This is a genomic window from Heliomarina sp. (genome assembly GCF_052826185.1).
The window spans coordinates 1-97,705 of record NZ_JBRBUI010000019.1 but is presented as its reverse complement, the minus strand read 5'-3'; the positions used below and the strand labels follow the sequence as shown (position 1 = coordinate 97,705).

The following is a 97,705-nucleotide window of genomic DNA, read 5'->3' as shown; positions in this document are numbered from 1 at the left end:
CGCATCTGGTCGAGCTGACCAAGGGCGGTGCGGATTACACCTTTGACGCGACCGGCAACGTGGGCGTGATGCGCACGGCGCTGGAATGCGCGCACAAGGGCTGGGGTGAATCGATCATCATCGGCGTGGCGCCCGCAGGTGCCGAGATCTCGACCCGCCCGTTCCAGCTGGTCACCGGACGCAGCTGGCGCGGCACCGCCTTTGGCGGCGCGCGGGGTCGCACCGACGTGCCGAAGATCGTCGACTGGTACATGGACGGCAAGATCGAGATCGACCCGATGATCACCCACAAGCTCAAGCTCGAGGACATCAACAAGGGCTTTGATCTCATGCACGAAGGCAAGTCCATCAGGGCCGTGGTGGAGTACTAGGACAGAACATGGAGCTGGTTTCGGAAAACAAGAGTTTCGGTGGCAAGCAGCTGGTTTACCGGCATCCGTCGAATACCTGCGGGGTCGAGATGACCTTTGCCGTCTACCTGCCGCCGCAGGCCGAGGATGGCCCGGTGCCCGTGCTCTGGTATCTCTCCGGTCTGACCTGCACCCATGAAAACGCCATGAACAAGGGCGGGTTTCAGGCCCATGCCGCCGATCTTGGACTGGCGCTGGTCTTTCCCGATACCTCGCCGCGCGGTCAGGGTGTCGCCGATGACGAAGCCTATGACCTCGGGCAGGGGGCCGGGTTCTACGTGAACGCCACCCGCGATCCGTGGAGCAGCCATTTCCGCATGTATGATTACGTTGTGTCGGAACTGCGCGATATCGTGGAGCGGAATTTCCCGGTGACCGACCGGCACGGCATCACCGGCCATTCGATGGGAGGACATGGCGCCCTGACGATCGCACTGCGCAATCCGGAGCTTTATCAATCGGTGTCGGCCTTTGCACCGATCGTGAACCCGACCCGCTCGGATTGGGGCCGCAAGCAGCTGAGCGAATATCTTGGTGACGATGAATCGAACTGGTCCTGTTACGACGCCACTATTCTGCTCGAGGAACATGGCTGGAAGGGGGATCTCCTGATCGATCAGGGCTCGCAGGACCAGTTCCTTGACCTCTTGAAACCTGAGGCGCTGGTTAGCGTCATGGCCAAGCGCCGCCAGCCCGGCCAGGTGCGGATGCAGGCGGGCTATGACCACAGCTATTACTTTGTCGCGACCTTCGCGGGCGATCATGTCGATTGGCACGCGGAACGGTTGCTGAACGGCAGGCACTGAAAGAAGGGAAGCCAATGAAAGCCACCATGTTCAAAGCGTTCTGTACGATTTTCATTACCGCCTGTTCCGGCTCGGTCGTGCTGGCACAGGACGCGGGAGATCCCGAAAAGGGTGAAAAAGTTTTTCGCAAATGCAAGGCCTGCCACGAAGTCGGCCCGGATGCCAAATCCAAGACCGGTCCGGTTTTGAACGGCATCGTCGGGCGCGATGCGGCCACTTACGACGAATTTTCCTATTCCGATGCTCTGGTCGCCGCCGGGGAGGGCGGGCTGGTCTGGACACCGGAAGCACTGGCCGAATTCCTCGAGAAACCGAAGGACTTTGTCGACGGGACAAAGATGACCTTCGCAGGGCTTCGGAAAGACGACGAAAGGGCAGATGTGATCGCATATCTGGCCACATTCAATTGAGAGAAGGGAGGACGATGCGGACGTAACGGAAGCCGGCCCGGGGGGAGGAACCACTAAAGAACCGGGCTTTTGCCGATTTTTCCGGAACACCCGCCCAAAGGGCGTCACGGACGGAAAAAGTGACGGCAGCACACCATACAAAGGGAGTTGAAAATGAAGAAGCTACTGGCTTTGACATCCACGTTAGCCTTTTGCTCGGCCGGAATGGCCTACGCAAATGACGGGCTGATCGAGGATATGAACGACCCCAATCAATGGGCCATTCAGACCGGCGACTACAAGAACCAGCGCTATTCCAAGCTGGATTCGATCAACAAGGAAAACGTCGGTGACCTTCAGGTCGCCTGGACAATGTCTACCGGCGTCTTGCGCGGCCATGAAGGCTCGCCCCTCGTGATCGGCGATACCATGTATCTGCATACGCCGTTCCCGAACATCGTCTACGCGCTCGATCTGACCGACGGCGGCAAGATCAAATGGAAATACGAACCCAAGCAGGATCCGGACGTCATCCCGGTGATGTGTTGCGACACGGTGAACCGGGGTGTGGCATATGCCGAGGGCAAGGTATTTCTGCATCAGGCCGACACCACTGTGGTGGCGCTTGACGCGGAAACCGGCGAGGTTGTCTGGTCCAAGGTCAACGGTGACCCGTCCAAGGGTGAGACCAACACCGCGACGGTTCTGCCGGTCAAGGACAAGATCATCGTCGGCATTTCGGGCGGTGAATTCGGTGTGCGCGGCCATGTCACCGCCTACAACATCGAAACCGGCGAGCAGGAATGGCGTGCCTATTCGATGGGGCCTGACAGCGACATCCTGATGGATCCCGAGAACACTACCCATCTGGGCGAACCGGTGGGTGCGGATTCGGGCACCAATACATGGGAAGGCGACCAGTGGCAGATCGGTGGCGGCACCACCTGGGGCTGGTACGCGGCCGATATGGATGAGAACCTCTTCTATTACGGCACCGGCAACCCGTCGACATGGAACCCCGCGCAGCGTCCCGGCGATAACCGCTGGTCCATGACCATCATGGCCCGCGACATCGATACCGGTATGGCCAAGTGGGTCTACCAGATGACGCCCCATGACGAATGGGACTATGACGGCGTCAACGAAATGATCCTGACAGAACAGGAGATCGACGGCGAAGAGCGCAAGCTGCTGACCCACTTCGACCGGAACGGCATCGCCTACACGATGGATCGCGTTTCCGGTGAGCTTCTGGTGGCCGAGAAATACGACCCGGCGGTGAACTGGACCACCGGCGTCGACATGGACCCGGATTCTGACACCTATGGTCGTCCCGAAGTGGTTGCCCAGTATTCGACCGAACAGAACGGCGAAGACGTGAACTCGACCGGCATCTGCCCGGCGGCGCTTGGCACCAAGGACCAGCAACCGGCAGCCTATTCGCCGGATACGCAGACCTTCTATGTCCCGACCAACCACGTCTGCATGGACTACGAACCTTTCCGGGTCGCTTATGCGGCGGGTCAGCCCTATGTGGGTGCGACGCTCGCCATGTATCCCGCGCCGGACAGCCATGGCGGCATGGGTAACTTTATCGCCTGGGATAACATCAATGGCGAGATCAAGTGGTCCATACCCGAACAGTTCTCGGTCTGGTCCGGTGCGCTGGCGACAGCCGGTGGCGTTGTCTTCTACGGCACGCTCGAAGGCTATCTCAAGGCAATCGATGCGGAAACCGGGGATGAGCTTTACAGCTTCAAGACCCCCTCGGGCATCATCGGCAACGTCATGACCTATACCTCTGAAGGCAAGCAGTATGTCGGCATCCTGTCCGGTGTCGGTGGCTGGGCGGGTATCGGTCTTGCGGCCGGTCTCACCAACCCGAATGACGGGCTTGGCGCCGTGGGCGGTTACGCCGCGCTCAGCGACTATACCGCACTTGGCGGACAGCTGACCGTCTTCACCCTGCCGGATTGATCCGACAGGCCACGAACCCGGACCGGCGCGGGCGATCCCCGGGCCGGTCCTCTGGATCGAAGCAAGGGTATGAATGATGAGAGTACTGGGAATCCTCCTGACTGCGGGCCTCGTTGCAGGCTGGGGCCATACGGCCGCCGCGCAGGATAATCTGGCCGCAGCCTATAGCGAGGACGGTCGGTATTACACCGAAGATGACATACCGACATTCAATGTGGCCGAGGATGGCACCGTCGACTGGCGGACCTACTCCGGGTTCCGTCGTTACCATTCGGAATGCCACGTATGCCACGGTCCCGAGGGCGAAGGCTCGTCCTATGCCCCGGCTCTGAAAAAATCGGCAATCGACATGGACTATTACGATTTTGTCGATGTGGTAGTGAACGGGCGAAAAAAGGTCAACGCCTCCGAGAATTCGGTGATGCCCGCCTTTGGCGAGAACCCGAACGTCATGTGTTATCTCGATGATATCTATGTCTATCTCAAGGCACGCGGTGCCGGAGCCGTCGAACGCGGCCGTCCGGCGAAAAAGGAATCCAAATCGGATGTCATCCGGGAAGACGAGAATGCCTGCCTCGGCTAGACATATCGTCTTGATCCTGGGGTCGGTCCTGCTGGCCTCCCTGTCAGGACCCGGCGCGGCGCAGACTTCGGACCTGGTGTCGCATACAGCGTTCAGGGTCTGCGCCGATCCTGCGAATTTCCCGATGTCCGATGATCGGGAGCAGGGTTACGAGAACAAGCTGGCTGACCTGATGGCGGAGGAACTCGACCTTCCGGTGCAATATACATGGTATCCGATGGCCACCGGGTTCATTCGCAATACGCTTGGCGCGAACCAGTGTGACGTGGTGATGGGCTATGCCGAAGGGCATGAACTGGTCCTGAACACCAACCACTACATGACCTCGGCCTATACGATCATCGCGCCGAAAGGCAGCCCGCTGGCCGATGTCGATACGCTGTCGGATCCGGCGCTTAAAGAGGTGAAAATCGGCATTATCGCTGGCAGCCCGCCGGCCACGCATATGGCCCGCAACGGTCTGTTGACCCGTGCCAAGGCCTATCAGCTTATCGTTGATACGCGCTATGACTCGCCCGCTGTTCAGCTGCTCGAGGATCTGAGTGCCGGGGAAACCGGGGCGGCGATCCTTTGGGGCCCGCTCGCCGGTCCGCTGGTCAAGGCCAACTACCCCGATCTGCAGGTCACGCCGCTGACCAAGGAAACCCTGCCACCGAGGCTTTATTTCCGGATCACCATGGGCGTGCGTCAGGGCGAAAAAGTATGGGAGCGCAAGTTGAACTCACTGATCCGCCGCAACCAGGACCGGATCAATGAATTGCTGACCGAGGCGGGGGTGCCGCTTTTGAACGATCAGGGCACCGAAGTCCTGAACGTTTCGAATTGAAACCGCTGGCCGCACTTGTGGTGCTGGCCATTATGACCGGTCCCGTCCACGCCCAGACAGAGGAGCCATCGGACTACCGGCAGGATCACTACCGCGCCCCCGTCCCGGAAACACTCAAGGGTGCAACCGTTGTAGGCCCCGAGGAAACCTATGAACTCTGGCAATCGGGCGGCATTGCCTTTGTCGATGTACTGCCCCGACCGCCAAAACCTCAGAACCTGCCAAAAGGCACGATCTGGCGCGACAAACCCCGCCATTCGATTCCCGGTTCAATCTGGTTGCCGAACGTGGGCTATGGCGCCATTGCTGAGGTGACAGATACCTATTTCCGCACCGGGCTAGAAAAGGCGACTGATGGCGACAAAACGCACCCCGTCCTGTTCTTCTGCCTTGCTGATTGCTGGATGTCGTGGAACGCGGCCAAGCGCGCGCTCGAATACGGGTACGAAAATGTCTACTGGATGCCAGAGGGCACCGACAGCTGGACCTTTTTCGACTATCCGACCGAAGAGATCACACCCGAGCAGCCCGAGCCTCAGTAACTCTCGACCGATTTCTGCGCATGGGTTACGGTGCCATCCGTGTCGGTCATGGTCACGCCCACCGTCTGCGTGCGGCCGGGCACAGACATACCGATGCGTGGATTTTCCGACAGTGAAATACTGCCGGTCATTTCCACGTAACCCGCCCCGTCCAGATCCACGTCGAGCGTTTCGACGTAGCGCATCGGGATGAACAGCAGCGTGATCTGGTCCATCTGCATCCCCGAGAGACTTGGGTGGCTGATGTCCACATCGACCCGCTTTTCGCGCTGCGCCAGCGCGCCCAGCCGGTCGAGCGTTGTCGCGCTTTCCCGGTTTGCGCCGATCAGGATATCCATTTCTCCCAGCGTCTCCAGCGCAACGTCCAAATCTGATCCGGGCGGGGCCGCGCAGGCCCCCTGGCCCGAGGTCTTTACAAAGGTCTCGGCCACGTAAAGCTGCCCGTCGGTCGTTTCCGCTACCACGTGCAGCGGCGTCGGCCCGTTGATCCGCATGGTCACGTCGAAAAAGAACCGGGGCAGGGGGGCGTCAAAGGCAAAGACCGCAGAAACCGGCATCGGATTCTCGTCAAGTATCAGGCTAACCTTGCCCAGCATTCGCCCGGCCGGGGCGTTGATCTGCGCGGCAATCCGCGTGCGCGCGTCGTTGTCGGTGCGATAGGGGCTGTTGATCTCGATAAAGTCGCTGCCATCCAGCAGTTCACGCCCTTCGTAGAGAATCGCGGAAAGATCGGTCCATGTGGGTTCCGCAGCCTGAGCCGGTGACGAAATCGCCAGCGTCAGAGCCACAAGAGCGCGTCGCATCATCTCTTTCTCCCCGGGGTTCGGGCAGATCCGCGTTCAGCGCGTGCCCGGCGGCGCAATCCTAACCACGTGCCCGACCCGCGCAATGCGCCAAAAGTATTGGTTGGGTTTGACCCTGTATCTGGCACTATCGCAGCGGGCAGGTCGGCTGCGGGAGGGCAGCCATACCTGCGGGAGGAGAATATGCGACACTTCCTGTCAGTGCTGGTTGTCGGCATCTGCGCTGCTTTCGCGACTGTCGCGCAAGCGGTCGAAATCCGCGCGACCGTGTTCCGCATCGACTATCCGCAGCTCGCGCCGATCTCGCGCTATGACCTGAACCCCGATGACCTTGGGTTTGCCGGGGCCCTGCTGGCGAATGAAGACAACCAGACCACCGGCAATTTCATGGGCCAGACATGGACGCTCGACACGGTCACAACCACGCCTGATGAGGCCGATGCCGCCTTTGACGCGTTGATGAGTGAAGGTGCGGATATCATCATCATGATGGCCCGGGCCGAGGATCTGCTGCGCTTGTCCGACCGCGCTGGCGACAAGGCGCTGCTAATCAATGCCCTTGCCCGCGACACCGCGCTGCGCGACGGCGATTGCCGCGCCAATCTGCTGCATGTCGCGCCCTCTGATGCGATGATGGCGGATGCCATCGCGCAATTCGCCATGTGGAAGAAATGGTCGGACTGGTTCCTGATCCATGGCTCCAATCCGCCCGACACCGCGCTGGCTGAAGAGTACCGCCGCGCGGCGAAGAAATTCGGCGCGAAGATCGTGGAGCAGCGCGAATACGAAGACACCGGCGGGTCGCGCCGTACGGATACCGGGCATGTGCTGGTCCAGCGCCAGATCCCGGTCTTTACGCAGGACGCGCGCGACCATGACCTCGTGATCGCGGCCGATGCCTCGGATGTTTTCGCTCCGTACCTGCCCTTCAACCTGTGGACCCCGCGCCCGGTGATGGGCTCTTCCGGCCTGCGCCCGGTTACCTTCCACGCCGCGCATGAGGCTTGGGGCGCCACCCAGTTCCAGCGCCGCTTCGAGGAACTGACCAACCGCCGTGTCCGGGAAGAGGATTACCAGGCATGGCTCGCCCTGCGCGTTATCGGCGAGGCCGTCACCCGCACCGGCGAGGCCGCGCCGGGGGTCTTGCGCGATTATGCCCTTTCCCAGGCTTTTGAATTGGCCGCGTTCAAGGGCCAAAAGGTCACCTTCCGCCAGTGGAACGGCCAGATGCGCCAGCCGATCCTGCTCTATGACGACCGTATCACCATGAGTGTTTCGCCGCAGGAAGGCTACCTGCACCAGCGCTCCCCGCTGGATTCCCTTGGCCTCGACATGCCCGAATCCGCCTGCACCGCCTTTGACTGAAGGAACCCTTAGATGAAGCGCCTGATCGCGATCTGCCTGACATTCTCCTGCCTTGCCACCAGTGCGTTCGCCAACAAGGTCTACGTCAGCAATGAAAAGGGCAACACGGTCACGGTGCTCGACAGCGACAACTGGGAGGTCCTCACCGAATTCCCCGCCGGTAACCGCCCGCGCGGTATCACCATCAGCCCCGATGGCAAGCTGCTCTATGTCTGCGCCTCGGATGACGACACGGTGCGGGTCTTCGATGCCGAAAGCTACGAGGAACTCTACACGCTGCCCTCCGGCCCCGATCCGGAATTGTTCGTGCTGCACCCGTCGGGCAACCCGCTTTATGTCGCCAATGAGGACGACAACCTCGTGACCGTGATCGACACCGAAAGCCATACCGTAAGGGCCGGTATCCCCGTCGGCGTCGAACCCGAAGGCATGGCGATCAGCCCCGATGCGAAATTCGTCATCAACACTTCCGAGACGACGAACATGGCGCATTTCATCGACACCTCGGACTACAAGATCAAGCATAATATCCTTGTCGACCAGCGCCCGCGCTACGCGCAGTACAGCCATGACGGCAAAATCCTCTATGTCTCGGCCGAGATCGGCGGCACCGTTTCGATCATCGACATCGCCGAGGATGGCACCCCCACGCTTAGCGACAAAATCAGTTTCGAGGTGCCGGGTGTGCAGCCGGAATGGCTGCAACCGGTCGGCGTGCGCACCACCTCGGACGGCAAGTGGATCTTTGTCGCGCTTGGCCCCTCCAACCGGGTCGCGGTGATCGACGGGCAAAGCCACGAGGTCGTGAAATATATCATGACCGGCCAGAGGGTCTGGCAGCTCGCCTTCACCCCGGACGAGAAATTTCTGATCACCACGAATGGCAATTCCAACGACGTGACGATCATCGACGTAGAGGCGCAAAAGGCGATCAAGTCGGTTCAGGTCGGTCAGCAGCCCTGGGGCGTCGTGGTCGCGCCGGACTAGGCCCGGGTCGCGCAATGATGACTTACCTGAGAAATCTCCTGTTTGCTGCCGCGCTTATCTTGGGGCAGGGGGCTTATGCGCAGGACCTGCCGCAGATTCGCGCCGCTACGCTGAAAATCGGCACAGTCAACTGGGAGCTTTCGACGATCAAGGCCGAAAGTTTCGACCGCGCCAACGGGTTTGAACTGGTCATGCAGCCCTATGCGGACAATGGCGCAACCCGCGTCGCTTTCGAAGGGGGCAGGGCGGATCTGATCGTCGCTGACTGGATCTGGACCGCCCGACAGCGCGCCGCCGGGCGCGATTACGTGTTCCTTCCCTATTCCAAGGCGGTGGGTGGGCTGGTCGTTCCCGCCGACAGCACCGCCCAGTCCCTTGCCGATCTCGCAGGCGGCAAGATCGGGATCGCGGGCGGACCGCTGGACAAAAGCTGGCTGATCCTGCGCGCCTATGCGGCCTCTGAATACGATCTGGATCTTGTCGGGCAGACCGAACAGGTCTTTGCCGCGCCGCCCCTGATCTACAAGACCGGGCTTGGCGGAGAAACCCAAGGCTCGGTGAATTACTGGCACTACCTCTCGCGGATGAAAGCCGAAGGTATGCGAGAGCTGATCTCTGTCAGCGATGCCGCGCAGTCGCTGGGCCTCAACCCCGACACGCCGCTCCTGGGGTATGTGCTTCGGGAGAGCTTTGTCGCAAAAAACCCCAGTATCCTTCAGGCGCTGCACGATGCCTCGCGCGCGGCCAAGGATCTGCTGGCGTCGGATGACGCGGTCTGGGATGATCTCCGTCCGATGATGCGCGTCGACTCGGACGCCGAGTTCATCGCCACGCGCGACGATTTCCGCGCGGGGATCCCGCCGGACAAACCCGTCGACCGCGAAGACGCGGACCGTTTCCTGCAACTGATGGCCCGTCTGGGCGGCGAAAAGCTTGTCGGCAAGGCCACAAGCCTGCCTGACGGGCTTTTCGTGCAGGTTGATTAGGCCGTGGTGGATGACAGAGAAATCCGCCATCACGGCTTTTTCCCTGCTTGGCCTCCTGATCTTCTGGAGCCTTGCCGCATGGATCACCGGCGATCCGCAGATCCTGCCTTCGCCGTTTTCGCTGGTCGCCCCGTTGCTGGCCGAGATCCGCTCGGGCGAGCTTCCCTATCACCTTGGTCATACCCTGCTGCGGGTGATCTGGGCCTTTCTGCTTGCCATGACCCTTGGCACGATCCTCGGGCTGGCGATGGGACGAAACGACCGTCTGAATCGCTGGCTCGACCCGTGGCTGGTGGTCTTCCTGAACCTGCCCGCGCTGGTGCTGATCGTGCTTTGTTATCTCTGGATCGGGCTGAACGAAACCGCCGCCATCGCCGCCGTTACGCTCAACAAGATTCCGAATGTCGCGACCGTCATCCGCGAAGGGGCACGGTCGATGGACCGCGAACTCGACGCGATGGCCCGCATCTATCGCCTGCCGTTCCGTACCCGACTGCGCCACATCCTGCTGCCGCAGCTTGCGCCCTTTATCGCCGCATCGGCCCGCTCCGGCGTCGCCGTGATCTGGAAGATCGTTCTCGTGGTCGAATTCCTCGGTCGCTCCAACGGGATCGGCTTCCAGATCCACCTCTATTTCCAGCTCTTCGACGTGGGCATGGTCCTGATTTACGCGCTCTCTTTCATCACCGTCATGCTGGTGGTCGAATGGGGCATCCTGCAACCGTGGGAGCGTCGCGTGACGCGCTGGCGGGCCGCATGATCAAGGTTGATGTGACAGGCAAATCCTTTCGCGGCACCCCGGTGCTCGGCCTCTGCCGGTTCGACATCGCCAGCGGCGAATGCGTCGCACTGACAGGCCCGTCCGGGATAGGCAAAACCACGCTGTTGCGGATCGTCGCGGGCATAGACGACAGCTTTTCCGGCCGGGTCGAGCGCCCCGACAATATCGCGATGGTGTTTCAGGAACCGACCCTGCTGCTCTGGCGCAGCGTGATCGAAAACCTCACCCTGATCCATCCGGACCTGTCCCGCACCCAAGCGCTCGAAATGCTTGCCCGCGTCGGTATCGCCGACAAGGCGGATCTGTTCCCGACCCAGCTTTCCCTTGGTCAGCAACGCCGCCTGACCCTTGCCCGCGCCTTTGCCGGGCGGCCCGAATTCCTCATCATGGATGAACCGCTGGTCTCGCTCGACCATGAGACCGCGCAATCCATGCTCCGCCTGATTGAAGAGCTGATCGCCGCCACGAAACCGGCGGTTCTCTTCGTCACCCACACGCTCAGCGATGCCGAACGGCTGGCCACGCGTATTCTCGAACTCCGGGGATCCCCGGCCACACTAACGGAACTTTCAAGAAAGGACCTATTATGAAACGCACCATTCTCGCCGCGGCCATCGCTTGTCTCGCCATCCCCGCCACCGCCCATGAATTCGGGTTTGCCGGTATCCTCTCGAACGACAATATGGAGGACATGCCCGACATCACCCTCGGCCTTGGCAAACCGCTGGCCGAAGGTCCGATCACGCTCAAATCCGGCACCGGCTACGAGCTTGAGATCACCTCCGACGGTAGCGGCGAACTTGCCCTTGAAGGACCGGGGTTTTTCCGCGCAATCTGGATCAATGAGATCGTCATCAATGATCTCGAAGTCCGCCCCTTTGGCCTTGAAAGCGTGGAATTCGACGATGAAGGCACAATGGAAATCGAATTTATCGCGATCAAGCCGGGGCGTTATTTCCTGCGGATTCCCGGCTCGACCGGTGAAACCCAGCGGGTCGAGATCACCATCCAGTAACCCGACATGAGCGCGCTCGACATTGCCCAAGTCAGCTATAGCTATGGCGAGCGCCGCGCGCTTGACGATGTAAGCTTTGCGTTGGCGCCGGGCCGGTTCTCGGCGCTGCTGGGACCGAACGGCGCCGGGAAATCGACGCTGTTTTCCCTGCTCACCCGGCTGACCGTAACGGGGCAGGGGCGCATCAATATCGCCGGGCATGATATCGCCACCACCCCCCGCGCCGCGCTGTCCAAGATCGGAGTCGTATTCCAGCAGCCGACCCTCGATCTCGATATGACAGTGTCGCGCAACATGACCTATTTCGCCGCGCTGCACGGGCTTTCCGGGCGGCAGGCGCAGGCGCGGATCGATGCGGCGCTCGACCGGCTCGATATGCGCGAACGGGCCCGTGAAAAGGTGCGCGCGCTGAACGGCGGCCATCGGCGCCGGATGGAGATCGCCCGCGCCCTTGTCCATAACCCAGAGGTGCTGTTGCTCGATGAACCCACTGTCGGGCTGGATACCGCCAGCCGCCGCGCGATCACCGATCACGTTCACGAACTGGCGGGCGGCGGGCTTACCGTGTTCTGGGCGACGCATCTGGTGGATGAAATCGCGCCGCAGGATGACGTGGTGATCCTGCACCGGGGCCGCGTGCTCGCCCATGACCGCGCCGAAACCATCGCCGCCGGAAAGCCGCTTACGGATGTCTTCATGGCGATGACCGGCGCGGAGGCGGAGGAAAAGACCCCGGTATGAACCCCTATCTCACGTCGCTGACCGCCATCGTTACGCGGGAATCCCTGCGCTTCATCAACCAGCGCAGCCGGTTCCTGTCGGCGCTGGTGCGACCGCTGGTCTGGCTGGTAGTCTTTGCTGCCGGGTTCCGCGCCGCGCTTGGCCTGTCGATCATCCCTCCTTACGAAACCTACATCACCTACGAGGTCTATATCGTGCCTGGGCTCTGCGGCATGATTCAGCTTTTCAACGGGATGCAGTCCTCGCTCTCGCTGGTCTACGATCAGGAGATGGGGTCGATGCGGCTCTTGCTGACCTCGCCGCTGCCGCGCTGGTGGCTGCTCTTCTGCAAGCTTGTCGCCGGGGTCGCGGTCTCGATCCTCCAAGTCTATGTCTTTCTCGCCATCGCCGCCGCGATGGGGATCACCATGCCGACCGCCGGATATCTTCTGGCGCTGCCCGCGCTGGTGCTCAGCGGGCTGATGCTCGGCGCACTCGGGTTGCTTTTGTCCTCGACCATCAAGCAGCTCGAAAACTTTGCCGGGGTGATGAATTTCGTCATCTTCCCGATGTTCTTCCTGTCGACAGCGCTCTATCCGCTGTGGAAAATGGCCGAAAGCTCTCAGCTGCTGCGCGACATCTGCGCCTTCAACCCGTTTACCCATGCGGTCGAACTGATCCGTTTCGCGCTTTACCAGAGCTTTAACGGCTGGGCGCTGTTATGGGTGTTGCTGTGCCTTGTCCTGTTCTTTGGCCTGTCTTTGGTGGGGTACACGCCCACGCCGGGCACCGGCAGAGGCAAAGGGCGTAGCTGAGAAAACAGCCTTAGAGGCATAATGAAGATTATGTTAATCGAATGCCGCGTAGCAAGAGTTTCACAATTGAACCGCGTCAAACCGCAAACTCAGCCCAGCCACAATGCCGCCAGTGCGAGAGTCAGTGGCAAGGTCACAAAGGCAAGGCCGGTCTGAAAGGTGACGATTGCGTTCATCAACTCTGTGTTGCCCCCTGTTTCTCCGGCCAGCGCGGTCGAGGAAGGGGCCGTCGGCACCGCCGCGAAGATCAGCAGGATCAGAAGTGTCGACGTATCCAGCCCCGTCGGGATCAGCAGGACGAAAGCCGGAAACAGCACGAACCGGCCTGCCGTCGACAGGGCCAGCGGCGCCAGTTGTGCCCGCAGGCCCTTTAGTCGCAAACCGGCCCCAACGCAGAGCAGCATCAGCGGCAAGGCCACCGCGCCCAGCATCGCGGTGCCGTCATGCAGCACGGGAATCCGTTCGGCGACCAAGGCGTTCACTGCCAGCCCGGCGCAGATCGAGAGAATCAGCGGATTACAGACGATATCTCTCAGGACCTGGCGCCCCGCCAGCCCGCCGTTGGCGCCTGTACCCAGCAGTTTCAGCACCGGCACGATGACAAGGTTCGTCACCAGCGCAAGCACGGCGGCCGCCAGCGCGCCCAGCGACAGCCCTTCGGACCCGTAAAGCGTCTCGGCCACGGCCAGTGCCATGAAGGAATTATGCCGGACCGCGCCCTGCAGCACGGAACCCCGCTGTGCACCGCTCATGCCCGCGAGCCCGCTCACCAGCAGGATCACGAAACCCACGAGGAAGAACGCGCCGCCCAGCCCCAGTGTGAACGGCGCCATCAGATCGATATCCACCTCGGCGGTCGAAAGCTTGTAAAACAGCAGCGACGGGATCAGCACCCAATAACCCAGCCGCGACGCCTGCGGCCAGAACGCATCTCCCGGCAGCCCAAGCCGACGCAGGACATTGCCCAGCACGACGATCACGAAAATCGGCGCAATTGTCAGGGCCAGGTTCTGCATGGAGTATTTAACCGCCGCAGAATGCGACGACGGCGCGCCCGCGTGTGCGCCCCGCAATCATCTCTGCCATCGTCTCGTCGATGTCTTCCGGTTCGATGACCCGTGCAATCGCCGATATCCGGGGCGGGCGCAGATCCGATCCCAACCGCTCCCATATACGCCGACGCAGCGCGGGCGGCGAATTGCCATTGATCCCGGTCAGGGTGATGCCGCGCAGAATGAATGGAATGACAGAGGTCGGCAGGTGATTTCCCCCGGCGTTTCCGATCGCAGCAATCGCCGCTTCGGCTTTGGCGCTGCGCAGCAACCAGGCGAGCACATCGCCGCCAACCGTATCGACGGCCCCGGCCCAGATCGCTTTGTCCAGCATTCGGTCGCTTGCTTCCGGCGGCGCAATGACTTCCTTGGCCCCCAGCGTGTTCAACAGCTCTCCAGCATCGGTTTTGGAGGTGACGGCAACAACCTCGTAGCCCAGCCGCGCCAGCATCGCGACCGCCTGACTGCCCACGCCGCCGGTGGCGCCGGTTACGGCAACCGGGCCATTGTCAGGCTCTACACCAAGGCTTTCCAGCCGATCCACTGCCAGCGCTGCGGAATAGCCCGCAACGCCAATCGTCGCGGCCTCCAGCAGGCTCAGACCTTTCGGCAAGGGCACCAGCCATTCGGCATCTGCGCGCAGGTAATCGGCCAACCCGCCATCACGCGCCACGCCCATCCCCATGCCATGCGCAATCACCGCCTGACCGGGTTCAAGTGCCGGGTCAGTGCTTTCGACTACATGCCCGACCGCTTCGATACCGCAATTCAGTGGCAGGGTCTTGGCAATTGGGGCCTTACCCTGCCCTGCCAGAGCGTCCTTGTAGTTGATGCCGGAATAAAGCACGCGCACCATTGTATCGCCCTCGCTCAGAGCGCCACGCTCCATGCGCACAAGGCTGCCCCGGCTCATCTTACCCTCGGCCTCAAGCCGGTAGGAAATCATGCCCCGGCCCCCGCCGCGTCGCGCCGCCGCTGCATCTGCTTCACGATGTTCAGCTGGTGAATCTGGCTCGTTCCCTCGTAAAGCCGGAACAGGCGCACGTCGCGATAGTACCGCTCGATAGAGCTGTGATCTGCGACAAAACCCGCGCCACCAAAGACCTGAACGCAGCGATCCGCCACCCGGCCACACATCTCGGATGCAAAGTATTTGCAGATCGACGCCTCAAGCGCGATGTCGCCGCCGTCGTCCCGGTTGCGGGCGGTGGCGAGGATAAGCTGTTTTGCCGCTTCGATCTCGGTCCGGCAGTCGGCCAGAAGCGCCGAGACAAGCTGGAAATCGACGACCTTCTTGCCGAACTGTTCGCGCGTTGTCGCGTGGTCCATTGCCATGTCCAGCATCCGGATCGCAGGGCCGGTGCAGAGCGCGGCCAGATGGATGCGCTGCTTGTTCAGCACCTTCATCGCGGTCTTGAACCCGACGCCTTCGACACCGCCGATCAGGTTTGCGACCGGCACCACGCAATCGTTGAAATGAACCTCGCCCACGGGTGAACCCGCCTGCCCCATCATCTTGTAAGGTGCCGAGGTCGACAAACCCGGCATCCCGCGTTCGACGATAAAGGCCGAAATGCCCCGCGCGCCCGTGCTGTCCGGGTCGGTTCGCGCAAAGACGGTGAACAGGTCCGCAATCGGTGCATTCGTGATGTACCGCTTCATCCCGTTCAGCACATAGGTATCGCCCTCTCGCCGCGCCGTGGTTTCGATGTTGCTCGCCTCGGATCCCGCATTCGGTTCGGTCAGTGCAAGACAGCCGGTCGCCTCACCCCGTGCCATCAGGGGCAGGTACTTGCTCTTTTGTTCCTCGGTGCCATCCGCGACCAAAGCTTCCGAGCCGATGCCGGTATTGGTCCCGACCCTTGCCCGATAGGCCACCGCGCATTGCGACAGCTCCATCGCGCCCATCACAAGTTCTTCGGTGGTCAGGCCAAGCCCGCCGTATTGCTCGGGGATGGACCAGCCAAAGAACCCGCGCGCCGCCATATCGGCGACGACATCCTCGGGCACCTCGTCAAGTTCGGCCACGCGGTTTTCGTTCGGATGCGCCACCTCGCGCACCCATGAATGCACCTCGGACAGCAGGCTTTCCAGCTTCTCGGGATTTCTGATCACCATGTCCGATCACCCCTTCCCGACGAAATCGGGTTTGCGCTTTTCAAGGAAGGCGGCCAGCCCCTCGGCGGCCTCTGCGCCGAACCGCGCCGTATTGATACCCTGCGCTTCGAGCACAAGCTGCGTCGCAAGGTCGTTATGCGGGGCCGCAGCGATCTCTGATTTGATCACACCCATCGCGCCAACCGCCCCGGCGGCAAGTTTCGACGCCATCTTCTTGGCTGACTCGAGCGCCTCGCCCGCAGGAACCACGGCATTCACCAGTCCCAGCGCATAAAGCCGGTCGGATTCCACCGGGTTGCCGGTCAGGCACATCTCGCTCACGATCTGGCGCGGCAGGCCCTCGCTCAGGAAATGCGTGACGCCCCCATCCGGGGCAAGCCCGACCTTCACATAGGCCACGACGAACTTTGCCCCTTCGGCTGCCACGATCATGTCGCAGGCCAGCGCAAGCGACAGCCCTGCCCCCGCCGCCCCGCCCTCGATCGCGGCAATAACCGGCGTCGGGCAATTACGAATGGCTAGGATCATCGAATTCAGACCGTCGGTATTGCCGCTGACCTGCGCCATGGTGCTCTTGGCGCTTTCCTTGAGGTTGTTGATATTGCCGCCCGAGCTGAAGAACCCGTGCAATCCCGTCAGCACGATGGCCCGCACCGCACTGTCGTGACCCGCTGTAATAATCTCGTTCTGGATCGCCTTGTAGACCGGCGGGCTGATCGAATTGCGGCTGTTCGGCCCGTCGAGCGACAGGACCAGTACGGGCCCGTCTCGCTCTATGCGCAGTTCCGTGGCCGGGGCGGTTTGGGTATTCATGCGACTTTCTCCTGTTCCGGGGCCTCTTGCAGGCCCGCGCGTGTTTCTTCCGCGATCAGTTTTGCGAGGCGCGCGCCATGTGCATCGGCGCTGCCGTTCAGCATGTCGGCCACCAGCACCCGTTTGACGAAACGCCCCAGCGCGTATTCCTCGGTCATTCCGATCCCGCCGTGCAGCTGGATCGCCGAAGCGGCGGCACGACGTATCCGCCCGCCAAGAAAGCGCTTGAGCGATGACACCGCCCGCATCCGCAGGGCAATATCCGTGCCTTCACAGGTCTGCGCCGCGAAATGCGTGAGCGAGAGAAAATGCTCGGTGTCGTGATAGATATCCGCCATCGCGTGTTGCAGTGCCTGAAAGCTGCTGATCGGCCGACCGAACTGCTTACGCTGCTTCAGGTAATCCTGCGTCATTTCGCGCAGGGCCAGCAGCGCGCCAAGCGCGTCTGCGGCAAAAGTAACGGCAGCCACATCGCGCAGCCATTCGGCCATGCCCGGGACGACCCCGCCTATTGCGCCATCGGCAAGCTTGACCGAGGCCAGCTCAAGGTCCGCCGCGCCGCGCCCGTCGACCAGACGGTATGTATCGCGTTTGACTTCTGCCATCGGCACAACGGCCAGACGATCATCGGCCAGACAGAGGAGCAGAACATCCGCCTCGTCCGCACAGGGAACCACCCGAAGCGTGCCGCTTAGCACGTCGTCTTTCAACGCAAGGTTTTTACCATCGGCAAGGCACACTGTTCCTTCCGGCATCTCTGGCGCTGCGGACCCGGCCCGTGTCAGGGCGATTCCGGGCAGCACCGCTGCCCCGATCACTGGCTCGGGCGCTGCTGCCCTGCCGCATTCGATCAAGGCATGAACCATGTCGGAAACACCTGCCCCGAACCCGCGCGGCTCGGGAAACGTGGCCTCGGTCAGGCCTAGCTCTGTCAGCGCGCACCAGTTATTCCCCGAAGTCGACGGATAGCCCGCATCCGCAAAGACGCGGGCAAAACTGTCCGCGATCATGCGCTGTTCGTCATTCGCCGTGAAATTCATGACCGCCCCCTCAGAACCCAAGAACCTGCTTGGCGACGATGTTCTTCATCACCTCGCTCGATCCGCCGAAAATCGTGAAGGCCCGCGAAAACAGCCAGCCATGGGTGCCATAGCCATCCTTGGCGCCACCCTCGCGCAGCACCTGCCACGGCGCGGCCTCTGTCCCTGCCGCTTCCATCGCAAGCTCCTGTATCCGCTGTTGAATCTCGGACCCGCGCAGCTTGAGAAAGGACGACAGCGCGCCCACGTCACCGCCCGGCGCGACGCTTGACAGCATCCGTAGGTTGGTCACCTCCTGCGCAAGGAAATCCGCCTCAAGATCGGCCAGCTTGGCCCCGAAAACCGGATCGTCGATCAGGGCAATCCCATCGCGAGACCGTTCCGCTGCCAGCCGTTTCAGCAAGGCAAGCTCCGCCTTGCTCTGCCCGACATTGGCGATGCTGACCCGTTCATTTCCAAGCAGGTACTTGGCATAGGTCCAGCCCTTGTTTTCCTCGCCCACCAGCAGGTCGGCAGGGACGCGCACATCCTCAAGGAACACTTCATTCACGTGGTGATCGCCGTCGATGGTCCGGATCGGACGTACCGTGACGCCCGGACTGTCCAACGGGATCAACAGCATCGAAATGCCGGACTGGGGCCGGTCTGCGGCGGGGTCCGTCCGCACCAGCGTGAACATCCAGTTCGCGTGCTGCGCCGTGGTGGTCCAGGTCTTCTGGCCATTCACCACATAGGTATCGCCCTCCCGCACCGCGCGGGTTTTGAGCGAGGCCAGGTCCGATCCGGCGCCCGGCTCGGAAAAGCCCTGACACCAGTAATCCTCACCGCTCAGGATGCGCGGCAGGAAACGGGCCTTCTGCTCCTCTGACCCGAACCGGATCAGCACCGGCCCGATCATCTTGAGCCCGAAGGGCCGGAGGCGCGGCGCACCCGCCTGCATCGCCTCGCTGTCGAAAATATACTGCTGCATCGGGGTCCAGCCGGTGCCGCCATGCTCGACCGGCCAGTTCGGCGCGACCCAGCCCTTGCGCCCCAGTATCCGGTGCCATTCGATCATCTGTTCCCAGCTGTGGCGCCGGTACTCAAAGAACGTGGCCGAGATGTCCTTGGGCAGGTCCGAGTTAAGAAAACGGCGAACCTCGTCGCGAAACGAAAGGTCCGCGTCGGTGTAGAAAAGCTCCATATCCTGTCTTTCGGCTGCGGGGACTTTGATATGGCCCGCGGCAGGAAACCCGCCGCAGACCCGTTCCGTCTGATCAGTCTGCGGCTTCCGGCGGGATCAGCGCCTCGGGAACCTCGACGCCGATTTCTTTGTAGTACTTGTAAGCCCCGATATGCAGCGGCGCGTTCATCTGGTTCAGCGCGTTTTCCGGGGTGATCGCTTCCATCCACTTGGCGGCCGCGACCAGATCGTCGTGATGGTCGAAAATCGCCTTGGTGATGTTATAGATCTGCTCTTCATCGGCCCATTTGTTGGTGCCGAGCCCGACGATGGAACTGACCATGCGCACCGGCTCTTCGTTGACCTGACCGCCGTAGGTACCCGGTTGCAGCTTATCAAAGGTCCGACCGGGCACGGCGCCCGCGGCCTGAATGCTCGGCTCGTCGACCTTGTCGTCCGGAATGCCCAGCACGCGGAACTCGCCAAGGGCCGACAGCTGTTGCAGTTCAGAACTCGGGATCGGGGTGGGAACGAAATAGGCGTCAAGCTGGCGATCCTGGAACGCCTGCTCGGCCGAAGCCCAGTCAAGGTTGACCGGCTCGAAATCCGTGTTGGCCTCGTAGCCCGTTACACCCTTGATCACCTGTTCGATCACGGTGCGACCGGCGCTTGACGGCGGCCCGATATAGACCTTCTTGCCCTTCAGGTCTTCCATGGTCTCAATGCCGGAGTCAGCCCAGGTGATGCCGTGATAGGCTCCCAGCGGATAATTCACGATGCTGCGGATATTGCCGAACAATTCTTTCGAATTGGGCAGTTGTTCGTACATCCGAGTGCCATCGCGCAGGTAGCCGTTGATCGACACGGCGGTCATGAACAGGTCAAGCTGCTGGTTTGCCGCGTCAACGATCATCCGGGTGCCGACAGCGCCGGTGGTCAGCTGGGTGCTGTAGCCATAGTCCTTCTTGATGATCTGCGAGACCGCGATCGAGAACACGGTCGTCGGCGACGCCTGCCCCAGTGAAGCCATCCGGAAATTCTGGGCGCTGGCGGTAACGGTGCCCGCGATCAACGCGGTCCCGGTGGCCAGCACCAGCGCGCCGGTCTTGAGTTTGTTGAAAATCATCATAGTCCTCCCTTGGTTTCTGAAACTTGTTTCCCCATTGCCTGATCCGTCTGGCCGCCCCCGAACCTCCCGGGCAGGACAAGCAGGCCAATGCTGGCAACGATCAAGACGTATTGCAGTGCCGGTTCCTGAATGATCAGGCCGATGGCCATCAGGATGCGCACGACGCGCATGGCCGGTCCGATCCTTTCTCCGGCGTAGCCGACGATGCCGGTGTTCAGCATCCATATCGCCAGACCCAGTGCCACGCAGACCCGCGCGAAATTCACCGGGTCGAAATCGACGACCAGCAGCAGTGATGGCTCGTAGACAAAGATGAACGGGATGATGAAACCGGTAACCGCAAGCCGCAGCGCGACAAAGGCCGTCACCATCGGGCTGGCCTGAGCGATGGGCGCGGCGGCAAAGGCGCCGATGGCCACCGGCGGCGTAATCGCGGAGAGCACGCCAAAGTAGAAGACGAACATGTGGACCGCGATCATATCGGCACCCAGCTTGGTCATCACCGGACCCAGCACGAGAACGATGATCAGGTAGGCAGGCAGCGTCGGCATTCCCATGCCGAGCACAAGGCAGGCAAAAGCCGTGACCAGCAGCGAACCGAACAGCCATGTGTCACTGATCGACGAGATCAGCGAGGCGAATGTCAGCCCCAGACCTGTCAGGTTCAGCACGCCAAGGATCACGCCGATGCAGCCGACAGCCACAAGGATCGAGGCGCAGGCCTTGCCCCCCTGCACCAGCGCAGCAAGGAAAATTTTTGGATTCTCCCGGTTCTGCTTACGGAAGAGGCCCAGCACGACGGTCGAAACGACGGCGGCAAAGCCCGCCAGCGCCGGTGACCGTCCCGCGACCAGCACCACCACGATGGCGAGGATCGGAAGAACGAACTGCAACGACAGGACGTAATCCCGCCGGGTCAGCCTCACCCGCTCGGCCTCGGGGATCGGCTCGATCCCAAGCGCCCGCGCCTGCACCGAAATCGCGGCAAAAAGCGACCCGTAATAGAATATCGCGGGCACCAGCGCGGCCAGCGCGATGGTGGTGTAAAGCTCGCCGGTCAGATCCGCCATAAGAAAGGCCGCGGCCCCCATCACCGGCGGCACGATCTGCCCGCCGGTCGATGCCGCCGCTTCGATGCCGCCCGCCATCGCGGGCGAAAAACCGCGGCGCTTGATCATCGGAATGGTAAAGGTGCCCGAGCCGACGACATTGGCCGTCACACTGCCCGACATCGACCCGAAGAGCGCGCTTGCCACAACTGCGGCATGGGCCGGTCCGCCGCGCGATTTGCCGGTCAGAGCGACCGAACAGCGGATCAGCGCATCCGACGCCCCGGTGCCTTCAAGCAGCAAGCCGAATACGACAAAAACCATGACGACGCGGATCACCACGCCGGTCGGCATGCCGAACACGCCCTGGAAACCGTACCAGACATTCTGCATTGTCCGGTTCAGATCTACCCCCGCATGGTTGAAAATGCCGGGGAGGTAGCCGCCGAAAAGACAGTAAAGGATCATCAGCGTCGCGATGATTACGATGGGCAGGCCGAACAAACGCCGCGTCGCTTCCAGCAGGGCAACGCATCCCGCCAGCGCCAGCCAGGTGTCATAGGTGGAAAAGATGTAAAAGGTCGCTTCCTGCAGGTGTTCGACCTGCGTAAAGCGCCAGCATGCCATGACCACGACGGCAACGAGCACGGTATCAAGGATCGTGCCGGCGATCCTGACCGCGCGCGAAGGTTCAGCGTCAAGCCTGTAAACGGGCCAGCTGATCAGCACGATTACCAGCGCCGCCCCCATCAGCATGTTGCGGCCAAAGGCCATGCTCCACGGCCCGGACCACGCCACCCAGATCGACTGCAGCGCCATAGCGGCGGCCAGTACGGCCACGATGGAAAGCCCGATGGTGCGAAGCGACATCTTTTCGATCATTCCGCTGCCCTCCGGACCGGCCGGGCCTGTTCAGGCACGGCCAGATAAGGGCTGTCCTCCAGCGACCATTCCGGTTGCGGCTCACTGCGGAAAATCTGGCGCAGATGCACCTCGTCCGGTCCGTCGCCGATGCGGAACCAGCGCGCATAGGCAAAGGCGTGGTGGATCGGGAGATCGTCCAGCCCGCCCATCGCGCCAAAGATCTGCAGCGCGCGGTCCGCGACTTTCTGCAACATGTTCGGGACCGAGACCTTGATCATCGAAACCGGCCGCCAGCTCGCGCTGTTCCCGCCCTGATCGAGCAGCCATGCGCAGCGCTGCACCGCCAGCCGGTTCATGTCGATTTCAACCCGTGCCTCGCCGATCCAGCGCTGGATCGTGTCGTAGTCGATCACGCTGCGGCCAAAGGCGGTCCGTTCGCGGGCCCGCACAATCATCAGTTCCACCAGCATCTCGGCCAGCCCGATGCAGCGCATCGCGTGGTGAATCCTTGCCGGTCCAAGCCGCACCTGCGCGCCCTTGAACCCCCTGCCTCGTTCTCCCAGCAGATTGCTGGCAGGCACGACCACGTCCTCCAGTTCGATCTGCGCAATCGGCGCAACATGGTCGGCCCAGCCCAGATAAGTCAGGTCGCGTGTGATGGTGACGCCCGGTGCGTCGGTCGGCACGATCACCATACTCTGGCGTTCGGTGCGCCCAGCCTCAGGGTCGCTCACGCCCATGACGATCAGAAAGGAACAATCTGGATGCGCGCCGCCCGTGGCAAACCACTTGCGCCCGTTGATCCGGATCTGGTTGCCCTCGAAACTGATCCGTGTCGCGATGTTCGAGGCGTCGGACGACGCCACATCCGGCTCGGTCATCGCAAAGGCCGACCGTGTATCGCCTTCGAGAAGCGGGTTGAGCCAGCGCTGTTTCTGTTCCTGATCCGCCAGTGCCTGAAGCATCGCCATGTTCGGCACATCCGGCGCCTGGCAGTTGAACACCTGAGAGCCCCAGGGCAGTTTGCCCATGATCTCTGCCAATGGTGCGAATTCCAGATTGCTCAGGCGGGTCCCCGGCTCGCTCTCGGCCAGTTCGGGCAGTGCAAGGTTCCAAAGCCCCTGCTCGCGTGCCTTGCCGCGCAGCGCGGGCAGAAAGTCAGCTTCTCGGCCTTCCCGCATGACCTGCTGAACCCAGTCGCGATGACGCGGAAGGACATCGCTCGCAAAAAATCCCGCAACCGCATCGCGGAATTCCTCTGCCCTGCCAGTCGGCTCGAAATGCATGATACCCCTCCCCAAGGATCATTAATCGCACGTATTGACCATGTTGTTTCAAATATCGTAACACTTGTCAAACACGTTTCACATAGGAGGAGTGTGAATGACCACCCCCAATACCGGCTCCGATACCGGCGCGGGCCCCCTTTCCGGGCTCAAAATCCTTGATATCGCAACGATCATTGCCGGCCCGATGGCAGGTTCCCTGCTCGCGGATTTCGGTGCCGAAGTCGTCAAACTCGAGCTTCCGGGCGTTGGCGACGGGCTGCGAGGGTTCCCGCCGCTCAAGGACGGAAAGCCGCTGTGGTGGAAGGTCACGAATCGCGGCAAATACCACGGCACGCTGGATCTGCGTAAAGACGATGGCGCGAAACTCTTCCTTGATCTGGTTTCGCAGATGGATGTTCTGATCGAGAATTTCCGACCCGGCACGCTCGACCGCTGGGGGCTTGATATCGAAACCCTGTGGAAAGCCAATCCCCGTCTCGTCGTTCTGCGGGTCAGCGGTTTCGGACAGGACGGCCCGATGGCGAACCAGCCCGGTTTCGCCCGTATCTTCGAGGCCATGGGCGGGCTGACCCATATCACCGGCGACCCGGATCGCCCGCCGGTCCACACCGGCTATCCTCTGGCCGATTCCATCGGTGGTCTGTTCGGCGCCTTTTCGATCTGCGCCGCCCTGCTCAAGGTCGTGCGTTCCGACCGGCAAGAGGGCGAAGAGATCGACCTTGCCATGACCGAGGCCGTTCTGCGCCTGCTGGAATCTCTGCCCATCGAATACGACCAGCTTGGCGATGTGCGTGAACGGGTGGGCAACAAGAACACCTATTCCGCCCCTTCCGATGTCTACATGACCTCGGACAAACGCTATGTCAGCCTTGCGGGTTCGACCAACCGCACCTTCCGCTATAACGCGGCCGCCATCGGCAAACCGGAATTGGTGGACGATCCGCGTTTTGCGTCGAACGTGGCGCGCGTGAAACACGTCGAAGAGCTCGACAAGATCTTTGGCGCATGGATCGCGGCGCATACGCTGGACGAGGTCATCGCCTCGTTTCGGGAACACAATGGCACCATCGCGCCGATCTACGGAATGGACCAGGTTTTCGACGATGCGCAGTACAAGGCACGCAATGCGATCGTCTCGGTCAGCGACGAAGATTTCGGGTCGGTTCGTATGCAGGGGCTGGTGCCCCGTTTCCGCAAGGCACCCGGCAGGATACGCTGGGCCGCAAAGGGTCTGGGAGCGGATAACGATTACATATACAAGACACTTCTGAACCTGGACGACCAGGAGATCGAGACTTATCGGGAGCAGGGAATCCTTTGAGCGACGGCAAGACGATCCTGAATGAATGGGCCGATGCGGGCGAGTGCGAACTGCCGGGTGAAAACGCGACGGATCAGGCGCTTTCATCGACCCTGATGAAGGGGCTCGAGATCCTCGCACTCTTCAATGATCAGGAAGATCGTTTTGCCAATTCCGAGATCGCGCGGCGTCTGGGCCTGAACCGGGCGACTGTGTCCCGTCTTTGCAAGACGTTGATGCACATGGGTTATCTGCGGCGCGATACGAAGGGCAACTTTCGCCTCGCGCCGCGTATCCTTGGTCTGTCCTACCCTGTTCTCGCGGCAACGCGCTGGCGTCACCAGCTGGTGGGTCCGATGCGCGAGATTGCCGAGATGAGCACGGGCAATGTCACGCTTGCGGTGATGTCGGGCGATCAATTCGTTCAGGTGCAGACCATCGGCGACCCGATCAGCTTTCCTCACATCCCCGAACCCGGGATCACCGGGCCGCTGCACCGCTCGGCAAGCGGTCGGGCGCTGCTGTCACTGCTCGATGGACAGGAACTATACGACAAGCTGGCCGAGTTACGGCTGCGTTTCCCCGAGGAATTCGCAACCCATGCCGAGGATACTGCCGCCAGCATTGCGCGTTGCCGTGATGCCGGGTTCTGTTCGTCCTACGGCGATTGGCGTCCGAACATCGTCGCTCTCTCTACGCCGCTTGGCGAAACCGAGGACGGCCTGCGCGTAGCGCTATCCTGCGGTCTGCCGCGTTTCCGGGCCCGCGAGGACGTGGTCGAAAACGACCTTGGCCCAAGATTGGCCGAAGCAGCCAAGTCCATCCGCATGATGGGCATCTTCAAACCGCCCTATTTCCTGGGCTGACGCCCGGCATTGGCTGGTTGACAGGTTATCCCAAGCGATCTGCCGCCCCGACGGTGCCGACTACCACAATTCCTTCCGATAGTTTTCTGCAAGGCTTTCGTCGATCTGCTCGGCCGCAACCGCGTGCGCGATCTGGTCCCGCAATATTTCGCCAAGCGATGGCATGCTGCTGCGCTCGGGCCAGGTTTCGGGCTTCCAGAGTTTTGAGCGGATATAGGCCTTGGCGCAGTGCATGTAGACTTCGTGAACAGTGATTACGATAACGCTCTTGGCCGGTTTGCCGTTCACCGCCAGCCGTTCGCAAAGGTCCGGATCGGCTGTGATTTTCGCCCTTCCGTTGATGCGCAGGGTTTCGTTCATGCCGGGGATCATGAAGATCAGGCCGACCGCCGGGTTGCGCAGGATGTTGTCCAGCGTATCAAGCCGCGCATTGCCCGGCCGGTCGGGCATGGCGATGGTGTGATCGTCAAGCGCGACCGTAAAGCCCGGCTGGTCGCCTCTTGGCGTCACATCGCCCATGCCATCCGGTGCCTGCGAGCCGATTGCCGCGAAAGGTGACAGGGACAGGAACTTGCGCGCGTGTTCATCCAGCGAGGCCAATTGTTTGCGCAACGCCCCCTGCGACGCCTCGCCATAAATGGCGCGAAGTTCTTCGGCGGTTTCAATGAATTGCATGTCAGTCCCCTTTGGCGATTTGCCGCAAACCTGCGGATGGTTCGCCCCGGACGCAAGAGCAAAGACGCCGGTTGGCCATCTGCTGCTGGCATGGAGGTGTGGCGAAATGAGGCGCCGTCCGGTTACGGGTTTTCGCATTCCGCCCTAGCAGTCAGGGTGGGTCAAAAACGCTATCTGTCTGAGCTCTCTGAATTCTCCCGCCGAAAGCGCCGGTTGTCGCCTAGGCCAGTACGCGATGCATGACTCGTACCCTTCGCTTCTGTATGATCGATCCACCCCAACTGGGGGAATCGTGGCCATTCACTTGTCCGACGATAGGAGGAAACCATGAATACAATGCAGATTAGCCAGCACGCAAACGCCCTTTACCGCGTCCACGGAGACCGGGCCGAAGCCGAAGCCGCGCAAATGGTGCGCCAGTGTCAGACCGAAGGTAAACAGGAACAGGCCGAGAACTGGCAGGCAATCCGGCAGGCCGTCCGCGCCAAACGCGGTCCGAATGTAAGCTGACCGTTCCGACAATAGTAAATATGTATCCATGTTGAGGCGCGAAGTCGAGGGCCGAGCGGCCTTCGTTGCTGTCAGCATCTCGGCTTCGCGCGCAATACATTTTTGCGTTCGGCGGTCGGCCCCGACCGTCATACGGCTGATGTACAGATGTCATACGGTTTGTGTACGGATATCACCCCCGGTTTTTGGACACCTGCCGAAAGTGCTGGCGATTCCCGAAATATTGTGAGCTAGCTTGCTGTCGTTTGCTGGAAATTAACCATCATGGTGTCCCGGTTGCCGATCCGTTTTAGCTTATCCCAGAGTGGTGATTTGGAAGTAAATTGACTGGCTATGCTTTGAGACCGGGCTGTCTTTCAGACCGATGCTCCGGCTTTCCCAAACCGAGAAATGCACTCGCAGGACGTCTCCTGCCTGACCCCATGGAAAGTCTGGCGGCGCGTGATGCACCGCCAAGAATTTGTTTCCGGCGAATACGCTCGCGCACGAGCGTGCTTCGGTTTCGTATCAGAGGAATACGGTGATTCTGGCGATGGCCGGCGTCGATTTTTCCACGTTGTTGGCTTGCATCGTTGTCATGAAGCCTTCTCCACCTCACGACGAGCATCCGCAGCTTTCCAATGTGCCATGTGATCTTTCATGGCTTTTCGAAATGCGGTTCGATCAGTACCTCGTTGAACATAACCGGTAAGGTTGCTGTGCGAGACCAGACCGTCTTCGGCATGAATGACCCTGAGGACGTCGATCATGGCAATGTCCGCCACGCTGAAATCTTCGGTCAGCCAGTCATGGTTTGCCATGATGCGATCGAGCGCCGAAAGTCGCGTCTCGAGCAGCGCTCGCGCGTGATCGACCACGTCTGCCGCAGGCGCGGGCCCGAAAAACTGCGGTATCTTCAGAGCCAGCTTCATGTTCAGCCAAGGAGCGCTTGCGACTTCGACCGTGTTCAGCGCGGCAAACAGCCACTGCGTGATTTCGGCCTCCCTCCCATTTGGCATCAGGTCGGTTCCCGCACCCAGGTGCAACAATATGGCGCCGCTTTCGAACAGGGTGAGGTCCTGATCCTTTATGATCGGAACCTGCCCAAAGGGTTGCATCCGGAGATGCCCGTCGCTTTTGGGACTGGCCGGAAGGGGCTTTACGACATAGGAGCGGCCGAGCTCCTCGATAACCCATCTCACCCGCATGTCCCGCACGAAACCGCGCGGGAATTCTGGTAGCCAGTCGTAAGTATAAAGTGTCAATGTCATGCCACTTTACCCGAGTCGAAGAGCGGATCGAACCCGGCCCAGATCATGCGTTTTCCGTCGAAAGGCATCGTTGACATGTCCATGTCGCTCATCTCAGCCTGCATCTCTTGGGCGGCCTTCTCGCAGGTGGCGCGGTCCGGCCAGACCGTCCAGCTGAAGACGGGAACCTCGTCTTCTTCGGCTTTCGTTGCGATGTAGAAATCGGTGGTCTTGCCGTGAGGAACATCCTCACCCCAGCCTTCGATCATGCCGAGCGCGCCCTTTTTCTTGAACATGTCCCAGCCCTCGTCGGCCATTTTCGCGTAAGGCTCTTTGTTGCCCTTGGGGACGGCCAGCAGAAAACCCTGATAATATCCGGCATCGGCGCCATTGCCGCCTTCGTAGATCGGCGCGAAGCCGCCGTAGATCATGCGGCTGCCGTCAAATGGCATATCAGCCAGCGTGGCCATCTGGGGATCGGACGGCATTTTCTCCCAGGCTGCGTCTGCCGTCACCTTGTCGGGCCACTGGATCCAGGAAAACACGATTGCTTCTTCGGGTTTTGCCTGCACGGCCCCAAAGAAATCTGTGACTTTGCCTTTGGGAACATCCGCGCCCCACGTCTCGACCATCCGGGTTGCGCCATAGCCTTTGAAAATGGGCCAGGATGCAGCGGCGTGCTTGATGTAGGCGTCTTTGTTCCCGGTGGGTACTGCGGCCACCATACCAGTAAAGTAAGTCATTTTCGAAACTCCCGTCGAAAGACAGCAGAGCGAATCTCGCTTGCACATATAGCGTGCCAAGGTTAGTATTAAAAAGCAACCATTGGTATTTTTTAATGACTGAACCGGCAAAAAACCGGAATATGCGATATGATGAGGGCTGTCTCGCCGCGCATGCGCTGAACCTGATCGGGGATCGCTGGGCGCTGCTTGTGGTACGCGAGCTGATGTTTGCTCCAAAGCGGTTTCGGATGATCCGGGCCGGGATGCCCGGCATTACGGCAAGCGTTCTTACCGGGCGACTGGCGCAGCTGGCCGAGGTTGGGGTCATCAACCACGACGAACGGCTTGGCATCTATAGTCTGACCGATCAGGGGCGCGGGTTATTGCCCGTGCTCGAAGCGCTTTGCCGTTGGGCGTTGATCGTCCCCGGGCATGATCCAAAGCGTTTCATCAGCCCCTCTGCGCTGGTGATTTCAATGGGTGTCAATCTGGTCGCTGATCTTGCGAGCGGCGATGAAAAAACCGCAGGGCTGGATTTTGGCAGCGAAGCCTTTGAATTGCACTTGGCCAACGGCAGCATGCATAGCAGATCGGTCAGCGCCCCTGATGCCAGCTTTATTCTGCGCGGTAGTGGCAACCAGCTTGCCGCTGCCGTCTATGGTAAGCTGCCGCTGGACGAGTTGATCGCGAACGGGACGGTCAGCGCAGATGGCGATCTGGACGCGGCCCGCGAATTTCTGGCTTTGTTTTGCCTGGAGCCGCAAAATCAGCCCGCGATGGCATAGAAGGATCCGCCCGCTGCCGTGTTTCTTACACGCGGTTGGTCATAATCTTGCAAGAACAGCCGGTCACCTTTTCGGATGTCCGGCTGCATGATCGGTTTCGACAAGGTCGAGTCGCTCTTATTTCCGCGACAGCTGCTCAACATCACGCACGGCGCCACGCGCCGCCGATGTCGTCAGCGCGGCATAGGCCTTGAGGGCAGAGGAAACCTTGCGGGTCCGTTTTTCCTCGGGCTGCCAGCCCTTGGTAGCGCGATCTTCGCGGCGCTTGGCCAATATCGCGTCATCTACAGAAAGCTGGATCTTGCGAGCGGGGATGTCGATTTCGATCAGGTCGCCTTCTTCGACCAGACCGATGGTGCCGCCTTCGGCAGCTTCCGGTGAGACGTGGCCGATGGAAAGGCCGGAGGAACCGCCGGAGAAACGTCCGTCGGTCACCAGTGCGCAGGCTTTGCCCAGACCTTTGGATTTGAGGTACGAGGTCGGGTAGAGCATTTCCTGCATGCCCGGACCACCGCGCGGTCCTTCATAGCGGATCAGCACCACATCGCCTTCATGCACCTTGTTGGTCAGAATGGCGTTTACCGCGCTGTCTTGAGATTCGAAGATACGTGCCGGGCCTGAAAAGACCAGGATCGACTCATCGACACCGGCCGTTTTGACGATGCAACCATCTTCGGCGAGGTTGCCGTAGAGCACTGCAAGACCACCATCTTTTGAAAACGCATGTTCGGCATCCCGGATGACACCGTTCTCGCGGTCGACGTCCAGCGTGTCATACCGGCGCGACTGGGAGAATGCGGTTTGCGTCGGCACCCCGCCGGGCGCCGCGCGATAGAAATCGTGCACGGTCTGGGAGTCCGTCCGGGTCACATCCCAGCGTTCCAGTGCCTCGGCCATGCTGCCCGCATGAACCATGCCGACAGAAGTATCGAGCAGGCCGATCCGATCAAGCTGACCGAGGATCGACATGATGCCCCCTGCCCGGTGTACGTCTTCCATATGCACGTCGTTCTTGGCGGGCGCGACCTTGCACAGTACCGGCACGTTGCGCGAAAGCCTGTCGATATCCGCCATGTCGAAATCGACCTCGCCTTCGTTTGCCGCCGCAAGAAGGTGGAGCACGGTATTGGTCGACCCGCCCATCGCGATGTCTAGCGTCATCGCATTTTCAAATGCTTTCACCGTTGCGATGGACCTTGGCAGAACCGAATAGTCATCCTGTTCGTAATGCCGCCGGGCCAGATCGACGATCAGATGCCCCGCCTCGACAAAGAGCCGTTCGCGATCCGCATGGGTGGCAAGGGTCGAGCCATTGCCCGGCAGGGACAGCCCGAGCGCCTCGGTCAGGCAGTTCATCGAGTTCGCGGTGAACATGCCCGAGCAGGAACCGCAGGTCGGACAGGCCGCTTGTTCGATGGTTTTGACCTGTTCATCGGAATAGCTGTCATCCGCAGCGGCTACCATCGCGTCGACCAGATCCAGCGCGGTTTCTTTACCATCCCAGACGACCTTGCCGGCCTCCATCGGACCACCGGAAACAAATACCACCGGGATATTGAGCCGCATGGCCGCCATCAGCATACCGGGCGTGATCTTGTCACAGTTCGAGATGCAGACCATCGCGTCGGCACAGTGCGCGTTGACCATGTATTCAACGCTGTCGGCAATGATCTCACGCGATGGCAGCGAATAGAGCATGCCATCATGGCCCATTGCGATCCCGTCATCCACCGCGATGGTGTTGAATTCCTTGGCCACGCCCCCTGCCTTTTCGACCTCGCGCGCGACCATCTGGCCAAGATCCTTGAGATGCACATGCCCGGGCACGAACTGCGTGAAAGAGTTCACGATGGCGATGATCGGTTTACCGAAATCGCCTTCTTTCATGCCGGTCGCCCGCCAGAGACCACGGGCCCCTGCCATATTACGTCCATGCGTTGTTGTTCTTGAGCGATAGCGGGGCATCTGGCTTTCCCTTGGCTGGATTGGTGAGGCCTGACTAAGCCAGTCGCCTATGAGAGTAAAATATATTAAACATGTCTTATTGATATTCTTTGAGTATGAGAAGATGAACGCGCGACAATTGAAGCACTTTCTGACAGTGGCCGAGACACTGCATTTCGGGCGCGCTGCAGAACTGCTGGGCATGACGCAGCCGCCGCTCAGCCAGTCTATCATGTCCCTTGAGCAGGAGCTTGGCGCGCCCTTGTTCCTGCGGAGCCGCCGCCATGTTGAACTGACGCCCTTTGGCGCTCAATGGGCGCCGCATGTTGCCAGCGCGATCGCCGATCTGGAGACATTGCCCGAAATCGCCGCGCGCCTGATCGAAGGGCGCGCAGGCAGCCTCTCTCTGTCATTCGTCAGCACCGCAGATTACAGCGTTTTGCCGGTTCTGGTTCATCGTTTTCGCCAGCTCTACCCGGATGTGAACCTCTCCCTCACTGAGGCGACGAGCGACAAGCAGACGGCGGCGCTATCGAATGGGGTCGGCCATGCAGGGATCATCATCCCGCCCAACCGGGAAAGGCTTCCGCAGGAATTTTTCTATCGTCGCCTGATACGCGAGCCGCTTGTCGCGGCCGTACCTGAAAGCTGGATCAACGAAAAACGTCTGAACCCGGTTGGTGGGCAACTAAAAGCAGAAGACGTGATCGCCTCGCCCCTGATCGTGTTTCCACGTGATGCAGCGCCCCTGTTCCATGATCTCGTCACCGAATATTATGCCGCCAGAGGGGCATCGGCCGATGTCATTCAACATGCCATTCAGATGCAAACAATCATCAGCCTTGTCTCTGCTGGAATGGGCATTGCGCTTGTCCCGCGATCGCTGCGCCACCTCGCCCGGACCGGTGTGCGCTACATTGATCTTGAGGGAGCCGCGCCCGAACTGGAGACCGGCCTGATCTGGAGGCGCGACGACAATTCATCCACCTTGGCGAACCTGCTTGAACTGGTGGAGGAAATGAAACTGGATTGAGCAGTCCTGCCTGAACTTCCTTAATTAGGCCCAGCCTAAGCCAAGCTCAGGAACTAAGTGCTTTCCTCCGAAGCATGGCCACGTCAAGCTACGGTTAATCATTGCTGCAGTGTGCCGAGGACCAAAGAGGCTGATACCGATGCAAAAGATCGAGAGAACAGATGTGCTGGTCGTTGGAGCAGGACAGGCCGGTATCGCGGCAAGCGAACATCTGAGCGCCAATGGCATCGGACATATCGTGCTGGAGAGAAATCGTATTGCCGAACGCTGGCGTTCGGAGCGCTGGGATTCTTTAGTGGCAAATGGTCCCGCTTGGCACGACCGCTTCCCGGGGATGGAATTCCAGAACGACGGTCCCGATGATTTTGTGGCCAAGGAGAGTGTAGCCGATTACTTCGTCGACTACGCCAACAGGATAAAGGCCCCGATCCGCACTGGTGTTGAGGTCAGGAACGTCTCGCGTCTTGACGGATGTCCGGGATTTCGAGCTGAAACATCAGAAAACGTGATCGAAGCCAATTACGTGATCGCCGCGACGGGGGCTTTTCAGATTCCCGTGATCCCCGCTCTCGTACCTGAAACTGCCACGCTAACTCAAATCCATTCATCGGTTTATCGCAATCCGGCGGCCTTGCCCGCAGGCGCGGTGCTGGTGGTCGGTGCCGGGTCATCGGGTGTGCAGATTGCCGACGAATTGCTGGAGGCCGGACGCAATGTCTATCTGTCGGTTGGTCCACACGACCGCCCGCCACGCGCCTACCGAGGGCGCGATTTCGTCTGGTGGCTGGGTGTGTTGAACAAATGGGACATGGAAGCGACTCCGGGCGCGGAACACACGACCATTGCGGTCTCCGGCGCGCGCGGTGGCGAGACCATCGACTTCCGTCGTCTGGCGCATAAGGGAATGACGCTGCTCGGCAGGACGGAGACGTATTTGGATGGCAAGCTGACTTTTGCCACTGACCTGACCCGCAATATCCGCAATGGCGATGCCTACCTGCAAAATCTCCTTGATGAGGCCGATGCCTTTGTCGCGCGCAATGGGCTTGAGCTGCCAGAAGATCCAGAGGCACGCAGGCTTTTGTCCGACCCGGCCTGCATGACAGACCCGATCCTGTCGCTGGATCTCGCCGAGGTGGGAATCACCACGATCATCTGGGCGACCGGCTTTTCTTCGGACTATTCCTGGCTGCCCTCCGAAGCATTGGACGACAACAATCGCCCGAAACACCAACGTGGGGTCTCCGCCGAGCCGGGCATCTATTTCCTCGGTCTGCCTTGGCAGACCCGTCGCGGGTCGTCGTTTATCTGGGGGGTCTGGTTCGACGCCCGGTATGTCGCCGATCATATTGCAAAGCAGCGCGGCTACATGGCTTATACCGTTCCTGCGTTCCAAGAAACCATCGACGCCTGAGCGTCACCCGGAGACAGACTGACATGGCCCACACGCGCATCCGCAAGTTCAACACGCGGGATACCTACCCTGAACAGAATCTCGACAACGACCTCTCTCAGGCGGTCGTCGCCCGCGGGCATTTGGTCTTTCTGCGTGGCCAGTGTCCGCAGGATCTGGATACCGCTAGGAACATCGACAGCCACGATCCCGTTGTGCAGACCCACAAGGTCATGCAGAACATCCGCCAGTTGATGGAGGAAGCAGGCGGCGGAATGGAACATGTGTGCCGCGTGCAGGTGTTTCTGACCGATGTCCGCAACCGCGAAGCCGTCTACCGGACCATGGGGGAATACATCAAGGGTGTGCACCCGGTTTCGACCGGTCTGGTCATAACTGCTCTCGCCCGTCCCGATTGGCTGGTCGAAATCGAAGCCACTGCCGTGATTCCGGACTAGGCGCATGACCTTCTCTCTCGTCGCCCGTTGCCCCGAGACCGGCATGTTCGGACTTGCGATCTCATCCTCCTCTCCTGCCGTGGCTGCGCGATGTGCCTATGCCCGCGCGGGCGTCGGTGCGGTCGCCAGCCAGAATGTCACCGACCCGACTCTTGGTCCCCTGACACTGGACCTGATGGAGAGTGGACTTTCCGCATCCGACGCCATTGCAGAGGTGCAATCCCGGGCGAAATTCATCGACTACCGCCAGATTCTTGCGGTGGATGTGAATGGAAAAACAGCTATCCATTCCGGTCCCAACAGCCTTGGCATCTGGACGCACGCGCAGGCTGAAAATGTCGCTTCTGGCGGTAACCTTCTGGCCAACGAAAGCGTGCCACAGGTCATTGTCGATGGCTACCTTGCCGCAACCGGCCATATCGGAGACCGGTTGATCGCCGCGATGCGTGCTGGTCTTGCAGCAGGGGGCGAAGCCGGGCTGGTCCATTCTGCCGGCATGCTCATCGTTGACAGGGTCAGCTGGCCGGTGGCCGACCTGCGTTGCGACTGGACGGAAGACAACCCGATCGAGAATATTGCCCGCGCGTGGGAGGTCTACAAACCCCAGCTCGATGCCTATATCCAGCGTGCGCTGGACCCCAGCGAGGCCCCGTCCTACGGTGTCCCCGGCGACGATTAGAGGAAAGCTGCGCTCAAATTTTCGCGCTTTTGCGAGAATCCAAAACCGCTTTCTTGACCAGGCCAACGCATGTAACGGGTCACCCCCTTGTTCCTTCTTTGGGTGTCAAAATATCCCCGCCGGAGGCATCCGAGAGAACCCTCAGAACGTGCCGGTCTGTTCCAAGAGCACTTGAAGCACTGGATAACTACTCTATGTCCGTTCGATTTTCTTGACCCGGAACGCCCCGCGTCTTAGCCAAAAGCTAACAGCAACCAAGTCAGGCTTTGACATGCCCTTACGATTTACCTTGCGACAGCTGGAATATTTCGTAGCCGTCGGCGAAGCGGGCTCGATTGCCCGGGCCGCAGGAAAGGTGAATGTTTCCTCTCCCTCCATCTCCACGGCGATTACTCAGATGGAGGCTGAATTCGGATTGCAGCTGTTCACTCGCAAACATGCGCACGGTCTTGCCCTGACACAGGCGGGCCGGCAGTTCATTGCGCAAGCCCGGACCGTTTTGTCCGAGGCAGACCGTCTCAACAGTCTTGCCAATGAAATCTCTCGTCGGGTGCGTGGACCGCTCAACATGGGGTGCCTGCTTACCTTTGCCCAGATCGTTCTGCCGCACCTGCGCCGCAGCTTCATTGCGCGGTTCCCCGAGGTCGAATTCCATCAGTTTGAACGCGATCAGCAGGCGATTTTCGACGGGTTACGTCATGCCGAACTGGATATTGCGCTGACCTACGATCTCGGAATTCCAGACGATCTCGAGTTCGTTCCCCTGTTCAGCTTGCCGCCCTATGCGCTTTTACCGGACATACACGAACTGGCCCATCACCGGGTACTGACCCCGCAGGATCTTGCGCCTCATCCGATGGTTCTGCTCGACCTGCCCCATTCAGGTCCTTATTTCCTGTCTTTCTTTTCCCGAGCCGGAGTCGAGCCGAACATTGTCGAGCGCACACGTGACCTTGAAGTCATGCGTTCCCTGGTGGCGAACGGGTTTGGATATTCCATCGCCAACATCCGCCATACCTCCGAACGCGCGCCCGATGGCAAACCGTTGCGCTTTGTACCGCTTTCAGATGCTTTGCGGCCCTTGCGTATGGGGTTGGTTCTCGGTGACGGTGTCAGGACCACCCTGACTGTGCGCGCGCTGATCGACCATTGCAGGGAAAACCTGACGCCGGAACTCACGCCGGGATTGAAACTGCGGGCGCCTGCTCCCGGTCCCTAACGGTGACCTACTAAGGCGAATGTGCCGAACCCTCACGCATAGGGCCTACCTAAGTGCAGCTTTATCAAAGCCTTGTTTACCCGACGCCCGCTTTGCGAAACACTGGCCCGCATAATGTGAGGCCACATGAATTCGAAAGATATTCTTGACCACCTGATAGGCTTTCCCACGATCAGCGCCGAGAGCAATCTGGACCTGATCGGCTGGGTCGAACGGTACCTCCGCGATCTGGGGTTCTCTCTGTGGCGGATCGAAGATCCAACAGGAAAGAAGGCCGGTCTCTTTGCCCGTATTGGGCCGGACCTGCCGGACGGTATCATGTTGTCGGCCCATTCGGATGTGGTTCCGGTCAGCGGGCAGGACTGGAGCTATGAGCCGTTTCGGCTCCGCGAGAGTGGCGGTCGTCTTTATGGACGCGGGACAGCGGATATGAAGGGGTTTCTTGCCAGCATGCTCCGCGCCGCTGCAGCGGCTTCGAAAGCTCGGTTGAAAGAGCCGCTTAAGCTCGTCGTTTCCTACGATGAGGAAGTCGGTTGTAAAGGTATCGCCGAGATGATGCCCGTACTGGTACCTTTGATGGAGCGACCACGGCTGTGCATCGTGGGCGAGCCGACATCGATGCAGATCGCGACAGGGCACAAGGGCAAGGCGTCTTACAGGGCGACCTGCACAGGAGAGGCCGGCCATTCGGCCATGGGGCCCCGATATCGCAATGCCCTGCATCTGGGAGCGGATTTCATCGGCGCTTTGCGGCCGCTTCAGATGGATCTGTCGGCCTCCGGCGCGCAGGATACGGGCTACGGTGTTCCCTATTCCACGGTTCACGCCGGACGTATGGCCGGCGGTACGGCGTTGAATATCATCCCTGATCTTTGCCATATCGATTATGAGATCAGGCACCTTGCCGCTGATCCGCTGGCGTCTTTGGAAGCCCGTCTTGAGGAAGCTGCTGACTGGATCGGAGATGTGACAATTGAAAAGACTGGCGCGTACCCGGGTCTGGAGGTGGCCCCCGGTTCCACGGAGGTTCAATTCCTTCGCGCGCTGCTTCCTGCGCCAAAGTTGACCAAGGTCGGTTTTGGCACCGAGGCCGGCCATTTCCATTCCGCAGGCATATCGACGCTCGTCTGCGGTCCCGGGAATATGGATCAGGGCCACAAGGCTGATGAGTTCATCGAAATCAGTGAACTCGAGGCCTGTGACAGGATGATGGACCATCTTGTCGAAGAACTCGCGGGTTGATCTTGGAATGGAAGCTCAACTGGATTGTGCTTGGGGAAAAGAATCCGCCGTTTGACCTGGGAATGTGGGCAGCCGGTGGAGTGATCCTTCGCAGTATTTATCGGGTGATTTCCCCCGCCGTCCTGCACTTTTTTTCAAGCCATTCGTCTAGCAAAGCGAACAGCCTTTCGCGGTGCTTGAGATACGTGAAGGTGTGATCGCTGTCCTTGAAGTAGTGAAGGTCCAGTTGTTCGCCAAAGTCGACGTTTTGCAGAGCGTCCAGCAACTGCCTGCGGTAATTGTGCTGAAAGCTGTGTCCCCCTGTAAACACGGCGAGCATTTCTGCCCCGTTGGTCACGGCCTTCTGGTAGGTCTCTTCGAGAAAGGCGATGGCTTCGGGGGTTTCCAGCTGTGGCTGGGCAAACTCTCCCTGTCGCGGTTCGGGGGCCTTGCCGCCAAACAGGTGCCGGATACGAGCCCAGGTACTGCCGCGACCGCTCAGGATATTTCGGTAGATCACCGGTCGTTTAAGCCGGCTTAGCGTATCGCGCAGGAAAAACTGCCAGGTTCGCGGAATGGTCGGGTCAATCAGAACCACACCGGCTACCCGTGGGTCGCGGGCCGCGTAAATAACCGAGTGGTCGGCGCCGGAACAAAGACCGATCAGCACGAAACGCGACAGTCCCAGATTGCTTTCAACCCAGTCGCAGACCTCGCCGATGCTGATGAGATTTGCGTCGAGTGGAGGCAGTTCGTCGCTTTGCACCGGGCTGTCGCCGATCCCGCCGAAATCAAAACGCACAACGGGATGGCCCTGCGCGGCCCAGCGACGCGCGAGAGTCACATACATGCGGTGATGCCCGACCCGGTGGATGATCCCCGTGTTGAGTACGACAATCGGGATCCCGGGCGTCTTGGTGGTGGGATGGGTCACGATACCGCAAAGGGATTGTTTAGCGCCGAACAGGACAACTTGCTCACGCGGAGGTTTTGCGTTGCCATCCTGCGGCTGGTTCATGTCATCCATGCCTCGATGCGGGAAATGGCGAGTGCAGGAACGTTTCCGGCATTGAGCGGCCAATCTTCTTTCCAGGCGGCGCGGTCTTCAATCTGTTCAAACCGGTGGTCCTCCGGGGAACCCTTGGCGTCGGGGGCAGATCGAAAGATTTCATGGGATTTTAGCGGTTTGGTCACCAGCGTAAACCATCGCCGAGGCAGCTTTGAAAGATGCGGCATGATATCGACGCCCGCTATTTCGCTGCGTTGCGAGGCCGTCAGGGGAAAGCCGCAGATTTCATATTCGCCGTTCGGCGTCCTGGGCAGGTTGTGTGGATGTTCAATGCCGATCGGCATGGTCGCAGCCGCCTCGAACAGTGCCGCCACGTATTCTTCGCCTTCGATGACAGGATCCCAGAGCACGACACGGTCGATCCTCTGAGGATCGCCCGCCGCGACCTCGACAGCCAAAGTGGCACCAAGACGCAGACCGACTAGCGAAACGCGGTCGGCACCGCTCATGTCCAGAAGTTCTTCGATGGCCATATCAATGTCAGCACGGCAGCCGGCCAGGGTAACATCGCGTGCCTCACCGCCGGAATCTCCGGTTCCGAAGTAATCAAAGCGCAAAACATGGAATCCGGCGGCGGCGAGTGTCGTTGCCAGTCGTGCCATTGACCGGTGGGAATAGATGTATTCATGCCCGAACGGTGGGCAGAGGACTACCGCGCGTTCAGCACCTCTCGAGAGGCGCGGCGCATGATAGACGCCAAACAGCCGGCGTTTTGAATTGCCCAGAAAAAACGGGTTCATATGAAAATTTGTCTTTCAACTTAATTGTTGTGTCAATTCGAGAGCGATCTGCCGGAGACTCTTGAAAAACAGCAGCCGTGGATCGAGAGCCAGCCCCAGTTCAGATCGCACCCTTTTCGCAACTCGCAGAGTTATAAGCGAATGACCCCCGAGTTCAAAGAAATTGTCGTCCGCACCCACGTCATCCACCTGCAGGACGTCAGCCCAGATATCCGCCAGCGCCCGCTCCATTCCCGGGCGTGGGGGTACCGCGACGGGGTGGCCCAGACCGCCGCCCCTGAAAGGCGCAGGCAGCGAGCGACGATCAAGTTTACCACCGGGCGTCATCGGCAATTTCGGCAGTTCCATTATTACGGACGGGATCATGTAGCGGGGTAACGTGGCCCGCAGATTTCGCCGGACTTCGCTGGCGGTCAGTTCCTCGCCATCCTCGAAGACGAGGTAAGCCACGAGGCGCAGATCTCCGTGACCGGAGTCATGAACGAGCACTGCCGCCTGACGTATCTGGGGCGATGCCAGAAGCGAGGCTTCGATCTCGCCAAGCTCGATCCGCACACCGCGAATCTTTACCTGATTATCTCGTCTCCCCAGATGGTAGAGTTGACCGTTCGGCGCCCAGCGTCCGATATCGCCGGTGCGGTAGAGCGGCGCGTTCTGCGGCAATAATGGATCCGATACGAGGCTTTTCTCGGTCTGTTCGGGTTTGCCGACATAGCCTTTGAAAACCCCTGCCCCGCCGATGCAGATCTCACCCTGCATGCCGATAGGCACCAGTTCCCCGGTTTCGTCGAGGAGCAGGACGCGTGTATTGCGCACCGGTCGTCCGATACTGATTGCGTCTCGCCCCGGTGTGATCCACGCCCCGGTCGAGTAGATCGTGGTCTCGCTGGGTCCGAAGCCGTTCCAGAGACTGCCGACACGGTCAAGCAGATCATCGGCGAGATCTCGGGTAAGCGGTTCGCCTCCGGTGATCGCAAGAATGTCTCGGCCACCTTTCCATCCGCCTTCTATCAGAAGTCGCCACGCCGAGGGGGTTGCCTGAACAACCGTAGCGCCACAGGCGGCCAGAGCTGCGGCAAGGTCTTCACCATTGGTGGCGACCTCGCGGCTGATCAATTCGATCGTGGCTCCGACGGTCAGTGGTAATTGTAATTCGACCGCCGCGATGTCGAAAGACGCCGTTGTGGTTGCGGCAACAATGTCGTTGGGACTCATTCCCGGTTCGTCGCGCAAAGCGGCCAACAGGTTGGACATTGCGCGATGGGAAATCTGTACGCCCTTTGGCCGCCCGGTCGAGCCTGATGTATAAATGAGATGCGCGCGCGAGTCCGGATCGATGTCGTGGTCCAGATCATCCGGAGACATGGCGTCGATCACCTGAGTGTCCGAGTGCAGATTGATTTCGGTTACGTCTTCGGGGAGCGTCAGGTATCCGGCTGTGCCTTCGCCGGTCAGCACCGCAGTGGCCCTGCTGTCTGAAAGAATGTAGTTCAGCCGGTCTTCGGGAAACCCCGGGTCCAGCGGCAGATGTGCTGCACCTGTCTTTTGCACGGCGATGATGGAGGCGATCAGATCGGGCGTTCGATCAAGGCACAACCCAACCACCTGACCTGGTCCGATGCCGAGAGATGACAGATACCGGGCAATTCGGTTCGCACGTGCGGCAAGTGCCGCGTAGCTGACCGATTCACCTTCATGCCGGATTGCGGTAGAATCCGGGACCTGTTCGGCAATCCGGGAAAACTGGACTGGATAGGGAACCGCATCGCATTCGACTTCGGTGGGTATGAATTCATTCGACAGAATCCGCCGGTCGTTTTGCGATAACAGGGGAATGTCGGCTAATTTGATTTCGGGGTCTTGAAGCATACAGCGTAGGATCAGTTCCAGCCGTTCGATAATGCGCTCTACCGTGTCCCCGAGATAGATGTCGGAGCGATATTCAATTGCGCCCATGACCTGTCCGCCGGACGTCCGTACGATCCACGTCATGTCGTGAATCGCACCACCGCCGAATATCGGTTCGACCTGAGTGTCGTCGGCGTTTTGCAGTACCACGGCAAACTGAAAGAGCGGTGACCGGTTCAGGCTGCGCACCGGTTGAAGCCGGTCTACCACCATTTCAAATGGTACGTGGCTATGCGGGAATGAATCCAGCATGGAAGTACGGCAGGCCTCCAGAACCTCGGCCACCGAGGGATTGCTGGAAAGGTCCATCCGCAGTACCTGAGTGTTCACGAAGGGGCCTATAATGCCTTCGAACTCAGCCCGTTCACGAAGAGCAACAGGGCTACCGAGTACGATATCCTCGAGGCCGGTGTGGCGATGCAACGCGATCGAAGCGGCGGCGAGAAGACAGATGTACAAGCTGATATTGCGCTCGTTCGCAAAGGCTTGCAGCCGCTCTGAGAAGTCCCTGTCCCAGACAAACGACCGGCTGGTTCCCTCCGGTTCGAGCCCCGGCACAAGGTCGGCGTGAAAGGTGCACATTTCGGGGTGACCGCCAAGTTTCTTTTCCCACCAATCGAGATGCTCGGAAAGGCGCGACGGGTCCAGTCGCCGCCGCTGCCACCCTGCATAATCGGCGTATTCTGGAAGCCCGGCCTGTTTTGAATAAGCGGATGGTTCAGAAAGCGCTGCTGTCAGCTCGCGCCGCAGGATCGAGAGAGACCAGTGGTCGATGGCGATATGATGTACCGCAACAAGAAGCGCGGTATCGCCATTCGCCAAATTCAGTATCACGAAGCGTGCTGGCGGTGCCTTGTCCAGCTCGAAAACACGGTGGGTTTCGCGCTCCACAAGTTCGGCCAGCGCTTGTTTGCTTTGCGCTTCGTTCAGGTCGGACAGGTCGACGTCCACGATTGAGACGCAATCCGGCTCCAGCACCTCTGCTTCGGGGCCGGTTGGAGTTTCATGAAAAACAGTGCGCAATATGCTGTGCCGTGTCACCACATTTCTTAACGCCGCTTCGAGTGCTTCTGCACCAGTATGCTCCATGGCCCAGACCGTAACCAGATTGTATTCGGTCGCTGACGGATCAAGCTGCTGGATGATCCAGAGGCGTTCCTGGAAATGGGACAGCGGCAGGGGACCGTCTTTGGGGAGGATGGTCGCGCCCTTGTTTTCCTCTTCGCGTAAGATCGCCATTATCTGGGATTTGTGATCGAGGATTTTCTGGCGCAGTTCCTCGCTCAGGCTACCGACATGTCCCGACAAGCGGAGGTTTTCGCCAGCCAATGCAATGCGACCGCCCCGCGCGCGGACTTCCTGCAATAATTCTGTCGCCGTCACAGAATGAACTCCTCCCGGCCCGCGTCATGTTCATCGCCATCGGATGCTCCATTCGAACTTGCGATTTTGCTGGCAATCGCAGCAATCGTTCGACCGTCGAAGACATCTCTGAGAGTCAACTGCGCGGATGTCGTGACTTCCAGCCGTGACAGGAACCGGGTCGCCATAAGGGAGTGCCCTCCGAGTTCGAAAAAGTCCTCTTGCGGGCCGGTGATCTCGGTCTGCAGCAATTCGGCCCAGAGCAACGCAACCTGATATTCTTCCTCACTTTCAAAGCTGTCTCGCGTCGCAAACTCGCTGCCGGTAAGCTGAGCTTCGGGCGCGATTTCAGGTTGTTCGGTGGGGGTGGGTGCAATGGCCGCACGCTTCATCTCGACCGCGAGCCTTGGGAGGTCGTGGGGCGTTACGACAACCTGACGCTCTGGACCGGCGGCGATGCGCATGAATAGATCAGTCGCGGCGGCGGCATCTATCATGCGCAGGTCAGGGTCTTCGCGTCGCATTTGGCGGCGCGCGGCCATGCCGATATCCGCCCACGCGTCCCAGTTGAATACGGTTACCTTTTTCCAGCACTCGGGGCGTTCGGCGCTTTGCGGCCAGACATCCAGAAAGGCATTGGCAGCGGCGTAATCGATTGCCCCGGCCGCCGGGACCAGCGAGTTGATCGAGCTCATCAAGACAACAAGGCCCAGCTCGTCCTTTCGAAAGACGCGGGCCAATGCGCGAAGTCCGTCCACTTTCGGTACGAGGGTCCGCGACACGTCCTCGGCGGTCTGACGTATCGCAAGAGCGCCGCTGCCTGCGTAACCGGCGGCATGTATGATGACATCCAGCGCCCCCCAACGTTCGAGGATTTCGTTGCGGATGTTTGATAGCCGCGCCTCGTCACCCATATCGCAATCGGCAACAAACAATTCGGCACCCTGGTCTTCAATCTCGATCAAATCGGAAAAGAGTTTGGCGTCCTCTTTTGTGCTCGAGATGAGTTCTTCCCATTCGGCGCGAGGGGGAAGCTTTTTGCGCGAGGTCAGCACCAATCTTATCCGCCCTGCTTTGGCCAATGCCAAAGCGATTTGCCGTCCAAGGTCGCCAAGCCCTCCGGTGATCAGGCAGACTGCACCATCGGGCAGAGCGAGACCTTCGGCTGGCGGCGCGACCGGCTCAAAACGACGGTGGAAACGAATGCCCGCGCGGCGGACGCAGGTCATTTCGAAATCGTCGCGACAGGCTTCGTCCGCGATCAGGGCAGCGAAGTGCAGGTCTCCTTGATCAGTGTCGTTAGCGGAAAGATCGAGATGGCGCAGTTGGAGGCGCGGGTCTTCGACAGAAAGCGCAAGTACCGGCCCGGCTGATTGTGCCATGTCAGGCCGCAACGCGCGTTCACCCAGAACGGATTGCGCGGATTGGGTCACAAAGACCACTTTAACCGGCGCAGTAATCGGGACCTCCTGTGCGAGGTGGGCGATTGAAAGACCTACGTCCAGAGACATGCGTCCGTCGATCTTGTTATCCGAAGCTCCCCACGCCACGACGATGCCTGAAATGGGCGTCCCTTCAGCACCGAGGACCGCCACCAGATCCTGATGATTTCCCGGCCGGGCAACGGCAATCGGGCCTGTCCGTGGCAGATGGCCAGGCAGAATGGCCACGACTTCATGCGCGCCTTTTTCCTGTAATTCTTTCTTCAGAGCCTGGGCCTGATCGGCAGTTTCGACTAGTATTAGCCAGCGCCCTTCAAGACGGAGAAGTGGCACGACCGGTGCGGTGGACCATACCGGCTGGCAGAGGTACGGATTGGCGGTCACGCGCGGCAGTGTTGGCTCTGCGTTGATTGCGAGGCCAGTCTCGGTTCCGGGCGCAGGATCGACCCAATGGCGCGATCTTTCAAAAGGATAGGTCGGCAGTGGCACGCGGCGTGCTGTTGCATCCTCCTGCGCTTGATTAGTTGTGTGCGAGATCGGTACGCCAGCAGCCCACAGCCTGCCGGTCGCTTCGAGCATCGCCTTGCCGTCAGGCTTTTGCTCGCCCGGATGGGAGAGCGAGGCGCTTATGCGTGCGCGGGATGCCGGGAAGGTCATCTGTGCGAGCGTCGCAAGCGTCGTGCCCGGGCCGACCTCTAGCAAGAATACGGATGAGTCCTCTCCCAAAACGCGCAGACCTGCTTCGAATTTGACCGTGCCACGCAGGTGGCGGGCATAGTAGTCGGCTGAGATTGCCTCTTGTGGCGTGATCCACGTTCCACTCACGTTGGAGATATAATCGACCTTGGGTGCGCTAAGGTCGATATTTTCGACGGCGGCGATAAAGCGATCAAGGGCAGGCTCCATCATGCTTGAATGGAAGGCATGCGAGGTCCGCAGCATCTTGGCGGCAACTCCATCACCGGAAAGCTCGGAGACAATTTCTTCAATCGCTTCGGTTTCTCCCGAAATGACGTTCAGTTCAGCAGCGTTTTCTGCCGCGATTTCTGCCCGTCCAGCGAGTCGCCGCCGCAGTTCGCCAGCGGGAAGAGGAACGGCGGCCATGCTTCCCGGCGCCATCTCTTGCATGAGACTTCCGCGCAGGGTCACAAGTGACAGGGCATCTTCGAGCGACATGACACCGGCCAGATGCCCGGCGACGTATTCGCCAATGCTATGACCGATCATCGCGGTCGGGGCGATGCCAAGAGCCATCCAAGTTTTGGCAAGCGCATATTCATGCGCAAAAAGCGCGGGCTGAGTCAGCCATGTTTCATTTATACGGGGATCATCGCCCTTGAGGACCGCGTCGCGCAGGTCGCAGCCCAACGGGGTCGTAAGGATGTCAGCACAAAGGTCGAAAGCATCCTTGAAGGTTGCGTTTTCGGCGTACAGACCGGCACCCATTCCCGCGAATTGGCTGCCCTGACCACTGAACATGTAGGCCACGCGGCGTGCGCCGCCGTCATGCACGCTGCCCCGGCTTTGACGACGCAATTCCTCAGCTGCCTCTTCTGCGTCGGATGCAACGACAAACTTCCGGTGACGAAATGCCTTTCGGCCCGAAAGCAATGTGTGTGCGACGTCATGCAGTGTCGGCGCGTCAGGGTCGCTCAGCCTGCCCGCAAGTCGGTTCGATACCTCTGCCAGTGCAGTTTGGGTACGGGCCGATAGGACAAGCGTTCTCGGTCGAGTATCGGCGGGCCTCGCGCTGATTTGCGGTGCCTCTTCGATAATCAGATGCGCATTTGTACCGCCGATTCCGAAGGAACTGACGGCGGCACGACGAGGTCCCTCGCAGATCCAGTCCGAACCCTCAGCCGATATGGTGAACGGGCTGTCTTCCAGCGCGAGCTTGGGATTGGGTTCGCGGAAATTGACCACTGGCGGGATATACGCGTTTTTGAGGCAGAGGATCGTCTTGATCAGACCGGCCACGCCTGCCGCTGCATCGAGATGGCCGATGTTCGCCTTGAGGGCACCAAGGCGACAGAATCCGGTATCGTCGGTACGGTCGCGAAACGCCCTGGTCAGAGCCGCTATTTCGATCGGATCACCAAGCGGAGTGGCGGTCCCATGCGCCTCAATGTAAGTAATCGTCCGCGGTTCTACCCCGGCGATTGTCTGCGCCGTGGCTATCACCTCTGCCTGCCCATCGATGCTGGGCGCGGTATATCCTGCCTTGGCAGCACCGTCGTTGTTTACCGCTGCGCCCCGGATCACCGCATGTATGGTATCGCCATCGCGCAGGGCGTCCGTATAACGTTTGAGCATGACCAGTCCGGCACCTGCCCCGGCGCGGGTGCCACGGGCCTCTACATCGAAGGGCCTGCAATGGCCGTCGGGAGAAAAGATCATTCCTTCCTGATAGAGATACCCGGTCTGTTGCGGAAAGTTGATCGATCCGCCCCCGGCAAGCGCCATGCCGCATTCACCGCGCGCCAAGGCACGGCACGCCATTTCGACCGCGACAAGTGAGGTGGAACAGGCGGTCTGCACTGTTACGCTCGGACCTTTCAGGTCCAGCTTGTAGGACGCCCGAGTACAGAGGAAATCCTTGTCGTTGCCGAGCATAAGCTGATACGCGCCCGCCGCTTCGGCCTGCTTGCGATTTCCGAGAATATGAAACGTCAGGTACGTGTTCATGCTGACGCCTGCGTAAATACCTACAGGCATGTCAAAACCACCAGGCGTATAACCGGCGTGTTCGAGCGCCTCCCAGGCGCATTCCAGAAACAGGCGCTGCTGAGGATCCATAATTTGCGCTTCGCCCGGAGAAATCTGGAAGAACTCGGCATCGAACATGTCAGAGTTATCCAGAACCGTGCCCTTGCGCACGAAACGCGGATTGTTTTGCAGCGCCGTCGGTACGCCAGCCGCAGTCATCTGGTCGGGTGTGAAATCACGCAGGGATTCAACACCATCCCTGATGTTTCGCCAGAAGGATCCCAAATCGGGCGCATCGGGAAACCTTCCGGCCATTCCGACCACGGCCACGGCGTGGGCCGGAAATCCGGACCCGCTGACGGGCGCATCAGACATTGGCAAATCTCTCTGCGCGTTGTCGTGCCTGTGCAACCGATCCGTTGTCGGTTTCGCTTGTCCCATGTTCGAAGGCCGCAGCCTGAAGTGCCACAGTGGTCAGGCGGAACAACTCGACCAGAGGCAGGGTTGCTTTGAATTCGCTGCTGAGCCGTTCATGCAGTGTTACAAGGATCATCGAGTAGCCGCCGACGTCGAAAAAACTCTGGTGGAGTCCGACGCCGGAGATATCGAGCAGATCGCACCATATTTCGGCGACGCGACGTTCAGCATCGGACATCGCGACGTCGGCGATTGGCAGTGCTACCCGATTTGCATCTTCGCTTTTCGGCTTGGGGAGCGCTCTTCGATCAACCTTGCGGTTGGGTGTCAGCGGTATTGCATCCAGCGTCACAAAGGCCGCAGGAACCATGTATTCTGGCAGCACTTTGCGCAGCTCTGAACGCGTCTTTTCGATATCGAAGGGAAAACCGTTCGAGGGGACGACATAGGCCACGAGTGAAACCTGCCCGCCTTCCGGCTCCCAGGTATCCACCGCGCAATCGGCGACGCCAGTTAGAGTTGCCAGACGGGCCTCGATCTCACCCAGTTCGATCCTGAAACCGCGGATCTTGACCTGAAAATCGTTGCGTCCGACATAGATGATTTGACCGTCGCTGCGCTGGCGAACCAGATCGCCGGTTCTGTAGGCTCTGACAGGCCCGCTACCTGGAAACTCCAGAGCCGTGAATTTTTCCGCCGTAAGGTTGGGGCGGTTCCGGTATCCTCGGGCCACGCCAGCACCAGCGATGCAAAGTTCTCCGACGACGCCGGACGGGAGCGCGTTACCCTTGTCATCCATCACGGCAATGCGGGTATTCGCGATGGGTTTGCCAATGCAGACCGCGTCTTCTTCCACTTCGATTTTCAAGCAAGTCGACCAGATCGTGGTCTCTGTCGGACCGTACATGTTCCATAGCGACCCCACCCGCGGCAGCAGTGCGGCGGGCAGCGTCCGTGGCATTGCCTCGCCGCCACAGAGCGCCTTTAGCCGGAGCATTCCGGACCAGCCGGAATCCAGCAGCAGCCGCCATGTGGCCGGAGTAGCCTGCATCATGGCGATCTGCTCCCGGCTGAGCAGTGACGCCAGTGCCCGTCCGTCCAAACGCTCGGAGCGGTTGGCGAGAACAACGGTCGCGCCGGTCGTCAACGGCAGCCAAAGTTCCAACCCTGCGATGTCAAAGGATGTTGTTGTAACGGAAAGCAGCCTGTCGCCGGGCTTCAGGCCCGGCTCTTTCCGCATAGTTTCGAGGAACGAGACTAGATTGCGGTGTTCGACTTCAACTCCTTTCGGGCGGCCTGTGGAACCGGATGTGTACATGACATAGGCAAGGTCTTCCGGGGCGCCGTTTCGTGGCGCTTCATCGCTTTCGGATATGGCGATCAGGTCCAGATCTAGCCTTTGCGCACCTACATCCGGCAAAGCGCTGGCAAGGTCCGAAGTGCTTATCACCATGCATGGCTGGGCATCTTCAAGGATGTCGGCCAAACGCTGCGGTGGGTGGTGGGGATCAAGCGGCACATATGCTGCGCCTGCTTTCCACACTGCAAGCAAACTGACCACCAGATTGCACCCGGGTTCAAGTGCTACAGCTACGAGATCTTGGGGTTCTACCCCACCTGAGACCAGCTGATGGGCAAGTCCATTGGCGCGTCGCACGAGTGTTCCGTAGTCCAGTGCTGAATCGCCAGCGACAACCGCTTGGCATTCGGGGTTGTGCGCTGCCTTTGCGTCAATCAGTTGCGCCGGGGATACTTGAGGGAAACTCAGGCTTCTGACGCTGGATAGCTCGGCCATCTGGGCCTTGTCGGCCGCAGCAACAATGTCGAGTTCCTGAATGTTCTGATCCGGGTCGCGACATATCGACCAGAGCAGGGTTTCAAAGCGATCATGCAGCCTTTCGATGGTTGCGGCGTCAAACAGATCCGTCGCGTACTCGTAGGTGGTCTTCAACAAGCCGCGAAATTCGGTCATCTCAATCGACAGATCGGTCCGCGTCGCGCCGTTCTGGAAGGGGATCGGGGTGGTGGCGAAACCCGCCGCTTCGGCGTTGTTTTCCGGAAAGCTCATCAGCGTGAACAGCACTTGAAAGACCGCGGCATGGCGGGGCGTGCGTTCTGGACGCAATGCCTCAACCACCATATCGAAAGGAGGGCCACTGTGATTCTGCGCTTCCAGCAAGGTTTCCTTGACCTGCTGAAGATAGGCGTGAAAGGGCATGTCCTGTTCCAGATCGCCCCGCAATACGATGTTGTTAATGAGGCAGCCGATCGTATTCTCGAACTTCTGGTTCATTCGGTTGGCGACGGGTGATCCGATGAGGACAGTTTCCTGCTTTGAATGGCGATGCAGGAGTACTTGCAGGGCCGCGAGCACGATCATGTAGAGCGTCGTTCTCGAGTCGCGCGCCGTCTTCTGCAAAGCTTCGACCAGATCCGAAGAGAAATCTAATGTCGCGCGCGCGCCTCGATAGCTTGGACGTTCGGGATGCGGCCGATCGGTTGGGAGTTCAGTCAGCGCCGGGGCGTCCTTAAGCTGCTCGACCCAGTAGTCGAGATCACCACGCCAAGCGCCCGACTCGGAGCAATCGTGCTCCCATAGGGCATGGTCGAGACTGTGTACGTCGACCTTTGGCAAGTCCGGGTTTTTGCCTGCGCTCAAAGCTTCGTAGATCGTCAGCAACTCACGAGAGATCAGCGCCAGCGACCAGCCGTCCGAGACGATGTGATGGATTCGGCAGAACATGACGTGGTCTTCCGGCGCCAGCCGAAGCATAGACACCGATATCAACGGTGCCTTTGAAAGATCGAACGGAGCGGGCATCTGCGATTCGATAAGCCGGGCGATCTCGGCTTGCCCGATATCCGGATCTGCATCCGGGACATCGTATAGTTCGAAATCTGGCGAAATCTGATCCAACACCTCGGTGTAGGGAACGCCGTCGGCCTCGCCAAAGCGGGTTCGCAGCGCCTCGTGGCGCTGAGTGAGGAGCGCGTATGCTTTTTCGAGTAACGCAATATCAATCCGGCCCTGCATTCGCATCGCGCCGCTGATGACGTAAGCATTGGATGCCGGGTTCACTTTTTCTAGGAACCAGAGCCGTCGTTGTGCAAAGGAAAGAGGAAAACGCGTGCGTCCATTGCGGTGTTGACCGGGTTCAGCGGCGCGTCTGCGTGCAGCTTCGCGACGGGTCAAAACCTCTATCAACGCCTTTTTCTGTTCGCGAAGCCGGTTCTTGAGCGGATCGTCCAGCGTGCCGGCTGGCGCCGATATGCCAAGGTTGTCACCCTTTAAGCTGACCGAAATCCGGCGTTTTTCCAGTTCTTCAAGAAATTGCTTGGCAACGGAAAGCCGCCTTTCATAGTCTTCCATCAAACACTCAACCCAAAAGAAAAAATATAAGAATTAATATAACGGCAACTGTCCTACACAACTTGCCACGGTTCAATAAAAGAATTTCCGGAAATCTCCCGGTAGTTGTTAACATGTAATTAAGTGCCCAGAACTTCATAACTTTTAGAGTAATTTTCTGAAAATGCCTAATGATACAGCGGTTGCGCAATCTAGAGTTGAATTCCCAGGGCTGGCATCTGCTATGATCGGAGAATCGCGGTTTTTCGACGACTTAGACTTCGAATCGCCGGCAGCCGGGGGAGCAGAATCGGGGATTTACACGACCTTCTCGCCACTAAATGCGGCCGCTCTGATTGAAGAGGATGAGGTGCATGTCTGGCTGATGGATCTGGATTTACCCGCGCTGTCGAAAGCGACGATGGAGGCCCTGCTGTCAGATGACGAGGCTGAACGCTGCGTAGCCTTTGCCTTCCCACACCTGCGGAGACGCTTTCGGGCCGCTCATGCACAGATGCGCGAAATACTGTCAGCTTATACGGCCACGCCAGCGGTAGCGCTGAAGTTCGACAAAGGAGCTGAGGGCAAACCGATCCTGAGCGGTGAAAGCGGTCCATCCCCGGTTTTCAACCTGTCGCATTCCGGCAATCTGGCGATGCTCGCCATCGCCAATGACGGCGATCTGGGGGTCGATATAGAACAACAGCGCAAGACGGCTGATCTAGACAGTCTGGCTGCCAGTGTATTCGCACCGTCAGAGTATGCGGCTTATAAATGCCTTCCGGGGGACCTGCGTCTTGGCGCATTTTTTAAATGCTGGACCCGGAAAGAAGCCGTCATCAAGGCCGACGGGCGTGGGCTGGGAATGAAGCTTGATAGTTTTGTCGTATCCGTTGAGCCGGGTACGCACCCATCAGTAACTTTTGAAGCGGGTGCGGTGCCGAACGGGTTTCGACCAAGGTTGATCGATCTGCCAGCTCCACCGGGATTCAGTGCTGCTCTCGCCGCTCCGGCTGGGAGTCAAAAGATCAGGTTCTTGCGCCTGCCAAGTAAGGAAACAGGGAACGCGATCGGACACGAAAACTCTCCACCAGCGCGCGTGGGTCAGGAATGAGCAGGATAAGATCGGCTCTGCTTCATGCCACGGCAGGGAATTACGCCACCACGATTATCGGTTTAGGCACAACTGCCGTGGTCTCGCGGCTCATACTGCCTTTTGAGTATGGAATCGCGGTGCTTGGCATGGCGACGCTTGCTGTCGCGGGTGCTGTAAGAGAGCTGGGTTCGGCGGCGTATCTCGTTCAGGTCGAGGAGCTGACCGAAGACCGCCTGCGCGGGGTCTTCACCATCAATTTAGGTATTACAGTGGTGCTTGCGTCGATTTTGGCATTGGCTGCCCCGATCATCGCGCAGATTTTCGATCAGCCGGGGCTGACGGCTTTTTTGCACATCTCACTGGTTGGTTTCCTGTCGGGTTCGATCGCTTATCCGCTCTATGGGCTCCTCTCGCGTGAGCTGGCTTTTCGGAGACTGGCGGCCATAGCGGTCTGTAGCGCGGTCGTAAACTCTGCCGTACTGCTCTTCTTTGCGGCTCTCGATTTTAGCTATCAAAGCTTTGCTCTGGCCAACGTCGCCTCTGGACTGACCGGGGCTCTGTTGCTGTTATGGTTGAAACCTGCCTGGCAGATGTTCAGGCCCGGATTCGCGTCGTGGCGTGAGATTCTGTCGTTTAGCCTGTTCACCGGCGGCGCGTCGATCCTGCGCGATGCGTCTAACTATCTGACGATATCCATTCTGGGGGTTATCCTCACGCCCGGTGTGGTCGGCTTGTTGCACCGAGCGACGCAGATCTGCCAGTTTCCCGAAAAAGTCATTCTTGCTGGCGTGACCGACGTGGCACTGCCGGCTTTTTCCGATCTCGCCCGGCGCAAGCAGGACATATCGGCCACATATCTTGTCGCGATTGAAAAACTGACCGCCCTCATGTGGCCCTGCCTTTTGCTGATTATCCTTCTGGTGCATCCACTTGTGCGCGCCTTTCTTGGTCCGGACTGGTTGGAGGTGACGCCACTGGTGCAGATCATCGCCGGTGCGTTGTTGCTGAATTTTTCACCGGGCATCAATTATCCGTTGATCGTTGCTAAGGGAAAAACGCGTCGCCTGTTCCTGCTTGCTCTCTTGCAGATGTTGGTGTCGCTGCCAGTGGTTCTGGTTGCCGCCCAGTTCGGCATGTTCGCTGTTGCCTGGAGTACCTTCATCATTGTTGGTGTTTCCGTCGTGGCATCGACTTTGGCAGTCCAATCACTGATTGGTTTTTCGCTCTTCGAACTTTTGACAGCGTTGCGCCGGAGCTTTGGAACGACGGCATTCTCGATTCTGCCAGCGATCGGTCTTGTCATGATTCTTGGCGACCCGGAGATGCTTGGGGCCATCGGGAGCTTTGCTGTTTTCTGTATCGCGGCGATAGGTTGGATTGTGGGAATCATTGCACTCGATCATCCGATCCGATTGGAAATATTGCCGTTATTTCGCGCAGTTTTACGACGACTGACGAGAAACCGTGATGAACCGGGGCATTCAGTGCCAGAAACGGATTGACAATAGACAGCTTAAAAAAGCTGCGATACTACTTAGCATGTATAGAACGACAATTTTATTTTTCGATGTGATGATTTTTGGGACTCCGTTCCGAAAAAGTATTTGTACAGGAGTTTGTCTTTGCGCGACTTTCCCAAGCCAGAGATCCCCGCAATAAAGCGGTCTCAAAGGTTAGTATCGAGCCCTGATCGAGTATCCTCTGAGTCGACAGACGAGAAGTGGTTTCTGCGTCCCGGGGCGCGGACGAATGATGGTGTCCGCCTGTTCTGCTTCCCCTGTGCTGGCTACGGAGCCGCGATGTACCGGCCATGGATCAATGCGAGGCAAATTCTGGATGTGTACCCCGTGCAGCCACCCGGTCGCGCCAATCGTATTGGCGAACCGGCGTTGGCTTCTATACCCGATCTTGCCACGCGCCTTGCCAAAGCTATCGCGCCACTGACCGATCGACCCTATGCCTTTTTCGGCCATAGTTTTGGAGCGACTCTTGCGGCTTATACCTGCTTGGAACTGGAACGTGAGGGCTACCCAGTGCCGGTTCATCTGTTCCTGTCCGCGCGGCACCCACCAAATTGTCCGAGCCCTGTACCGCCTATGTCGCACATGAGCGATGACGATTTCGTCTCCGAGATCAACACGCGCTATGGCGGCATTCCCGAACAGATCCTGAACGAACCTGATATCCTTGCGATGCTCCTTCCGGCGCTACGCGCAGACATTCGTTCGCTTGAGCTAATCGAAGGCCAGCGTGTAGTAGACATTCCAGCCCCGATCACGACCTTTGGCGGGCTTTCGGATTCAATTATTTCGGCCGATTTGATCGATTACTGGCAAGACTGGACCTCTTACGGTTACCGAAGAATGATGTTTGAGGGCGATCATTTCTTCCTCGACAATCAGCGCGAAGCACTGCTGGACGAGATTGCCGAAACGCTGAAATACGCGCTAGGCGACAGTCCAAGGCAACGGCTGCAGCCGTGAACCAAGTTTACGATCCGTCCCGCTCGGCCGCGATCGTCGGCATCGGGCTAAGATTTCCGGGAGGGCTCTCTTCTACCGAAGAATTTTGGCGTTTTCTGATGGAAGGCGGCGACGCGATTACCGAGATTCCGCCTGATCGCATGGATTTGGGTCGTCTCTACGACCCTGCACCGGCAAAAGCCGGTTATATCACCACCCGTTATGGCGGTTTTCTTAACGATATAGACCGCTTCGATGCCCGGTTCTTCGGGATCGCTCCGCGCGACGCTGAAAGCATGGATCCTGGGCAGAGGCTGGTGCTTGAGACCGCTTGGGAGGCGATAGAAGACGCAGGCATAGATGCCGCACAACTTCGGGGTCGCCCGGTCGGCGTTTTTGTTGGGCAATGGGTATCGGATTTCGAAGCGCGGCTTCTTCGTCATGAAGGAGCAATGGATTTCCGCAAAACCTCCGGTAGCGGTCGCTATGCGACGCCCGGCCGCCTTTCATACTGTCTTGGTCTCCAAGGCCCAAGCCTCTCGATTGATACTGCCTGCGCTTCCTCGCTGACGGCTGTCCATCTGGCTTTGCAAAGCCTGCGTAGCGGTGAGAGCGAGATGGCCTTTGCGGCGGGCGTGAATATCATTCTTAGCCCGCATATCACTATAGGCTTCTCTCAAAGCAGGATGATGGCGCCCGATGGGCGTTGCAAGTTCGGCGACGCGGACGGAGACGGATATGTGCGCAGTGAAGGCGCAGGTATGCTTCTGTTGAAACGGCTCGACCGGGCGCTGGCGGACGGAGACAGGATCCACGCGGTTGTGCGCGGCAGCGCCGTCAATAACGACGGCCGCAGCGGGCAGTCCTTTGGCACGCCGGGACGAGGCGGTCAGGAACAGTTGCTACGTTCGGCGCTTGCCGACGCGGGCGTCAAGGCCAGGCAGATATCTTATGTCGAAGCGCATGGCACCGGCACCCGAAAAGGCGATCCCGTGGAACTTGGCGCTATAGGCGAAATTGTCGGTGATCGTCGGCATGAAAAGCTGCTCGTCGGGTCGGTGAAAACCAATATCGGACATACTGAGGGTGCCGCAGGGCTGGCAGGTCTGATCAAGACGGCGCTCATTTTGAAGCACGGCGAAGTGCCACCGAGCCTCCATTTGAAAACGCCGAACCCGGAGGTCGATTGGGATGGCATGAGTGTGGCTATCCCGAAGGCCCGCCAGACCCTTCCCGAAAGCGAATCCGGGTGGCTGGCCGGGGTCAACAGTTTTGGCATCGCCGGATCCAATAGCCACGTCGTATTGCAGTCGCCCCCTGCCCCGAGCATGACTCGGTGCCACTCGCATCGCGTACTCACGGATTTCATTCCCGTCTTGCCAATCTCGGCGCAGACAGGGTCTGGCCTTAAGGCTGTTGCCGGGCGCTACCTCGAGATGATCGAACGATCCTGTGATGCCGACCTTGAGCCAGTTTGCGCAGCGGCGTCGCAGCACCGGACCGGTTTGATGGATCGCGCGGTTCTTGGCGGATATGGCTCAGACGAAATACTGACAGAGCTTCGTGCTCTCGCTGCTGGCGAAAGTTCGGGCTTGCGTGGATTGGCCTCTGATCCAGCTCCAAAAATCGTTTTTGTTGCTCCAGGACAAGGGGGCCAATGGCAAGGTATGGCTCGGGAATTGTTGAAAAACAGCCCCGTGTTTAGCAAATCTATTGCCGACTGCTCTGAAGCACTTTCAAAGGTTGTCGACTGGCATCTCGAAGACGTTCTGACGATTGACGACTTGCCGGATAATACGCGGATCGATGTGATACAACCGGCGCTGGTGGCCTTGGCGATTTCATATGCCAATCTGCTGAAAGAGATGGGTATTCACGCTGATATGGTCGTCGGTCACAGCATGGGCGAGGTTGCCGCGGCGACAATTTCAGGATGCCTCGCTCTCGACGATGCGATGCGGATTGTCGCCAAGCGCAGTCTTCTGATGGCTGATTTGAGTGGCACCGGCGGCATGGCACTTGTCGAGCTTGTCGGAGAGGCACTCGAAACCCGCTTGCGGGAATATCCTGGCCTAGGACTTGCCGCGAGGAACGGGCCGAGAAGCTCGGTCGTTTCTGGCGAGACGGTGGCGCTGGACAGGTTTCTTACCAAGCTTGAGCACGAAGGCATTTTTTGTCGGCGGGTGAATGTCGATGTCGCCTCGCATAGTGCAGAGATGGAACCGCTTGCGATAGAACTAAGCGGCGGTCTGTCGGATCTGACCGCGCAGACTGGCGAGATACCTATGATCTCGACTGTCTTCGGACGCGAAGTTGCCGGCACTGAGCTCGTCGCGGATTACTGGGGTGAAAATCTCAGACAGCCGGTTCTTTTCGATACCGCTGTGCGCAAAGCCATCGGCGTGGGTGGGACCGTTTTTGTTGAACTTGGCGCTCACCCGGTGCTGCTGCCTTCGATCATGGATATCGGCAGCGATCTGGGAGAGACTGTCCATGCCTACGCTTGTGGCAAGAGGGATGTCGACAGCGGTGATGCAATGATTGCCTGTGCCGTCGGTCTCTGGACAGTGGGGTGTTCACTGGATTGGCGGAGTTTGTACGGAGACCGCCCCCGTGCAACCGATTTGCCGGGCTATCCGTGGCAACGCGAAAGATATTGGGTTCAGGAAGCCGAGATTGGTTTCGGCGCCCATGCGGACCGGCTGCCTCAGCCAGACGCGGAAACCAGAGGTTGGCTTTATCACGTCGAGTGGCATACGGCAGATATACCGGCGATCCCGCCGGAAACGGATTTGTCCAGTTGGTTTGTTCTTGCCGACAGCCCAGAGGACCGGATGGCTCTCAGCATTCGGGATGCGCTCGAGGTCAGCGGCGCAAAAGCGCGCGTCGGACGCTTGGACGACGTTGCTGGCGAAGAACTGGATGGTCTTTCGATCATCGCACTCGCGCCGGAAGGCCGGGCAGCTGCGAGGCTGCCGGTCAAATTGAATCAGTGCCTGCAAGCGAAGGATTCCGGCCCTCGCCAGATTGTCTATGTAACCCTAGGCGCAATGACACCGGACATCGCTGAGACGGGGGAACGGGGCGATCCGGATCAGGCTGCGCTATGGGGTGCGGCACGGGTTGTCGCGCAGGAACAACCTGATCCGCCGGTTCGGCTGATCGATCTTGACCCCGCGGAGGAACCTGAGCGGTCGGCTGCATTGCTTATACGGGCGTTGATCGGATTTCCGGACGAAGACGAGATTGCGTTATGTGGCAAGGATTGCAAACTGCCTCGCCTGAAAAGCGGGCTTGCCGCGCCTTCCGCCAGCGCTTTGCCGTGGCGTGCTGATGCGGCCTGTCTCATCACCGGCGGTCTCGGCGGCGTCGGAACACGTGTTGCACGACGATTAGCCGCCGAAGGCGCGCGCCATCTCGTATTGCTGGGTCGTACGCCGCTGCCGCCTCGGTCGAAGTGGCAAACGGTTGGTTCTGAAACGCATGCTGGTCGGGCAATTGCCAATCTATGTTCGATCGAGTCAAGTGGCGCATCGGTACATTATATTGCTGCAGACGTGTCGGATGAGACCGTGATGCGAGAAGCTCTCGCAAGTTATGAGGCCGAGCGACGTCCCCCGATAAGAGCGCTGATCCATGCCGCCGGTCGTGTGCGCAACGGGCTGGCGGCGCAAATGAACGAGGCGGATTTCGACACTGTCTTTCAGGCAAAACTAGAGGGTGCCAAGGTTCTCGACAGGCTCCTGCCCGATCTGGATTTGTTTGTTGTCTTTTCTTCTATCGCTGCAACGTTCGCTCCGATTGGTATGGCGAATTACGCTGCCGCTAATACCGGTGCCGAAGCGGTCGCGGAAAGGCGCCGCCTAAGAGGACAACCGGCCCTCAGCATCTCTTGGAGTGCGTGGGCCGGGACCGGCATGCATGAGCAGACCGGGGACTTTACCGATTCCAGCGAACTTGAAAGAGTTGGCGCGCGCACGCTGGATCCTGACCAGCTCGAACCGCTGATGGGGTCGATTGTACGTAGCAATCGATCAGCGATTGTTATGGATCTGGATTGGTCGACTTTCGCTGCAACAGCTGACCGCAAGCGCGCTGTATTTAGTGAACTTGTCCGGGCGGCGGGTCCGGTTCCTGTGCTTTTTTCTGCGCTTCCTGAAAAAGCCACGCCGCAGGAAAGGCGAGTGTTGATACTCGATTTGGTTCGAAGGGCGGCAGCTTCAGTGTTGCAGATTGCGCTGGACACGATTGACCCGGATGTCGCTTTTGGTGCGCTCGGCTTGAACTCTTTGATGGCTATGGAATTGCGTGCCGAGCTGGAACGCAAACTTGGTCGCCGCCTTCCTGCTACGCTTGCTTGGAATTATCCAACTGTCACCGCGCTTGCGCGTCATCTGGCTGAAAGCGGGGTAGGTTCGCCGGCTACAAAATCCCAAGAGATTTCAACGAAAGACTTGTCCTCGCAGGACGCTGGGTTCTCGTTTGACGATCTGGCTGAGGTTCTCGCCGACAAAAGCGACGACGATCTCGCCTTAGCTTTGCGTCCGAAGCGCACAGAGGTGCGAGGATGACAGATTCAACCAGTGGCATGTCGGCACTCAAGCTTTCTATGCTCGCGAAAGATGTCCGGGCAAAGGCGGGTGATATTCTTGTCGCCGATCCTATTGCGGTGGTTGGCATGTCCTGTCGTGTTCCCGGCGCAGGATCTCCTGATGCATTTTGGACCGTTTTGGCCGAGGGGCTGGACACAACTTCAGAGGTCCCGACAGACCGCTGGGACAATGAAGCTTGGTACGATCCGGAAGTTGCGACCCCCGGTAAATCGAGCACGCGCCGTGGCGGGTTTTTGGATCAGATCGACGGATTTGACGCGGCATTCTTCAACATTCTGCCTCGCGAAGCGGACACGATGGATCCCCAGCAGAGGCTTTTTCTCGAATGCGCCATCGAGGCATTGGACGATGCGGGCCAAGTCAATACTGGCCTGCGTGGTAGCCGCACGGGTGTCTTCGTTGCGAGTTATCACAGCGATTATGCGGGGTTGTCGTACCGGGATCTTTCCAAGGTCGACCTGCGCACTTTAACCGGGACAGTCCATAGCGTCGTGCCCAACCGTCTGTCGTACCTGCTTGATCTGCGAGGACCGAGCGTATCGATTGACACTGCGTGTTCCTCCTCGCTCGTCGCAATCCACATGGCTTGTCAGAGTCTCCGCAGCGGTGAGAGCGATATGGCTATTGCGGGTGGCGTTTCGCTGATGATTACGCCAGACCTAATGGTTTCGTTGTCGAAGGTTGGGTTCATGGCACCAGATGGGCGGAGCAAAGCCTTTGATGCTGCAGCCGACGGGTTCGGACGTGGTGAGGGCTGCGGCGTGATGGTGCTGCGACGTCTTTCCGACGCAATCGCCGAAGGCGATCAGATCCATGCGGTTATCCGTGGTTCGGCCGTAAATCAGGATGGCGAGTCGACCTTGTTGACGGCGCCCAACGGACCGGCGCAAGAAGCCTTGATCCGCGAAGCGCTGGATGCCGCGCGCATCGACGGAGCAAGCATCAGTTTCATAGAAGCTCATGGCACAGGTACGGCGCTTGGCGACCCGATCGAGGTTGGCGCGCTGGTGTCTACGGTGGGGATCGCGGCCGAAGGCGCCGCTCCTTGCTACGTTGGTACAGCAAAAGCCAATATCGGCCACCTTGAGGCCGCAGCCGGCGTCGTTGGGGCCATCAAGAGCGTTCTGACGTTGAAACATCGCGTTCTGCCGCCACAACCGCTGTTTGATAAGCTCAACCCCAACATCGATCTGGCTGGAAGCCGATTGAAAATCTCGAAACAGCCTGTTGCTTTCGATCCTCAGACTGTTTTGCGTTGCGGGGTCAGCGGGTTTGGCGTTGGCGGTACCAACGCTCATGTTGTCCTCGAGGAAGCTCCTAGATTGGCCGATGCCAATACCGCTGAGCCCCCGGTCGGGCCGGTCATTCTGCCGCTAACTGCAAAAACAAATGAAGCGCTGGATGATCTGGCGGGAAAATGGGCCGAGTTTTTATGTAATTCGCCGAATTCGCTTAGTGACATTGCTTTTACAGCTTCGGAGCGACGCAATCACTATGATGCACGTCTTGCTGTAGTCGGACATGACAAGGATCAACTGGCAAAGGCGCTGAGCGAGGCGACGGACACCGGGTTCAGCCAAGCCGCGCTGAGGGGAACCGCGAAAGAGCGCAAGCTGGTCATGATCTTTTGTGGACAGGGACCGCAATGGTTCGCCATGGGACAAGACCTTGCTTCGTCCTCGCCGAGTTTCCGCGCAGCACTTGAGGATTGCGATGCCGCACTGGCGCCGCACTGGGATACCAGCCTGAAATCGGAACTCTCACGGAGCGAAGATGAAACGCGGTTGCAGCGTACCGAGATCGCCCAGCCCGCGCTCTTCGCCGTTCAGGTCGCGCTGGCACGGATGTGGATGGCGCGCGGTATCGTTCCTGACGCTGTAACTGGCCATAGTGTTGGCGAAATCGCGGCGCTCCACATTGCGGGTGTGATTGATCTGGCCACGGCGGCGCGCATCGTTGTCCATCGTGGACGGATCATGCAGCAGGCGGACGGCACCGGCGCCATGGCTGCTGTCGGAGTTACCGAAGAAGAGGCACTACGCCGGATCAGCCCGTTCAAAGGCCAGCTCAGTCTTGCTGCCGTCAATAGCCCACGCATGTGCGTTTTGTCAGGCTCGCGCGAAGCGCTGGACAGGGCGATCGAAGATTTCGCTCGCGACGGGCTAGAGGCGCGCCGGCTGCCTGTGAGGTACGCGTTTCACAGTGTGCAAATGGAACCGTTCGCGCCTGATCTTCGCTCCGCTCTGGAAGGTATTAGGACCACGTCTCCATCGATCCGGATTGTTTCAACGGTTACCGGCAAAACGATGGATCGGGGCTTCACCGCCGATTATTTCGCCCGGAACATGTGTGAGCCGGTACGCTTTGCCGCGGCTATGGAAGAACTTGCAGGCGTCGGGCACGATTGCTTTCTGGAGATTGGGCCGCATCCTGTTCTGGGTGCTGCAATTGCCGAAACGGTGGATAATCCCGAAGTGCCGGTGATTGCATCCTTACGCCGGAACCTGCCAGAAGCAGAATGCGTCGCATGGGCAAGTGCCGCGCTATTCGTGGCCGGACTAGAGCCCGATTGGAGGGCGTTCGGGCCGGAAGGCAAGGTCGTACCACTGCCATCCTATCCATGGCAGCGTCGTCGACATTGGTTAGAGAACTCTCCAGCTGTCGAGCCCGTGAACCAACGACTGCATCCTGTGCTCACGCGTCGTAGTGTCTTGGCTCCCGGCGATATCACTCAGTTCGAAGGTGATGCTGGAGCAATCTTTGATTGGTGTAATGATCACGTCATCTTCGAAAAGACGCTTCTGCCCGGCGCAGCCATCATCGAAGGTTTGTTGGCAGTTGCGCGTGACCTGCTTGGCGAATCTGCAGAGCTGTATGATTTGGCCTTACTCAAGCCAGTTGAGGTTACCAGCCTGGATACGAGCTGGCAGATCGTCGCCCGCCGGATTTCTGATACTGAACAGAAACTTGAGTGGTTTATCCCTACTGAAAACACATGGGAATTGATTGCGACGTCGCTCTGCAAGTTGCAAGCAGGAAATAAATTTGAAGGACTGCGCACAACGTGGCCCACAGGGGTGCCAAGTCAGGCGCGGTTTGAACGTTCTGGACTTGGATTTGGTGCCAATTTCAGGTTGCTGTCTGATATTCGTATCGATCAGAATTCGGCTTCGGGGGTGGTCTTGGCACCGTCGGGAAGTGCTGAGCATATTCTCCATCCCGCGATACTGGATGCAGCGTTTCAGCTTGCGTTGATCGCCGCTGAGGGTGTGATCGAGGCACCGGAAAAAGCGCCATTCGTTCCTGTCTCTGTCAGATCTGCATCGCTGGCAAGACCCTCCGATGGGGCGTTGAAGGCGGTAGCTACGCTTACGGAACGCGGCGTAGCGTCGTGCCTGGCTAATATAACGTTATTCGACGCGTCCGGTGCCTGCTGCGCGCGGATCGAGGGATTGCGGTTATTGGAGGCCAAGACGGAGATCGGTGGCGTAGCGGATAACAATCTCACCTACATCCGGGAATGGAAACCGTTCCCAGAGGAAGGGAAATTGGAAGATGTCGGCGACTGGTTGCTGATTGATCTCGGCGGCAGTGCAGAAACCGTTCGTGGGTTGAAGTATCTGTCGCGGTCGACGTTGGATCTTCCAATTCACGACTTTGGTGATCGCGAAGCCGTGGCAAGCGAGTTTGACAAGGTTTTTAGACAGGTCAGGCCGCCAAGTGGCGTTGCGCTTTGCCTGAAGCTTGATCCGGTTCAAAATGAGAGTTCTGGTTCAGCTGATGCAGTCATCTGTGCGATCCATGTGATTCAGTCACTTCTCGGTATAGAAAACGTCTCTGCCCCCCGTCTGAGATTGCTGACAAAGGGTGCCCAAGGGATAACCTCGGACGAACCCGGTTGCCATATTGGGGCGAGCCTGTGGGGGGCTATGGGAGCGCTTGCAATAGAACACCCCGAATTCGGTTTCAGGGCTATTGACACGGACTGCACCGCTTCGGCTGCTGCAATCTTTGGCGAGTTGACCCGAACCGGGCCTGCTTGGACAGCACTGAGAAATGGTGCTCGTTTTGCGCTGCGTTTGGAACGAGCGCGTTTTGCTAGCGGGGCAAACACACTGCAACGACTTGCGGTGACAGGCGAAAAGGCCATCGAAGCTATCGAACTGTCGCCTATGGATGCAAACGGGGTCGGACCGCACGAGGTCCGCATCGCTGTACGCAGCTCTGGTGTAAATTTCCGCGATGTACTCCTAGCCCTCGGCAGCTATCCGGATGCGTCCGCTACCATTGGTGCGGAATGCAGCGGTGTTGTTCTCGAAGTCGGTAATTCTGTGACCCGGTTCAAAGCAGGTGACCGTGTCATGGGAATGGTGCCTTCCTCACATGCCACCGAGGCAGTGGGGTCCGAAGATCTCCTTGTGCATGCACCAGACCGGCTTTCCGATACTGTGGCCGCCGCGCAGCCTGTGGCCTATCTGACCGCAAGTTACGGGCTTGAACATCTCGCTGGTATAAAACAGGGCGACAGTGTTCTTATCCACGCGGCTGCGGGCGGGGTCGGCCTTGCCGCGCTTAGGATTGCCAAGAACCGTGGTGCCCGGATCTTTGCCACCACGGGTTCCGAGGAGAAGCGTGTCTTCGTATTGCGCGAAGGTGCCGAACATGTCTTCGACTCTCGCAAGGCGGACTTCGCTGACCAAATTATGGGGCTGACGGAAGGCCGCGGAGTGGACATCGTGCTCAACTCCCTCGCGGGTGAATTTATTGCGGAGAGCTTGTGCGCCACCGCCAAGGGCGGCTGGTTTCTTGAGCTTGGGAAGCGCGACATAATGACGACCGGAGAGGTCGCATCAAAGCGCCCGGACATCAACTACGTCGCGTATGATCTGGGCACAGAGGTTATCAAACAAGCCGGTCTTCTGCCTGAACTGATGAGCTCTGTACTTCAACGGTTCGAGGCGGATGAACTGCAACCCTTGCCAGTGCGAGAGTTTTCCCTCGGCTCAGCTAAGTCGGCATTTCGGTTCATGGCCGAGGCCAAGCATATTGGCAAGACTGTCCTGCGTGTCAGTAGCGCGCCGTTCTCCGTCGACCGGGAAGGTGTGTATTGGATCACCGGCGGTCTCGGTGCCATCGGGCTAGATGCGGCAGTCTGGCTGGCCGGGCATGGCGCGCGACAACTGGTACTGACCGGAAGGCACGACCCGGATGACCACGTGGCGTCTGTAATTTCCGAACTCGAGTCCTCAGGCGTTCGCGTTCACGTCTTCCGTGCAGATGCTGCTGACCAGGAAAGCATGACAACAGTTCGGGAACAGATAGACGGGCTTGGCATTCTGAAAGGCGTCATTCATGCGGCGGGGGTCCTACGGGATAAGGCGTTTCACCTGCTGACCGCTACGGATGTACGTGAGGTCATGGCCGGTAAATTTGACGGCGCGCTTTTACTCGACGAACTGACCCGGGATCGCCCGCTGGATTTCATGATCTTGCTGTCCGGCGCAGGCCTGAGTCTGGGTTCGCCGGGACAAGGTGCCTATCTCGCGGCCAATGCGGGGCTGGACACTCTTGCGCATAATCGCCGGTCGCGCGGACTTCCTGCGCTAAGCGTTGCACTCGGGCCGTGGAAGGGCGGTGGCATGGCCGCAAACCTGCAAAAGGGCGGAAGTGATGTTTGGGCGCAACGCGGCGTATCCGCATTACCTCCCGCTGACGCTTTCGCTGCGATTGAAGCAGCAATTTCACAAGGAAGAGCGACGGTAACCGTTGCGCGGATTGATTGGCCGACATTTCTGCAAACTGCGCCGGCGGGACTCGATTTGACGATATTCGAGAACTTTACTCAAAGCGCCCGTATTGCCCCCGAGAAAGCAAAAAAATCGAAAGAAGCACATCATTTGATTGGTCGTCTTCGTGCGCAGCCTGATGCGCTGCGAGCCGAGGCGATGACAGATGCCTTGACGGAACTGGCCAAAAAGGCAATCGGACTGCCTGACAGTGCCTCGATTCCGCTCTTTGCATCGCTAAAGGATGAGGGTCTCGACTCTCTCATGTCGGTCGAATTCCGCAACACGCTTGTACGCGTGGGTGGCGTTCCGTTGCCGGTAACCTTGCTGTTCGACCACCCCACCCTTCACGACCTGGTACTATGCCTTGCCGGGGCGTGGTCAATCGATATTGGTCTTACATCGGAAAACCTTGAAAGTGAGTTTACGGACGAACTCAGCGACGACGACATCTTGGCCGAACTTGAAGCGGAACTCGCTAATTCATTGTCTAGTGGGACGGTGTCATGACGCAGGCGAGACCATCGGAGGCCCAGAACACGATCCGCCGAGCTCTGAACGAGATTCGGGATCTCAAGGCGCGGCTTGCAAGGGCGGAGCGCGATAGACATGAACCTTTAGCAATCGTTGGCATGGGCCTTCGTTTGCCAGGCGGAGTGAAGGATGCGGCCGGGTTTGAAAACCTTCTCTGGTCCGGCCGGGACGGGATCATGCCAATTCCCAAAGATCGGTGGGAAATTGACGAATTCTACAATAAGGATCCTGACGCTGCCGGTTCTATGACCACGCGTTATGGTGGATTCATCGAAGACGTCGATATGTTCGATGCGGAGTTCTTTGGCATCGCCCCAGAAGAAGCGCGCCATCTGGATCCGCAGCAACGGCTTGTGCTCGAGGTCGCTTGGGAGGCGCTTGAAAATGCGGGAATTGCGGCGACCGATCTGCGCGGTTCCCGCACGGGGGTCTATCTCGGCATCGCAAATGTCGATTACGGGCGCACTGCTTTTTCCGATAGATCAAGTGTCGGGCCATACCATGGGACCGGTACGGCGCAAAGCGTGGCCGCAGGCCGGATTTCATACATTCTGGGGCTGCGCGGCCCGGCGATCTCGATCGATACCGCCTGCTCTTCATCACTTGTCAGCCTGCATCTTGCGGCGCAGGCACTGCGCAACGGTGAGTGTGATCTTGCCTTGGCCGGTGGCGTAAATCTGATCCTTACGCCGGACTTAAATATTGCTTTTTCCCGAGGCCGAATGATGGCCGCAGACGGGCATTGCAAGACATTTGATGCGGGTGCGGATGGATATGTGCGCAGCGAAGGCTGTGGCATGATCGTACTTCGCCGGCTGTCAGACGCCCTTGAATCGCAGGACCCTCTGCTGGCCGTCATGCGCGGCAGCGCGATCAATCAGGATGGTCACAGCGCTGGACTGACCGCGCCAAACGGTGCTGCCCAGGAAGATCTTATCAGGGCTGCGCTGAAGGATGCCGGACTTGAAGGGCGCGACCTCGACTTTGTCGAAACCCATGGTACTGGCACCCCGCTTGGTGATCCGATTGAGGTTCGAGCTTTAATCGCAAGTTGTTGCCATAAAAGACCGCCTGAACAACCTTTACTTTTGGGCGCGGCTAAAACCGTTGTCGGCCATCTGGAAGCTGCCGCCGGGATCATTGGGGTCGCCAAGGCCGTGATCGCATTGCGGCGGAGAGAGCTTCCGGCCAACCTTAATTTCTCCACAGGGAATCCTGAGATCGACTGGAATTCTCCTGTTGCTGTTCCGATAACCCATACGCCGCTACACTCTGAAAAGGGATTGCTGCGCGCAGGGGTAAGTTCCTTCGGCTTCAGCGGCACCAATGCGCACGTGATCCTGGAAGAGGTTGATGTGCCTGCGCCGGTTGACAGCGCGTCGACGCATCTCGTCCTGCCTCTTTCTGCGCGGCATCCGCAAGCACTGCGCGATCTTGCCGGAGCTTACGCGATGGGTTTGAAAACGGATCAGGCCGCGAAAGATTTTTGCCGGACCGCTGCACTCGGGCGTTCACACCTGCAGCATAGGATTGCTGTGACGGCTGAGAGCGCCGAAGGGCTGCGCTCTGGCTTACGTGATTTTCTGGCAGGTCGACCGAACGAAGGGTGCCATACTAGCCAACTGGGAAATCCCCGGAAGCCGCGCATTGCTTTCCTGTTTTCCGGTCAAGGCGGGCATTACCCGTTGATGGCTCGGGAGTTGTTGGCCACCTCACCCGTTTTCCGCCGCAGCTTCGAAACGGCAGATGCAGCTCTCAGGGATATGATCGAGATTCCTCTGATAGAGGCACTGAACTCGAATGCCGAAAATATACTCGTTCGGACCGAAATCGTTCAACCGGCGATGGTTGCAGTGCAATGTGCGTTGAGCGATCTCTGGCGAGCTCTTGGAATTCTCCCGTCGACGGTTCTGGGTCACTCGTTGGGTGAATTCGCGGCGGCCTATGCGGCCGGAGTACTCACGCTCACAGATGCCGTAAGAGCTGCTGCGATCCGAGGTAGACTCCTCGCGTCGCTTCCGAAGGGCGGATCAATGGCATCAGTGTCTGCTGCACCTGAGGTGATCGAAGCAGCACTCAGGCAATATGACGGCCAGGTCTCTATCGCAGCTTACAACAGCGCCCAGAGTGTTACGCTTAGCGGTCCGGAAGATCTTCTTTCTCAATGCCTTGACGCCATTTCCGACAAAGGAGCGCGTACGCGTAAACTAAATGTGCCTTTTGCGGCGCATTCAGCGTTCGTGGAACCGGTTTGCGATGAAATGCGCAACAGCATGGAGCACGTGAACCTGCGCCATGCAAGAGTTCCGATTATTTCGACTGTTACAGGAAAATTCCTTCAATCGGAGGCGATGGCCGAGGCCAGTTACTGGTCTGAAAACCTTCGGCAGCCCGTTCGCTTCGCTGAAGCGATGGAAGCGCTTGTCGATACCGGGATCACCCATGCAATCGAAATAGGCCCACATCCAATGCTGCTGAGCTTGGCCGAAGAATGTGCAACCGATAGCGAGATTTCATTGCTTCCAAGCCTGAATCGTGACCGGCGCGACTGGTGCGAAATGGCCAACAGCCTTTCGCAACTCTTTGTAGATGGTGCCGAAATCAACTGGCGTGCATATCTGGAAAACAGCCAATCCGGAGGACGCCGAGTAGCGGCACCGACTTACCCGTTCCAGCGCAAACAGTTTGCGCTCTCTACGAAGGAACCGGAACCTCGCAGTTACTGGGAAACCGTTTCGGTAGCACTGTCTTTGCAGGCCGAACGCGGGCCACTCGATCTTGATATCAGCAGCTACGACGCGAAATGGGCGCTTATGACCCGCATTACAATCGCAGTTGCTCAAAAAACGCTTCACGACGCTGGTGTCTTTTCCGTATCGGGTTCGAAACTGACCTTTGACGAGATCATGGCAGCCCTTAGCGCCAACGAAATGTATCGGCACCTGATCGGGCGATGGCTGGAACGCTTATGTGCTCAAGGCGTTTTGCATCTTTATGACGGCGAATACGTTGCAACCGCGCCGCTGGCAGCTCCGGATATGAAAGTCCTCTGGGAAGAGGCGCAAGGTCTCTTTGCTGATAACACGGCATTGCTGAATTACGTGCGCCATTGTGCCGGTCTTGCGCCAGACGTGATCAGTGGCAGATGTTCGCCGCTCGAAACCCTGTTCCCCAATGGCGCGTTTGAACTAGCGCAGGCCCTCTACGAAGACAGCGCGATGATGCGCTATATCAACGGGCTGGCTCGGTCGGCCGTGGCATCGATGGCTGGCATGCAGGGTGTCGGTCACGCGCTCGAAGTAATGGAGATCGGCGCAGGCACCGGAGGAACGTCCTCCAGCATTCTATCAGCCCTGCCCCAAGGCACGGCGCGATATATCTACACCGATGTCAGCGACGCCTTTCTGGACCGGGGCCGTGAAAGGTTCGGAGACCGGTCCGATGTAGTTTTCCGTAAATTCGACATGGAAAATTCGCTCGATAGCCAGGGGTTTCAGACTGCAAGCCTTGATCTTGTGATTGCGGCAAATGTGGTCCATGCGGGCTCGGATCTGCCCGAAATCCTTGAGCGCCTGCGCAGCCTGTTGCGCCCCGGTGGCTTACTGATGCTCGTGGAGTCAACTGAGCATCTAGACTGGTTCGACATTACCACTGGGCTGATCGAAGGTTGGCAGAAATTCGACGACGGCTTGCGTATGGATAACCCGCTGATGCGGCCAGAAATTTGGTGCCGTACATTGGAGGAAGCGGGGTTTGTCGAGGCTATGGCATGGCCAGAAGCAGGTTCGGCTGCAAGCGTTCTTGGCCAGCACGTCATTCTTGCGCGTCAGGAGGGTAAAACCCGGCCGCCTCAAGCGAAAACTGGAGTCCCCGTACACGTTTCATCCACGCCGGAACAGGCGCGAACCGGCTTTACTAAACTGTTTGCCGGAGCGAGCGAAACAGAACGCTTTGAGATGATACGTGAGCAGGTTCGCCGGACAGTCATTCGCGTGCTCGGACGAGAACGTGACGATGCGCCGGGACGGCACGAGAGGCTTATGGATCTGGGTATGGACTCTCTCATGGCGATGCGGATCAGAAAACTGCTCACCGAGGCACTGGAGCTGTCGCAACCATTGCCCGCGTCGATCGCGTTCGACCATCCATCGATAGAAGCCATTTCTATTTTTGTTCTTGAACGAATGACAGGGAAAGACGTCGATGACGTGATCGCTTCCCCGAATCCAGTACCGCAAGTTTCTGACGCACCGGATATCACCGATATGACGGATGAAGAGGTCGAAGCCTTGCTGCTTGAGAGAGTTTCCCGACAATGACCCAGACACCGGAGAATTCAGGGGAACTCAGCCCGATCAAACGTGCGTTTCTTGCGCTGGACGAGGCCCAGTCGCGGCTGGCCCGGGTCGAAGCTGCCGCCTCCGAACCTATCGCAATAATCGGGCTGGGGTGCCGGGTGCCCGGTGGTGGAGATAACCCGGCAGAATTCTGGAAGTTATTGCTCAATGGTACCGACGCTATCAGCGAGGTACCTCGGGATCGGTGGGACCATGATGCGCTCTACGATCCAGACCCTAGCGCTCCGGGAAAAATCTCCACACGTTTCGGGGGTTTCCTGTCTTCTGTTGATCGCTTCGATCCTGGGTTTTTCGGTCTGGCCCCTCGCGAGGCACAGGGGCTTGATCCGCAACATCGGCTGATGCTTGAGGTCTGCTGGGAGACGCTGGAGCATGCTGGTCAAGCCGCTGACAATCTTATCGGTAGCGCTACTGGCGTTTTTGTCGGCGCAGCTGGAAACGATTACAGCTATGAGCAACTGAAGACACGTGATCCTGCGCTTTTGGACGCGCATTTTGCGTCTGGGATTGCCCACAGTACGCTGAGTGGCCGGCTGTCCTATATCCTTGGTCTTCAAGGCCCTAGTGTCACGATCGACACGGCCTGTTCTTCCTCACTGGTGGCTGTGCACTTGGCTTGTCAGGCCCTTCGAACAGGTGATTGTCGCATGGCATTGGCGGGGGGCGTCAATCTGATCCTCGGACCGGATATCTTTACGGCCTTGTCGCAGGCCCGGATGCTGGCCCCTGATGGGAAATGCAAAGCTTTTGGCGCGGGTGCCGACGGGTTCGGGCGCGCAGAAGGTTGCGCGGTTGTCGCTCTCAAGCGCTTGTCCGATGCACGCGCAGATGGCGACCGGATCATCGCTCAGATCCTTGGCAGTGCTGTCAATCAAGACGGGGCAAGCAGCGGTTTGACGGCGCCGAATGGCCCGGCTCAGGAAGCGGTGATCCGCATGGCGCTGAAACGCGCCGGAGTCACACCTGAAGAAGTTGGTTATGTCGAAACGCACGGCACCGGAACTTCCCTTGGTGATCCCATCGAGGCTGGCGCTCTTGCGGGCGTGTTCCGTAGACATTCCAAATCCAATCCACTTTTGATCGGTTCCGTAAAATCCAATCTCGGACATTTGGAGGCGGCAGCCGGTGCTACCGGTCTCATAAAACTGGCTCTGTCTTTGCAGAATGGACTCATCCCCGCCAGCCTGCACGCTTCGGAACCAAGCCCTCTGATCGACTGGGACAACATGCCGATTTCCGTATCCAGCCAGCTTCACGAATGGCAGGCTCGCAATGGTCGGCGTATCGGCGGTGTCAGTTCGTTTGGCTTCAGCGGGACAAATGCTCACATCGTGCTCGGAGATGCAGAGCTCGCGCCCGGCGACGATTTTGGTATTCCTAACGTACCTATGATCCTGGGTCTGTCTGCCGCTACCGAAAACGGGGCAATTAGTGAATTGGCAAGAGCTTATGCTCTGAAGCTGGCTAATCCTAAAACCAACGTTGCTGACTTTTGCTATACTGCAACGGCAGGCCGTGCACAGCTAGCGGTGCGGGCAACCGTTACCGGCGCCGATAGCGCCGAGCTTTGCGAAGGTCTTCGGGCTCTTGCACAAGGGCGCAGCGCAAAAAATGTTTCTGGCCCCTCGCCAGCACCTCGCGATCCACCCAGAACCGCGTTCTTGTTTACCGGGCAAGGTGCTCAATACGCTGGAATGGGCAAAAGCCTGTACGACACGGAACCTGTGTTTCGCGCGGCGTTTGACCGTTGCGCTGCCGTGCTTGACAAAGAACTCGAGATACCGCTGAAGACACTCGTGTTCGAGGCACGTGATGACAGGCAAATTAACCTGACAGGAAACGCGCAACCGGCACTTTTTGCGATTGAATACGCTCTGGCCGAATTTTGGGATGCCTTTGGCGTCAGGCCCGATATCGTGGCAGGCCATTCGCTGGGTGAGATCGTGGCAGCGACCATTGCGGGCGTATTCTCCCTTGAGGATGCGCTGCGGCTGGTTACCGCGCGGGGGAAATTGATGCAGGCGCTTCCGGCAGGTGGCTCCATGGCAACCGTGTTTGCGCACGAAACGAAAGTTCAACACATACTGGATGCGCTTGCCAGTACCGCAGTGATTGCGGGCGTGAATAGCCCGACCCAGACCGTCATTTCCGGCTTGACCGAGGATATTGCCGGCGCTTGCGAGAAACTCGAAGCCGCTGGAATATCTACCCGGCCTCTTACTGTTTCTCATGCCTTTCATTCGTCGCTTATGGAACCAGCTTTGGATGATTTCGAAGCAGCGATCAAAGACATTCACATGCAGCGTCCGCGACTTCGGATCATGTCTAATGTCACCGGCCAACCGGTGACGGATGAGATCGCGACAACACAGTATTGGCGGCGACACATGCGAGAGGCTGTGCGTTTTGGCGATTGTCTGAACAATATTGCTGCGCTCGATCCCGGCCTCGTCATCGAAATTGGTCCGCATGGAACGCTGCTGCCGCTGGCGGTCGAGATATTCGACGAAACCAGCACGACAGTCGCTGCAACACTACGGCGCGGCAAAGACGACCGAACCGCTCTTTTTGCGACGGTATCAGATGCTTGGCGGGCAGGCGTTCAGATCAACTGGCGCGCCGTCAGTGGACCCGGCAGACGCATCGTGGATGTGCCGACCTACCCGTTCCAACGCGAGCGGTACTGGTTTCGTGCAAACAAACGGATCGCGACCGGCGACACGACTGAAGTGCATCCATTGCTTGGCGAAAAACTACAGGTCGCCATCGATGGCCACAGTGTTTTCCAAAAGCGCCTGATGGCCGATGACCTTAACCATATCGCCGATCACGTGGTTCACGGACGTTGCATCGTTCCGGGCGCATCCATGATGGAGATGGCCTATGCCGCCGCACAGTTCACGCTTACCGGGCGGTACAGCCTCGCGGATCTCACGCTGCTGGAACCGCTGGCACTCGTCTCGCAGGAAGAGATGTTGATCCAGACAGTCGTCACTCATGACGAAAGTGGTGGCCGTTTGGACATACTGTCTTCCGAAAGTGACTCCGGCGCATGGCGACGCCATGCCTCCTGCCGGATTGTGCCGGAAAGTACGATCTCACGGAACGTATCGACAGCGGACCTTCGAAGCTATGAAAATGATCCCAGGGATGGGAAGACCCATTACGCCGATATGTCGGCACGCGGCTTTAATTTCGGCCCCAGTTTGCAACGGGTTGAACAGATTTTCCGTAAAGGAGAACGTGAAGCCCTCGGAGATGTGAGCCCTCGCGATACAAAAAATCGCTACTTTTTCGATCCTGCACAGCTAGATGGCTGCCTTCAGGTCATCGCTGCGGCTCTTCCTGCGGCAACTGATGAAGCTACTGCATACCTTCCGTTTTCTATCGGCAGTGTATCGATTTTTCGCAGCCCCGGCCCCGGTCTGCGTGCGTTTGCCCGGACAGAGCCAGCAGGCAGATCAGCCGACCCGACCCTGCGAGCGTCCGTCACGATCACAGATGATGATGGACTTGTGGCAGAGCTGTCTGACATCGTCTTGCGCGAAACCCGACAGGGACCAACGGACGCCTTCTATGCCGTCGATTGGACTGTACTTAGATCGCCAACTTCTATGCCTTCTCCCACAAGTCTGACCGCTGATGCGCGCAAAATTCTTGGTTCGTTTTCGGAAGAATTGGATCTTGCCGGGTACGATGCCGCGAACACAGCGCTTGATGATCTAACGACCATTTGGATCTCTGATTGTCTTCAGAACCTTGGCTGGGTGCCAAAGATCGGTGATAAGGCAACGTTGGAAGGCCTCGCCAGACAACTTTCGATCCCCAAGCGCCTCTGGGGGCTACTCGCGCGTTTTTTTGAAATCTTGACAGAGGATGGAATTCTTCGGCGCGATCAGGAGTCTTGGGTCGTTCTGAACAAGCTGGTTGAGGCAGATCCAATTCTTGCATCCAAAGCGGCCCTCGCAAGACACCCCCATGCCCAAGTGAAGCTTCGGTTAATGGAGAACTGCGGTCCGAACCTGCCAGAAATTCTGCGGGGCGCTCGCAACCCGGTATCCGACTTGTTCCCGAGCGGCGACCTTTCGATTGCCCGCGAGCTTTACCGCAATAGTCCCGAGTCGCTTGCATTCAACGGCACAATTGCCGCTATTGTCCAGAATCTCTGCAAAGCGCACTCTGGGTCAGATGAACCTTTGCGCATTCTCGAGATCGGCGGAGGTTCGGGCGGAACCACGGCAACGGTGCTTTCCCAACTCGAGGGCATGAATTTCTCCTATACGTTCACGGATATCGGTCCGGCGATGGTTCGTGAAGCCGAAACCGAGTTCGGCAACCGCAACGGTATGAATTTCCGCACGCTCGACATTGACGACGACCTGTCGGCGCAAGGCATCACTCGCCAAAGCTATGACTTGGTCATTGCCGCCAATGTCCTGCACGCCACCACTGATTTGCGGAAAACAGTGGAGCGTGCGGGTGACGCGTTGGCGCCAGGCGGAATGATGTTGCTATTGGAAGTTGTCGCTCCGGAACGATGGGTTGATGTTACCTTTGGTCTGACCGAAGGCTGGTGGTTTTTTGAGGACAAGGAGCTGCGCCCCAACTACCCGCTGATTGACGCCAAAAAATGGATCGCTCTTCTTGAGGACTGCGGGCTTGAGGCAGAGAATCTATCTGGTTCTATTCCTTTGTCACGGCAATCAATTTTTGCTGCGCGCAAGCCGATTTCAAAAGTTGGGAATACCAACGAAAGATGGCTTATCCTCGCTGATGGCGCAGCAGGCAAAGCCGCCGCAGAACACCTTGCTATAGCGAGCATTTCAATCGAATTGCGAAGTTTGCCTAGCGAATGGAATGTCGAATACGATGGATCCTTCGACGGCGTTCTTGATCTGAGACCGCTTGGGGCTGACATGAACGACGGCGGGCCCGAGCCACCTCTTTCAAGTTTGCGAGAAACCGTTCAGCAACTTGTTCGGAACGGCCCGGCCGACGACATGCCGCGCCTTGTCGTCGCGACCTGCCAAGCTCAGAGGATCAGGCAGTGCGATCGTCCAGATCCGGCCCAGGCTGCACTCTGGGGCATGGTTCGCGGCTTGCGAGCGGAATTTCCGGATTTGGACACGACACTCATCGACCTTCCACAAGACAACGACGGAAAACCAATCCTGACTGAACTTGCCGACGTGTTGTGGGGGCTTGCAGGTGAAACAGAAGTTGCAGTGCGTGACAGAACTCGACATGCGTCCAGGCTTACGGCAATCGCTCCCGTCTCGCCCAATCACCACAACGTAGCACTTAGGAAGTCGCCAGACGGTGTACTTGAAAATCTGCAACTGGTGCCGGTGCCAGAACCGCGCCCGGGGCCGGGCGAAGTGCTCGTTGAGGTCCTCGCCGCAGGTCTCAACCTTCGTGATGTAATGAATGCGCTTGATATGCGTGACGATCCCGAACCGCTTGGCGGTGAATGTGCGGGTATCGTGCAGGCTGTCGGCGATGAGGTAGAAGGATTGGAGGCAGGTGACCGGGCGGTTGGCATTGCGACCGACTGCTTTGCAAACCGCGCAATCGGGCGTGCTACTGAGCTGACGCATATTCCGTCCGGAATGTCTCCGGTCGAGGCCGCTACCCTGCCGTTTGCATTTATGACAGCCCATCACGCCTTAATAGACATCGGCAAATTGCGTGCAGGGGAATGGGTTTTAATACACGCTGCTGCCGGGGGGGTCGGATCGGCGGCAGTTCAGATTGCTCAGGCAGCGGGTGCCCGGATTATCGCGACCGCAGGCAGCGAAACCAAACGGAGATATTTGCGGGCGGCCGGGATCGAACATGTTTTCTCATCTAGGGAGACAACTTTTTCGGAAAGAATTCTAAAAATTACCGGTGGTAAAGGGGTCGATTTAGCGCTGAACTCTCTCTCGGGGTCGTTCATTGACGCGACAGTTGACTGTCTGGCCAAAGCGGGACGGCTTGTCGAGATCGGTAAGCGCGATCTCTGGACACAGAGCAGATTTCGCGAGAGCTGCCCCGAGGGGGATTATCACATTCTCGATCTGTCCAAGATCCGCACAGCGTTACCTGAAGTGTCGGACGCCTTGTTTTCCAAGGTGATGAAAGCAGCGCGCGATGGTACAATCCGCCCCCTCCCCGTCACCAGCTTTCCGCTGGCCCAGGCAGGCGAGGCGTTCGAATACATGGCGCAGGCAAAGCACATTGGAAAGATCGTGCTACTGCCGTCTCATAAGCATCAAGGTTTCGCAAAACTGAACCCGGAAGCAAGTTACCTGATCACCGGAGGAACGCGTGGGCTTGGGCTTGAAACAGCCCGTGAAATGGTCCGAGGAGGCGCTCGCGCTCTCATTCTGGTTTCAAGAAGTGAACCTGAAAGTGCAGCCTCTGATGTCCTGGAGGAGTTGCGCTCACAAGGAGTTCGTATCGAGACCTATCAGGTAGATATTTCTGACCGAGCGGCAGTTGCCATTCTCTTCGAAAACATCAAGCGCGATCTGCCACCGCTACGAGGCATTGTGCAGTCAGCCGGGCAGCTATCGGACGCAAGCGTTCTGAACATGACACGCAAGGAGTTTGGCGTACCGCTCAAAGCAAAGGTAGACGGGAGCTGGAACCTGCATCTTGTAAGCCTCTCATGCGAGCTGGACTTCTTCGTGCTCTATTCATCCGTTGCCGGAACACTAGGCTCAGCAGGCCAAACCAACCATGCGGCAGCAAATGCTTTCTTGGACGCGCTCGCGCAATATCGACAATCTCTCGGGCTGCCCGCAACAAGTATTGCTTGGGGCGCATGGTCCGAGGCTGGCATAGCTGCCGAGATTTCGGCTGACCAGACTGCGGGCAGACTGGGCATTCGCCCGATCAAGACCTCGGCTGGTTTGGAAATGGCGCAGGCCGCAATCACGTCTGGTCGGGCGCAGGTTATGGCTTGCCCGATGGACTGGAAGACCTTCCGCGCCCAGCGACCTGACATGAGCGCTTCGCCATTTCTTGAACGATTGGGCCAATCTTCGTCCGAACTTCGGAAGACGGCTAAACTTCGAACACCCCCTGCCCGTGTGATTGATGAATTAACCACCGCAAACGGGGCGGCGCGGCGCAGTATCGTATTGGAGTTCGTCGCGGAACAAGTTGCCTCAACGCTCGACTTGGTAAATCAGAACGACATCGACATTGATCGACCCTTACGCGAGATGGGCCTCGACTCGCTCATGGCAGTGGATCTTCGCAACAAGCTGTCCGCTGGCATGGGGAGTAACCTCAACCTCCCTGCTACGATGGTCTTTGACTATCCCACAGTGACAGCGCTTGCTGATGGACTGCTAGGCCGGCTTGCAGCGACTCTGCCTGAGGAAACCAAACCCGCGTCTGCCGTTAAGGAAACCGGTGCGGCCGACATCGAAAATCTTGAAGACCTGAGCGAAGACGAAATCGAGGCCCTCTTTGTCACTGCCACGGGAGGCTCGGCGTGAGCGATTTCCTCAAAAGGATCAGCAGTTATTCTCCCAAGCGACTGGCGCTTCTTGTGGCGCAGCAAAAAGCCCGGATTGATGCACTGGAACTGCGGTCACCGATCGCCATAGTTGGAATGGGCTGCCGCTTTCCCGGCGGGGTCGATACGCCTGCTGATTACTGGTCGCTGATCAAACGAGGCGCCGAGGCGATCACCGAGGTGCCCTCGGATCGCTGGGACGTCGACGCCTATTATGATCCGGACCCGGACGCTCCTGGAAAGACCGCAACCCGGTGGGGCGGCTGGATCAAGGACATCGACAAGTTTGACCCGCAATTCTTTGGCATAGCACCTCGCGAAGCACAGTCTCTGGACCCGCAACAACGTCTCTGGCTGGAAGTCGCTTGGGCCGCATTGGAAGACGCCGGTATTCCTGCAAAGTCTTTGTTTGGTACAAGAACTGGCGTGTTCTGCGGTGTCTCAGGCAATGACTATCACGGTATACTTCGCGATGCGGGGCATGCAGATTATGACGCTTATACCGCCTCCGGAATTGCCCACTCGATGGCATCTGGCCGTTTGTCCTATGTGCTTGGCACGACTGGACCAAGCGTTTCGGTGGATACGGCCTGTTCTTCTTCGCTGGTTGCGATCCATCAGGCCGTTCAAAGTCTTCGGCAAGGTGAATGCGATGCCGCACTGGCGGGTGGCGTCAACCTGATTTTGACGCCCGAAACGACAATTGCACTGTCTCGTTCGCACATGATGGCACCCGACGGACGTTGTAAGACGTTCGACGCGAGAGCCGACGGGTTTGTGCGGGGCGAGGGATGCGGTGTCCTAATGCTCAAGCGATTGGCGGACGCTCAGAATGACAAGGATCGCATCGTGGCGGTTATCTCTGGGTCGGCCATCAATCAGGATGGCCGCAGTAACGGATTGACCGCTCCGAATGGCGTGGCGCAGCAAGCGGTGATCAAGGCTGCACTTGAGGATGCAGGTGTTGAACCCTGCCAGATCGGATTTGTGGAAACCCATGGAACCGGCACAGCGCTTGGCGATCCGATCGAAGTACACGCCTTGGGTGCAACGCTTTGCCCAAGTTCAGAGCGTGAGGAACGGTTGCGGCTAGGCTCGGTAAAATCGCAGATCGGACATCTTGAATCCGCGGCGGGCGTAGCCGGAGTGATTAAGGCTGCGCTGTCCATAAGCAATCGGTTCCTGCCGGGCCAAGTCAACCTGAAAGAACTCAACCCACTGATAAGCTGGGATGATCACGCACTTGAGCCGCAGCGCGTGAACGAGCCATGGCCCGACAGCTTACCTTTGCGGGCGGGTGTCAGCTCCTTCGGGTTCAGTGGCACGAATGTGCATGTTATTGTTGAAGCTGCACCGGCATCGAACGCTTCGACGACCTCGGCGAATGAACGCCAGCATCAAGTGCTGACCGTTTCGGCGCGAAGCAGTAGCAGTCTCGCCAATTTGATCGAAGTGCGGCGCGCCGATCTCGCCGGCACCGAAGAACTGGCCGACATCGCTTACGTCGCAAACGCTGGTCGCGATCATTACGCGCAACGTATTGCCGTCGTCGCACAAAGCACTGCAGAAGCGGATGCCTTGCTGAAAGCGCGGGACCGAACAGATGCGCGCTATGCAGAAGGCGTGATTCCTCAACGTACGCCAAAGCTGGCTTTTGTCTTCAGTGGCCAAGGTGCCCAGTATGCGGGTATGGCCTCTCGGCTTTACGCAAGCCATCCCGTTTTCCGTGCTGAAATCGACCGCTGCGCCGCGATCTTGGAAGGCAAAATTCCAGTGCCACTTCTAACGGTGCTGGAGGGTTCGGCGGTCGAGGTAAACAAGACCGCTGTTGCTCAACCCGCTCTGTTTGCTGTTGAATGGGCCTTGGCCAAACTTTGGAGAAGCTGGGGCGTTGAGCCCGACATGGTGTTGGGACACTCACTCGGCGAATACGTGGCAGCCTGCGTCGCCGGAGTATTTTCTCTCGAAGAAGCACTCCATCTTGTCGCGACACGTGGCGCACTAATGCAATCGCTTGAGGAGCCCGGCGCAATGTCGGCGTTAAGGATGACGCCAGAGGCCGCTGGCGTTCTGATAGCTCCTTGGCGCGGACAGATTGACATTGCCGCGATCAACGGACCGCAAGATATCGTCATATCCGGATCACTCGACGCGGTAGACGCAGCGGATACAGCGGCAAAAGCACTCGGCATCATCCCAAAGAGACTGCATGTTTCGCACGCCTTTCATTCGCCTCTTATGGACCCGATTTTGAGAGAATTTGAAGCTGCGGTCAGCGCCTGCAGCCTTTCCGTCCCCGCGATAACGCTGATCTCAAACCTGTCCGGAAAGACTACATCGAACGAAATTTTGCAGGCGAGCTACTGGCGCGAACATGTGCGCTCACCGGTACGCTTCGCCGACGGACTCCAAAGTGCCAAAACAGCGGGCGCGCGCATATTTCTCGAAATCGGTCCGCACCCGGCTTTGTTACCAGTGGGGCAGGCCAACCTCGAACCGGACCGTACGACTTGGTTGACCTCCCTGCGTCGCGAACATGATGACCTGCAGGAAATGTTGTCGACGTTGGCCAAGTTGTATGTGGCCGGTGTAGACATAGACTGGCGCGCCTTTGAGGCGCCTTGGTCACGGGAGCGGCGTCGGATTTCAGGTTATCCGTTCGAGCGGGCGCGCTATTGGATAGATCCGCCTTCCATTCCTAAAGAAGAAAACGCCATGACTGGTCTGCCGGGCCGTGAAATCGTGCACTCGCTCGGTGATACTCGGCTCTTTGAGATCGACCTGAATCCTGCAGCACTGCCATGGCTATTCGATCAATCAGCGCATGGCCGTTCGATGCTGCTGTCAACGTACCAGATGGACTGGGCTTGGCAGGTAGCACAACTGCATTTTGGTTGCAAACTGGTCGAAATTCGTGATTTTCTTCTCCGCCGTACGCTTATTCTGACCGAGGGCGAAGTTCATAAGTTGCAGCTTTCGATGATCCCGAAAGGTGAGACTTCAGCCAGTTTTCGCATCTCCGCAAGGAAGACCGAAAATAACTGGGTTACGCTATGCGAAGGTTCGCTCGGTCCCGCATCTGATGTTTCTCCCGCTGAGGTAAGTTCGCATAAGGCGACGTCTCCGATACCAGTCAACGAATTCTACGCGAACCTTGGGTCGCTCGGCATCAACGTCGGCGAAGCATTCAAGATGATTGACACCTTAAAGGCAGGCAATGGTCTGGCGGTCGGCGATATCACCGTCTCCAAAGTATCCGGCCCTCAGTTCCTTGCAGATCCGGTCTCAACCGACACTGCTTTGCAGGTGATCGGCGCGGCTCTGGATCTCCCCAACTTGGACGATCCCTACATGATCTTCGGAGCCGCGCGCGTTGTATGGCACGCGCCGCTTACGGACAGGTTTCGAAGCAAGGTGAGGGTTTCACAATCCGGGGAAACGAACAGCCTTCTCGCAGACGTCTGGCTGGTTTCTCCAGAGGGCGCGCCTCTGGTGTCTTTCAAGGAGGTCACCCTGCGAAAAGCCAGCGCGAATGATGTAGGAGGGGAAGCCGGGTTATCAGACGTCAAACGGATCGTTCAAAAGGTTGTCTGGCGTCCTAATAGCGTTCCAACTCGACCGTCCGAATTGATGAAGTTTGCGGCCCCTTTGCTAAAATCTTTGTCCGCGACTCTTAAACTTGAAACTGATTATGCGAACTTTCTTCGCCGATTGGATAGTCTGTCCTCAGGCTTTATTGAAGCCGCTTTAGAGAATCTCGGTGTTCCGCTTGCAACGGGCGACCAGCTTGCAGCGGCCGACATAATATCTGGCGTGCGTGTCCTGCCGAAGTATCAGCGCTTGGTAAATCGTATGCTGGAAATACTTGCGGAAGACGGCACCCTGACACCAGCAGGCGATGCTTATGAAGTTGTAAGGCCCCGCAAACGCCGTGATATGCTGGCAGTGGCCGCCCGGTTGCTGAAAGATTTCCCTGAATGTGCCGCTGAAATTGAATTGACTCAGCGCTGCGGCAGCGCTTTGGCAGAAGTTTTGCGCGGCCGAACGGATCCGTTGACCCTTCTGTTCCCAGAGGGCTCACTTGAACTTACCCAAAACCTGTACGAACTTTCGCCGCCTGCGCGCGCCTATACAGCTGCCTTGGCCGAGATGGTCGGTCAGATAGCAAGAAACTGGCCTAAAAACCGCCGCCTGCGCATCCTTGAGATCGGGGCTGGTACGGGCAGCGCCACGGCGCGTATCCTCGAACAACTTGGCGATCAATCAACCGACTACGTTTTCACAGATATTTCGCCACTGTTCCTGAATCGGGCGCGAAGCCGTTTTGTGCAGTACGACGGAATGGACTTTCGTCCGTTGGATATCTCTATGCCTCCAACCGAGCAGGGATTCGCCCGAGGAAGTTTTGACGTGATCCTTGCTGGCAACGTCATTCACGCAACCCCTGACCTTGAAACCTCTCTCGGCCACGTCCGCGACCTTCTGGCCCCAGAAGGTGTCTTGCTCATGCTCGAAGCGACCAAGCCTCAACGCTTCGGGGACCTGACTGTTGGAATGCTGGAAGGCTGGTGGGCCTATGAGGATACTTCACGCAGGTCATACGCGTTGCTTCCGCTGCCGGAATGGCTGGCACTTTTCGAGGAAATGGGGTTCCGAGAGGTCGAGTTCCTTCCGGCAGGTGAGGCAAAAGGCGCCTTGGCAGAACAGACGATTCTCGCCGCAAGGCGGCCGGCTGAATCGAGCTCAACTGCTCGCTGGGTCATTTGTACCGGCGGTAACCTTGAACAATCTTTGAAGACTGCGTTGGAGGCTTTGGGCGATGAGGTATTGATCGCATCCGACAGCCTCATATTGCGCGACTATCTATACCAGGGTTGTGTGGAAGGGATAATTCATCTTGGTGCGCTGGATGCGACGACAGATTTGGAGATGAGCACCAATTCGGTAATGGACGGTCAGAAAAAGCTATTCGAAGACCTGCTTGGCACGGTTCATACTGTAACAGCCGCTTCTGGTGCTTCTCCACAGCTTTGCATAGTGACTCGCGGTGGCCAGGCGACACATGACGGCGCTGACGCCGAACCCGCACAGGCAGCAGTCTGGGGCTTCACACATTCGCTAGCACTTGAACATCCAGAGATGGCTGTCAGGCGAATTGATCTTGATCCAGATGCAGACAATGACGAGAAAGTCTCCGCCGCCGAGTTAGCGGCTGCGGTGCGCTACGCGACGGACGAGGACCAATTCGCGCTACGCGGCAGCGCAAGACTGGTTCGACGGCTGGCTCCGGCTGGTAATTCTCTAAGCCTCACAGACCCAGGTGTTACCACGGTTGGTACCTGTCTCATAACGGGCGGGCTTGGCGGTCTGGGCCTGGCTACAGCGGAATGGCTTGTAAACCAAGGCGTCAAGCATATCGCGCTTCTGGGTCGGTCGGAGCCGAATTCGGCGGCGCAGAAACAAATCGACAAATTGACCGCAAGTGGTGCGGAGATCCTCGTATTGTGTGGCGATGTGTCGAACCCTTCCGATGTAGAGCGTTGCCTCGAGGAACTTGCAGAGGCGCTGCCGCCGGTGGCTATCTCTATCCATGCGGCGGGCGGACTGGCTGACGCTGCGGTGCTCAATCTTGATTGGCCGCAGATCCAAAAGGTGATGCAGGCAAAGGTCGCCGGGACATTAAATTTATTGCATTCTTTGCCAAAATCAGCCCGTTTCATCATGTTCTCTTCGGGTGCATCGGTAGCCGGATCGGCCGGGCAGGCAAACCATGCAGCCGCCAACGCCTTCGAGGATGCGCTGGCATACCGGCTGCGTGCGGCAGGCCGAGATGCAGTGACAATCAATTGGGGGTTATGGGCTGACATCGGTGCAGGCGCGCGCCAGAGCAGCCGTGGTTTCCAGTCATTGCTCCCTATTGACCCGAAGGTCGGATTGAAGGCGCTCGGCGCAATTCTGGCAAGCTCCAAACAGATTGGGCCTCAGGTGTGCGTCATTGATGCCAATTGGCGGGATGTCGCTATCGGGCAATCAGCAAGATTGTTTGCCGAGTTGACACCCGAAGTTACACCATCGGCCCCTGATGAGAAATCGACGCTAAATAAGGATGCGATCAGTGGTCCATTTGATCTCCCCGCGCTGATCGTAGCAACGCCCCGAAATAGGCAGCGCACCGTCCTCGAAGGTGCGGTACGTGATTTTGCGCGCAAAGTTCTGGGACTCGCTCCCGAAGATAGTATCGACATAAATGAGCCTCTCCAGCAGCGAGGACTCGACAGTCTCATGGCCGTGGAACTGCGAAACCTGCTTAACATCGCTTCTGGTCTACAACTGCCCGCGACAATCACGTTCGAATACCCCTCAATTGCAGCGCTCGCCGAGTACATCGGTGAAAAGATCACGCCCGATCAACAAAACACGCGAGTTAAGCCACCAGAGAAGCACCAGGAAAAACTAAACGTTGAAACAGCGTCTGAAGAAGACCTCGCGGCACAACTTGCGCTCCAACTGGATCGACTAGACAGGACCTTTAATTCATGAGCGACAAACCAAGCCCCGACTATCACGGACTGCTGCAACGTTCTGTCGTCACGATCCAGCGCCTTGAAGAAGAACTTTCGCAACTCAAGGCACAGAACTCCGAACCGATTGCCATTGTCGGAATAGGATGCCGCTTTCCCGGCTCCGCCAACACGCCGGAAGCCCTGTGGGAACTACTAAGCGAAGGCCGCGATGTCGTGACGGAGGTGCCGCCACATCGCTGGAACATTGAATCGATCTACGACCCCGATCCGGATGCCCAGGGCAAGACTTATGCCCGCTGGGGTGCCTTCCTTGATGACGTAGAAGGTTTCGATCCGGCTTTCTTCGGCATTACACCACGAGAGGCCATCAGCCTTGATCCTCAGCAACGCCTTTTACTTGAGGTTACGTGGGAAGCACTCGAAAATGCCGGCATCGCGCCAGCCTCGCTTTCGGGTAGTAATACCGCAATCTATGTCGGCATGACCGCGCACGACTATGCGATGCGTTCCGCCAAGTTTCAGGGCGAGTTGACCGCCGACGCATATGAAGCATCGGGTTCGTCCCATTCTATCGCCTCTGGCCGTTTGTCCTATTTCCTTGGGGTGCATGGCCCAAATTTCGCGCTGGATACAGCCTGCTCATCGTCAATGGTGGCCATACACGAAGCAGTCCGTGCTTTGCGAAATCGCGATGCAGACATGGCTCTTGCGGGTGGCGTGACGCTCACGCTATCGCCGACCGGCTCCATCCTGACGGCACGTGCACGGATGATGTCGTTCACAGGTAAATGTCATACCTTTGATGCTTCTGCTGACGGTTATGCCCGCGGCGAAGGCTGTGCAATGATCGCCCTGAAACGTCTGAGTGATGCGCAGCGCGACGGAGACCGGGTTGTCGCCGTCATTAAAGGGAGCGCAATCAATCAGGATGGGCGCAGTACCGGTATGACTGCGCCAAATGGACGTGCCCAAGTTGCGGTTTTACGCGCCGCACTGAAGGACGCAGGGCTGGATCCTTCGGATATCTCTTATATAGAAGCTCACGGTACCGGCACATCCCTCGGCGATCCAATCGAGATCAATGCGCTTGGCGAAGTCTTTGGAAACCGTCCGAAGGACGCGCCACTTGTGGTTGGCTCATTGAAGACGAACATCGGCCACACAGAAGGCGCTGCCGGAATTGCCGGAATAATTAAAGCCGCACTCGCTCTTCAGCATCGGCAGATTCCGGCCCACCTCAATCTTGAAAATCCCAACCCCCTGATCCCTTGGGACAGTCTTCCTATTAAGGTGCCTGACAGGCTCACACCTTGGGTAGCACCGAACAACGGCAAACTTCGGGCCGGTGCCAGTTCATTCGGATTCAGCGGCACCAATGCGCATATCATTCTCGAAGAAGCGCCGTCAATCGAGGAGCAAAAGCCATTGGCGGAACGGTCGCACACCATCCTGCCGATGACCGGACGCAGCGATAAGGCACTGGCATCGATCGCTGGACAGTTGGCAAACCACATACGCTCACACCCGAACGCCAGCGTATCTAAATGCGCCGCGGAACTCTCTCTTGGTCGATCGCATTTGAACCGGCGGATCGCCTGCGTCGTATCAAACCAGGAAGACGCGCTGGCAAAACTCGATGGCATCGCAAAGGGCGATTCCCTGACCGGCGTAGAGCGCGGTTCGGTCCCCGGCGGCAGCGCACCCGAAGTGGTCATGATGTTCACTGGCCAAGGTTCACAGTACCCCGGTATGACCCGAGATCTATACGCCCGCGAACCCGTGTTCGGTACCGCCCTTGATAGATGCGCAGCGGAATTGGACAGGCAACTTCCGCGCCCGCTTTTGGACGTAATTTTCGACGAAGATGCGACCTTGCTGAATGATACAGCCTACACACAACCAGCGCTCTTCGCGGTAGAATGGGCACTGTTCCAGCTTTGGGAAAGCTGGGGTGTAGAACCTGCGGCGGTCATTGGCCACAGCGTTGGGGAGTATGTGGCCGCCTGCGTGGCCGGCGTCTTTACACTTGAAGATGCAATACGATTGATAGCGACCCGCGGTCGCCTGATGAGTGAATTGCCGCGCGATGGAACAATGGCTGCGGTTTTTGCCGATGTCGAAACGGTTCGCCCTGCTCTCAAGGGGTACGAATCCGCTTGCGGTATCGGCGCGATCAACACACCGTCGAACACGGTTGTTTCGGGCCGTCGCGAAGCCGTATCTGCCGTGCTCAAACGGTTACAGAGCGATGGCATCACCGGACAGGAGCTTACTGTGTCGCACGCCTTCCATTCACCGTTGATGGAACCGATGCTAGATAGCTTCGCGGCAGTTGCCTCGGAAATACATTATAATTTTCCAGAAATATCGCTCATCTCAAACCTGAACGGAAGAATTGCAGGACCGGAGATTGCCGATCCCGATTACTGGTCGCGTCATATAAGGCAACCTGTAAATTTTGCCGAGTCTATCACAACATTGCTGCAGTCCGGTTTCCAAACGTTTCTCGAGGTTGGACCTTCGGCAAGTCTGATTGGCATGGCAAGACAATGCGGAAAATCCGAAAAAGCACACTGGGTGAGTTCCTTGCGCAAGGGTTGCAATGATAACGAAACTCTAAAAGGAGCTGCAGCCGCGCTTTATGTGCACGGCCAAAAATTGAACTGGGAAAACCTGCTCGGCGGCGGTCTATCTCCCGTATCACGCCAAGCCTTGCCAACCTACCCGTTTCAACGTGAACGCTACTGGGCGGAATTCGACGAAAATCAGACCGCTGTTACGACACGGGGAAACCACCCATTTCTCGGAAGTTCCAACCCCGGACCTGTTCAAGTATTTCAGGGCAGCATCGGAATTTCGACAGATGCATGGCTGGAAGATCATCGTATCTACGATCATGCACCTTTCCCTGCAGCCGGGTTCATTGAAATGGCGTTAGGCGCGGTTAAAGAGGCAACCGGTTCCTCGATGCTTGCGTTGCAAGACATCGAGATTCGCAATGGATTGATCCTGCCAGAGGACGACAGCGTCGAGGTGCAAGTTGTCGTAAATACCGAAGGCTCCTCCAGCCAAAGCGATATCCGGATCTATAGCCTGCCCCCATCCGATGGCGAAGAAACCTCTCAATGGCGGCTGCACATGCGAGCCAAGCTAACTGAAGCCAAGACACCCAAAGATGGACTCGCACTGCCGGAAATTCCCAGATCCGCGACCCGCATTGATACAAACGACTTTTATGGCTGGTTGGTTTCGTTTGGCATCGATTATGGCCCGGCTTTCCGCCCGCTCAGCGACATACGCTGCTTTGGGGCCGAAGCCTGGGCACAGATCGAACTGTCAGACAGCTTATCGGACAAGGGATTCATAGCGCATCCCTCTCTGGTCGATGGCTGCGCTCAGTTGCTCGGCGCGCTCTTGTTCGAGTCTGAGAAAAGTGGCGATGCATACATGCCCGTTGCTATGCGTGATTTTCAGGTATTAGCTCCGGTGCCTCGCAAAGTGCATTGCCATCTAACCCAGCGCGAAACGGCCGAAGCAGATCAGTACGAATGCGATTTCAATCTCTTTGATGGCGAAGCGAATGCGGTTCTGTTTGCAAGGGGATTCCGCTTTCAGCGCGTCAAGCGCAGCACCCTGCGTCGTATGCTCGGGGCGCAGGATCGTGGCGAGTGGCTTTCCGACATCACTTGGAAAAGTGTGCCACTACCAGAAGCGCCAGTTGATCAGTGCATCGGTAAATGGCTGATCCTTGCCGATGAGTCAGGAACGGGCGAAAAGCTTGCAAATCGGCTGCGTGCTGCCGGCGGCGAAATCTGCATAGCTCGGCAGGGACCTGAACTTGGGATCGGCGACCCCAAAACTACGGTTAGTGGGCATAACAAAGGGAACATCGAAAAACTGCTAGAAGACGCAGGCCCGGTAACAGGTATCCTGAACTTTTGGCCTTTGGATGCCCATAGGCATGACGCGCTTCTCGGCACGGCCCTTGGTCTGGCGCAAGCTGTTCCGGATGGGACAAGGCTGTGGTTCGTCACGCGTGGTAGCCAGTCCATCTTTGGCGAGCCTCCGAACCTTGCGCAATCGCCAGTGAATGCCTTTGCCGGCGTCGTAGCATCAGAAAGACCTGAAATTCATTGTGTCCGTATCGACCTCGACCCAAGAATTTCGGAAAGCGAAATCGAACAGTTATTCCTTTCAGTCAGCAACCCGGATGACGAGGATCAGACGGCATTTCGCGGCGACTCGCGTTATGCTGCGCGCCTCGCCCCGGGACGTACCTTACCTTCTGCTGGCGAAGAATCCGTAATGCTCGACATCACCAAGCGTGGGATGCTGGAAAACCTGACGTTGACCAAGGTAAACCGCATACCACCAGGTCCGGAGCAGATCGAGGTGCGAGTCCGCGCCACTGGGGTCAATTTCCGTGATGTCTTGAACACGCTTGGAATGTATCCCGGCGATCCCGGACCGCTGGGAAGCGAATGCGCGGGCGTCGTAACCGCTCTAGGTCCCAACGTTACCGAATTTGGCATTGGTGACAAGGTCGTGGCCATGGCAGACAGTAGCTTTGCCACCTATGTGACGGTGGATACCGCGCTGGTGGTTCCCAAGCCTTCCAATCTTACTATGGCGCAGGCGGCGGGTGTGCCAGTTGCCTATCTAACTGCTGGTTATGCGCTCAAAACACTTGGAAATGTCAAACCGGGCCAAAAGGTTTTGATCCACGCCATAACCGGTGGGGTTGGCATGGCCGCGACACAAATCGCTCTCAATATGGGCGCAAGGGTCTTTGGAACTGCCGGCACACCAGAAAAACGTGCTTTGGCTCTTGAACTGGGCGCCGAAGGCGTCGGCGATTCCCGCTCCCTGTCGTTCGTGTCGGACCTGCAGGATGCGACCGATGGCACAGGATTCGACTTTGTCCTCAATTCGCTCGGGGGCGAGTTCATTCCTGCCAGCCTTGGCCTTTTGTCGGAAAGCGGTTGCTTTGTCGAAATCGGCAAGACCGACGAATGGGATCAGGCTCGTATTGACAAGGAATATCCGGGACGCAGCTATCATCAGCTTTATCTGGGTGACATCACGGCTGCGGACGCTGGGTTGGTGCGCGGCCTGCTACAGGAAGTCTACGATCAGATGGCAAAGGGTGCACTCACGCCAATGAGCCATCGAGCCTGGCCGCTTGAACAGGCTCAGGATGCTTTCCGTTTCATGGCCCAGGGACGTCACACCGGCAAGATTGTTTTGACACAAACCCAGCCTCAAGGAATTTCCGCCGACGGGAGCTATCTGGTTACTGGCGGTTTGCGAGGGATCGGATTGCGAACAGCCAGATGGCTTGCCGACTCCGGCGCTCGCAACCTCATCCTGATCAGCAGATCCGGCGAAACTGCAGATGCCAAGCTGGAAATCGACAAGCTTAGAGGGCTTGGTGTGACGGTCCTCACGCGCGGCGTCGATGTGGCGGACAAGGATGCAATGGCAGAGGTCATAACCGAAGCGCAACAAAAGATGCCCCCGCTTCGGGGTATCATACATGCCGCAGGTGTCCTTGATGATGCGATGATTTCGGAAATGACACCCGCACGCATTCACAAGGTCATGGGCCCAAAAGTTGACGGTGCTCTTGTTCTGCATGCACTGACAGCGGAGCAGGATCTGGATTTCTTCGTGATGTTTGCCTCCGGTGCAGGATTGATGGGTGCGGCCGGGCAATCGAACTACGCCGCCGCCAACGGCTTTCTTGACGCCTTCGCGCACTGGCGGCGTGCGCAAGGTCTCCACGCGCTGAGCGTGGACTGGGGAAGCTGGGCCGAAATCGGCATGGCATCAGAGGTCGACGATCGGCACCACAAACGCTGGGAAGCCATGGGCCTGAAGATGATCCAGCCCGACGAGGGCGTAGAGATGCTGGCAGATGCATTATTTGGCAGCCCGTCGCCGCAGGTTGGTATCGTTCCGATGAACCGTTCCAAGCTGCCGTCCACCTCGGGACCGCTATTCAAAGATATCATCAAACAGACAACGAAAGCGGAAAGTGCCCCAGAAGAGGATGTACTGGAAAAGCTTGCCGCAGCGAGTAGCGATGAGCAGCCGGGGCTACTGGCCGATTGGTTGGCGGACCAGATTGTTCGTGTTCTGGCTCTTGAACCGGGAATGGCCGACCAGCGGGATCGATCTCTGATGGATCTCGGCATGGATTCCCTGATGGCGATGGAGCTTCACAATCGGTTGCGTACCGGTCTTGCCCAGACGATTCAGGTCAGCGAACTCCTCAAGGGGCCAACTGTAAATGATCTGACCGAAATGTTGCTGAAGGACTTGAACGGCCCGGACCCGGCCGAGGGCGAGGGTGAACGAGAAGAGGCTGAAATCTGAATGCGCTCTCATAGCGAAAGCAACCGGTCAGCGATAACTTTCATGTTTCTGTTTGCTGTTGGTTGGTTTGTCGTCGAAAATGTCTTTGGCCATCGAATTCGACAGCCAATCAACCTGTTGCAAATCGTCTGGTGCCGTTATCTCGTTCATATCATTGTTGTGATGTTGGTGTTTCACAGACAGACTTTCTGGCGCACAGGACGACCCGCCTATCAGCTTTCCCGTTCGGTATTAATGTTGACGATGCCGCTGGGCTTTGTTGCGGCTATGTTAGCCGGCGCATCTGGCGGGCAGGCATGGGCGGGCTTCTGGGTCGCTCCGCCGCTAATGCTGGTTTTTGGGTGGTTGATTAATCACGAACCGCCCCGTCCGATGATCGTTATCCTAGCCTGCATCAGTTCGATGGCGGCTATCGCAGTCATCGGGAGCTTTCCGTCTCTGGAAATTCTGCCCGTTACAGGATCGATTATCATGGCAGCTTCGTTTGCGGCCTATGTGGCGATGACACGGTCCCTGCAAAGCGAACAAATTGCGACCAATCTCTTTTATACCGCGATGGTTCCATTCGTAGTGCTTGCGCCTGTAATGCCTTTTGTTTGGGTAACACCCGGCTTGCACGATGCCTTCGCGATTATCGGCATCGGTGTCACCGGCTTTGTTTCGCTCTATTTTCTGGATCTTGCGACTGGGGCATCACCCATAGCGTTTACTGCACCAATATTGCCTTTGCTTGCGGTGTTCCCATTACTTACCGCACTCGGAGATACCGAGGGTTTCCCCACGTGGAGCGCGCTATTTGGGGCGACCGCAATCATTGCTGTTGCAGCTTTTTGCCTCTTGTCCGGGAACCAAAAATCAAGAGCTTTAAGCTAGATAGGTTTCTTTCAGCTTTTCCTCCACCACGAAATCAGCGACCGCCGCGGTGCTCAATTCGGCTGAGCAGATGCAGTTCCCGCAAACGTAAATAATGGCTTGCACCGGTTCCTCGGATGCGTTCGACAGTACTGCGGCCGTCGCCAACAAATACGCGCCGAGGTTTTCGCATAGCTGACAAAAGGACAATGACATGCTGGATTTCCCCTATGATACCGCACCGGCTCCGGGTGAAGTCGTCACTGTTCGCCCAGGTCTCCTCTGGGCGCGGTTGTCGCTACCTTTCCGGCTGGATCATGTGAACGTCTATTTTATCGAAGATGATACCGGCTGGGTCATAGTTGATACCGGTATCGACAACAAAGTCGGCCGAGCACAGTGGCGTGCCTTGTTCGATGGACCTTTGAAAGACTTCAGGTTCAGCGGCCTTCTGGTGACGCATCACCATCCTGATCATATCGGTCTGGCAGGCTGGCTTTGCTCGACTCTGGAAATTCCCCTGATCGCCAGCCGCACCGCATTTCTTTCCGCCATGAACTTCTACAACTCTCCAGAGCTTCTGGCTGCGACCGCATATAGCCGGTTCTACGCGAGCCACGGCATGACACCCGAAGTTGCGGCGCTGGTAAGCACGCAGGGGCAGGAATATATGCGGATGCTTTCAAAGCCGCCGTTTACTTACCGCCGGATTCAGGATGGCGACGTTCTGGAACTGGGCACGCGGAGGTTCAAGGTTTTGACCGGGGACGGCCACTGTCCCGAACAGGTTATGCTGTACCTGCCGGAGGATGGATTGCTGCTTGCCGCCGATCAAGTCATTGAGAAAATCAGCCCGAACGTTTCCGTTATGGCCTTTGAACCCGCGGGCGATCCGCTCGGAAATTTCATCGAGTCGCTCGCCCGGATCCAGCGAGAAATACGAGACGATGTTTTGGTTTTGTCAGGACACAGATTGCCGTTCTACGGACTGCACGACCGCTGCGCCGATCTGATTGCACACCATGAAGAGCGCTGCGATATCATTCGAGAGGCCGTTTTCAACGAACCGAAATCCGCAGCGGAACTTGTGCCCATCATGTTTCCGCGAGAACTAAGTCCGCATGAAATGAGCTTTGCCTTTACCGAAGTTCTGGCACACACGAACTACCTTGTTGCGCGCGGTGGTTACACTTGGGTCGATCGCGGTAACGGTACGCAGGCCATTGCCGTAACGTAATTTTCTTCCAGCATCTCAACGCAAGTGTACCCCCTCCGCCGCCGAATAGAAATCGGCGGTAACGATGGAGTCTGCCGCTGCAGAATGCCTGCTTTACCAGGTTGGTGCGACGGAGGCCCGAAAGCCGGGGGCGCCTGAATATGTCGGAAAAGCTGCGAGGCCGAACTGTTTTCATCACCGGTGCGAGCCGAGGCATCGGTCGGGAGATCGCCCTGCGCGCCGCGCGTGACGGAGCCAATATTGTCATTGCCGCCAAGTCCGCAGAACCACATCCGAAATTGCCCGGGACCATTCATTCCGTAGCTGAGGAAGTTGAGGTGGCGGGCGGACAGGCCCTGCCGGTCCAGCTTGATGTACGCGATGACGCTATGATCGCAACAGCGATGGAGCGCGCCGCAAAGCAGTTCGGCGGAATAGATGTCGTGGTGAACAATGCTGGCGCCATCCGGCTCGACCCCGTGGAAAAGATCGAGATGAAACGCTTCGATCTCGTTTTCCAAATTAACACGAGGGCCGTTCTGGCGGTCACCAAGGCAGCCCTGCCCTATCTCGCCAAATCCGATCATGCCCATGTGCTAAGCCTCTCGCCCCCGATCAACCTCGATCCAAAGTGGCTGGGATCGTACATTCCGTATACGACGACGAAATACGCGATGACTTTGTTGTCGCTTGGCATGGCTGAAGAGTTTCGCGATCGTCAGATCGGGGTAAACACGCTTTGGCCGCGCACGACCATTGCCACGGCGGCCGTCGAATTCGAAGTCGGAGCGGAATACATCGCCCGTTCGCGCACTCCGGCGATCATGGCGGAAGCGGCACATGCCATCTTGGTTTCGGTCCCCGCAGAAATGACGGGCCGGACGTTTCTGGACGAAGAGATACTCCGAGAGCGGGGCGAAACTAATTTCGACCAATACCTGAACGACCCGGCATGTACGAAGCCGATGATGGACTTGTACGTCGACGATCGAAGCGAAGGCACAGGCATTAGAAACGAACATGCGTAATTGCGTCACCACGATGGAGGTTTATTCTTGCAGTTGACCCATGAGCACGAGGCCGTGCGACGCTCGGTCCAGAGTTGGATCGAAGACAAAGTGAACCCCTATGTGGATGAGTGGGAAGCCGCTGGCATCTATCCCGCGCGCGAGGTTATGGGGACACTTGGACAACTTGGCATGCTCGGCGTCTCAAAGTCCGAGCAATTCGGCGGGTTGGGACTCGATTTTTCCTATGCCGCTGTGCTGGCTGAGGCATTGGGGGCCATCAAATCTGGCGGCGTGGCCATGAGCATAGGTGTACAGACCGACATGTGCACACCGGCTCTTGAAAAACACGGCAGCGATGAACTGCGCGAGGCATATCTACGGCCAGCGATTGCCGGCGAGATGGTCGGGTGCATCGGAGTTTCTGAACCGGGCAGCGGATCGGACGTAGCCTCGGTCAAAACAGTAGCTCGGAAAGATGGCGGCGATTACGTCATCAACGGCACCAAGATGTGGATCACGAACGGCACTCAGGCCGATTTCTGCTGCCTGCTGGCTAACACGGGCGATGGGCCGGTCCATAGAAACAAATCGCTGATCGTGGTGCCGATGAATACGCCGGGTATCGAAGTCGCCAGAAAAATCGAAAAGATCGGGATGCGGGCCTCGGACACAGCGCAACTCTATTTTGACGATGTGCGCGTGCCACAGTCCAACAGGATCGGCGAAGAAAACATGGGTTTCATCTACCAGATGGAGCAGTTCCAGATCGAACGGCTCTGGGGTGCACTGAACAATGCAGCTATGTTGCAACGCGCAATCGATTGCACAATTGCATATACGCGCGAACGCCGTGCATTCGGCAAACCAATTATTGAAAACCAGTGGGTCAATTTCAAACTGGCAGAAATGCAGTCCGAGGTTGAGGCACTAAACGCGCTCAACTGGCGCGCCGTCGAGATGATCGTGAATGGCGAAGACGCTACCAAGCTTGCGACGATGCCCAAACTAAATGCGGGGCGACTGGCCCGCGAAGTGGCTGACGGCTGCCTGCAATTCTGGGGCGGTATGGGTTATAGCGAGGAAAGTGAAATCTCCCGCATTTACCGCGATGCGCGATTGACCTCCATCGGAGGCGGCGCGGATGAGGTCATGCTGCGCATTCTGACGAAATACATGGGGATCGCGGGCGACGGGAACGCCTAGCTTATTGCCACAAGTTTTGCCCGCCCTGCCTGTTAGGCTGAGCGCAATGTCGGAGTTCAACAGGGGGAGGAGCATATGGCAGGCCACAATATCGATGGAGGCGTCACGCCGCCCCCCTCCTGTATTTCCCGCATCGCGATCGGCGACATTCTGCGCCGTACTGCGCGGCGTATGCCCGGGAATATCGCTCTTGTCGATGGCAAGCGCAGGATATCCTATGGCGAGCTGGATGCTGCAGCCAACAGGATGGCACACTACCTGATAAATGCCGGCTGCAAGCCCGGGGACCGCTGTGCCATGATGTTCGGCAACTCCATCGAGTTGGTCGTGACGCTTTTCGCGATCCATCGTGCCGGGCTGGTCTGGGTCCCTATCAATCTGATGCTGGATGATGAAGACGTAGAATTTACGCTCACCCATGCCGAAGTAGGTCACGTGGTTATCGAACCGGTTTTCGCCGACCATCCGAACCTTGGCGCTGTTGCAAAGAAATTGGGGTTCCCCATAACGGTCGCCGAGCAGGGTTTTTCGTTCTGCGCGGACCTTCCCGAGAGCGAGCCGCAGGTCGAGATCGACCGCGACGACATTGCCGCAATCATATACACGAGCGGCACGACCTCGAAACCGAAAGGCGCGATGCATTCGCATTTGTCCATCTACATGTCGATCATGGCTGATGCGGTCGAATGGAGACTTACGCGCGAAGACGGCATTCCGCTCCAGCTTCCTCTGTTTCACTGCGGCGCGCACGTGTTGCTTTTGTCGTTCATGCTCGTCGGTGCGAAATGCGTTTTGCTTCGAGGGTTCGAACCCGCAGCCTTACTTGCAGCAATCGAAGAGGAAGAACTGAGCGTCGTTGTCGGTTTACCGATGATGTATGCAGCGATGCTGGATCATCCCGATATGGAAACGCGCTCACTGAAATCGCTGCGCTTTGGGCTTCATACTATGGCGCCAATGTACGAGTCTCTGATGCGGCGCATGATCGACCGGATCTGCCCGACATTCATGCTGACGTCGGGCCAAACAGAGATGTACCCTATCACAACCATGTCGCGGCCCGAGATGCAGTTGAAACGCTTTGGCAATGTCTGGGGCGAGCCAACTTTAATATGTGATCTGGCTATCATGGGACAGGATGGAGAGCTGCTACCACCGGGCGAAATCGGTGAACTCGTGCATCGGGGCCCGAACGTCATGTTCGGCTACTACAAGAACCAGGATGCGACGGATGTGGCGCGGCGTTTCGGTTGGCACCATACCGGCGACGTCGGCCGTATCAACGAGTGGGGCGAATTCGAATTCCTCGACCGTACAAAGGACATGATCAAGAGTGGCGGCGAGAATGTCTCCTCCATGCAGGTTGAATCACACCTTCTGAACTGCTCCGGGGTGCTTGAGGCAATTGCCGTTGGTATCCCCCACGAGAGATGGGGCGAGGCGGTCACGGCGTTTGTCGTTACAAAACCCGGTGCGCCGCAGGATCCGCAGCCAATCATGGATGAACTGGGAAAGCATCTTGGTGGCTTTCAATTGCCCAAGAAGATAGTTTTCGTGGACGAGGTGCCTAAAACCGCGACGGGCAAATTGCGGAAGGTCGAACTGCGCATGGCATATTCCGACCTTTACACTGGCGAAATGGCCTGAACAGGCGGCACCGCCAACAGGAACAGGTAGAATAACCGTGTCTCAAACTCAGACGGCAGACAAGGCACAGTGGCCCGACGTAAATGCGCTCTCGAACTGGTTGCAAGCGAACGTCGAAGGGTTTTCCGGCACTCCGGCCCTCTCTAAGTTCGAAGGCGGGCAATCGAACCCGACATTCCGTGCTTCCTCGGAAAGTGGAGAATATGTCCTCCGCCGCAAACCTGCGGGCCCAGTGCTGAGCAGCGCTCACGCGGTTGACCGCGAATTCAAGGTTTTAACCGCAATGAAAACAGCGGGAATTCCAGTGCCAAAGATCCATGTGCTGTGCACCGATGAATCTGTGATCGGCAGTATGTTCTATATCATGGACTTCGTCCCCGGACGTATTTTCTGGGATCCGCGCCTGCCTGAACTGACCAAGTCCGAACGGGCGGGTGTCTTCGATAGCATGAACGAAACAATTGCCCGCATTCATCGTCTAGATCCTGATGAGATCGGTCTAGAAGATTTCGGTCGCAAGGAAGACTACCTCAAACGACAGATATCTCGCTGGACCCGCCAGTACGAAGCAGCCCGCATCGGCCAAAATGACAACATGGAGCGGCTGATTGAATGGCTGCCAGAGCATTTGCCAAACGAACATCCAGCTCGTATTGTGCACGGCGATTACCGGCTCGACAATGTTCTCATCCATCCGTCAGAACCGCGTGTCATTGCCGTATTGGACTGGGAGTTATCGACCATCGGAAATCCGATTGCGGATTTCGCCTATCATCTCATGACGTGGCGCTTTGCACCTGACTTGTTCCGAGGTTTGGCCGGAACAGATTTCGCGGCAACCGGTATTCCTGATGAAACAGAATATGCGCAAAAGTATCTCCAGCGTGCCGGGCTAAAGGCCCCGAACAACTGGGAATTCTATCTTGTCCTCAGCATGTTCCGAATTGCCTCCATTCTACAGGGTATCGCAAAGCGTGCAGTCGAAGGAACCGCTGCGGACGAACGTGCCAAAGATGTCGGCGCTCAGGCCGGCCCTATTTCCGAAGTCGCCTGGAGGCTTGCCAAGAGCCTGTGAGTGAGTTCAAAGCTTTATGAATATTGTCCATTCCCTTTGAGAGGTATCCGGATGCCTGGAGGCATCGAAAAGACAGACAAAGGCTCGAGTACGTCGAGCTATATTGTCCGAGATGTGGTTCGTGGACTTTACGAAGGCCGCTATGTGGCCGGTCAGCGCCTGGTCGAACCGGATCTTATGTCCCATTACAACGTCGGCCGCAGCACCGTACGGGAAGCTCTCAAGGAACTGAGTTCCGACGGCATTGTCGTTCTTGCCGCCTTCCGCGGTGCCCAGATACGCAAGCTGAGCCGGGAAGAAGCCGCAAATCTCTTTTCCATAACCGAAGTCGTGCTGGGCCTTGCAGCCCGACAGGCCGCCCAGAAGATCGAGGCACCCGGAGCCCGCGAGAGCATCGAAGAGCTTTTCCGTTCGATCGAAGAGTATCGCGACGAAGAAGGTCGCTTCGAGTTTCTCCGTCGCCGGAACCGGTATTTCCGGCAGCTCGTCACAATCAGTGGCAATGAGGAAATTCACCGTATCCTGCCGCGTCTGCAGGTGCACCTGATCCGAAATCGGCTCTCCGTTCCCTCCGTAGAACGCATAGAGGGCTATCGCAAGATAACCGAAGCAGTGCTTTCCGGGGATGGAGCGCAAGCGGAACATGTTGCGCGCGCCTATGTGGCTAAGACCGCCTCATTCATTGTGCCTCATTTTCCGGAATGATCTCGGCAGTTAGCTGAAACAGAAAGCTACCGTGATATATTGAGCTTGACCTGCCCCCCGCGAAATCCCTCATCATGATGTAGAGTCTGCCCAACCTTGAAGGAGCAGACGAATGCGAAAGAGCCGTTTTACCGAGGCGCAGATTATCGGGATGATCAAGGAGCAAGAGGCGGGCATGCCGACGG

At 58.3% G+C, this 97,705-nt stretch carries 61 protein-coding genes; 41 read left to right on the top strand and 20 right to left on the bottom strand.

Features of this window, described 5'->3' with window-relative positions; genetic code table 11:
- The 7 genes from ACU0FH_RS08470 to ACU0FH_RS08440 form a co-directional block, all read left to right on the top strand.
- Positions 1–371: zinc-binding dehydrogenase (locus ACU0FH_RS08470; RefSeq protein ID WP_446194227.1), on the top strand; the 371-nt coding region annotated here is incomplete at its 5' end.
- An 8-nt stretch (positions 372–379) separates the two neighbouring features.
- A complete protein-coding gene (gene fghA / locus ACU0FH_RS08465; protein ID WP_238372661.1) occupies positions 380–1,216 on the top strand; it encodes an S-formylglutathione hydrolase in 837 nt (278 codons plus the stop codon).
- 14 nt (positions 1,217–1,230) lie between these two features.
- Positions 1,231–1,626 carry a c-type cytochrome gene (locus tag ACU0FH_RS08460; protein ID WP_446194226.1) on the top strand — a complete coding sequence of 132 codons (396 nt, stop codon included), beginning with the start codon at positions 1,231–1,233 and terminating at the stop codon, positions 1,624–1,626.
- Between the two features lie 153 nt (positions 1,627–1,779).
- A complete protein-coding gene (locus ACU0FH_RS08455; protein ID WP_446194225.1) occupies positions 1,780–3,582 on the top strand; it encodes a methanol/ethanol family PQQ-dependent dehydrogenase in 1,803 nt (600 codons plus the stop codon).
- A gap of 73 nt (positions 3,583–3,655) precedes the next feature.
- Positions 3,656–4,165, top strand: coding sequence for a c-type cytochrome, methanol metabolism-related (locus ACU0FH_RS08450; RefSeq protein ID WP_446194224.1), 510 nt, complete (start codon positions 3,656–3,658; stop codon positions 4,163–4,165).
- Positions 4,149–4,991, top strand: a complete 843-nt coding sequence (locus tag ACU0FH_RS08445) for a substrate-binding domain-containing protein (protein ID WP_446194223.1) — start codon at positions 4,149–4,151, stop codon at positions 4,989–4,991. The genes ACU0FH_RS08450 and ACU0FH_RS08445 overlap by 17 nt, the downstream gene beginning before the upstream one ends.
- A gap of 32 nt (positions 4,992–5,023) precedes the next feature.
- Positions 5,024–5,533 carry a PQQ-dependent catabolism-associated CXXCW motif protein gene (locus ACU0FH_RS08440; RefSeq protein WP_446194228.1) on the top strand — a complete coding sequence of 170 codons (510 nt, stop codon included), beginning with the start codon at positions 5,024–5,026 and terminating at the stop codon, positions 5,531–5,533.
- On the opposite strand, the gene ACU0FH_RS08435 is transcribed toward ACU0FH_RS08440, so the two are convergent.
- Positions 5,527–6,339, bottom strand: a complete 813-nt coding sequence (locus ACU0FH_RS08435) for a quinoprotein dehydrogenase-associated SoxYZ-like carrier (RefSeq protein ID WP_446194222.1) — start codon at positions 6,337–6,339, stop codon at positions 5,527–5,529. The two genes, ACU0FH_RS08440 and ACU0FH_RS08435, sit on opposite strands and share 7 nt — an antisense overlap.
- Before the next feature lie 180 nt (positions 6,340–6,519).
- On the opposite strand from ACU0FH_RS08435, the gene ACU0FH_RS08430 reads away from it, so the two are divergent.
- From ACU0FH_RS08430 to ACU0FH_RS08395, 8 genes are read left to right on the top strand one after another with little or no spacing between them, the layout of a single operon-like run.
- The gene (locus tag ACU0FH_RS08430) at positions 6,520–7,701 is read left to right on the top strand and encodes an ABC transporter substrate-binding protein (protein ID WP_446194221.1); all 1,182 of its coding nucleotides are present in this window, start codon (positions 6,520–6,522) and stop codon (positions 7,699–7,701) included.
- 12 nt (positions 7,702–7,713) lie between these two features.
- Positions 7,714–8,688 (top strand): YVTN family beta-propeller repeat protein, encoded by a 975-nt coding sequence (locus ACU0FH_RS08425; protein WP_446194220.1) that lies wholly within the window; start codon positions 7,714–7,716, stop codon positions 8,686–8,688.
- A gap of 14 nt (positions 8,689–8,702) precedes the next feature.
- On the top strand, positions 8,703–9,674 hold the full coding sequence (locus ACU0FH_RS08420; protein ID WP_446194219.1) for an ABC transporter substrate-binding protein: 972 nt from the start codon (positions 8,703–8,705) through the stop codon (positions 9,672–9,674).
- Between the two features lie 10 nt (positions 9,675–9,684).
- Positions 9,685–10,434: an ABC transporter permease gene (locus ACU0FH_RS08415; RefSeq protein WP_446194218.1), complete on the top strand. Its 750-nt coding sequence runs from the start codon at positions 9,685–9,687 to the stop codon at positions 10,432–10,434.
- Entirely contained in the window at positions 10,431–11,045 is a 615-nt protein-coding gene (locus ACU0FH_RS08410) for an ABC transporter ATP-binding protein (protein ID WP_446194217.1), read from the top strand. Before ACU0FH_RS08415 ends, ACU0FH_RS08410 begins: the two co-directional genes overlap by 4 nt.
- Positions 11,042–11,470 carry a hypothetical protein gene (locus tag ACU0FH_RS08405; protein ID WP_446194216.1) on the top strand — a complete coding sequence of 143 codons (429 nt, stop codon included), beginning with the start codon at positions 11,042–11,044 and terminating at the stop codon, positions 11,468–11,470. The genes ACU0FH_RS08410 and ACU0FH_RS08405 overlap by 4 nt, the downstream gene beginning before the upstream one ends.
- 6 nt (positions 11,471–11,476) lie before the next feature.
- Complete coding sequence (locus ACU0FH_RS08400; RefSeq protein WP_446194215.1) at positions 11,477–12,211, top strand: ABC transporter ATP-binding protein; 735 nt, start codon at positions 11,477–11,479, stop codon at positions 12,209–12,211.
- Positions 12,208–13,005 (top strand): ABC transporter permease, encoded by a 798-nt coding sequence (locus ACU0FH_RS08395; protein ID WP_446194214.1) that lies wholly within the window; start codon positions 12,208–12,210, stop codon positions 13,003–13,005. The genes ACU0FH_RS08400 and ACU0FH_RS08395 overlap by 4 nt, the downstream gene beginning before the upstream one ends.
- Before the next feature lie 89 nt (positions 13,006–13,094).
- On the opposite strand, the gene ACU0FH_RS08390 is transcribed toward ACU0FH_RS08395, so the two are convergent.
- The 9 genes from ACU0FH_RS08390 to ACU0FH_RS08350 form a co-directional block, all read right to left on the bottom strand.
- A complete protein-coding gene (locus tag ACU0FH_RS08390; protein ID WP_446194213.1) occupies positions 13,095–14,021 on the bottom strand; it encodes an AEC family transporter in 927 nt (308 codons plus the stop codon).
- A gap of 7 nt (positions 14,022–14,028) precedes the next feature.
- Positions 14,029–15,003 (bottom strand): acrylyl-CoA reductase family protein, encoded by a 975-nt coding sequence (locus ACU0FH_RS08385; RefSeq protein ID WP_446194212.1) that lies wholly within the window; start codon positions 15,001–15,003, stop codon positions 14,029–14,031.
- Positions 15,000–16,175, bottom strand: coding sequence for an acyl-CoA dehydrogenase family protein (locus ACU0FH_RS08380; protein WP_446194211.1), 1,176 nt, complete (start codon positions 16,173–16,175; stop codon positions 15,000–15,002). The genes ACU0FH_RS08385 and ACU0FH_RS08380 overlap by 4 nt, the downstream gene beginning before the upstream one ends.
- A gap of 6 nt (positions 16,176–16,181) precedes the next feature.
- Positions 16,182–16,988: an oxepin-CoA hydrolase, alternative type gene (locus ACU0FH_RS08375; protein ID WP_446194210.1), complete on the bottom strand. Its 807-nt coding sequence runs from the start codon at positions 16,986–16,988 to the stop codon at positions 16,182–16,184.
- Entirely contained in the window at positions 16,985–18,028 is a 1,044-nt protein-coding gene (locus ACU0FH_RS08370; RefSeq protein WP_446194209.1) for an acyl-CoA dehydrogenase family protein, read from the bottom strand. Before ACU0FH_RS08370 ends, ACU0FH_RS08375 begins: the two co-directional genes overlap by 4 nt.
- Positions 18,029–18,038: 10 nt before the next feature.
- Positions 18,039–19,211 (bottom strand): acyl-CoA dehydrogenase family protein, encoded by a 1,173-nt coding sequence (locus tag ACU0FH_RS08365; RefSeq protein ID WP_446194208.1) that lies wholly within the window; start codon positions 19,209–19,211, stop codon positions 18,039–18,041.
- Positions 19,212–19,284: 73 nt separating this feature from the next.
- Positions 19,285–20,316 carry a TAXI family TRAP transporter solute-binding subunit gene (locus ACU0FH_RS08360; protein ID WP_446194207.1) on the bottom strand — a complete coding sequence of 344 codons (1,032 nt, stop codon included), beginning with the start codon at positions 20,314–20,316 and terminating at the stop codon, positions 19,285–19,287.
- Positions 20,316–22,250, bottom strand: a complete 1,935-nt coding sequence (locus tag ACU0FH_RS08355; RefSeq protein WP_446194206.1) for a TRAP transporter permease — start codon at positions 22,248–22,250, stop codon at positions 20,316–20,318. The genes ACU0FH_RS08360 and ACU0FH_RS08355 overlap by 1 nt, the downstream gene beginning before the upstream one ends.
- Positions 22,247–23,518 (bottom strand): acyl-CoA dehydrogenase family protein, encoded by a 1,272-nt coding sequence (locus tag ACU0FH_RS08350; RefSeq protein ID WP_446194205.1) that lies wholly within the window; start codon positions 23,516–23,518, stop codon positions 22,247–22,249. The genes ACU0FH_RS08355 and ACU0FH_RS08350 overlap by 4 nt, the downstream gene beginning before the upstream one ends.
- 97 nt (positions 23,519–23,615) lie before the next feature.
- Here ACU0FH_RS08350 and ACU0FH_RS08345 point away from each other — a divergent pair, with 97 nt between their 5' ends.
- Complete coding sequence (locus ACU0FH_RS08345) at positions 23,616–24,842, top strand: CaiB/BaiF CoA transferase family protein (RefSeq protein ID WP_238372638.1); 1,227 nt, start codon at positions 23,616–23,618, stop codon at positions 24,840–24,842.
- On the top strand, positions 24,839–25,687 hold the full coding sequence (locus ACU0FH_RS08340; RefSeq protein WP_446194204.1) for an IclR family transcriptional regulator: 849 nt from the start codon (positions 24,839–24,841) through the stop codon (positions 25,685–25,687). The genes ACU0FH_RS08345 and ACU0FH_RS08340 overlap by 4 nt, the downstream gene beginning before the upstream one ends.
- A gap of 60 nt (positions 25,688–25,747) precedes the next feature.
- Here the strand turns inward: ACU0FH_RS08340 and ACU0FH_RS08335 are convergent, their stop codons facing one another.
- Positions 25,748–26,362, bottom strand: coding sequence for a pyridoxamine 5'-phosphate oxidase family protein (locus ACU0FH_RS08335; protein ID WP_446194203.1), 615 nt, complete (start codon positions 26,360–26,362; stop codon positions 25,748–25,750).
- Between the two features lie 327 nt (positions 26,363–26,689).
- On the opposite strand from ACU0FH_RS08335, the gene ACU0FH_RS08330 reads away from it, so the two are divergent.
- A complete protein-coding gene (locus ACU0FH_RS08330) occupies positions 26,690–26,872 on the top strand; it encodes a hypothetical protein (protein ID WP_238372635.1) in 183 nt (60 codons plus the stop codon).
- A gap of 575 nt (positions 26,873–27,447) precedes the next feature.
- On the opposite strand, the gene ACU0FH_RS08325 is transcribed toward ACU0FH_RS08330, so the two are convergent.
- Both ACU0FH_RS08325 and ACU0FH_RS08320 read right to left on the bottom strand, forming a co-directional pair.
- On the bottom strand, positions 27,448–28,122 hold the full coding sequence (locus ACU0FH_RS08325; RefSeq protein ID WP_446194202.1) for a glutathione S-transferase family protein: 675 nt from the start codon (positions 28,120–28,122) through the stop codon (positions 27,448–27,450).
- The gene (locus tag ACU0FH_RS08320) at positions 28,119–28,844 is read right to left on the bottom strand and encodes a DUF1428 domain-containing protein (protein ID WP_446194201.1); all 726 of its coding nucleotides are present in this window, start codon (positions 28,842–28,844) and stop codon (positions 28,119–28,121) included. The genes ACU0FH_RS08325 and ACU0FH_RS08320 overlap by 4 nt, the downstream gene beginning before the upstream one ends.
- A 122-nt stretch (positions 28,845–28,966) precedes the next feature.
- Between ACU0FH_RS08320 and ACU0FH_RS08315 the strand changes: the two genes are divergently transcribed.
- Positions 28,967–29,611 carry a winged helix-turn-helix transcriptional regulator gene (locus ACU0FH_RS08315; RefSeq protein ID WP_446194200.1) on the top strand — a complete coding sequence of 215 codons (645 nt, stop codon included), beginning with the start codon at positions 28,967–28,969 and terminating at the stop codon, positions 29,609–29,611.
- A gap of 117 nt (positions 29,612–29,728) precedes the next feature.
- Here ACU0FH_RS08315 and ilvD read toward each other — a convergent pair whose 3' ends face one another.
- Positions 29,729–31,576 (bottom strand): dihydroxy-acid dehydratase, encoded by a 1,848-nt coding sequence (ilvD, locus tag ACU0FH_RS08310; RefSeq protein WP_446194199.1) that lies wholly within the window; start codon positions 31,574–31,576, stop codon positions 29,729–29,731.
- A gap of 103 nt (positions 31,577–31,679) precedes the next feature.
- Here ilvD and ACU0FH_RS08305 point away from each other — a divergent pair, with 103 nt between their 5' ends.
- From ACU0FH_RS08305 to argE, 6 genes are all read left to right on the top strand, one after another.
- Positions 31,680–32,588: a LysR family transcriptional regulator gene (locus tag ACU0FH_RS08305; RefSeq protein WP_446194198.1), complete on the top strand. Its 909-nt coding sequence runs from the start codon at positions 31,680–31,682 to the stop codon at positions 32,586–32,588.
- Between the two features lie 139 nt (positions 32,589–32,727).
- Positions 32,728–34,002, top strand: a complete 1,275-nt coding sequence (locus tag ACU0FH_RS08300) for a flavin-containing monooxygenase (RefSeq protein ID WP_446194197.1) — start codon at positions 32,728–32,730, stop codon at positions 34,000–34,002.
- A gap of 23 nt (positions 34,003–34,025) precedes the next feature.
- On the top strand, positions 34,026–34,439 hold the full coding sequence (locus tag ACU0FH_RS08295) for a RidA family protein (protein WP_446194196.1): 414 nt from the start codon (positions 34,026–34,028) through the stop codon (positions 34,437–34,439).
- Between the two features lie 4 nt (positions 34,440–34,443).
- A complete protein-coding gene (locus ACU0FH_RS08290) occupies positions 34,444–35,118 on the top strand; it encodes a DUF1028 domain-containing protein (protein ID WP_446194195.1) in 675 nt (224 codons plus the stop codon).
- Positions 35,119–35,389: 271 nt separating this feature from the next.
- The gene (locus ACU0FH_RS08285; protein ID WP_446194194.1) at positions 35,390–36,337 is read left to right on the top strand and encodes a LysR family transcriptional regulator; all 948 of its coding nucleotides are present in this window, start codon (positions 35,390–35,392) and stop codon (positions 36,335–36,337) included.
- A 126-nt stretch (positions 36,338–36,463) separates the two neighbouring features.
- Positions 36,464–37,579 (top strand): acetylornithine deacetylase, encoded by a 1,116-nt coding sequence (gene argE, locus ACU0FH_RS08280; protein ID WP_446194193.1) that lies wholly within the window; start codon positions 36,464–36,466, stop codon positions 37,577–37,579.
- A gap of 97 nt (positions 37,580–37,676) precedes the next feature.
- Here the strand turns inward: argE and ACU0FH_RS08275 are convergent, their stop codons facing one another.
- From ACU0FH_RS08275 to ACU0FH_RS08255, 5 genes are read right to left on the bottom strand one after another with little or no spacing between them, the layout of a single operon-like run.
- Positions 37,677–38,576 carry an alpha/beta fold hydrolase gene (locus ACU0FH_RS08275; protein ID WP_446194192.1) on the bottom strand — a complete coding sequence of 300 codons (900 nt, stop codon included), beginning with the start codon at positions 38,574–38,576 and terminating at the stop codon, positions 37,677–37,679.
- On the bottom strand, positions 38,573–39,367 hold the full coding sequence (locus ACU0FH_RS08270; RefSeq protein WP_446194191.1) for an alpha/beta fold hydrolase: 795 nt from the start codon (positions 39,365–39,367) through the stop codon (positions 38,573–38,575). Before ACU0FH_RS08270 ends, ACU0FH_RS08275 begins: the two co-directional genes overlap by 4 nt.
- 15 nt (positions 39,368–39,382) lie before the next feature.
- Positions 39,383–42,658, bottom strand: a complete 3,276-nt coding sequence (locus ACU0FH_RS08265) for an amino acid adenylation domain-containing protein (RefSeq protein ID WP_446194190.1) — start codon at positions 42,656–42,658, stop codon at positions 39,383–39,385.
- Positions 42,655–47,160: an SDR family NAD(P)-dependent oxidoreductase gene (locus tag ACU0FH_RS08260; protein ID WP_446194189.1), complete on the bottom strand. Its 4,506-nt coding sequence runs from the start codon at positions 47,158–47,160 to the stop codon at positions 42,655–42,657. The genes ACU0FH_RS08265 and ACU0FH_RS08260 overlap by 4 nt, the downstream gene beginning before the upstream one ends.
- On the bottom strand, positions 47,153–50,572 hold the full coding sequence (locus ACU0FH_RS08255) for an amino acid adenylation domain-containing protein (RefSeq protein ID WP_446194188.1): 3,420 nt from the start codon (positions 50,570–50,572) through the stop codon (positions 47,153–47,155). Before ACU0FH_RS08255 ends, ACU0FH_RS08260 begins: the two co-directional genes overlap by 8 nt.
- A 223-nt stretch (positions 50,573–50,795) precedes the next feature.
- On the opposite strand from ACU0FH_RS08255, the gene ACU0FH_RS08250 reads away from it, so the two are divergent.
- From ACU0FH_RS08250 to ACU0FH_RS08205, 10 genes are all read left to right on the top strand, one after another.
- Positions 50,796–51,665, top strand: coding sequence for a 4'-phosphopantetheinyl transferase family protein (locus ACU0FH_RS08250; RefSeq protein ID WP_446194187.1), 870 nt, complete (start codon positions 50,796–50,798; stop codon positions 51,663–51,665).
- Entirely contained in the window at positions 51,662–53,149 is a 1,488-nt protein-coding gene (locus tag ACU0FH_RS08245) for an oligosaccharide flippase family protein (RefSeq protein ID WP_446194186.1), read from the top strand. Before ACU0FH_RS08250 ends, ACU0FH_RS08245 begins: the two co-directional genes overlap by 4 nt.
- Positions 53,150–53,251: 102 nt before the next feature.
- Positions 53,252–54,130: a thioesterase II family protein gene (locus tag ACU0FH_RS08240; protein WP_446194185.1), complete on the top strand. Its 879-nt coding sequence runs from the start codon at positions 53,252–53,254 to the stop codon at positions 54,128–54,130.
- Positions 54,127–58,680 (top strand): type I polyketide synthase, encoded by a 4,554-nt coding sequence (locus tag ACU0FH_RS08235; protein ID WP_446194184.1) that lies wholly within the window; start codon positions 54,127–54,129, stop codon positions 58,678–58,680. Before ACU0FH_RS08240 ends, ACU0FH_RS08235 begins: the two co-directional genes overlap by 4 nt.
- Positions 58,677–65,018: a type I polyketide synthase gene (locus ACU0FH_RS08230; RefSeq protein WP_446194183.1), complete on the top strand. Its 6,342-nt coding sequence runs from the start codon at positions 58,677–58,679 to the stop codon at positions 65,016–65,018. The genes ACU0FH_RS08235 and ACU0FH_RS08230 overlap by 4 nt, the downstream gene beginning before the upstream one ends.
- Positions 65,015–69,361 (top strand): type I polyketide synthase, encoded by a 4,347-nt coding sequence (locus ACU0FH_RS08225; protein WP_446194182.1) that lies wholly within the window; start codon positions 65,015–65,017, stop codon positions 69,359–69,361. The genes ACU0FH_RS08230 and ACU0FH_RS08225 overlap by 4 nt, the downstream gene beginning before the upstream one ends.
- Positions 69,358–76,890, top strand: a complete 7,533-nt coding sequence (locus ACU0FH_RS08220) for an SDR family NAD(P)-dependent oxidoreductase (protein WP_446194181.1) — start codon at positions 69,358–69,360, stop codon at positions 76,888–76,890. Before ACU0FH_RS08225 ends, ACU0FH_RS08220 begins: the two co-directional genes overlap by 4 nt.
- Entirely contained in the window at positions 76,887–83,450 is a 6,564-nt protein-coding gene (locus ACU0FH_RS08215) for a type I polyketide synthase (protein WP_446194180.1), read from the top strand. The genes ACU0FH_RS08220 and ACU0FH_RS08215 overlap by 4 nt, the downstream gene beginning before the upstream one ends.
- Complete coding sequence (locus ACU0FH_RS08210; RefSeq protein ID WP_446194179.1) at positions 83,447–89,812, top strand: SDR family NAD(P)-dependent oxidoreductase; 6,366 nt, start codon at positions 83,447–83,449, stop codon at positions 89,810–89,812. The genes ACU0FH_RS08215 and ACU0FH_RS08210 overlap by 4 nt, the downstream gene beginning before the upstream one ends.
- 42 nt (positions 89,813–89,854) lie before the next feature.
- Positions 89,855–90,685 carry a hypothetical protein gene (locus ACU0FH_RS08205; RefSeq protein ID WP_446194178.1) on the top strand — a complete coding sequence of 277 codons (831 nt, stop codon included), beginning with the start codon at positions 89,855–89,857 and terminating at the stop codon, positions 90,683–90,685.
- Here the strand turns inward: ACU0FH_RS08205 and ACU0FH_RS08200 are convergent.
- Positions 90,677–90,880, bottom strand: coding sequence for a hypothetical protein (locus ACU0FH_RS08200; RefSeq protein ID WP_446194177.1), 204 nt, complete (start codon positions 90,878–90,880; stop codon positions 90,677–90,679). The genes ACU0FH_RS08205 and ACU0FH_RS08200 overlap by 9 nt on opposite strands.
- Between ACU0FH_RS08200 and ACU0FH_RS08195 the strand changes: the two genes are divergently transcribed.
- From ACU0FH_RS08195 to ACU0FH_RS08170, 6 genes are all read left to right on the top strand, one after another.
- Positions 90,879–91,901: an MBL fold metallo-hydrolase gene (locus ACU0FH_RS08195; protein WP_446194176.1), complete on the top strand. Its 1,023-nt coding sequence runs from the start codon at positions 90,879–90,881 to the stop codon at positions 91,899–91,901. The genes ACU0FH_RS08200 and ACU0FH_RS08195 overlap by 2 nt on opposite strands.
- A 140-nt stretch (positions 91,902–92,041) precedes the next feature.
- Positions 92,042–92,908 (top strand): SDR family oxidoreductase, encoded by an 867-nt coding sequence (locus ACU0FH_RS08190; protein ID WP_446194175.1) that lies wholly within the window; start codon positions 92,042–92,044, stop codon positions 92,906–92,908.
- Between the two features lie 27 nt (positions 92,909–92,935).
- Positions 92,936–94,093 (top strand): acyl-CoA dehydrogenase family protein, encoded by a 1,158-nt coding sequence (locus ACU0FH_RS08185; protein ID WP_446194174.1) that lies wholly within the window; start codon positions 92,936–92,938, stop codon positions 94,091–94,093.
- A 75-nt stretch (positions 94,094–94,168) separates the two neighbouring features.
- Complete coding sequence (locus ACU0FH_RS08180; RefSeq protein WP_446194173.1) at positions 94,169–95,740, top strand: class I adenylate-forming enzyme family protein; 1,572 nt, start codon at positions 94,169–94,171, stop codon at positions 95,738–95,740.
- Positions 95,741–95,777: 37 nt separating this feature from the next.
- The gene (locus tag ACU0FH_RS08175) at positions 95,778–96,815 is read left to right on the top strand and encodes a phosphotransferase (protein WP_446194172.1); all 1,038 of its coding nucleotides are present in this window, start codon (positions 95,778–95,780) and stop codon (positions 96,813–96,815) included.
- Positions 96,816–96,866: 51 nt separating this feature from the next.
- On the top strand, positions 96,867–97,520 hold the full coding sequence (locus tag ACU0FH_RS08170) for a GntR family transcriptional regulator (RefSeq protein ID WP_446194171.1): 654 nt from the start codon (positions 96,867–96,869) through the stop codon (positions 97,518–97,520).
- The last annotated feature ends 185 nt before the right edge of the window (positions 97,521–97,705 follow it).

What these genes read in the sequence shown, in the direction of transcription:
- fghA (WP_238372661.1), top strand. Translation starts at nt 380, where the DNA reads ATGGAGCTGGTTTCGGAAAACAAGAGTTTCGGTGGCAAGCAGCTGGTT.
- ACU0FH_RS08460 (WP_446194226.1), top strand. Translation starts at nt 1,231, where the DNA reads ATGAAAGCCACCATGTTCAAAGCGTTCTGTACGATTTTCATTACCGCC.
- ACU0FH_RS08455 (WP_446194225.1), top strand. Translation starts at nt 1,780, where the DNA reads ATGAAGAAGCTACTGGCTTTGACATCCACGTTAGCCTTTTGCTCGGCC.
- ACU0FH_RS08450 (WP_446194224.1), top strand. Translation starts at nt 3,656, where the DNA reads ATGATGAGAGTACTGGGAATCCTCCTGACTGCGGGCCTCGTTGCAGGC.
- ACU0FH_RS08445 (WP_446194223.1), top strand. Translation starts at nt 4,149, where the DNA reads ATGCCTGCCTCGGCTAGACATATCGTCTTGATCCTGGGGTCGGTCCTG.
- ACU0FH_RS08440 (WP_446194228.1), top strand. Translation starts at nt 5,024, where the DNA reads ATGACCGGTCCCGTCCACGCCCAGACAGAGGAGCCATCGGACTACCGG.
- ACU0FH_RS08435 (WP_446194222.1), bottom strand. Translation starts at nt 6,339, where the DNA reads ATGATGCGACGCGCTCTTGTGGCTCTGACGCTGGCGATTTCGTCACCG.
- ACU0FH_RS08430 (WP_446194221.1), top strand. Translation starts at nt 6,520, where the DNA reads ATGCGACACTTCCTGTCAGTGCTGGTTGTCGGCATCTGCGCTGCTTTC.
- ACU0FH_RS08425 (WP_446194220.1), top strand. Translation starts at nt 7,714, where the DNA reads ATGAAGCGCCTGATCGCGATCTGCCTGACATTCTCCTGCCTTGCCACC.
- ACU0FH_RS08420 (WP_446194219.1), top strand. Translation starts at nt 8,703, where the DNA reads ATGATGACTTACCTGAGAAATCTCCTGTTTGCTGCCGCGCTTATCTTG.
- ACU0FH_RS08415 (WP_446194218.1), top strand. Translation starts at nt 9,685, where the DNA reads ATGACAGAGAAATCCGCCATCACGGCTTTTTCCCTGCTTGGCCTCCTG.
- ACU0FH_RS08410 (WP_446194217.1), top strand. Translation starts at nt 10,431, where the DNA reads ATGATCAAGGTTGATGTGACAGGCAAATCCTTTCGCGGCACCCCGGTG.
- ACU0FH_RS08405 (WP_446194216.1), top strand. Translation starts at nt 11,042, where the DNA reads ATGAAACGCACCATTCTCGCCGCGGCCATCGCTTGTCTCGCCATCCCC.
- ACU0FH_RS08400 (WP_446194215.1), top strand. Translation starts at nt 11,477, where the DNA reads ATGAGCGCGCTCGACATTGCCCAAGTCAGCTATAGCTATGGCGAGCGC.
- ACU0FH_RS08395 (WP_446194214.1), top strand. Translation starts at nt 12,208, where the DNA reads ATGAACCCCTATCTCACGTCGCTGACCGCCATCGTTACGCGGGAATCC.
- ACU0FH_RS08390 (WP_446194213.1), bottom strand. Translation starts at nt 14,021, where the DNA reads ATGCAGAACCTGGCCCTGACAATTGCGCCGATTTTCGTGATCGTCGTG.
- ACU0FH_RS08385 (WP_446194212.1), bottom strand. Translation starts at nt 15,003, where the DNA reads ATGATTTCCTACCGGCTTGAGGCCGAGGGTAAGATGAGCCGGGGCAGC.
- ACU0FH_RS08380 (WP_446194211.1), bottom strand. Translation starts at nt 16,175, where the DNA reads ATGGTGATCAGAAATCCCGAGAAGCTGGAAAGCCTGCTGTCCGAGGTG.
- ACU0FH_RS08375 (WP_446194210.1), bottom strand. Translation starts at nt 16,988, where the DNA reads ATGAATACCCAAACCGCCCCGGCCACGGAACTGCGCATAGAGCGAGAC.
- ACU0FH_RS08370 (WP_446194209.1), bottom strand. Translation starts at nt 18,028, where the DNA reads ATGAATTTCACGGCGAATGACGAACAGCGCATGATCGCGGACAGTTTT.
- ACU0FH_RS08365 (WP_446194208.1), bottom strand. Translation starts at nt 19,211, where the DNA reads ATGGAGCTTTTCTACACCGACGCGGACCTTTCGTTTCGCGACGAGGTT.
- ACU0FH_RS08360 (WP_446194207.1), bottom strand. Translation starts at nt 20,316, where the DNA reads ATGATTTTCAACAAACTCAAGACCGGCGCGCTGGTGCTGGCCACCGGG.
- ACU0FH_RS08355 (WP_446194206.1), bottom strand. Translation starts at nt 22,250, where the DNA reads ATGATCGAAAAGATGTCGCTTCGCACCATCGGGCTTTCCATCGTGGCC.
- ACU0FH_RS08350 (WP_446194205.1), bottom strand. Translation starts at nt 23,518, where the DNA reads ATGCATTTCGAGCCGACTGGCAGGGCAGAGGAATTCCGCGATGCGGTT.
- ACU0FH_RS08345 (WP_238372638.1), top strand. Translation starts at nt 23,616, where the DNA reads ATGACCACCCCCAATACCGGCTCCGATACCGGCGCGGGCCCCCTTTCC.
- ACU0FH_RS08335 (WP_446194203.1), bottom strand. Translation starts at nt 26,362, where the DNA reads ATGCAATTCATTGAAACCGCCGAAGAACTTCGCGCCATTTATGGCGAG.
- ACU0FH_RS08330 (WP_238372635.1), top strand. Translation starts at nt 26,690, where the DNA reads ATGAATACAATGCAGATTAGCCAGCACGCAAACGCCCTTTACCGCGTC.
- ACU0FH_RS08325 (WP_446194202.1), bottom strand. Translation starts at nt 28,122, where the DNA reads ATGACATTGACACTTTATACTTACGACTGGCTACCAGAATTCCCGCGC.
- ACU0FH_RS08320 (WP_446194201.1), bottom strand. Translation starts at nt 28,844, where the DNA reads ATGACTTACTTTACTGGTATGGTGGCCGCAGTACCCACCGGGAACAAA.
- ACU0FH_RS08315 (WP_446194200.1), top strand. Translation starts at nt 28,967, where the DNA reads ATGCGATATGATGAGGGCTGTCTCGCCGCGCATGCGCTGAACCTGATC.
- ilvD (WP_446194199.1), bottom strand. Translation starts at nt 31,576, where the DNA reads ATGCCCCGCTATCGCTCAAGAACAACAACGCATGGACGTAATATGGCA.
- ACU0FH_RS08305 (WP_446194198.1), top strand. Translation starts at nt 31,680, where the DNA reads ATGAACGCGCGACAATTGAAGCACTTTCTGACAGTGGCCGAGACACTG.
- ACU0FH_RS08300 (WP_446194197.1), top strand. Translation starts at nt 32,728, where the DNA reads ATGCAAAAGATCGAGAGAACAGATGTGCTGGTCGTTGGAGCAGGACAG.
- ACU0FH_RS08295 (WP_446194196.1), top strand. Translation starts at nt 34,026, where the DNA reads ATGGCCCACACGCGCATCCGCAAGTTCAACACGCGGGATACCTACCCT.
- ACU0FH_RS08290 (WP_446194195.1), top strand. Translation starts at nt 34,444, where the DNA reads ATGACCTTCTCTCTCGTCGCCCGTTGCCCCGAGACCGGCATGTTCGGA.
- ACU0FH_RS08285 (WP_446194194.1), top strand. Translation starts at nt 35,390, where the DNA reads ATGCCCTTACGATTTACCTTGCGACAGCTGGAATATTTCGTAGCCGTC.
- argE (WP_446194193.1), top strand. Translation starts at nt 36,464, where the DNA reads ATGAATTCGAAAGATATTCTTGACCACCTGATAGGCTTTCCCACGATC.
- ACU0FH_RS08275 (WP_446194192.1), bottom strand. Translation starts at nt 38,576, where the DNA reads ATGAACCAGCCGCAGGATGGCAACGCAAAACCTCCGCGTGAGCAAGTT.
- ACU0FH_RS08270 (WP_446194191.1), bottom strand. Translation starts at nt 39,367, where the DNA reads ATGAACCCGTTTTTTCTGGGCAATTCAAAACGCCGGCTGTTTGGCGTC.
- ACU0FH_RS08260 (WP_446194189.1), bottom strand. Translation starts at nt 47,160, where the DNA reads ATGTCTGATGCGCCCGTCAGCGGGTCCGGATTTCCGGCCCACGCCGTG.
- ACU0FH_RS08255 (WP_446194188.1), bottom strand. Translation starts at nt 50,572, where the DNA reads ATGGAAGACTATGAAAGGCGGCTTTCCGTTGCCAAGCAATTTCTTGAA.
- ACU0FH_RS08250 (WP_446194187.1), top strand. Translation starts at nt 50,796, where the DNA reads ATGATCGGAGAATCGCGGTTTTTCGACGACTTAGACTTCGAATCGCCG.
- ACU0FH_RS08245 (WP_446194186.1), top strand. Translation starts at nt 51,662, where the DNA reads ATGAGCAGGATAAGATCGGCTCTGCTTCATGCCACGGCAGGGAATTAC.
- ACU0FH_RS08230 (WP_446194183.1), top strand. Translation starts at nt 58,677, where the DNA reads ATGACAGATTCAACCAGTGGCATGTCGGCACTCAAGCTTTCTATGCTC.
- ACU0FH_RS08225 (WP_446194182.1), top strand. Translation starts at nt 65,015, where the DNA reads ATGACGCAGGCGAGACCATCGGAGGCCCAGAACACGATCCGCCGAGCT.
- ACU0FH_RS08220 (WP_446194181.1), top strand. Translation starts at nt 69,358, where the DNA reads ATGACCCAGACACCGGAGAATTCAGGGGAACTCAGCCCGATCAAACGT.
- ACU0FH_RS08210 (WP_446194179.1), top strand. Translation starts at nt 83,447, where the DNA reads ATGAGCGACAAACCAAGCCCCGACTATCACGGACTGCTGCAACGTTCT.
- ACU0FH_RS08205 (WP_446194178.1), top strand. Translation starts at nt 89,855, where the DNA reads ATGTTTCTGTTTGCTGTTGGTTGGTTTGTCGTCGAAAATGTCTTTGGC.
- ACU0FH_RS08195 (WP_446194176.1), top strand. Translation starts at nt 90,879, where the DNA reads ATGCTGGATTTCCCCTATGATACCGCACCGGCTCCGGGTGAAGTCGTC.
- ACU0FH_RS08200 (WP_446194177.1), bottom strand. Translation starts at nt 90,880, where the DNA reads ATGTCATTGTCCTTTTGTCAGCTATGCGAAAACCTCGGCGCGTATTTG.
- ACU0FH_RS08190 (WP_446194175.1), top strand. Translation starts at nt 92,042, where the DNA reads ATGTCGGAAAAGCTGCGAGGCCGAACTGTTTTCATCACCGGTGCGAGC.
- ACU0FH_RS08180 (WP_446194173.1), top strand. Translation starts at nt 94,169, where the DNA reads ATGGCAGGCCACAATATCGATGGAGGCGTCACGCCGCCCCCCTCCTGT.
- ACU0FH_RS08170 (WP_446194171.1), top strand. Translation starts at nt 96,867, where the DNA reads ATGCCTGGAGGCATCGAAAAGACAGACAAAGGCTCGAGTACGTCGAGC.